87 protein-coding genes and 3 pseudogenes (1 of these 90 running past the window's edge) are annotated in these 115,343 nt (G+C 64.9%); 42 read left to right on the forward strand and 48 right to left on the reverse strand.

The genetic code is table 11. The features are described from left to right. The 5 genes and pseudogenes from ASF16_RS25455 to ASF16_RS11830 form a co-directional block, all read left to right on the forward strand. Positions 1-552, forward strand: a pseudogene (locus ASF16_RS25455) (RHS repeat protein); the annotation flags it as partial. Between the two features lie 88 nt (positions 553-640). Beyond that, positions 641-771 (forward strand): hypothetical protein (locus ASF16_RS27140; protein WP_369817159.1); only part of this gene is annotated, 131 nt, incomplete at its 3' end. Positions 772-842: 71 nt separating this feature from the next. Next, the gene (locus ASF16_RS11820; protein WP_082516885.1) at positions 843-3,848 is read left to right on the forward strand and encodes an RHS repeat-associated core domain-containing protein; all 3,006 of its coding nucleotides are present in this window, start codon (positions 843-845) and stop codon (positions 3,846-3,848) included. An 8-nt stretch (positions 3,849-3,856) separates the two neighbouring features. Further along, positions 3,857-4,330 carry a DUF6714 family protein gene (locus ASF16_RS11825; protein ID WP_156372047.1) on the forward strand — a complete coding sequence of 158 codons (474 nt, stop codon included), beginning with the start codon at positions 3,857-3,859 and terminating at the stop codon, positions 4,328-4,330. A gap of 249 nt (positions 4,331-4,579) precedes the next feature. Then, complete coding sequence (locus ASF16_RS11830; RefSeq protein WP_056167070.1) at positions 4,580-5,569, forward strand: IS5 family transposase; 990 nt, start codon at positions 4,580-4,582, stop codon at positions 5,567-5,569. A gap of 283 nt (positions 5,570-5,852) precedes the next feature. Here the strand turns inward: ASF16_RS11830 and ASF16_RS11835 are convergent. The 5 genes and pseudogenes from ASF16_RS11835 to ASF16_RS25470 all read right to left on the reverse strand — a co-directional run bounded on the left by ASF16_RS11835 (position 5,853) and on the right by ASF16_RS25470 (position 13,776). After that, positions 5,853-6,823 (reverse strand): annotated as a pseudogene (locus ASF16_RS11835) (IS481 family transposase). 412 nt (positions 6,824-7,235) lie between these two features. Next, complete coding sequence (locus tag ASF16_RS11840; RefSeq protein WP_156372048.1) at positions 7,236-7,910, reverse strand: hypothetical protein; 675 nt, start codon at positions 7,908-7,910, stop codon at positions 7,236-7,238. A 1,017-nt stretch (positions 7,911-8,927) separates the two neighbouring features. After that, positions 8,928-9,449: a hypothetical protein gene (locus ASF16_RS26135; RefSeq protein WP_156372049.1), complete on the reverse strand. Its 522-nt coding sequence runs from the start codon at positions 9,447-9,449 to the stop codon at positions 8,928-8,930. Further along, positions 9,446-10,396 carry an RHS repeat domain-containing protein gene (locus ASF16_RS25465; protein ID WP_082516886.1) on the reverse strand — a complete coding sequence of 317 codons (951 nt, stop codon included), beginning with the start codon at positions 10,394-10,396 and terminating at the stop codon, positions 9,446-9,448. The genes ASF16_RS26135 and ASF16_RS25465 overlap by 4 nt, the downstream gene beginning before the upstream one ends. Next, a complete protein-coding gene (locus ASF16_RS25470; RefSeq protein WP_200926893.1) occupies positions 10,393-13,776 on the reverse strand; it encodes an RHS repeat protein in 3,384 nt (1,127 codons plus the stop codon). The genes ASF16_RS25465 and ASF16_RS25470 overlap by 4 nt, the downstream gene beginning before the upstream one ends. Positions 13,777-14,580: 804 nt before the next feature. Here ASF16_RS25470 and ASF16_RS11850 point away from each other — a divergent pair. Both ASF16_RS11850 and ASF16_RS11855 read left to right on the forward strand, forming a co-directional pair. Further along, a complete protein-coding gene (locus tag ASF16_RS11850) occupies positions 14,581-15,573 on the forward strand; it encodes a hypothetical protein (protein ID WP_056167077.1) in 993 nt (330 codons plus the stop codon). A gap of 220 nt (positions 15,574-15,793) precedes the next feature. Next, complete coding sequence (locus ASF16_RS11855; RefSeq protein WP_156372050.1) at positions 15,794-16,699, forward strand: hypothetical protein; 906 nt, start codon at positions 15,794-15,796, stop codon at positions 16,697-16,699. Positions 16,700-16,744: 45 nt separating this feature from the next. Here ASF16_RS11855 and ASF16_RS26140 read toward each other — a convergent pair whose 3' ends face one another. Then, positions 16,745-16,984 carry a hypothetical protein gene (locus tag ASF16_RS26140; protein ID WP_156372051.1) on the reverse strand — a complete coding sequence of 80 codons (240 nt, stop codon included), beginning with the start codon at positions 16,982-16,984 and terminating at the stop codon, positions 16,745-16,747. A gap of 459 nt (positions 16,985-17,443) precedes the next feature. Between ASF16_RS26140 and ASF16_RS11860 the strand changes: the two genes are divergently transcribed. Continuing rightward, on the forward strand, positions 17,444-18,367 hold the full coding sequence (locus tag ASF16_RS11860) for an alpha/beta fold hydrolase (RefSeq protein ID WP_235507347.1): 924 nt from the start codon (positions 17,444-17,446) through the stop codon (positions 18,365-18,367). A 158-nt stretch (positions 18,368-18,525) separates the two neighbouring features. Here the strand turns inward: ASF16_RS11860 and ASF16_RS11865 are convergent, their stop codons facing one another. Further along, positions 18,526-20,082, reverse strand: coding sequence for a methyl-accepting chemotaxis protein (locus ASF16_RS11865; protein WP_056167085.1), 1,557 nt, complete (start codon positions 20,080-20,082; stop codon positions 18,526-18,528). 608 nt (positions 20,083-20,690) lie between these two features. On the opposite strand from ASF16_RS11865, the gene ligD (ASF16_RS11870) reads away from it, so the two are divergent. From ligD (ASF16_RS11870) to ASF16_RS11905, 8 genes are all read left to right on the forward strand, one after another. Continuing rightward, entirely contained in the window at positions 20,691-24,122 is a 3,432-nt protein-coding gene (gene ligD / locus ASF16_RS11870) for a DNA ligase D (RefSeq protein WP_056167087.1), read from the forward strand. Positions 24,123-24,305: 183 nt separating this feature from the next. Next, on the forward strand, positions 24,306-26,540 hold the full coding sequence (locus ASF16_RS11875) for an ATP-binding protein (protein ID WP_082516887.1): 2,235 nt from the start codon (positions 24,306-24,308) through the stop codon (positions 26,538-26,540). Positions 26,541-26,759: 219 nt separating this feature from the next. Further along, the gene (locus tag ASF16_RS11880) at positions 26,760-27,992 is read left to right on the forward strand and encodes a SpoIIE family protein phosphatase (RefSeq protein ID WP_056169039.1); all 1,233 of its coding nucleotides are present in this window, start codon (positions 26,760-26,762) and stop codon (positions 27,990-27,992) included. Between the two features lie 12 nt (positions 27,993-28,004). Next, on the forward strand, positions 28,005-28,577 hold the full coding sequence (locus ASF16_RS11885; RefSeq protein WP_056167093.1) for a SiaB family protein kinase: 573 nt from the start codon (positions 28,005-28,007) through the stop codon (positions 28,575-28,577). Between the two features lie 34 nt (positions 28,578-28,611). Continuing rightward, entirely contained in the window at positions 28,612-29,001 is a 390-nt protein-coding gene (locus tag ASF16_RS11890; protein ID WP_056167095.1) for a DUF1987 domain-containing protein, read from the forward strand. After that, positions 29,002-29,763, forward strand: a complete 762-nt coding sequence (locus ASF16_RS11895; RefSeq protein WP_056167099.1) for a GGDEF domain-containing protein — start codon at positions 29,002-29,004, stop codon at positions 29,761-29,763. A 67-nt stretch (positions 29,764-29,830) separates the two neighbouring features. Continuing rightward, on the forward strand, positions 29,831-32,089 hold the full coding sequence (locus ASF16_RS11900) for a bifunctional diguanylate cyclase/phosphodiesterase (RefSeq protein ID WP_235507394.1): 2,259 nt from the start codon (positions 29,831-29,833) through the stop codon (positions 32,087-32,089). A gap of 352 nt (positions 32,090-32,441) precedes the next feature. Next, positions 32,442-34,979 (forward strand): membrane-bound PQQ-dependent dehydrogenase, glucose/quinate/shikimate family, encoded by a 2,538-nt coding sequence (locus ASF16_RS11905; RefSeq protein ID WP_369817160.1) that lies wholly within the window; start codon positions 32,442-32,444, stop codon positions 34,977-34,979. A 29-nt stretch (positions 34,980-35,008) separates the two neighbouring features. Here ASF16_RS11905 and ASF16_RS11910 read toward each other — a convergent pair whose 3' ends face one another. Continuing rightward, entirely contained in the window at positions 35,009-35,959 is a 951-nt protein-coding gene (locus ASF16_RS11910; protein WP_056167103.1) for a LysR family transcriptional regulator, read from the reverse strand. Between the two features lie 177 nt (positions 35,960-36,136). Here ASF16_RS11910 and ASF16_RS11915 point away from each other — a divergent pair, with 177 nt between their 5' ends. Next, complete coding sequence (locus ASF16_RS11915; RefSeq protein ID WP_056167105.1) at positions 36,137-37,777, forward strand: argininosuccinate lyase; 1,641 nt, start codon at positions 36,137-36,139, stop codon at positions 37,775-37,777. Positions 37,778-37,833: 56 nt separating this feature from the next. Here the strand turns inward: ASF16_RS11915 and ASF16_RS11920 are convergent, their stop codons facing one another. From ASF16_RS11920 to ASF16_RS26755, 5 genes are all read right to left on the reverse strand, one after another. Then, a complete protein-coding gene (locus tag ASF16_RS11920; RefSeq protein ID WP_056167107.1) occupies positions 37,834-39,945 on the reverse strand; it encodes a TonB-dependent receptor in 2,112 nt (703 codons plus the stop codon). A gap of 168 nt (positions 39,946-40,113) precedes the next feature. Next, positions 40,114-41,457: a sorbosone dehydrogenase family protein gene (locus ASF16_RS11925; protein WP_056167110.1), complete on the reverse strand. Its 1,344-nt coding sequence runs from the start codon at positions 41,455-41,457 to the stop codon at positions 40,114-40,116. 149 nt (positions 41,458-41,606) lie between these two features. After that, positions 41,607-44,144 (reverse strand): cbb3-type cytochrome c oxidase subunit I, encoded by a 2,538-nt coding sequence (locus ASF16_RS11930; RefSeq protein ID WP_056167111.1) that lies wholly within the window; start codon positions 44,142-44,144, stop codon positions 41,607-41,609. Beyond that, positions 44,141-45,064 (reverse strand): c-type cytochrome, encoded by a 924-nt coding sequence (locus tag ASF16_RS11935; RefSeq protein ID WP_056167114.1) that lies wholly within the window; start codon positions 45,062-45,064, stop codon positions 44,141-44,143. Before ASF16_RS11935 ends, ASF16_RS11930 begins: the two co-directional genes overlap by 4 nt. Continuing rightward, on the reverse strand, positions 45,061-45,486 hold the full coding sequence (locus tag ASF16_RS26755; protein WP_235507348.1) for a cytochrome c family protein: 426 nt from the start codon (positions 45,484-45,486) through the stop codon (positions 45,061-45,063). Before ASF16_RS26755 ends, ASF16_RS11935 begins: the two co-directional genes overlap by 4 nt. A 50-nt stretch (positions 45,487-45,536) precedes the next feature. Here ASF16_RS26755 and ASF16_RS11945 point away from each other — a divergent pair, with 50 nt between their 5' ends. Next, positions 45,537-46,454: a c-type cytochrome gene (locus ASF16_RS11945; RefSeq protein WP_056167117.1), complete on the forward strand. Its 918-nt coding sequence runs from the start codon at positions 45,537-45,539 to the stop codon at positions 46,452-46,454. 150 nt (positions 46,455-46,604) lie between these two features. Here ASF16_RS11945 and ASF16_RS11950 read toward each other — a convergent pair whose 3' ends face one another. The 6 genes from ASF16_RS11950 to ASF16_RS11975 all read right to left on the reverse strand — a co-directional run bounded on the left by ASF16_RS11950 (position 46,605) and on the right by ASF16_RS11975 (position 54,044). After that, positions 46,605-46,856, reverse strand: a complete 252-nt coding sequence (locus ASF16_RS11950) for a hypothetical protein (protein WP_056167120.1) — start codon at positions 46,854-46,856, stop codon at positions 46,605-46,607. Between the two features lie 182 nt (positions 46,857-47,038). Further along, positions 47,039-49,669 (reverse strand): diguanylate cyclase domain-containing protein, encoded by a 2,631-nt coding sequence (locus ASF16_RS11955; RefSeq protein ID WP_162241075.1) that lies wholly within the window; start codon positions 49,667-49,669, stop codon positions 47,039-47,041. Positions 49,670-49,854: 185 nt separating this feature from the next. Beyond that, complete coding sequence (locus tag ASF16_RS11960) at positions 49,855-50,571, reverse strand: glutamine amidotransferase (RefSeq protein ID WP_056167127.1); 717 nt, start codon at positions 50,569-50,571, stop codon at positions 49,855-49,857. 97 nt (positions 50,572-50,668) lie between these two features. Then, complete coding sequence (locus tag ASF16_RS11965; protein WP_056167130.1) at positions 50,669-50,932, reverse strand: DUF2024 family protein; 264 nt, start codon at positions 50,930-50,932, stop codon at positions 50,669-50,671. Between the two features lie 89 nt (positions 50,933-51,021). After that, positions 51,022-51,795: a hypothetical protein gene (locus ASF16_RS11970; protein ID WP_156372053.1), complete on the reverse strand. Its 774-nt coding sequence runs from the start codon at positions 51,793-51,795 to the stop codon at positions 51,022-51,024. A 176-nt stretch (positions 51,796-51,971) separates the two neighbouring features. Further along, positions 51,972-54,044 (reverse strand): hybrid sensor histidine kinase/response regulator, encoded by a 2,073-nt coding sequence (locus tag ASF16_RS11975; protein WP_056167133.1) that lies wholly within the window; start codon positions 54,042-54,044, stop codon positions 51,972-51,974. A 363-nt stretch (positions 54,045-54,407) separates the two neighbouring features. Between ASF16_RS11975 and ASF16_RS11980 the strand changes: the two genes are divergently transcribed. After that, positions 54,408-56,804 carry a catalase gene (locus ASF16_RS11980; RefSeq protein WP_056167136.1) on the forward strand — a complete coding sequence of 799 codons (2,397 nt, stop codon included), beginning with the start codon at positions 54,408-54,410 and terminating at the stop codon, positions 56,802-56,804. Between the two features lie 108 nt (positions 56,805-56,912). Here the strand turns inward: ASF16_RS11980 and ASF16_RS27030 are convergent, their stop codons facing one another. Both ASF16_RS27030 and ASF16_RS11990 read right to left on the reverse strand, forming a co-directional pair. Beyond that, positions 56,913-58,562 carry a methyl-accepting chemotaxis protein gene (locus ASF16_RS27030; RefSeq protein WP_304439415.1) on the reverse strand — a complete coding sequence of 550 codons (1,650 nt, stop codon included), beginning with the start codon at positions 58,560-58,562 and terminating at the stop codon, positions 56,913-56,915. 217 nt (positions 58,563-58,779) lie between these two features. After that, a complete protein-coding gene (locus tag ASF16_RS11990) occupies positions 58,780-59,673 on the reverse strand; it encodes a Ku protein (protein WP_056167139.1) in 894 nt (297 codons plus the stop codon). A gap of 139 nt (positions 59,674-59,812) precedes the next feature. Between ASF16_RS11990 and ASF16_RS11995 the strand changes: the two genes are divergently transcribed. Further along, the gene (locus tag ASF16_RS11995; RefSeq protein ID WP_056167142.1) at positions 59,813-60,187 is read left to right on the forward strand and encodes a hypothetical protein; all 375 of its coding nucleotides are present in this window, start codon (positions 59,813-59,815) and stop codon (positions 60,185-60,187) included. 78 nt (positions 60,188-60,265) lie between these two features. Here ASF16_RS11995 and ASF16_RS12000 read toward each other — a convergent pair whose 3' ends face one another. The 3 genes from ASF16_RS12000 to ASF16_RS12010 form a co-directional block, all read right to left on the reverse strand. Further along, the gene (locus tag ASF16_RS12000) at positions 60,266-61,936 is read right to left on the reverse strand and encodes a response regulator (protein ID WP_056167145.1); all 1,671 of its coding nucleotides are present in this window, start codon (positions 61,934-61,936) and stop codon (positions 60,266-60,268) included. Positions 61,937-61,948: 12 nt separating this feature from the next. Continuing rightward, the gene (locus tag ASF16_RS12005; RefSeq protein WP_056167148.1) at positions 61,949-63,466 is read right to left on the reverse strand and encodes an ATPase domain-containing protein; all 1,518 of its coding nucleotides are present in this window, start codon (positions 63,464-63,466) and stop codon (positions 61,949-61,951) included. Positions 63,467-63,867: 401 nt separating this feature from the next. Then, complete coding sequence (locus ASF16_RS12010) at positions 63,868-65,541, reverse strand: ATP-dependent DNA helicase RecQ (protein WP_369817142.1); 1,674 nt, start codon at positions 65,539-65,541, stop codon at positions 63,868-63,870. Positions 65,542-65,551: 10 nt separating this feature from the next. Here ASF16_RS12010 and ASF16_RS26145 point away from each other — a divergent pair, with 10 nt between their 5' ends. Continuing rightward, positions 65,552-65,962, forward strand: a complete 411-nt coding sequence (locus tag ASF16_RS26145; RefSeq protein WP_162241072.1) for a hypothetical protein — start codon at positions 65,552-65,554, stop codon at positions 65,960-65,962. A 70-nt stretch (positions 65,963-66,032) separates the two neighbouring features. Here the strand turns inward: ASF16_RS26145 and ASF16_RS12020 are convergent, their stop codons facing one another. From ASF16_RS12020 to ASF16_RS12035, 4 genes are all read right to left on the reverse strand, one after another. After that, positions 66,033-67,574, reverse strand: coding sequence for an iron-containing redox enzyme family protein (locus tag ASF16_RS12020; RefSeq protein ID WP_200926894.1), 1,542 nt, complete (start codon positions 67,572-67,574; stop codon positions 66,033-66,035). 138 nt (positions 67,575-67,712) lie between these two features. Next, positions 67,713-69,047 carry a phosphoribosylamine--glycine ligase gene (locus ASF16_RS12025; RefSeq protein WP_056167153.1) on the reverse strand — a complete coding sequence of 445 codons (1,335 nt, stop codon included), beginning with the start codon at positions 69,045-69,047 and terminating at the stop codon, positions 67,713-67,715. Continuing rightward, positions 69,044-70,030, reverse strand: coding sequence for a class I SAM-dependent methyltransferase (locus tag ASF16_RS12030; protein WP_082516892.1), 987 nt, complete (start codon positions 70,028-70,030; stop codon positions 69,044-69,046). The genes ASF16_RS12025 and ASF16_RS12030 overlap by 4 nt, the downstream gene beginning before the upstream one ends. Positions 70,031-70,224: 194 nt before the next feature. Continuing rightward, the gene (locus ASF16_RS12035; protein WP_056167159.1) at positions 70,225-70,707 is read right to left on the reverse strand and encodes a hypothetical protein; all 483 of its coding nucleotides are present in this window, start codon (positions 70,705-70,707) and stop codon (positions 70,225-70,227) included. Positions 70,708-71,106: 399 nt separating this feature from the next. On the opposite strand from ASF16_RS12035, the gene ASF16_RS12040 reads away from it, so the two are divergent. The 3 genes from ASF16_RS12040 to ASF16_RS12050 all read left to right on the forward strand — a co-directional run bounded on the left by ASF16_RS12040 (position 71,107) and on the right by ASF16_RS12050 (position 76,260). Then, positions 71,107-71,343, forward strand: coding sequence for a hypothetical protein (locus ASF16_RS12040; protein WP_056167161.1), 237 nt, complete (start codon positions 71,107-71,109; stop codon positions 71,341-71,343). 425 nt (positions 71,344-71,768) lie between these two features. Then, the gene (locus ASF16_RS12045) at positions 71,769-74,045 is read left to right on the forward strand and encodes a bifunctional diguanylate cyclase/phosphodiesterase (RefSeq protein WP_235507349.1); all 2,277 of its coding nucleotides are present in this window, start codon (positions 71,769-71,771) and stop codon (positions 74,043-74,045) included. Between the two features lie 289 nt (positions 74,046-74,334). Continuing rightward, on the forward strand, positions 74,335-76,260 hold the full coding sequence (locus tag ASF16_RS12050; RefSeq protein ID WP_056167166.1) for a diguanylate cyclase: 1,926 nt from the start codon (positions 74,335-74,337) through the stop codon (positions 76,258-76,260). Positions 76,261-76,377: 117 nt separating this feature from the next. Here ASF16_RS12050 and ASF16_RS12055 read toward each other — a convergent pair whose 3' ends face one another. Continuing rightward, on the reverse strand, positions 76,378-76,866 hold the full coding sequence (locus tag ASF16_RS12055) for a hemerythrin domain-containing protein (RefSeq protein WP_056167169.1): 489 nt from the start codon (positions 76,864-76,866) through the stop codon (positions 76,378-76,380). A gap of 244 nt (positions 76,867-77,110) precedes the next feature. On the opposite strand from ASF16_RS12055, the gene ASF16_RS12060 reads away from it, so the two are divergent. Beyond that, positions 77,111-78,847: a hypothetical protein gene (locus tag ASF16_RS12060; protein WP_156372055.1), complete on the forward strand. Its 1,737-nt coding sequence runs from the start codon at positions 77,111-77,113 to the stop codon at positions 78,845-78,847. Positions 78,848-78,881: 34 nt separating this feature from the next. Here the strand turns inward: ASF16_RS12060 and ASF16_RS12065 are convergent, their stop codons facing one another. The 7 genes from ASF16_RS12065 to ASF16_RS12095 all read right to left on the reverse strand — a co-directional run bounded on the left by ASF16_RS12065 (position 78,882) and on the right by ASF16_RS12095 (position 84,622). Beyond that, complete coding sequence (locus tag ASF16_RS12065; RefSeq protein WP_056167176.1) at positions 78,882-79,646, reverse strand: SDR family oxidoreductase; 765 nt, start codon at positions 79,644-79,646, stop codon at positions 78,882-78,884. A gap of 197 nt (positions 79,647-79,843) precedes the next feature. Further along, entirely contained in the window at positions 79,844-80,836 is a 993-nt protein-coding gene (locus ASF16_RS12070) for a tripartite tricarboxylate transporter substrate binding protein (RefSeq protein WP_056167178.1), read from the reverse strand. 193 nt (positions 80,837-81,029) lie between these two features. Beyond that, positions 81,030-81,344 (reverse strand): HU family DNA-binding protein, encoded by a 315-nt coding sequence (locus tag ASF16_RS12075; protein ID WP_369817143.1) that lies wholly within the window; start codon positions 81,342-81,344, stop codon positions 81,030-81,032. Between the two features lie 152 nt (positions 81,345-81,496). Beyond that, the gene (locus ASF16_RS12080) at positions 81,497-82,243 is read right to left on the reverse strand and encodes an amino acid ABC transporter ATP-binding protein (protein ID WP_056167185.1); all 747 of its coding nucleotides are present in this window, start codon (positions 82,241-82,243) and stop codon (positions 81,497-81,499) included. After that, positions 82,240-82,971, reverse strand: a complete 732-nt coding sequence (locus tag ASF16_RS12085) for an amino acid ABC transporter permease (protein WP_056167187.1) — start codon at positions 82,969-82,971, stop codon at positions 82,240-82,242. Before ASF16_RS12085 ends, ASF16_RS12080 begins: the two co-directional genes overlap by 4 nt. Before the next feature lie 16 nt (positions 82,972-82,987). Beyond that, a complete protein-coding gene (locus ASF16_RS12090; protein WP_056167190.1) occupies positions 82,988-83,683 on the reverse strand; it encodes an amino acid ABC transporter permease in 696 nt (231 codons plus the stop codon). 99 nt (positions 83,684-83,782) lie between these two features. Further along, positions 83,783-84,622 (reverse strand): ABC transporter substrate-binding protein, encoded by an 840-nt coding sequence (locus ASF16_RS12095; protein WP_056167193.1) that lies wholly within the window; start codon positions 84,620-84,622, stop codon positions 83,783-83,785. 347 nt (positions 84,623-84,969) lie between these two features. Here ASF16_RS12095 and ASF16_RS12100 point away from each other — a divergent pair, with 347 nt between their 5' ends. From ASF16_RS12100 to ASF16_RS12150, 11 genes and pseudogenes are all read left to right on the forward strand, one after another. Then, entirely contained in the window at positions 84,970-85,857 is an 888-nt protein-coding gene (locus ASF16_RS12100) for a TauD/TfdA family dioxygenase (protein ID WP_056167195.1), read from the forward strand. A 30-nt stretch (positions 85,858-85,887) separates the two neighbouring features. Then, on the forward strand, positions 85,888-86,898 hold the full coding sequence (locus ASF16_RS12105) for an ABC transporter substrate-binding protein (RefSeq protein ID WP_056167197.1): 1,011 nt from the start codon (positions 85,888-85,890) through the stop codon (positions 86,896-86,898). Positions 86,899-86,900: 2 nt separating this feature from the next. Then, a complete protein-coding gene (locus ASF16_RS12110; protein WP_235507350.1) occupies positions 86,901-87,794 on the forward strand; it encodes an ABC transporter ATP-binding protein in 894 nt (297 codons plus the stop codon). Next, positions 87,791-88,663, forward strand: coding sequence for an ABC transporter permease (locus ASF16_RS12115; RefSeq protein ID WP_056167199.1), 873 nt, complete (start codon positions 87,791-87,793; stop codon positions 88,661-88,663). The genes ASF16_RS12110 and ASF16_RS12115 overlap by 4 nt, the downstream gene beginning before the upstream one ends. 81 nt (positions 88,664-88,744) lie before the next feature. Then, positions 88,745-90,097, forward strand: coding sequence for an LLM class flavin-dependent oxidoreductase (locus ASF16_RS12120; RefSeq protein ID WP_056167202.1), 1,353 nt, complete (start codon positions 88,745-88,747; stop codon positions 90,095-90,097). Continuing rightward, positions 90,094-91,323, forward strand: a pseudogene (gene solA, locus ASF16_RS26770) (N-methyl-L-tryptophan oxidase). Before ASF16_RS12120 ends, solA begins: the two are co-directional and overlap by 4 nt. Before the next feature lie 165 nt (positions 91,324-91,488). Beyond that, the gene (locus ASF16_RS12130; protein WP_056169053.1) at positions 91,489-91,968 is read left to right on the forward strand and encodes a rhodanese-like domain-containing protein; all 480 of its coding nucleotides are present in this window, start codon (positions 91,489-91,491) and stop codon (positions 91,966-91,968) included. A gap of 23 nt (positions 91,969-91,991) precedes the next feature. Then, a complete protein-coding gene (epsC, locus tag ASF16_RS12135; protein WP_056167203.1) occupies positions 91,992-92,930 on the forward strand; it encodes a serine O-acetyltransferase EpsC in 939 nt (312 codons plus the stop codon). Further along, the gene (locus ASF16_RS12140) at positions 92,927-93,199 is read left to right on the forward strand and encodes a helix-turn-helix domain-containing protein (RefSeq protein WP_056167206.1); all 273 of its coding nucleotides are present in this window, start codon (positions 92,927-92,929) and stop codon (positions 93,197-93,199) included. The genes epsC and ASF16_RS12140 overlap by 4 nt, the downstream gene beginning before the upstream one ends. 81 nt (positions 93,200-93,280) lie before the next feature. Continuing rightward, positions 93,281-94,213: a family 2A encapsulin nanocompartment shell protein gene (locus tag ASF16_RS12145; protein WP_056167209.1), complete on the forward strand. Its 933-nt coding sequence runs from the start codon at positions 93,281-93,283 to the stop codon at positions 94,211-94,213. A 6-nt stretch (positions 94,214-94,219) separates the two neighbouring features. Then, positions 94,220-96,340 carry a family 2A encapsulin nanocompartment cargo protein cysteine desulfurase gene (locus ASF16_RS12150; RefSeq protein WP_082516894.1) on the forward strand — a complete coding sequence of 707 codons (2,121 nt, stop codon included), beginning with the start codon at positions 94,220-94,222 and terminating at the stop codon, positions 96,338-96,340. Between the two features lie 359 nt (positions 96,341-96,699). Here the strand turns inward: ASF16_RS12150 and ASF16_RS12155 are convergent, their stop codons facing one another. The 3 genes from ASF16_RS12155 to ligD (ASF16_RS12165) form a co-directional block, all read right to left on the reverse strand. Next, positions 96,700-97,128: a surface-adhesin E family protein gene (locus tag ASF16_RS12155; protein ID WP_056167211.1), complete on the reverse strand. Its 429-nt coding sequence runs from the start codon at positions 97,126-97,128 to the stop codon at positions 96,700-96,702. Between the two features lie 82 nt (positions 97,129-97,210). Then, the gene (locus ASF16_RS12160; protein WP_369817144.1) at positions 97,211-97,792 is read right to left on the reverse strand and encodes a flavodoxin family protein; all 582 of its coding nucleotides are present in this window, start codon (positions 97,790-97,792) and stop codon (positions 97,211-97,213) included. A 40-nt stretch (positions 97,793-97,832) separates the two neighbouring features. After that, complete coding sequence (gene ligD / locus ASF16_RS12165; protein WP_369817145.1) at positions 97,833-98,762, reverse strand: non-homologous end-joining DNA ligase; 930 nt, start codon at positions 98,760-98,762, stop codon at positions 97,833-97,835. A gap of 178 nt (positions 98,763-98,940) precedes the next feature. On the opposite strand from ligD (ASF16_RS12165), the gene ASF16_RS12170 reads away from it, so the two are divergent. Further along, entirely contained in the window at positions 98,941-99,165 is a 225-nt protein-coding gene (locus tag ASF16_RS12170) for a hypothetical protein (RefSeq protein ID WP_056167213.1), read from the forward strand. 76 nt (positions 99,166-99,241) lie between these two features. Here ASF16_RS12170 and ASF16_RS12175 read toward each other — a convergent pair whose 3' ends face one another. The 8 genes from ASF16_RS12175 to ASF16_RS12205 all read right to left on the reverse strand — a co-directional run bounded on the left by ASF16_RS12175 (position 99,242) and on the right by ASF16_RS12205 (position 108,914). Continuing rightward, a complete protein-coding gene (locus tag ASF16_RS12175; protein ID WP_056169061.1) occupies positions 99,242-100,252 on the reverse strand; it encodes an SDR family oxidoreductase in 1,011 nt (336 codons plus the stop codon). 262 nt (positions 100,253-100,514) lie between these two features. Beyond that, the gene (locus tag ASF16_RS26555; RefSeq protein ID WP_200926897.1) at positions 100,515-100,661 is read right to left on the reverse strand and encodes a hypothetical protein; all 147 of its coding nucleotides are present in this window, start codon (positions 100,659-100,661) and stop codon (positions 100,515-100,517) included. A gap of 152 nt (positions 100,662-100,813) precedes the next feature. After that, positions 100,814-101,572, reverse strand: coding sequence for a S9 family peptidase (locus ASF16_RS12180; RefSeq protein WP_056167217.1), 759 nt, complete (start codon positions 101,570-101,572; stop codon positions 100,814-100,816). Beyond that, positions 101,556-102,725 (reverse strand): DUF3182 family protein, encoded by a 1,170-nt coding sequence (locus tag ASF16_RS12185; RefSeq protein ID WP_056167220.1) that lies wholly within the window; start codon positions 102,723-102,725, stop codon positions 101,556-101,558. The genes ASF16_RS12180 and ASF16_RS12185 overlap by 17 nt, the downstream gene beginning before the upstream one ends. Positions 102,726-103,025: 300 nt before the next feature. Continuing rightward, the gene (gene boxA, locus ASF16_RS12190; RefSeq protein ID WP_056167223.1) at positions 103,026-104,309 is read right to left on the reverse strand and encodes a benzoyl-CoA 2,3-epoxidase subunit BoxA; all 1,284 of its coding nucleotides are present in this window, start codon (positions 104,307-104,309) and stop codon (positions 103,026-103,028) included. A gap of 146 nt (positions 104,310-104,455) precedes the next feature. After that, positions 104,456-105,883: a benzoyl-CoA 2,3-epoxidase subunit BoxB gene (gene boxB / locus ASF16_RS12195; RefSeq protein ID WP_056167226.1), complete on the reverse strand. Its 1,428-nt coding sequence runs from the start codon at positions 105,881-105,883 to the stop codon at positions 104,456-104,458. Between the two features lie 123 nt (positions 105,884-106,006). Then, on the reverse strand, positions 106,007-107,677 hold the full coding sequence (gene boxC, locus ASF16_RS12200) for a 2,3-epoxybenzoyl-CoA dihydrolase (protein WP_056167231.1): 1,671 nt from the start codon (positions 107,675-107,677) through the stop codon (positions 106,007-106,009). Positions 107,678-107,972: 295 nt separating this feature from the next. Continuing rightward, positions 107,973-108,914 carry a helix-turn-helix transcriptional regulator gene (locus ASF16_RS12205; RefSeq protein ID WP_056169063.1) on the reverse strand — a complete coding sequence of 314 codons (942 nt, stop codon included), beginning with the start codon at positions 108,912-108,914 and terminating at the stop codon, positions 107,973-107,975. Between the two features lie 241 nt (positions 108,915-109,155). Between ASF16_RS12205 and ASF16_RS12210 the strand changes: the two genes are divergently transcribed. The 4 genes from ASF16_RS12210 to ASF16_RS12225 all read left to right on the forward strand — a co-directional run bounded on the left by ASF16_RS12210 (position 109,156) and on the right by ASF16_RS12225 (position 113,722). Beyond that, positions 109,156-109,623, forward strand: coding sequence for a DUF4863 family protein (locus ASF16_RS12210; RefSeq protein WP_056167234.1), 468 nt, complete (start codon positions 109,156-109,158; stop codon positions 109,621-109,623). Between the two features lie 98 nt (positions 109,624-109,721). Beyond that, positions 109,722-111,272: a 3,4-dehydroadipyl-CoA semialdehyde dehydrogenase gene (locus tag ASF16_RS12215; protein WP_056167236.1), complete on the forward strand. Its 1,551-nt coding sequence runs from the start codon at positions 109,722-109,724 to the stop codon at positions 111,270-111,272. A 78-nt stretch (positions 111,273-111,350) separates the two neighbouring features. Further along, a complete protein-coding gene (locus tag ASF16_RS12220; RefSeq protein ID WP_056167239.1) occupies positions 111,351-112,901 on the forward strand; it encodes a benzoate-CoA ligase family protein in 1,551 nt (516 codons plus the stop codon). Then, the gene (locus ASF16_RS12225) at positions 112,898-113,722 is read left to right on the forward strand and encodes an alpha/beta fold hydrolase (RefSeq protein ID WP_056167240.1); all 825 of its coding nucleotides are present in this window, start codon (positions 112,898-112,900) and stop codon (positions 113,720-113,722) included. The genes ASF16_RS12220 and ASF16_RS12225 overlap by 4 nt, the downstream gene beginning before the upstream one ends. Positions 113,723-113,829: 107 nt before the next feature. Here the strand turns inward: ASF16_RS12225 and ASF16_RS12230 are convergent, their stop codons facing one another. Further along, on the reverse strand, positions 113,830-114,522 hold the full coding sequence (locus ASF16_RS12230; RefSeq protein ID WP_056167243.1) for a Crp/Fnr family transcriptional regulator: 693 nt from the start codon (positions 114,520-114,522) through the stop codon (positions 113,830-113,832). Positions 114,523-114,655: 133 nt separating this feature from the next. Between ASF16_RS12230 and ASF16_RS12235 the strand changes: the two genes are divergently transcribed. Continuing rightward, positions 114,656-115,343, forward strand: partial view of a 3-keto-5-aminohexanoate cleavage protein gene (locus ASF16_RS12235; RefSeq protein ID WP_056167246.1) — the 5' portion only. 236 nt of this gene lie beyond the right edge of the window; the window shows 688 of its 924 coding nt (coding positions 1-688); the start codon lies at positions 114,656-114,658; the stop codon falls past the right edge of the window.

Here is a 115,343-nt window from a genome sequence, read left to right on the forward strand (position 1 = left end):
AGCAGCAGTGGCCAACTGGTGTCTGTGGCGGCGCCCGACGGCCAAGTCATCGCATTGGGCTACGACGATGGCCGCCTCAAACAGGTCACCTACCCAGACAGCACATCACGTGTGTTCTTGTACGAGAACGCCAGCTTTCCGCACGCACTGACGGGCATCCAGGACGAGAACGGCCAGCGCTGGGGCACCTTTGCCTACGATGCGCAGGGCCGTGCAATCAGCACTGAGCTGGCTGGCGGAGTACAGCGCTATCAGGTCGCGTATCCAACCACCGGTACCAGTCCCGTCTCGGTCACCGACCCGCTGAGCGCCATTCGCAGCTTTGTTTACGGCACACGCTCCGGCAAACTGGCCGTGCTGGGCGCAAGCAGCCCCGACCCACTGGGTCAGCGTCACCGACCCGCTGAGCGCCATTCGCAGCTTTGTTTACGGCACACGCTCCGGCAAACTGGCCGTGCTGGGCGCAAGCAGCCCCGACCCACTGGGTCAACCAGATGCAGCCAGCCGCGTGCAGAGTACGCTGGGTTTGATCGAATCAGAAACCGATTTTAGGGGCAACAGCACTGTCACGAGTTGGGACACCAACCGCCGCGTCCCTGTGAGCCAGGTGCAGGCCGCAGGTACTGCTCAGCAACGCACGGTGGCTACCGCGTGGCATCCGCAATGGAATCTGCCGACCAGAACCACCGAGCAAGGCCGCAGGACTGACTACACCTACGACAGCCAAGGTAACTTACTCACCTTGACCGTCGAGGGCACTGCCAGCCGGACNACCGACCAGAACCACCGAGCAAGGCCGCAGGACTGACTACACCTACGACAGCCAAGGTAACTTACTCACCTTGACCGTCGAGGGCACTGCCAGCCGGACCTGGAGTTGGACCTACAACGCGCAGGCTCTGGTTGCCACCAGCACCACGCCCAATGGCGCAGTTACCAGCTACCTGTACGACACTGCTGGCAATCTCACCAGCCGCACGAGTCCTCTGGGGCATACAGAAAGCTATACCTACGATGTAGCTGGCCGCATGTTGAGCCATACGTCGGCCGGTGGTTTGTTAACCGAATACACGTACGACGCTCGCGGGCGCATGCTCACTTTGCAGCGCGACGGACTTGGCGCGACATACACCTACCGCGCCAGTGGCCAACTGGCCAGCATTGCTGTTAGCAGCGGCTACACCATCGCTTACCAGTACGACGCGGCTCAACGCCTGACGGGCTGGAGCGACAACCGAGGCGCCTCGGGCACCTACGTGCTGGACGCCATGGGCAACCGCACCTCTGAGGTGGTGCGCAATGCCCAGGGCCAAACCGCGTGGACGCTGGCCCGCAGCATCAACAGCCTGAACCGCACGCAGAGCACTACGGTGGGCCCTCAGGCTGCCACCACTTACGGCTACGACGCGAATGGCGACCTCACCAACACCACCAATGGATTGGGAGAGTCGACACAGTACGGACTCGATGCTCTGCGCCGCGTGCAAGCCATCACCGACGCGCAAAGCGCCACCGCCAGCCTGACGTACGACGCCTTGGACAGCGTCACCCAGGCCAGCGACTTCAAGGGCGTGGCCACCCACTACGAGCGCAATGAAGTGGGCAATGCCAAGACAGAAACCAGCGCGGACGTGGGGGCACGAGCTATTCAGTACGACGGACTGGATCTGCCCAGCAGCATCACCAACGCCCTGGGTGGTGCGACCAATATCCTGCGAGATAGCGTGGGTCGCCCCATTCGTATCACCTACAGTGCAGCCCCCAACGCTCCCAGCCAAGACAGCATGGTCACCACCCTGCGCTACGACCTGCCCGGCAGCGCCTACAACCAGAGCGGCCAGCCCAACGCCAGCAAAGGCTCGCTGAGCGAGATCGTGGACGCCAGCGGCTACCAGCGTGACTGGCACGGCCGCATCGTGCGCAAGACCCAGCAACTGAAGAACGGGCACACCAGCACCGTGGGCTACAGCTACGCCACAAGCGGCCTGCTGGCGGGCATCACCTACCCCGACGGCAAAGTGCTGCAGCACCAGTACGACAGCACCGGCCAACTCACCGGGATGCTGTGGAACAACCAGCCCCTGGTCAGCGGCATCACCTGGAACCCGCTGGGCCAGCCCACCGGCTGGACCTGGAACCTGCAAGGCAGCCAGGGCAGCAGCAGCCTGAGCGTGGCGCGCAGCTACAACACCGCAGGCCAGCTGACCACTACCGACTTCAGCAGCTACCAATACGACGCGGCGGGCCGCATCAACAGCCTGACGCAGAACCTGTGGGCGCCGGCCAGCCCCAACCCACTGGATCAGACCGTGCAAGAGACCCCCGTGACTTGGAACGTGCAATACAGCCGCACAGGCCGCATCACGGGCTTTACCCGGCAGAACGCGTCAGGTGCAGCCACAGACGCGACCACGTACGAGTACGACGCCAACGGCAACCGCACGGGCAGCATCAGCCAACAGACCCTGGCGGGCAAGCCCACAGTCACCAGCCGCAGCTACAGCACCAACGCAAGCCACAACCGGCTTCTGGGCTTTGCGCAAACCCAAAGCGCCACGGACCCCGCCACCGGCCAGGTCAGCACCGCCAACACCAGCGTGGCCTACAGCTACGACGCGGCGGGCAACCAGCAGGGAGACGGCCTGCACGGCTACCAGTACGACAGCGAAGGCCGCCTGGAGCGGGTGACGCTGGGCACAGGGGCGGGAGCTTCCAGCGTGCAGTACGCGCACAACGCGCTGGGGCTTCGGGTGTTCAAGACCGACATGCTGGCAAGCGGTACGTCCAACAGCACCACCGCCAACAACAAGACCGGCCCAGCACAGATCACCCTGCTGGGTGATGACGGCGAAGAGCAATCCGCAACCGGTCTCCAACCCACCGGCCTGCTGAAGGATCTGCAGAACTTCTGGCTGCGCCTGTGGAGCCCGCAGACCGACAGCACCCAGGCCCAGGGCCGCGCGTTCGTGTACGCGGAAGACGGCAGCCTGCTGGGCGAATACCCCATGGAGGCCAACCCGGCCACTGCACCGACAAAGGGCGCACAGCACATCTGGCTGCCCACGGCCAACGGCCCGATGCCGATTGCGGTGGTGGGGGAAGGCCGGCAGTACGCGGTGCATGCGGACCACCTGAACACCCCCCGGCGGCTGACGCAGGAAGACGGCAAGGTAGCCTGGCAGTGGGCATACAGCGCGTTCGGAGAAGATGCGCCGACGGCGGCGGCCTCGCGGTTCACCAGCGCCACGACCAACCCGACCACGGGGTCAACGGCGGTTCCGCTGGTGCAGTACAACCTGCGGTATCCGGGGCAGTACTTTGATGAGGAGAGTGGGCTGCATTACAACCACTTCCGCAGCTATGACAGCAAGAGTGGGCGGTATACGCAGGCTGATCCTATTGGGCTGGAGGGGGGGTGGAATCGGTTTGGGTATGTAGAGGGGAGTCCTCTGAGCGCGATTGATCCAAACGGCTTGCAGATAATAATTGTTGGTCCTGGGGGAAAGCGGCCGATTGTCGATCCTGAATTTCCACTAGGAGTGGGACCGAATCAAGGGTCGACAACATCGGACTCAGAACTGCAGCAACTTATTGAGAAAGAAGCAAATCGACGCGAATACAAGAATGCGTGTAATGAGAAGCCGCCGTCTGGATTGAATGACTGTGAGCGCGCGAAGTGGGAACTAAAAAAGTGGAAGAGTTGCAAAGCCCTTCGAGAGGCCAATACCAATAAATGGTGGGGCGGCCAAGATACGCAGCACAACGCCCAAATGATGACTGACATCGAAATTAACATTTTTAACGCTGAGCGCACTATTAAAAGGGTTTGTAAGGAGAAATGTCCCTGAGGTACATCATGCAATTGCTCGATATTATTGACCATGCCTTTAAAAAAGTTGATTTTCCGCCGAAAGAGGATCTTATCGATTGCGCGCTGCCAGACCAAGATTATGGGTTTCAAGTTGCCGAGGATTTGGAGAACTGGCGCACCAGGACTCCAGATGAAGACTTTCTCCGGGAAATGCACCAGGAACTTCGCAAGCTCTCGGCAGTTACTACGCGATGGATTATTCCGCACTATCTCCGCTATGCTCTTACGGAGCAGGCTAAATACAGTCGGATGGAAACCTCATTTTTTGTGCTGAGTCTGGTGGCCCGCAGCGAGGAAGAGATTGAACAGGTCGCAAAGCGGCTATCTTCGATGAACACTGAGCAGGTCAGGTGTCTAAAAAAAGTGCTCGAGTATTTAAGGGCGGACACGGATTGGGCGGAATACATGGGGGAGTACATCGAGGCCGCCCTTGCCACCTTGAGAAGCCTGAGGATTTGATGAATATTATCAGCGGACAAAGATCATGCGCTATCAATCTGGTTGTGCTTCAAGCCTCCTAACGGATACCGGCTTTCGCCTGTCTTTGGCTAATAGGAGCGGGTAAACACTTGGACTGGTTTTATGCCGCAGGTCTAAGAATCACCCGTTATTCGACGGTGCGGAGAGAGCCAAGGGAGATCTAGGGAAGGTCTGCAAAACCTCCCCGCCTGATCCTCCCCAGCGCCAAGCATCCAAGACAATGGCGCCATGGATCAATACACCCTGGGCCTGGACCCACTGCCCAAGAAGACCCGCAAGGAGGTCTTCCTCGAAGAGATGAACCAGGTCGTGCCCTGGGCAACGCTGGTGGCCCTCATCGCCCCATTTGCCCGAGGTGCACACCAGGCCCTGGGTGGCCGCCCACCGTTTCCCATCGAGACCATGCTGCGCATCCATTGCCTGCAGCTGTGGTGGAACCTGAGCGATCCGGCCATGGAAGAAGAACTGCACGAGCGGCCCCTGTATCGCCGCTTTGCCGGCCTGGACGGCGCAGCGCGCATGCCCGATGAGACCACCATCCTGCGTTTCCGCCATCTGCTGGAGAAGCACCAACTGGCCCCGCAGGTGCTGGCCGCCATCAACACCGGTCTGGCCCAGCAGGGCCTGATGCTCAAGACCGGCACCATCGTGGACGCCACCATCATTGCAGCGCCGAGTTCCACCAAGAACAAGGCGGGTGAGCGCGACCCCGAGATGCACCAGACCAAGAAGGGCAATCAGTGGCACTTTGGAATGAAGGCACACATTGGCGTGGATGCCGACTCGGGACTGGTGCACACCGTCATCGGCACAGCAGCCAACGTCAACGATGTGACGCAGGCAGCAGGACTGCTGCATGGCAAAGAGAAGCATGCCTGGGGTGACGCGGGCTACCAGGGCGTGGACAAGCGCCAGGAGATGCAAGGGAGCAAAGCTAAGGCCAAGGCCAAGATCAAGTGGCACGTGGCCATGCGCCCGGGCAAGCGCAAGGCGCTCGATGCCAATCGGGAGCTGCACAAACTGCTGGAGAAAGTCGAGCGACTGAAGGCCAGCGTGCGGGCCAAGGTAGAGCACCCGTTCCGGGTGATCAAGCAGCAGTTTGGGTATGCCAAGCTGCGCTACCGGGGTCTCCAAAAGAACACGGCGCGCCTGACGATGCTGTTTGCGCTGGGCAATCTGTGGATGGCCAGGAAGCGGATCATGGCGCTGCAGGGATAGGTGCGTCTGTGGGGTGCCGAGGTGGCGCCGCAAGGGCTGAAACGGGCCTGTAAACCGTGCCAATCGGGCCTAGGCAGCGGATTGCGCAGGAATCAGGCGACCTTCCGTTCAACATCAGGCTGTGCCGCGCTGGCGAATGGGGTTTTGCAGACCTTCCCTAGATCCGCTTATCGTTGTGTGAGCGGATGTAGTCGTCGACCACGGCATAGAAACAATCAGTGGGTGGATTGATACACATTGATAGTTCGCTCGATAAGTTCCAGCGGTGCGCACAGTTGAATGGCTATGTGTCACATCCCGGATGATCATATGGCCGCTTGTGAAACAGATCCGGGTGCTCTTGGTACCACTCTTTCATGGCCTGCATTGGCGTACTGCTCTTGAGCGCTGACTGTGGCAACTGGTGGTTGTACAAGGCCACATAGCGCTGCAAGGTCTGCTCCATATCTTCACGGCTGTTGAATCGGTGGGTCTTCAGGACGTCCGCTATGCGGCCATTGAACCGCTCCACCATGCCGTTGGTTCTCGGAGTCCTGGGCTTGGTCAGCCGGTGCTCTATGCCCAGCTCCTGGCACAGTTGGTCGAACTCATGGTTGCCGCTGGGTTCGCGCTCCCGGCTGGCAAACAGTCGGTCTGTGAACTCCTTGCCGTTGTCTGTCAACAGCTTGTTGATCCTGATCGGGCAGGCCTTGTGAAGTGCTTTGAGAAAGGCCCTGGCACTGGCCGCTGTCTTGTTGGCCTTGAACTGCACGAACACCCAGCGCGTGGCCCTGTCGATGGCCACGAACAGATAGCGCCTGCTGCTCTCGTCCTGCATTTGGGTAGGTACTTCACGTCCATGTGCACGTTGCCTGGCTCGTAGCTCTTGAAGGCCTTGTGGGCTACCGCACGCTGGTGGGGCTTGAGGGCGTTGAGGTTGCCCGCTCCATGGCGGCGCAGGCACCTGTCCAAACCTGAGCGTGAGACATCGGGGCTCAAGAACTCCCGCGTGACCGCCAACAGGTCATCCAGGGGCAACAGCAAGGTACGCCGAAGGTGCACCACCACGGTTTCTTGCGCAGGCGTGAGCACGGTCTGCAAGTGATGGGCCGTGTGCGAGCGGTCTGCAAAGACATCGCGCTTCTTCCACTTGTAGACCGTCTGCTCAGTGATCCCAAAGCGCTGGGCCAGGACGCTGGCTGGTTCATTGCTGGCTGCGATCTCGGCGCGCACGGCGGGAGTGGTGCGAGCGTTCTTGTGCAGGGCAATCAACATGGCTTCACTCCCCGGGTGGATTGCAAGGACTCTATCAACTCCTTCAAAACAGCTCGCGCCATGAAGAGTGGATAGCGTTTAGAGTCTATGCAATCATCCGGGATGCGACAGGCTATGTGCCACGGCCGATCTAGCGGTAGATGCCGCTATCGGCGACGCCGGCGTGGTCTAGATGTTCGAAGACCGGCTGAGACCGTATTTAGACAGCGGCAAGCTGGAGACCGTGTTGGCCGACTGGTGGCCGAGCTTCTCGGGGCCGTTTCTGTAGTACACAGGCAGCAATCTATTGCCCACCCTGTAGCGGGCGTTTGTGGACTTTGTGCGGGCGCGGTCCCGTATGCCGCAGGACCGTCGGCATCAGTCTGGTTCAACCCAAGGCGCGACCAATCAGCCGCCGCGGAAGGCGGTTGCCTCAGCCTGGTGTCCGCCCCGACTTGGTAGATGCCGCAGGCTTCACCAGCCGCTCGATCTCACCACCGCACGCGCTGAAGTTGCTGGCGTATTCCTCGGGGTTGTCGAACAGCACCTGTGCTTGCATCAGGCGGTCGAGTTCCTGTTTTGCGTAGACCAGAATGCCCGCGCTGCTTGCACCCGAGGCCCAGGGATAGTCCAGCTCGCGGAACTGGCGCGCGATGTCGCGGTGAATGCGCACATGCGTCTGCTCGTGCCTCATCACGTGCGCATAGGCACAGCTACCCGGCGGGATCTCGCTGGCCACGCGCAGCACCGGTTTGATGTAATCCAGCCGCACGACGACTCCCTGGCAACTGGTCTGCGGCATCACCGCCAGCTTGGTCTCGACAACGACGTGGCCGAGTTGCGTACCGCTGCGGCCGGCGCCCGCGCCGATCTTCGTCAGTTCGGCGGCCGATTTGGCGTTGTCCACTTCCGGATCGGCAAACCAAGCCGCAGTGAAACGCACCGCCTTGTCGCAGGGAGACAGGTTGGTGGGCTGCGCCTGGAAGCAGGCGCTGGCCAGCAGCAGACCGAGGAGGCTTTTCACCATAACCTCCTGGTTATCGGCAAGATGCGCTCGTCCTGAAGCGGTGGCCGCAAGGCGGCTGGCCTGATAGGGGCGGACGAGCATGCCCGGCGCCGGCTGGTCGCCAGTTGGCGTTCTTTCAGCCTTCGATCGCATTGCGTGAAATCGTATTTGACCTGGTTTGGCATCGACGCACAAAGCCTTGGCATCCTAAGCAGGTGGGCGCATTCAAGCCGGGATCTTGGATTCAGATGCTTAGCCTAATGCACTAGCAAAGCGCTTCGATGAACCGCTACGAGCCGTGTTTGAGTGGTCGCTCGCACCTATCTGAAGGAGTTTACGACTTTAGATTTGCGGCTGCTATGACTTGCAGAGCGCTAGGCCGCATGGATGCTAGGCTTCAGTTTACGACTTTAATTGCCCAGAATAGATAATCCGGGTAATTAAATTCGTAAACTCGCAAATAAAGTCGTGAACAAGCCAATAGCATCCATGCGGTTTTGCGATCTGATTATTTGTAACGATAAGATCGAATTCGATGGTTAAGAATACCTGGGTATGCGAAGCTAAACTCAGTCGGTTTGAACTTGTTGCCATAAAAAAATAGCGCTCACTTTGAGCGCTATTTTTTGTCTTGCGAGAAGTTCTTGTGGTCCGAGCAGGCGCCACATGCCGCAACGGCTGCAAGAGGATGGTTGCGGACATACGGTGTCCGTCTGCGAATTAGTACTATTAGCTAGGAGCAGCCAGTCAACTCGAATGAAAGCACCGCTCAACGTGAAGATGACCGGACCACCAACGCAAGCGGCGAAGCCGCCTTCTGCTGTTGTGAGGTCGTGTTAGTTGGCATGTTTGAACTCATTGCGCCGGAGAGCTGATGGCGATTATTTGCAGTCAGTATTGCGGTACGCTGGCGCGTAGACCTAGAGCTGATTGTCTGCCACTTCTTAACCCAGGCACTCTGGCTGAAGTACCCACGCGAACGATCTCTCAATGCGTGGCCCCACGCTTGAAGTTCGCATTAGGCGTGTCCAAATTCGCATTTAAAATTTATAAATTTTCGTATTTATTTTTAATGATTCATAAATGGCGCACCGATTTGTAAAATGACATATTTATTAACTATTTTGCCCAAGACATTGCTTTGAGAGATGAAATATCATTTTCCGGCAAGTTAACGACCCGCAGCCCTGCCATCCCTATCGAACCTACGTAGAACTCTACCGACCCAGCGACGGCAACATACTGCGCATGCGAAATATTACCAAAGTCAATTTCTAAGAAATTTTTCGCTAACCCTACCGAAAAATTCTGCTTAATATCGAAGCGCTGCGCACCGAATGGCCCATGGAGATCTTCTGGCAATCGAATAATTGGCAGCCCCTCTCTCTTCGATAAATTTTCTTTCGCTCTCGGTTCATGAATTGCATCCACGGAAGTCAGATTGAAGCCGCGAACTGCCATTGCAGATGGTTCGATCAAAAGTTCGAGCAATGAGGTATCAAAATTGCCTAGTCGCAAGTAATTAACACCGAGTGCCCCTTCGTAACTGCGAAAACGAAGCGGAATGTATTCATCGACCTCAATTCTGCACACATTGAGAGATGGTTGATATAAGCCGTATACTGTTATATATGTTGTCATTTTACTGGCAGTGCATGAATTAGCGCAGGTAGTTGCCCCTCCGCTCTGGGGGCGGCAAATTTCAATTCCCATCCCCCGACAGTTAATAGTCGGTCAAATGTCATTCCACCAGCTGTCGCCGCTTCCACCGCAGACTGAAGGCTTTTTAATTGTTGTTGAATTCCTATCTTAACTAAATCGACACCTACCCCTCTATTTGCCATGGAAATTGCATATTCCGCCAAATGTTCAGTCGCGTTGCCGTGCACCCAAACCCAGCTGTTCCCCGCAGCTAGCTCAAATGACCTTGGAATGGATGTCCCGGACCAAACAACCTGTGTTGCCTTCATTGAATCCCAGACTGTCGCGGCCCCCCTAACGCCGACACCCGCTGCTTGCGCCCCTTTGATGGTAGCTGCTCCAGGCCCACCTGCGACCATCAAGACGAATTTTGCAGACTCCCATGCTAAACCTGTCAAATACTCGTTGGGATTGAAATTCGGGTAGACATTTACCGATACTGACTGCCTCCCATCCGGATCTACAAATTTGTATGGATTGTTGTTTGCATACGCATACCGGTTGAAACTGTGCGGCTGCTCTGGGGCCATCTCAACGGGGTCGATGCCCGTAAATCGCCCCAGCAAGGGCATGTAGTACCGAGCCCCCATGTACGACAGCTGCGTCTCCGGGTCATAGGCCTTGCCGGTGAACCACAGTTTGTTGCCACTGCTGGCCGGGTCCGCCATCTGGCGGTAACCATAGGGCAGGTAGTTCTCCTTCCATACCACAGCGCCCGCAGCGTCGGTGGCCAGCATCGGGGTGCCGGCAATATCGTTGTGAAAGTACGTGACGGTCTGCGCAGAAGCAGTGCCGAGGGTGCCGACTACCAGGGTGAGCAGCAGTGCCAGGCGCGCCACGAATCGATAAACAGAAGTTCGCATAGCGGTGTTCAGCGTCGTGATCATTGTGCGGACTCCTTCTGGGCGATGCGCTTGCCGTTGAGGTAGATGTATTCCACCAGCTTGCCGGGCACGCCGGGCGTGTATTCCGCCAGCAGGTTGCCGTGCACGCCGTGGAACTCGTAGGTCTTCACGCCTGCCTTGGTGACCGATGTCCGCTTCTGGTCGCCGTCGTAGGCGTACTGGATGCTGGTGGCGGGCGTGGAGCAGTTCACGCACGTGAGGTTGGGCACGGAGTCGTAGGTATAGGTGCGGCCCGACCCACTCGCGATGTTGCCTAAAGAGTCGTAGGTGAACGTCGTCGACAGCGTATTGGGTGTCGCCGTAAGTGCGCTCAGGCGGTTGTCGCTGTTGTACTGATAGTTCAACTGCTCACCATCGAAAGTCTGGCGGGTGATGTTGCCAACACCGTTGTACGTGATGGCGCCGGAGCCGCCTCCGAAGGACATGGTGGTCAGGCGATCCATGCTGTCGTAGCCAAGGGTGCGGCTGTAGCTGTCGTCGCTGGTGTCGCTGATCCGGGTCAGGTTGCCCACGTCATCGTAGGTATAGGCCGCATTGGTGAACAATGAACCCGAGCGCGACGTTCTGAACGAACTGGGCCACAAGCGAGAGTTCTGGCCGTATTCCGATTGCGTGCCGTTCGCATACGTGATGCTGCGCAGCTGTCCCGACGGCCAGTAGGACACCGATGTCGCATACCCCGACACGGCCGTCGGCCTGCCCAAGGTGTTGACCGAGTAGTTCACCGTGGTGCCCGAGCGCGGGTAGGTGACGGAGGTCAACTGGTCGTTGCCGTTGTACCCATACTCTGCCCGCCAGCTCACTGCACCAGCATCCAGTTCTTCCTTGGTGAGATTGCCGTTGCCGTCGTAGGTGAAGTCCCGGGTCGCCTCCGAGGAAGTAGTTCTGAGCAGTCGATGACGCCGGTCGTAGGTATGTGAAACCGAGGGGGCTGAGCCTGGGTAATTGATGGTGCTCAAGCGGTTCTGGCTGTCGTACGAATACGAGATCGAGCCGGCCGAGCCCACGCTCTTGGAGGTCATGTTCCCTGCAGCATCGCGCCCAAAGGTGGTTGTGCCGGTCTCTGGGTGAGTCGCCGATGTCAGGTAGCCATTGCTGTTGTAGCCAAAACTGCGTGTCCAGCCATCCTGGGTCGCAGAGGTGATGAGATCCTTGTTGTTGCGGTCATAGCGCACGCTGGAACTGCTGTCCGGTGTGGACACTTCCATCAAGAAGGTCCTGTCAGGATCACCGTATGCGCGGTACGAGTAGCTGGTGGAATAGTTGCGCTCGTTTCTCACCGTCTTGGAGCCCGAGCCATACGAGATGGACTGCGTTGAACCGTCTGCGTTGCGGACCTCCTCCAGCCGATTGAGCATGTCGTAGCGGTAGGTCTGGCCCGATGAGCTGTCAGGGTCTGATGTGAAGGTGATACGCCCCAACGCATCCACTGTGTAGCTTCTGGAAATGCCGCCTCGGGTGACGCCCGTGACCCGGCCAAAGCTGTCGTACGAGGTGGTCTCGGACAGCGATCCCCGCGTGACTTGCCGGCTGGTGGCCGAGTAGCTGATGCTGATGCTGTTCCCTATCGGAAAATCGATCGACGTGAGCCGGTTGAGATCGTCGTACCCGTAGCGGGTCGTGCGGCTGTTGCCGTCAGTCTCCGAGGTCACGTTGCCAGCATCGCTGACTTGGCGTGAGATCGAAATGCTTTCGGGCTGCGTCTCGCTTTGCGGCACTCCACGCATGTAGTTCGAGTACCGGTGTGTCAGCGAACGGGGCAAGGTCGTGCTGCTCACGTTGCCTTCTCCGTCGTAAGTGCGGCTGACGGAGACGCCGTCTTTGGTCTCGTTGGTCAGATTGCCTGAACTGTCGAAATCGCGGCTGACCGAGTGCCCGGCGGAACTTTCGTTCTCAGGCTGCTTGATGATCCACTTGGAGGTGTTGGTGTAGTAGCTGATGGTGGTCGTTCGACTGCCACCGTTGGGCCCGGACTCGGACACCGTGCGAGGATTTCCGTAGTTGTCGAAGTTGCTGAACGTGGTGCGGTAGGTTGCACCATTGCGGGTGATGGTCTTTTGCGCCAGCAGTGGCGCGTTGGTCTGCAGATAGTCAATTTTGGTCAGAAAAGCACCGGGCCGAAAATACGTCTCGTTGGAGATGGTCTGCTTTTCCCACACGTATTGCTCCACCTGCTCCGAGCCGATGCGCTTCTCGGCCAGAAGCCCCACCTTCCAGACACTTCCAGAGCCAGCATATCCCGGGCCGAAGTGCTTGTAGACGATGCTTCCAGCGGGTGTCGATACCGTGGTGGTGTCCAGCGAGCCCGTTCCCCCGGGCGCGTAGCTGAAAGTCCAGGTCCCGCCCGTGCTCATGGTCTTTCTGCTGACCACGTTGGAGCGGCTCGCGGGGTTGGATTGCGAGTCGAAGTACTCGAAGTCATACGAGTAACTGATAGTCCCACCTTGAGGCGTCTTCGCGGAGCGCATCAGGTAGCTGCCCGCCGACGTTCCGTTGTTGCCGTTGTACTCGTACGTCCAGTCGTTGTTGTCGGGGCGCACCACGCGGGTGAGCTGGTAAATACCGCTGATGCCTGAAGCTTGATAGCTGTACTGGTAGGTCTGGCCCGCACCCGTGATGGAGCGGATACGCGGTATCGCACTGCCCGCGCCGTCGTAGCTGAAGGTCAGTGAGCGCCCGTCGCTGGTCGTTACGGTGCGGATCTCCGAGCTGCTGGCCGAGGCGTAATTGATGGTGATGGAATTGCCATTGCGGTCCGTGATCTTCTTGGTGTGCCACTCGTACACCGGCGACGAGGTAGACGAAAAGCCCAGAGCCTGCGTCATCTGGTACTCCACCCCGTCCGGCGATGTAACGATGAGACCATCACCACCCGGGTTGCAGTCAGCCCGCCAGCGCTGTGTGGTCAGCGCCATGGGGGAGTTCTGGTTGGTGAAGGTGAGCAACTGACGGCTTCCGTCCGGCAACTCCAGCACTGGGTTCTCGGCGACTGTTTCCACGTTCTTGTTGAAGCACGGAAAGCCTTCGCGGGCTTTGAGGATGCGGCCGAAGTGAATGGTCCAACCCCACCCAGCCGTGGTTCTGGGCTGGCCGGCGCTGGCCGGGTCGACGTTGCTGCTGTTGTATGAGCGGATGACTTTGAGGTCCAAGCCGCCATTGCCCGGAATTCGGATGTCCACGTAGTGCCGCTGCAGCGAACCGGTGAAGGGGTCGATGCTTTCGTGGTGGCTTTGATTGACCGCGTCGCGGTTGGGCTGGATCCCGGGCTCCTTATAGAAGTCGGGGATGACCTCCTGGGCTTGCGCTGCGCTGGCGGCAGCGATCAAGGCGAAGCTGATTCGCCGAAGGGTTGGATTTGACACTGGGCTCTCCTCCCGTTGAAGGTGATAAATCACTCAGCAAGCACATGCCTGGGGCGGCCTCACATGTGCTCACGTCTTGTCGCAATCTATCTCTTCAATATCTACCAGCGATGAAAACCTTAAAAACTACCTATGTGGTCTTATGCATAAGTTGACCGGAGAAGTCAATTTGCTTTTGTAGCGCGCAAATTTTCACCAGTATTCGGCGGAATCGTATTGTTTAGGGAAAGCAAAATGCAAATTAGTATCAGTGGCGAAGGTTGATTGCTGTTTTGCACACAACCTATTTGCTTTTGAATGTGACAATAATTCGAAATTTGCAACAAACGAAACGATTCAATTTGCTGTGGTGTATGGCGAAGTTAATTTGTAAACATTAATTTGTTTTGCAACTAAACGATTCCAAAATCTCACATGTGTTAGTGGTGAGGATATGGCACCAATAAGCACAATCATGCAGTAAGTGAACACTTCGGCATACTTTCACTCACAAACAGCCCTTTTCAGAAACCATTGAAGCTTGCTTAATACAAATCAATCGCAATGGGTGGCTAGGCGGTGTTTTCTAAGGATACCTATCAAAAATGATATTGCATCAGTTGCGGCTGCTGCATTATTTGCCGGTTATTGCGATTGCGCGCGTGAATAAGGATGAGGGATCTGCGACGTCTCGCGATGGAGCTGTCCTTGCACATTGCAAGTGAACCCTGCTGAAGTTCCACTGATGCAGATGAAACACCTTATTTACCGCATTGCTTGCCTTGCTGAAGTACCGACCTTGACCTCAACCAGGAGATTTTTCGCATGAAGCACATATTCCTTTCGGTGGCACTGCTCGCATCCGTGGCTGCGTCGGCCCAGGAGTTCGAGAAGGACAACGGTGTCATCCGCATCAAACTGAACGAGGCCATAGCGCCCTACGGAACCAACTCGCCGATGATCACGAACATGTGGATCGCCGGCCGCAAGGTGGTGCCCCACGACAACGCCGGCGCAGACTTTCAGATGACAAGCCGCAGTAGCCAAGGCAACAACTACAACCCGACGCAGGGTGGTGATTGCGCAGGGCGCACCTCAGTGCTGACGGGCTCGATTCCGAATTGGAATGGCGCCCAGCTCGGAACCCCGGCCAGCAACGGCATCCTGCTCGGAATCGATCCACTGCTCTATGACGAACCGGGCCTCTCCGGTACCTGCAATGGCGGGCAGCCAGGCGTGGCTCCGTACGACATGGCATTCGGCGTGACGTTGGGCGACGGCGTTGCGGTGCCGCGCGAAGCGATGGTCGTGGACATGTCGATTCGCAAGGACGGCCCGGCATCTCCTGACCTGGTCAAAGCCCTGTCGGAACTGCCGGTTGCTTTTGTGGATGCCAACTTCTTGCGCTATGCCTACTACAGCGTCGACGGAGTGAATTTTCAGCAACTGCAAGGTTCCACCGGGGTCAGTCTCAGCCACGACATCAAGCAGTGGGTCTGGAACGACAACTTCATCCGGGACGGCCATGCGATCGCGCTGTGTGACCGCGCTGACGCGGTCGAGCAGCCAGCTCAGGGCACATGCATGGCGTTCTATGCGCACGAATTCACCCGTGTCTACGCAAGCCGCCGCCAGGGGTCGCCGAACGAACTGGCGTTGATGTCCGTACTGGGTGACAACACAGCTGCACCCACCATCTCCGACACACAGTGGCACACCGCACGCCGGTTGGTTGCCGTCGGCAATTTGTCGACTGTGGCTGCAGTAATTGGACATGCCGAGCAGAACTACCCTGCGTCTGGATGGGCGCGCTGGTAGGACTGCGCTTGAACTCGATAAGCCCAGCCGCCGTGACGATATGTGGGTGGGCAACGTCCAATGACTTCACCGGATTGGCACCTGATCAAGTGCCATAAACCGACATGACAAAAGTCGGTTTCGCCGCGGGCGGTGCGAAATGCAGTGAACTTTTCGTCCCGCTCAACTCCTGCACAGGCTCGCTCATCGCGTGCCGGCCAACCTCTTCTTAGAAACTATCATGAACATCGTTCAACGTCGCCCCTCATTCCCCGCTCTGGCGCGTCTGGTCTTGACCGCCGCCGTGTCGGGCCTGCTCCTGGCTCATGGCAGCCTGCTGCACGCGCAAGTTATCGCCAAGAAGATCGCTGTCTACACCGACTCTATCGGGGACGGCGGTAACGTGGGTGGCAATGCCACTACCGCTGCTGGCAACGGTAGTGGCCCTGTGTCCCAGTTCACCAGCTATCCGGCTCATGGCGCAAGCTCCAGCCTGTACGATCTGGCGTGGCGTATCTTCGGTGCCAGCGGCGCCTCCACTTACGATGCACAGCAGTTCGGGGGGTCCTCGCTTGTCGGCATGGTCAACGGCTACCGCATGGGTTTCGCCACCAACCCACCCGCCAACGTGTCGGCATGGGGCGGCCTGACGCTGGTGCAGCACGCCGCAGCCATCCAAGCTGACACCGTAATCATCCACCTGGGTGGTAACGATGGCCCAGCAGAAGGTGTGCATACGCCGACCGACAAGCACAATATCGTGGCCTACCTGATCGGCACGATTGGCAAGCAACTGGCTGCAGAAGGTCGCCGCCTCGTAGTGATCGAAGCACCATACACGGTGCCTGAAGACACGGTTGCCGCCGCTCTCACCCTGCCGCCACCCGGCTGGACTTCGGCCCAGGTAGCGGCGCAGGTCTCCGCTTGGCAGACGTACTTCGCTGCGACTAACACCGGCATCGACGCTGGCGTCGCCGAAGTGAACGCCCATTACCCTGGCTTCGCCATCCGTTCCAACTACTGGAGCGACGGCACCGTGGCAATGAACCCCGGCACGACCCACGAGGGACTGCATCCTACGCTTGCCACGCACTCGGCTATCGCCGCGGCGGTGGCTGCGGACGTGAAGGCGTTCCGGGGCTGGTAAGCATGAGGGCTTCGGCCCTCGTTGAGTGAACCATGGATCAGCTTCTCACGAGGCTGATCTGCAAGGGCTGGTTTGCATGGCGGGCTGAAGCAGACGATAAACCAGCAATCCGCGAGAGTTCGGAATTTGCCCATTGATGCGGAAGACGAACTCGTTGAGGTAGGCATCAAGATGAGCGGGCTGAACAGCGCCGTCATGGGTTTCCAGAAGCCATCCCTGGACCAACGCCGCCACCTGTGAACGCCAGCCATGGTGGACGTGGGCTGGCTGCTCCGCATCCAGCATGGCCAGGTCCTGGTTGTACCGCGCAATGCAGCGGCAGCGTTTTGATGACTCCGATCAACTCTTGCTACTCCGCGGCTCTGAAAGTCCGACTGACACACCAGACCCACCAGTGACTCCTGCCGTAGTGCGGGCGGGGTATGCAGCGCCGCCACATCCCAGACATGTTGGCGCCTGTGACCCGACAGCGGTCTGCCGACCAGTCGGCCACCGCGCCGCCAAACTCGCGCGGCGCTTCTTGGGGCAGGTTGAGCCCCGCGCCAGCGATCAGATGATGTCGCAACGCGCTGAAGCGTGCAGCATGCTCCGATTCATCGGCTGGCGGAAGTACCCCGTCGTCTGTCCCGGGACGGGCCCATACTGGGAACGGTGATGACAGGTTGAGCTGCGAGCCGTTCCTTGAGCCCTCACAGGCCGGGTCACCATCACGCGCGACTCCCGGCCCCTGGCTGACGACGGTTTTTGTCACCCTGCATGCCGTGTCAGAATGAATTTATGAGCACTTTGATCTCTTCCTCTTCGTCCTCCTCATTTCCATCCGCCGCAGACGGCACCCAGATCGCAACCTATACCTGGGCCAATGTGGCAGGCAAGCCCGCTGGTGTGGTGCAGATATCCCATGGACTCGCAGAGCATGGTGAACGCTATGACCGGTTTGCGAAAGCGCTGAACGCTGCCGGGTTTGTCGTTCATGCGGTTGACCACCGGGGGCACGGGCGTACCGCCAACGGGCGGCTGGGCGATTTCGGTGCGGCTGGTTTTGGCGGCCTGATTGCAGATGTGGCCCAGTTCGGGGCAGCGCTGCGTGCGCAGCACGACGGTCTGCCGCTGTTTTTGTTCGGCCATTCGATGGGATCGTTTGCGGCGCAGGCGGCCATTCTGGACCACGCATCGACGTGGTCGGGAGTGGTCCTGTCAGGGTCCACGGCGCTTGACCTGCTGGCTGCCGGCATGGCCAATGCACCGGCGGATGCGCCCGCCGGGCTGGCGGCGTTCAATGCAGGCTTTGAACACCGCACGGGCTACGAATGGTTGTCGCGCGACGCCGCCGAGGTGGATGCCTATGTGGCCGACCCGTGGTGCGGGTGGGATGTGCCAGAACCTGTCATTCCCTCGCTGTTCGCGCCCGCGTCGCGACTGGCCGACCCGGCACTGCTGGCGGGCATCCGCAGCGAACTGCCGATCCTTATCGCTTCCGGCGATGCCGACCCGCTCGCCGGAGGCGGGGCGCTGATTCAGGCACTGGGGCAGCGTTATCGCGATGCCGGCATTGCCGATGTGAAGGTCGTGCTGTACCCAGGTGCGCGCCACGAGATTCTCAACGAGACCCACCGCGACGAGGTGACTGCCGACATCGTGCAGTGGCTGGCTGCACACGCGGGATAGGCACGATAGGCGGGAAAGGCAGCGTATTCGCCACGCGGCGAGTGCCGTGGCATTGACGCTGAAGAACGGCGCCGCATCGCCTGCCAGGTGGGGCGATGGCTGCTGACCTGCACGTCCTTTCCATCACGGCGATCACGGCAATAACGCGATCACAGCGATCACGCCGGTTCGTGCTCCAGCCGAAACACCGACACGGCGTGAACCAGCTCCTGTGACTGGGTGCTCAGGCTCAGCGCCGCGGCCGACATCTGCTCGACCAACGCCGCATTCTGCTGAGTGGCTGCGTCCATGTGCACCACCGCTTGCACCACCTGCGATACCTCCTGGTGCTGGCTTCTGCAGGCAGAGCTGATGGACGCCACCAGTTCGGACACCTTGTGAATGGCGGTCACCGCCTCGCCCATCGTGGTGCCGGCACTGTTCACCAGGCCCGATCCATGTGCCACCCGGCTCACACTCGTGTCGATCAGGTTCTTGATCTCCTTGGCGGCCTGGGCGCTTCGTTGCGCCAGACTGCGCACTTCGCTGGCCACGACCGCAAAGCCCCGGCCCTGTTCGCCAGCGCGCGCTGCTTCGACCGCGGCATTGAGCGCCAGGATGTTGGTCTGAAACGCGATGCCGTCGATGACCCCGATGATCTCGGAGATCTTTTGGGAGCTGTCGTGGATGCCCTTCATGGTCTTCACCACTTCCTGCACGACAGACCCCGCATCGCTGGCCACCGTGGCCGCCACGCCCGCCACGCGGTCCGCTTCGGACGCGTTGTCGGCATTTTGGCGAACCGCTGAGCTCAACTGCTCCATGGTGGCGCTGGTTTGCTGCAGCGTGCTGGCCTGGTGCTCCGTGCGTGCCGACAAGTCGTGGTTGCCGTTGGCGATCTCCTGGCTGGCGGCTGCCACGCTGTCAGCGTTGTGCCGCACGGTGCGCACAGCATCGGACAGGCGGTGCGACATCGTGGCCAAGGCCGCCATGGCGCTTTCCGAGTCGCCCTCGCGCACCCGGATCGCGCGGGCCAGATCACCATCGGCCACCGCCTGCGCAACGTGCTTGAGAGCGTGCGGGTCTGCGCCGAGCTGCCGCACCACACCGCGCAGGTAGTACGAAAGTCCGAGCAGCGCGAGAGCGATGCCTGCCATCACGGAGATGACAATGTTGCGGTCCAACGAGGCGAGCGACTTGATCTCGTCGATGCGGTAGGCCAGCCGGCTGCCTTGCCTGGACTTCTCGGCTGCGAGCGGCTGCAAGAGACGGTTGCGGGCAGGAATCGTCTTGTCCACCAGGAAGGCGAATGCCTCTTCTTTCTTGCCGGCCTGGATGAGCTTGACGTTTTCTTCCCCCACGGCCCAGAACTCGGTCATCAACGCGGGCAGGGGGGCAAATGCCTGGCGGCCCTCTTCGTCGATCATGTTCTTGCCCAGGTGATCCAGGCGTTCGAGCAGCCGTTTCTTTTTGGCGCCGACATCCGACAGCGCCTCGTCCAGTTCGGCAGGCGTGCGCGCCAGGATGGCATGGCGCAGCTGCAAGGAGGTGCGCGTGACGTTGAGTTCAAGCTCCCCGATGGTCAACAACTGCGGCACGTTGGTGAGGTTGACACGGTCCGCTGCCTCGGTCACCTTGGCCATCATGAACCAGACGATGACCGCGGCAATCATGAGCACGCAGATGAGTGACCCGTTGATGAGCGTAAGCCGCTGTGCCAGAGAGAGTTTGTTCATCGGATTTCCTGTTGTCGTAGATCTTCTGAAATGCCGACTGGATCACGCGATTCCTTCTTCGCACGAACCGGCATGAGGCCCCTTGCTCCTGGCGGGGTGGTCCGGCGACATGTGGCCGGACCCTTCGGTCCGCACTCGTTGCTATCAAAACAGTGTACGGAAAGCACAAACTGCTGCAAGTTGTTTTGGCGCGGTGTCCTCCGATCTTGCGGCGTCTAACAGGGGAAACGTCACCGGGGCGACTCAAATTTGCGGCGAGAAGCAATTTTGTGAAGAGATGTAGCGGTCGCGGCAGCTGGCTATGCCGCAGAAAATTTTGCGCATCAACTTGCGCTGCTGGCTGACACGCAGACGGTGTAGCTGCCATAGCATGGCGGTTTGCGAGTGCTGGTCATGCCATGGTCAACAGCAACTGGGCGCTGCAACAGGCCGAAAATTCAAAAGCGAGGCTGCCGTGTCCGATGAAAAATCTCCATCCTTCCCCGCAATGGAGGAATCCAGCACAGCCCAGCAAAAGACCTTTGATACAAGCCTGAACACAGCCAGGACCGCCCCAGTTCGCCATCTCACTGCCGCACAGCCGCACGGGGCTGACCACCGATAACGCCATGCGCGTCGCCACCTGGAACATCAACAACGTCATTAAACGCGTAGACCTGCTGGTCGATTGGCTGCAGCGCGCCCAGCCGGACGTGGTGGCGCTCCAAGAGCTCAAGTGTTCCACGGCCGACTTCCCCACTGCGGCGCTGGAGGCTGCAGGCTATCGGTGCGCTGTGGCCGGACAGCGGACCTGGAACGGAGTCGCGCTGCTGTGCCGCGACCACGAGCCCCTCACCGTGGTCACCGCTTTACCGGGCGACCCGTCGGACAAACAGGCGCGCTACATCGAAGCGGCCATCAACGGCGTGCTTTTCGCGTGCCTGTATCTCCCCAACGGCAACCCCCAGCCCGGGCCCAAGTTCGACTACAAGCTGCGCTGGTTCGAGCGCATGACGCTGCGTGCGCAGGAGCTTCTGGACTCCGGCTATCCAGTGGTGCTGATGGGCGACTGGAACGTGGTTCCGACCGATGCAGACATCTACAAGCCAGACACCTGGCGGGACAACGCACTGCTCCAGCCCGGGCCGCGCGCAGCCTATGCGCAAGTGCTCGCGCAGGGCTGGACCGATGCCCTGGCCAAGGTTCACCGCAAAGGCGTTCCGTTCACTTTCTGGGACTACCGGCGCAAGCGCTGGGAGCGCGATGCAGGTCTTCGCATCGACCATATCCTGGCGAGCCCCTCCTTCAAGGTGGTGGATGCGGGTGTGGACCGTGATGAGCGGGCGCGAGAAGGTGCCAGCGACCATGCCCCCGTGTGGGCAGAGCTCTCGCTCGCCAAGGCGCCGGCAAAGCGCAAGGCAGCGGGTCTGCCTGCCACGCCCACGCGACCGCGCACTGCGAAGACTGCGGCCGCTGCCACCTCTGCGATTGACGCACCGCCTGCACCGACGACGGATCCGCTGTCCAGGTACAACGCCAAGCGCGACTTCAAGAAAACCGCAGAACCGGCTGGTGTCGTGCCGGCGAGGCGGCGGTCCACCCAGTCGGCGCCACCGGAGGCGCTCCACTTCGTGGTCCAGAAGCACTGGGCGTCCCGCCTGCATTACGACTTCCGGCTGGAACTCGATGGTGTAATGGTCAGCTGGGCGGTGCCCAAGGGGCCGTCCTATGACCCAGCCACCAAATCCATGGCGATTCATGTGGAAGACCATCCCATCGACTACAACACCTTCGAGGGCACCATCCCGAAGGGCGAGTACGGCGCTGGCACGGTGATCATCTGGGACCGCGGCACGTGGGAGCCGGTGGGCGATGCGCGCGAGGGCCTGGCCAAGGGCAAGGTGATCTTCAAGCTGCACGGCCAAAAGCTGGCCGGCCTGTGGGAGCTGGTGCGCATCTCCAAGCCGGGCGAGAAGAAGCAGGATCAATGGATGCTGTTCAAGAAGCGGGGCGACGCGTGGGCGCGGCCCCGCAGCGACTACGACGTCATTACCGCGTTGCCGGACAGTGTGGTCGACAAGCCGCTAGGCTTGATCGAGGAACGTGAGCCGCGAAGCAAGGCGTCGCCTCTGCGCCGCGCCGCGGGTGGCGGCACTGACGCGCTGCAGGCAGCCAGGAAGGCCAGACTTCCCGCCAGGCTTGAACCCCAACTCGCCACGCTTGTGTCCGCCGTGCCCGAGGGCGACTGGGTCGTGGAGACCAAGTTCGACGGCTACCGGGTGCTGGCTCGCGTGGAGGGTGACAGTGTTCGTATCTTCACGCGCAACGGCAACGACTGGACTGCGAAGCTGCAGTCCATTGCCGACGCAGTGGCCGAGCTGGGCCTGACCAGTGCTTGGCTGGACGGGGAGATCGTCGTCCTCAACGATGCCGGCATCCCGGACTTCAATCGCCTGCAAAACTCCATCGACAGCGCCCACACGCGCGACATTGTGTTCTTCGTGTTCGACGTGCCCTTTCTGGGGGGCATGGACCTGCGCGCAGTCCCTCTGGTGGACCGCAGGGCTGTGCTTCAGCAGCTGCTCGGCGAGCGCCACAGCGACACCGTCCGGTTCAGCGACGCGTTTGATGTGGCACCGGCCCAACTGCTCGGCGCAGCGTGCCAGATGGGGCTGGAAGGCGTGCTGGCCAAGCGCTCCGATGCACCGTACGTGTCGGGCAGGACGGAAACCTGGGTAAAGCTCAAGTGCCAGCACCGTCAGGAGTTCGTGGTGCTGGGGTTCACCGACCGGTCCAACGCCGCCAAGGAGGTTGGAAGCCTCTTGCTGGGCTACCACGAGGACGGGCAGCTGCACCATGCTGGCTCGGTCGGAACCGGCTGGGATTCAGCCGCCGGCAGGGAGCTTCACTCCAAGCTTGCGAAGCTGGAGGTCGCGACCCCTCCGGTGAGTGTGGACGAGGTGAAGCCGGGGCGGTGGTCCAAACGGCGGGCGGGTAGCGAACGCTGGGTCAAGCCCACCCTGGTGGTGGAAGTGGCTTTTGGCGAATGGACGCCGGACAGGCGCATCCGGCACGCCGTGTTCCGAGGGATCCGCACCGACAAGCCGGCCAGCGCCATCGTGCGCGAACGCCCGAAGGCCCAGGTCGCTGCCGCGGCGCACGCAGCCGAGCCACAGCGCCGGAGCCAGGCCCACGCGGTGAAGATCACGCACCCTGACCGCGTGATCGACCCCACCACGGGCTTGCGCAAGATGGATCTGGTGCACTACTACGAGAGCATTGCCGAGTGGATGCTGCCGCACCTCAAGAATCGGCCTGCCTCCCTGGTGCGGGCCCCCATCGGCATTACCGGGCAGCTGTTCTTTCAGAAGCACCCCGACAGCAAGATGCCCGGGATGAAAGAGCTGGACCCTGCGCTCTGGCCCGACCATGCCGCGTTGCTGGCGGTTGACTCATTGGAGGCCTTGATCTCCGCGGCGCAGATGAATGTGGTGGAGTTCCACACCTGGAACTCCAAGATCGCGCGCATCGACCAACCGGACCGGCTGATCCTGGACCTCGACCCCGGCGAGGGCGTGACCTGGCCGATGCTGCAGGAGGCGGCCGAGCTCACCCGCGTCATGCTCACGGAGCTGGGGCTGGAAAGCTGGCTCAAGACCAGCGGGGGCAAGGGTTTGCATGTGGTGGTGCCCATCACTCCGAAGCTCCACTACGACGAGGTCAAGGCCTTCTCGCAGGCGGTCGTGCAGCACATGGCCAAGGTCATCCCGTCCAAGTTCGTGGCCGTCATGGGCGGCAAGAACAGGGTGGGCAAGATCTTCATCGACTATCTGCGCAACGGGCACGGGCAAACCACCGCCTGTGCGTTCTCTGCACGGTCTCGGCCCGGCATGGGCGTATCGATGCCGGTGGCGTGGGAGCAACTGCGAGAGCTCAAAGGTGGGGCCCACTGGACGATTGCGACGGCGCGGGAGTACCTGAGTTTTCAGAAAGACGACCCCTGGAAGGACTACTGGAAGAAGCGGCAGTCGATTCGCCAGGGCATCAAGCTGCTGGCCTAGCACGATGCGGTATTGAATGCGCCAGCGACCTGCCGCAGGCGCCGGGGTCGCGGCTAACCGCCGCCGCATGCCATGGCCCGCACCGCGCTCGCTGCCCGGCGCTATAGTCGGCAACCATCTCGTGACCCAGAGACGCGATATCTCCTGGTTTGTATCGTCGGACTCTCGTGTTGATCGTTGGCCATGCGCATCAAAAGTCAGCTGTTCGCTCTCGTCCTTTCCGTACTGATACCTGCTTCCCTGGCGGCGATGCTGGCCATCTGGTATGTCTATCAGGAGGAGCAGGCCACCCAGGAAACCGGGCTGAAGGAGGCGGCGCGCACCTTCTCGCTTCTGGTGGACAACGAACTGCAGTCCCGGCAGCGCATCCTCGGCACCATCGCCAATGCGCCTTCCCTGGCCACCGGTGACCTGGCGACGTTCTACGAGTTCGCCAAGAAGAACGCACCGACCTCCGACACCACCATCATCCTGATCGAACCGAGCGGGCGGCAGTTGCTCAACACGCGGGTACCGCTGGGGTCCGTGCTTCCGACCCAGCGAGCGTCCAACGTCAGCGACCTGATGCAGCGTGACGGTGGCGTCTCTCCCCTGGTGTCGGACGTCTTTTTTGCGCCGCTCGGCAAGCGGTACGACTTCGTCGTCCAGGTGCCATTCATGGAGCGCGGTGCCGTCCGCTACTTCGTCGTCATGGGGGTCAATGCTGCCGCGGTGCAGGCATTGATGTCCCAGCAAAACATGCCGGCCAGCTGGCTGGGCGCGATTGTCGACCGCAAGGGGGTAGTGCTGGCACGCTCGCGAGACCCCGAGAAATTTGTAGGCAAGGCCTCGGACGAGCGGCTTCAAAAACTCTTCGCATCCACCGCGCAGGGCGTCACCCGCTCGGTCACGCTCGATGGGGTGGCCGTCAAGACGTTCTACCAGCGCGTGGCCGCATCGGACTGGACGGTCGTTCTCAGCATTCCCGAGAGCGAGATTCGGCGATCGGCCCTGCGCGGGGCCGGGCTCTTTGCATTGGCTGCCGTTCTGGTGCTGATCATCTCGCTGCTGGTGGCGCGCCGCATCGGCGCGGGGGTCATCTCTCGCATGGACCGGCTGGCATTGGCGGCCGATGCACTGGGCCGGGGCGAACAAGTGAACTACACGTCACAGGGGCTGGTCGAGGTCGACGCCGTGGGCGTGCGGATCGCACAGGTGAGCGATCGCTTGTTGTTGAACCAGCGCGAGCTGGAGTTGCGCGTTGCACAAGCCGTGGCCGACACCGAGCGCGCGCAAAAGGCTTTGCTGCAGGGCCAGAAGATGGAAGCCCTGGGTCGGCTGACCGGAGGCATCGCCCACGAATTCAACAACCTGCTGCAGACCTTGTCGACCTCGCTGCAGCTGGCCAAGCGGGTCAACGAGTCCGACCGTGTGCAGGGCTTGCTCGACACCTGCACCAAGGCGCTCAAGCGCGCGAAGACACTGACGGGGCAGCTCAGTTCCTTCGGCCGCACGCAGGATGCGCGGCTGGAGACCGTGAGCCTGCAAAAGCACATCCACGAGTTCCGCCCCCTGGTGGACAACGTGCTGCCCGCCAGCATCGCGCTGGACGTGGTCATTCCGGAGGAGGCCTGGCCCGTCACCATCGACCCGACGCAGTTCGAGCTGGCGTTCCTCAATCTGGTGATCAACGCCAAGGATGCGATGCCCACCGGGGGCAGCATTCGCGTGGTGGTCGGCAACGAGCCGGGCGCCTCCCCCGCGGCCGGGCTGCCGGTGGACGACTACGTGCGGGTGAGCTTCTCGGATTCCGGGATCGGCATGACGGCCGATGTCATGGCCAAGGCGCTGGACCCGTTCTTCACCACCAAACGGGTGGGCGAGGGTACGGGCCTGGGGTTGCCGCAGGCTTTCGGGTTCGCGCGGCAATCTGGCGGAACATTGCTGCTCCACAGCCGCGAGGGGCAGGGAACGCAGGTGGACATCTACCTGCCCAGGGCCGTCGGTGCCACCGAGGCGCCTGGAGCGGCTGCCGATGTGCGGGGCAGCACGGCGGGCGAGGAGCCCGCAGCAGGTTCGGGTGGGCGCGGTGGCGGCACGCTATTGTTCGTGGAGGACGACGCCCTGGTCCGCGAAAGCGTCGCGCCTGCGCTGGAGGGCGGAGGGTTTTTCGTGATCATGGCCGAGAGTGCCGACGCCGCGTTGGCCTGCCTGGAGGCCGGCACCAAGATCGACGTCGTATTTTCCGACGTCGTGATGCCCGGCACGATCAATGGCATCGACCTCGCCAGGACCATCGTGAGCCGCTTCCCCCACGTCAAGGTGGTGCTGGCCACCGGCTATTCGGAGAACCGCGTTTCCATGCCAGGTGTGCAGGTGCTGGCCAAGCCCTATGACGTGGCCGATGTGCTGCGGGTGCTGAGAAAAACGGTGGGGTGACCGTGGAGTGAGGAGCCCGGCGCTTGGCGCATGGGACGCGAGGTTCAAGAGTCACCGCATAAGGCTGGGTCGGAACTCCGCTGTTCAAGGCGGCGCCCCGGGTCAGCCCGGCGAAAGATGAGCAGCGCTGCAGTTTTCGGAAGTGACCGCACCACAGCGTCACAAAACCGAAATACCGCACCGGTAACATTTGCTCACAACGATTCTTTGGCGCTGTTCATGCCCGAAACCACTGAGTACCTGAGCGATTTCCGGCCGCGTTTTCGCCAGCCCAGCGCCGCCGACCTGTGCATCGAAGTGCCGTGCATGACGACGGACGAGACCAATGAAAAGGTCATGGAGGTGTTCAACCGCCACCGCGACCTGGTGAGTCTGCCGGTGGTGGAAGGCAGCCAGCCGATCGGCCTGATCAACCGCAGCATTTTTCTGTCGCAGATGAGCAAGCAGTTCCGACAGGAGCTGTATGGCCGTAAGAGCTGCATCGCCTTCATGGACAAGGAGCCGCTGATTGTCGACGCGGCCCTGGACATCGATGCGTTGACCTTCAAGACCGTGGAGTACGGAGAAAAGGCCCTGTCCGACGGCTTCATCATCACGCGCGACGGTGCCTATGCGGGCATCGGCAATGGGCTGCAGCTCATGCGGGTGGTGGCCGACATGCAGGCCTCTCGCAACCGCCAGATCATGCACAGCATCGAATACGCCAGCGTGATCCAGCGGTCCACGCTGCGCAGCTCGCTCGACGCCCTGGCACGCGCTTGCCCGGACGCCGACCTGGTGTGGCAACCGCGGGACATCGTCGGCGGCGACTTCTACCAGTTCAGCACGGATGCCGATGGCTGGTTTGCTACGGTGGCGGACTGCACCGGCCACGGCGTGCCCGGCGCATTCATGACGTTGATTGCGTCCACCAGCCTGAACCAGGCCATTGAACAGAATGGCCCCCGCGACCCCGCAAGCCTGTTGGGCCACGTCAACCGCAGCATCAAGCAGATGCTGGGTCAGGTGGATGGGCAGGATCGCACCCCGGGTTCCGACGACGGCATGGACGCCGCGTGCTTCTGGTTCGAGCCCGCGCAAGGCCGGCTGGTTTTTGCCGGCGCGCGGCTGTCGATGTTTGTGGTTCGCCCCGGAGCCGACACGGTAGACGTGCTGGATGGGCAGCGCAAGGGCGTTGGCTATGTGGACAGCGAGTTCGATTACGCATGGAAGAACCAGGAAGTGGTGCTACCCGCGGGCAGTCTGGTGTTCGTCAGCACCGACGGGCTGATCGACCAGATCGGTGGCCCCCGCGGCATTGCGCTGGGCAAGCGCCGTGTGCGCGAGGTGCTGCTCGAGCACAGGGAAAAGACGCCGTCAGAAGTCAACGCTGCGCTGCTGGAAGCGCTTCGCCTTTGGCAAGGCGAGCACCATCGGCGCGACGACCTGACCTTCTTTAGCTTTCGCACATAGACAGACCACGATATGCCTTCTCTCACGATCGCCACCAAGTACGGCTCGTTCTTCCACCTGGCGCGCCAGCACCAGGTCATCTTCTACTACGTGGGGTATTTCTCGCAGCACATCGTGGCTGCGATGGCCGACGCGGTGAAGCTGCAGCTCGAAGTCGCCGGTGTCGCTGCTCCTACGCGGCGCAAGCTCTTTTCGTCCTTCGTCGAGATGGCGCAGAACATCATTCACTACTCGGCGGACTCCCTGACGCCTGCGAGCCAGAACAACGGCGAGTTGCGCCACGGGTCGGTGTGCATTCGCCGCGAGGCGGATGGCAGCTTCTCGCTGCTGTGCGCCAACCCCATCGAGCGCGTGGTGGCCGAAGAGCTGCGCATCAAGCTGAGTGCGCTGCGCAGCATGACGCTCGAGGAGATCAAGCAGGCCTACCGACAAACGCTGCGCGAGGAAACGCCACAAGGCAGCAAGGGAGCGGGGATGGGTTTTCTGACCGTCGCGCGGGATGCGCGCGAGCCGCTCGAATTTGACTTCGACGCCGACGAGGAGACCGGCAGTTCGCCTGTCTTCTACCTCAAGGCAGCCATCTAGGCGCACAGCGCCTGTCAATGAATCGAGATTACTGATGGAAAACCTCTACATCGCACCAACGCCCAGCTCGCCTGAGGTGGATTTCAAGTTTGATGCGCAGACGCTCAGTCTCCGGGGCGAGTCGTATCCTGAGAATGCAGCCGCGTTCTACGGCGACATCATCGCGCGCCTCAGCGAATTCTTGTCCACGCAGCGCGAAGCCACCCTGAACGTGAACGTGGCGCTGGCGTATTTCAACAGCTCCAGCACCAAGATGCTGTTCAACCTGATCGAGGCGCTGAGCAACGCTGCAGAAGCGGGCAACCGGGTGGTGCTCAACTGGTACCACGACGAAGAGGACGACACGATCCTCGAGTTCGGCCAGGAGTTGAGCGAAGACTTCCCAGCCATCGAGTTCGTCACCCATGCGGTGGGAGCCGCTTGAATGGTGAGCGCTGCAACCGGGCCGGCGCCCGATCTTTTCGATGCCGAGAACCAGACGCTGCTGGCAGCCCGAGCTGCCCATTCGGCTTGCGCAGGCTCCGCGCAGGACGCCTGTGGGTCGGCCCTGGGCGAGCTGATCCTGGCATACGAGCGACTCCTGCGGGAGACGCGCAGGCTGGTGCGCCGCAGCGACAGGGCCGAGCTGGAGATGAACCAGATGAACACACGGCTGCAGGATCTGGCGGCCGAGCTCGAACACCGTGCCAATCATGACCCGCTCACGGGCGTGCTCAACCGCGCGGCCATCATCGAACGGGTCAACCGGCATTTCGTCCGCGAAGACCTGGCCCTGGTCGTTCTCGACATCGATCACTTCAAGCGGATCAACGACAGCTTCGGCCACCCGATGGGCGACAAGGTCATCCTGGGCGTGGTCGCCTGTCTCCAGGCGGTGGTCCCGGCCACCGCGCAGATAGGGCGCGTGGGCGGCGAGGAGTTCACCGTGGTGCTGCGGCAGCACAGCGCCCAGGAGTCCGAGCGGGTGGCGCAGGCGCTCAGGCAGGCCATCGAGACGTGCGTCTTCGATCTGCCGGACGGCAGCGGCGTCACGGCCAGCTTCGGCGTGTGCTGGGCGGGTGCGGGCAGCGATTTCGACAGCGCCTATGGCCTGGCTGACGAAGCGCTTTACGTCGCAAAGCGCGGTGGGCGAAACCAGGTCTGCGTGGCGGCCAGCTCTTTGCCATCGCTTGAGCATGTGGTCTGAGGCTGAACTGCGCCGGGCAGATTCAAGGTGGGCCACCCTCGACACCACACGGCGTGACGCGCTCGGCATGGGGACGCACTGGCGAATACTCGTCGTCGACAACGATCCCGACGTGCACGCCGCCACGCTGGCTGCGCTGGAGGGCCACACGCTGTTCGAGCGCCCGTTGGTGTTCATGCATGCGTTCTCGGGCGACGAGGCCAAATCTTTGCTGCTCAAGGAAACCGACCTTGCCATGGTCATCCTCAACGTGGTGCCGGAGCAGGCCAGCCCGGGGCTGGACCTCGTCGATTTCATCCGCCACTCGGCGGGCCTGAGGAACACCCGCATCGTGCTGCGCACCGGCCAGCCCGGGCAGGTGCCGGACCTTGACACCCTGCTGCGGTACGACATCAACGACTACCGGACCAAGGCCGAACTCACCCCCGACCGGCTGTTGGCGATGGTCGTGACAGCGGTTCGGTCCTACAAACAACTGTGCGCGGTCGATGCCAGCCGGGTCAGCCTGGAGATGATCGTGCGCTCCAGCGCATCGCTTCTGGAAACGAAGGATGCCTATGAGTTCGCATCGGCAGTGCTGACGCAACTGGCGGCCTTGCTGAATGTGGAACGCGAGGGCCTGGTGTGCGTGCAGCGCGGCGAGAACCGGCGTGACTACTACGTACTGGCCGCCTCGGGCAGGTTCTCCGAACTCGCAGGGCTCCCGCTGGATCTGTTGTCACAAGGGCCCGAACTCGATCTGCTGTGCACTTCCATCGCCAAGCGGTACAACGTGTTCGGCGAGTCGGGAGGACTGGCGCTGCACATCGGCCACAAGGACGAGCAAGACTTCGTGGTGTTCATGGATGTGCCCCGCAACCATCGCGGCCTGGAGCCGCAGTTGCTCGATGTGCTGTGCGCGAACCTGAGCACGCTGCTGCACAACCGCGGGCTTCTGGGGCGGTTGCACGAGAGCGCCTACCACGACCCTTTGGTGAACCTTCCCAACCGCGCGCACTTTGTCGAAGAGGTCAATGATTGCGCGCGGCACGGGGCCACCGACTACGTTCTGGCGCTGATCGATATTGATGACTTCAGCGCCACGAACGAGGTGATGGGCCATCGCTTTGGCGACCGGCTGCTGGAGAAGGTCGCGCGTTGCCTGGAAGCATCGCTGCCGCCTGGCGTGCTGTTGGCGCGGCTCGGGGCGGACACCTTCGGGGTGCTGGGCTCCGTCCGGCAGGTGAGGCCGAGAAGCCTGCTGGATTGCGTTCGGCAACCGTTGAACATCGACGGCGTACCGCACAAGGTATCGCTCACCTGTGGGTACGTGCTCCTGCCCGACGAACCGCAGGCCGGTGCCGATCTGGTCAAGGATGCGACCATCGCCCTCAAGCGCGCGAAACGCGACCACCGGGGCCAGGACCTCCAGTACGCCGTGCAAATGGGAACGGAGGCAAGGGCCCGTGCCTTGCTGCGTTCCGAGCTGCGGGAGGCCATCGAGAACGAACAGCTGTTCCTCGTGTACCAGCCCCAGCTGAACCTCGACACCCATGCCCTGGTGGGGCTGGAGGCACTGCTGCGATGGCGGACGGCGGACGGCGGATTCGTTCCGCCCGATCAGTTCATTCCCGTGGCCGAACACTCCGGCCTCATTGTCGGACTGGGGCAGTGGGTTCTGGCCACCGCGTGCGCCACCATGCGTGAGCTGCTGGATGCCAACGCTGCCCCGCAGCGCATGGCCGTCAATGTGTCCACGGTGCAGTTGCAGGACCCGGGATTTTTCGACATCGTGTGCGCTGCGCTGGACCACAGCGGGCTGCAAGGCGAGCACCTCGAACTGGAGATCACGGAGTCGGTGGCGGTGCTCCCGACGCAGTTCCTGGAGCACACTTTGTCGGCTCTGCGAGCCAAGGGCATCACGATTGCCATCGACGACTTCGGCACCGGGTATTCGTCACTGAGCTACCTGGAACGCCTGCCGCTGGACCGCATCAAGATCGACCGTTCATTCGTCCGACAGCTCGGTGAACCGCGCGGCGCGCGCATTGCTGAGATGGTGGCCCAGTTGGGCCGAAAACTCGGCCTGAGCGTGCTGGCGGAAGGCATCGAGGATGCCGCCGTCTGGCAGTCGCTGCGCGGCATGGGCTGCCAGGAAGGCCAGGGGTTTCACATCGCCAGGCCGATGGAGCGGGACGCGCTGGTCGGCTGGATCCGGCGCCACGCGGGGTCATCCGTTCGGCACATGCAAGTGCCTTGCGCTGGTTTGCGGGATGAGCCGGAGCCCGTGGTCCAAGCGGTGTGCACTGGGCGGGTTTCTCACGGCGAGGTCGGCAACCTGCTGTAAGGCCAGATGCGGTCTTCCATGATGGTGGTGCGTCGTGGGTGCTGGCCGCGATGTGAATGCGTTCTGCTGGGCGCACACGTTTGACACGGTTCTCTGGAGAGACTTTGCGCAGCCCAATGCCGAAAGTTTGGAGCGCGAGACCGGCGTAGCGCTTCACCGCCTGTAGGCGAGGGCGCACTTGCCATCAGCGCCAGAACCCACGGCGCTTCCCCGCCAACATCGTCACCATGGCTTTAGGTCCACATCCGCGCGCAGGTGCCGCGCGGAAGAGCCTTTACAAGCGCAATGGGATGGGGTCGGCATGGCAAATCACACACGCAGGGCAATGGTGACGGGCGTTATCGCCGGTCTGATGGGCGCAGCCGTTCTGGCGGGCGGTCTCTGGCTGGCGTCGCTCGGCGGCAGTTGGTACTACGCTGCGGTCGGGAGCGCGCTGCTGGTCACGGGATTCTTGTGGGCCCGCCAGCATCCGTGGGCGCGTGGGTGGTATGCCGTGGTGCTCGGCGGGTCGCTCGCGTGGGCGCTGTGGGAGGTGGGCCTCGACTGGTGGCCGTTGGCCGCGCGGCTCGATGTGCTGTTCGTGTTGGGCCTGTGGATGCTCACCCGCTGGTCGGGGCGCCCTTCGCTCACCGACGAGAGAGATGCCTCCGCTTCGCCTTTGGGTTCGCGCCGGGCGCACCGGGGCTGGTCGCCCTCAGGCAGTGCACTGCTGGGTCTGGTGATCGTGGTGTCTGCAGCCGTCGCGGTCGCGTCGTGGTTTCGTGACCCGCACGATGTCGCGGGCACATTGCCGCGGACCGAAGCCTCTGCCACCGTCACGCCCGCAGTCGCGCCCACCCCCGCATCGGGCATGCCCGGCAACCCTGTGGTTGCGCCTGGAGAGTGGCACGCTTATGGACGCACTGGCCTGGGCCAGCGCTTTGCTCCTTTGTCGGAGATCACGCCCGCCAACGTGTCGGCATTGAAGCTGGCTTGGGAATACCGCACAGGCGATGTGCGGGGCAAGCCGGGCGACCCTGAGGAGACCACGTACGAGGTTACGCCGCTCAAGATCGGCAATCGGCTTTTTCTGTGTACGCCGCACCAGTTGGTGATTGCGCTGGATGCGACCACGGGCAAGGAGCTGTGGCGCTACGACCCCCAGATTGAAAACAAGCTGGCTTTGCAGCATCTGACCTGCCGCGGGCTGTCTTACCAGCCGCCGCGCGCTGCTGCGGCGGATGTGAACGCTGGCGCAACCGTAGTGCCCGTGTTGCCCCTCACTGCTGCGGCGCCTACTGCGGCTACCGCGGCGCCTGCCGACACTGCTGCTGCCGCATCCAACTCCCGTCAGACGCCCATCGCGGCACGGCGCGGTGCGACGGATGCGGCCTGCATGGCCAAGCTGTTCATGCCCACGGCAGATGGCCGCATCATCGCGCTGAGCCCCGACACCGGCGCGGTGTGCGCCAACTTTGGCGGGGGCTCCGGCCAGATCGACCTGTGGCAGCGCATGCCCAACCTGCGGCCAGGTGCGTACTACTCGACCTCGCCGGTGGTGGTCACCCAGCGCTACGTGATCGTGGGTGGCACGGTGCTCGACAACGCGTCCGTCAAGGAGCAGTCGGGCGTGATCCGCGCATTCGACATCGACACCGGCCAGCTGGTATGGAACTGGGATTCAGGCAACCCTGACGACACCGCACCCTTGGCGCCAGGGCGCACCTACACGCCCAACTCGCCCAACAGCTGGTCCATATCCAGCGTGGACGAGGCACTGGGCATGGTCTATGTGCCCATGGGCAACCAGCCACCCGACCAATGGGGCGGCCGCCGCAGTCCGGCGGTGGAACGCTATTCGTCGTCTGTTGTGGCGCTCGACCTGGCCAGCGGCCGCGTGCGCTGGCACTTCCAGACCGTGCACCACGATCTGTGGGACTACGACGTGCCTGCACAACCGACCCTGCTCGACCTGCAGATCAATGGCCAGACGGTGCCTGCACTGGTGCAGCCCACCAAGCAGGGCGAGTTGTTTGTGCTGGACCGCCGCACCGGTGCGCCGTTGCTGCCGGTACAGGAGGCGCCAGCACCCCAGGGCGCAGCCGCCGGCGACCACACTGCGGCCACGCAGCCCCACTCGGCCCTGTCGTTCAACCCGCCCCCGCTGCGCGAGCGTGACATGTGGGGCGCAACGATGTTCGATCAGCTGGCCTGTCGCATCGCGTTCCATCGGCTGCGCTACGAGGGCCGGTTCACCCCGCCCTCCGAGCAAGGCAGCCTGGTGTATCCAGGCAACTTCGGCGTGTTCAACTGGGGAGGCATTGCGGTCGACCCGTCCCGCCAGGTGGCGTTCACCACGCCCACATACCTGGCGTTCGTGTCCAAGCTGGTCCCCCGCAAAAACGACTCCAGCCTGATGGTGCAGAAGGATGGACCGCCCAAAGGCAACCTGCCCGCGCTCAACGAAAACTTTGGTGCGCCTTTTGCCGCGTCGATGAAGCCTTTCGTATCGCCCATGGGCCTGCCCTGCCAGGCACCGCCCTGGGGCTACGTGGCGGGTGTCGACCTGCGCACGGGCCAGGTGGCATGGAAGCACCGCAACGGTACGGTGCGCGACCTGGCGCCAGTACCGCTTCCGTTTCGCATGGGGGTGCCCGGTATCGGCGGGCCCATGGTGACGGCCGGAGGGGTAGCGTTCTACTCAGGCGCGCTCGACAACTATGTGCGTGCCTATGACGTGAACGACGGCCGCATCATCTGGCACGACCGCCTTCCCGCCGGCGGGCAGGCCACGCCCATGAGCTACACGGGCGACGACGGGCGCCAGTACGTGGTGGTGGTGGCGGGCGGGCATGGCTCCACGGGCACCAAGGCCGGTGACTCGGTGCGTGCCTACGCATTGCCGCGCTAGCAGCGCCGGGCGCCGTAGCGTCGGCGGCGCTACTGGGCCTGCGCGAGAAGGTGATGGATGAACGGGCGGCACGGGTGGGCCGCACCATGGTCCGTCATTAAGTCCGCTCTGACCAGCACGCCCAGCGGCGGTACAGGCCTGGTTTGCCAGGCCAGCACGGCCAGGTCCTGCCGTTGCACGAACGGCCGCACCAGGCTCATCGGCAGGCACACCAGCAAGTCGCTGGCGGACAGCAGGGCATAGGCGATTTCTGCCGAGCGGCTGGACACCCTGCATAGATCGGGAACACCCCCCAGGTCGTCGAAGAGATGCTCCACCTGCAAGGGGCCAAGCCCTGTGAGCGGTGGGGCCAGCCAGCGATGCGCGAGCAAATCAGCGGCCTGCAGGGTGGCTTGCTGAGCCAACGGGTGTCCTGTGCGGCACGCGACGACGAACTCGTCCTGCCGCACGGCGTGGAACTCGAAACCCTGTGGCATGGGCTCCGGCTGGCGGCAGATCGCAAGGTCCAGTTTTCCTTCTTGAATGCTCGCGAGCAGGTTGTCGATGGTGATCTCCTGCACATCGATGACGGCGTCTGGCTGCAACGCGCAATAAGCGTGTATCGCCGTGGTCAGCAAGCCGTTGATGCCCGCGGCAATGCTCCCGATGCGGATCGGGGCGGACGCTGCCCCCTGCTGCATCAGCGCTGCATTGCCGGCCACCGCCTCGATGGGCACCAGCGCGGCCCGCAACAGCGGTAGCACTGCGCGACCCAGGCTCGTCAGGCGCATGCCTTTGGCGTGCCGTTCGAAGATGGCCCCGCCCAGTGTGTTCTCCAGCTCTGCCAGGGCGTGGGTGGCGGCAGGCTGGCTCAGGCCGATGGACGCTGCAGCCCGGTGCAGGCTTTGCAGGTCGGCAATCGCGATCACCAGTTGCAGGTGCTTCAGGCGGACGCGACCCAGGATTCGATTGAACAGGACCGACGGGGAGGGCTCAGACATGGGTATTCAAAAAATGAATCAGACAGCTAAAGAAGCATTGGTCTCGCGCGGCGCGCTGTGCAACGATGCCCGGGCCCTGAAGGGTGGGCGCCAACGCGCTCAGTCAATCCACTCCACGAATGTTATTGCCGAAAGGGACATGCCAAGGTCCCGCGGTCACTGAGGAGACAAAACCACATGCCATCGCCCTGTACTTACCCGTCGCACCGTGCCGCACCGCGCACCTCCCGCCTTTACATTCTGCCCATCGTCGGCGCGCTGCTGGCCGCCGGCACTGCACACGCTGCAGACACGCTGGATACCGCCTGCAAGACCACGGCGGAATGCCAGGCGCAGGTCGCCAAGATCCAGGGCGTCGTCAAGGGTGACGCCACCAGTGCGCTGTCCAAATCGCAAGACACCTTTTACTGGTTCGGCCGGATCAACATGGCATCGACCGTGATGAACGTGGAGCAGGGCATCATCCCCAAGGCGCTGGCAGGCCGCATAGCGCGCGGCGTGGAGCAGTCGATCGCGCAGGCCAGCGCGCCCGGCGGCAAGCGGCCCACCGACGTCCTGCAGGTCGAGAAAATCATCACGGACGCTGTGGGGCCCGAGGCCACGCTTATCCACACCGGCCGCAGCCGGCAGGACATTCATTCCACGCTGAACGCCGCGCAGTTGCGGCTGGAGATGCTGGACTTCGCCGACGCCCTGGATCAGGTGCGTGCTCGGCTCATGACCATCGCGCAGGCGCACACCGCCACGTATGTGCCTGCTTACACCAACGGCGTGCAGGCCATGCCCATCAGCTATGCACACTACTTGATGGCCCTTGCCGACTCGTTCGGCCGCGACTCGGCGCGCATCCGCGAGGCCTACGCACGCGTCAACCTCAGCCCCATGGGCACCGCAGTGCTGGCAAACTCCAGCTGGAGCATCAACCGCGAGCGCCTGGCACAACTGCTCGGGTTCGACGGCCTGATCGTGAACTCGCTGGATGCCGGGCAGATCAGCACCTACGACATTCCCATCGAAGCCACGTCCATTGCCAGCTCGACCGCCATCCGCGTCGGTGCCTTCATGCAGGATGTTCACACGCAGTACCACCAGACCCGGCCCTGGCTGCTGCTGGCCAGCTCCAAGACCTACACCAGCAGCGCCATGCCGCAGAAGGCCAACCCCGGAATCATCCAGAACACGCGGGCCAAGGCCAGCGACGTGGTGGCCTCGGCGCAGGCGTCGCTGTGGCGCGCCCATAACGTGACACCGGGCATGATCGACTACAAGAACACCTGGAGCCCTGCCAGCGCCAAGACGTTTGTGCAGGCTGTCGAAATGCTGCAGCAGTTCACCGATGTGCTCGATTCGCTGCGCATCGATCCGGCGCGTGCACTGGAGGAGCTGGAGTCCGAATGGACCACGTCGATGGAGCTGGCGGAGGCACTGCAGCGCAGTCACGGCGTGCCGTTCCGCGTGGGGCACCACTTCGCATCCGACGTGGTGCTGTTTGCGAAAGAGCGCAACATTCGGCCCAAGGATTTTCCCTATGCAGAGGCTGTGAAGATCTACCGCGAAGCAGGTAAAAAATACGACCTCAAGGAGCAGCGGCTTCCGCTGAGCGAGAAGGAATTTCGCCGCGCGCTGTCGCCTGCAGAGATGGTCGTCACCCGCACGGGCACCGGTGGCCCCCAACCGCGGGAGGTACAGCGGATGATCGCCGCTGGCACCGACAGCCTGGCCAAAGACCGCGCGTGGGCTGGTGACGCACGCCAACGCCTGCTGTCGGCCGAGGCGGCGTTGAATGCCGCCTTTGCAACCCTGGTCGCTGCCCCGTAAGCCTGTGGGCGCGGCCCGGTAACTGCAACGGCAGTGGCAACGGAAGCCGGCCGGCGCTAGAGGAACTGCGCCCGCACACCCACCATCAACCGTCTGCCGGCTGCCGGTTCAAAGAACCGGCCGTTGCCATCGTTCACGATCAGTGTCCCGGCATAGCGTCGGTTCAACAGGTTGTCGAGCCTGGCCCACAATTGCCAGCGGGTGGCACCTGGCGCCGTGCCGCCCATCTGGTAGCCCGCGTGCAGCCCCACTACGGCAAAGCCTGCAGCCGATTCGCTGTTGGTGTCGTTGGCAAATACCGGGCCCGACAGGTTCACTGCGCCGCCCACACGCCACCGGGGGCCCGGTGCGTAGTCGACGGCCCACTGCGCCACATGGCGTGCAGTGCCTGGCAAGCGGTTGCCTGCGGCCACGGCAGCGCCTGCGGCGCCGGTGTAAGCGTTGCCGAAGCGGGCATCCAGGTACGTGTAGGTGGCGCTGGGAGACCAGGCGCCCCAAGCGGCCCGCCAGGCCAGCTCCAGGCCCTGGCGGCGCACGTTGTCCACGTTCTGGAAGACGGAGCGGCCGTTGACGGTGGCCACCGGCACGATCTCGCCGCGGCTGCGCGTGTCGAACCATGCCAGGTCGACCTGCTGGTGCTCGCCGCGCCATTTCGCGCCGATCTCCCACTGTTGGCTTGTCGATGCAGACAGCCCGTAGTTGGGGCCTGCGTTGCCCACGCTGTAGGCCATTTCGGCCAGCGTGGGTGTCTCGAAGCCGCGGCCCGCATTGGCGTAAATGTTCAACGCGTCGGTGGCGCTCCACACCACACCCAGCACGGGGCTGGTGTGGCGCCAGGTGCGCGCGCCGCTGTCGTCCGGGTTGGCCGGGGTGATGTAGCGGTCGTTCACCTGCACGCGCACCTGGCTTGCGCGCAGGCCGGCAATGGCGCGCCAGCGGGGCGACAGCCAGGCATCGATCTGCGCGTACACATCAGTGTTGGTGGCGCGGTCCTGCTCGTTGCGGCGCACGTCGCCACTGGTGCCTGCATCGTTCACAAAGCCCTGGCGGTGTTCGGCCATGCGGTGCGTCTCAAGGCCCGCCGTCAGGGTCACTGGCAGGCCGGATGCCAGCCGCGCCGAGCGCGTCCAGGTGGCGCCCATGCCGTGGTAGCTGCGGTCCAGGCTCACCACCCCGCCGGCGCTGTTGGTGGCTGCACCGCTAAAGGACAGGTACTGCGTCAGGTCGCGCGTGCCGCCGTAGGCGCGCAGCTGCACGCTGTCGGTGGACGACAACTCGTGGTCCACCACCAGACCCAGCTGGTTCTGGGACACCGACTTGCGGGTGTCGAACGCGGTGGCGACTGCAGCGGCCTGCCGCGGGTCGCTCTGCATTTGGGCGTGTGTCAGGCCCAGCGGGTCCTGCGCCAGCGGCTGGTCATACAGGTTGACAAGCGCAGTCACGCGTGTGCGGCCGTCCGGCCGCGCCACCAGCTTGCCGTTGAGGTGTGTGCGCTGCGCTCCACTGTGTGCGCGCCAACCGTCGGTGTCGAAACGGGACACGTCCACCAGGCCACCCAGGCGCTGGTCGCCAAAGTCGAGCGATGCGTCGACCAGCCGCTGGCCGTACGACCCGATGGCCAGACCCGCCTGCGCGGTTCCGGTCGTGCGAGGGTCGCGCGTGGTGACCTGCACCACGCCTCCGGCCGCATTGCCATACAGCTGCGCGAGCGGGCCGCGCAGCACATCGATCTGGGCGGCCGAGGGCAGGTGCGCGGTGGCGGCCTGGCCCTGGCCGTCGGGCATGGTCGCAGGGATGCCGTCGACCAGTATGCGCACGCCCCGCACGCCAAAGGTGGAGCGGGCGCCGAAGCCGCGCACGGCGATCTGCAGGTCCTGCGCGTAGTTGCCGCGGTCCTGCGTGACCACGCCAGCCTGGCCGCTCAGCAGCTCTGACAAATTCACCAGGGGCGAGGGTGCCGAAAACCCGTCCACCACCACGCTGCTGTGGCTCGCAGCGCTGTCGAAGCGGCGCTGGGCGGCCGTGCTGCCCATGACCTCCACTGTGCGCAAGGTGGGCGCAGCATCGGCGGATGGCTGTGCGTCAGTGGTTTCTTCGGCGGCGTGGGCGGCCACGCAGGCGCAGCCGGCCAGCATGAACACGGCGCCATGTTTGAAAAGAGGGGGCATGGAAGTCCGCAACACGGCAGCGCAGAGTGAGGGTCAAGGAGGGATCGAAGACAGGCGAGGCGACAGTAGGGAAAGGGAGAGCAGGGTGATGCAGCGGGGGAAGCCGCTGCCGACCCTGCGTCGATTGTCGCGCTGCATGCCACGGCGCGGTGGTGCGGTGGTGGGTGGCTATTCCGTGCGAACCACACGCCAGATGGTGTTGCCCACATCGTCGGCCACCAGCAGTGCGCCCTTGCCGTCCATGGCCACACCGACGGGGCGTCCGTAGGCCTTGCCGTCCTTGCTCAGAAAGCCACCGAGAAACTCCACGGGCGGCCCTGAGGGCTGCCCACCGGCAAATGGCACGAAAACCACGTTGTAGCCTGTCAGATCCTTGCGGTTCCACGAACCGTGCTGCCCGATGAAAGCGCCACTGGCGTACTGCATGGGCATGCGCGCGTCCGAGAAGGCCAGGCCCAGCGGGGCGACATGGGAGCCCAGGCCGTAGTCGGGCGCTACGGCCTTGGCCACCATGTCCGGGTTGGCCGGCTTGACGCGCGTGTCCACGTTCTGGCCCCAGTAACTCCAGGGCCAGCCGTAGAAGGCGCCGTCCTTGACGGACGTGAGGTAGTCGGGCACGAGATCGTTGCCCAGCTCATCGCGTTCGTTGACCACGGTCCAGAGCGCCTTGCTTTGCGGCTCCCAGCCCAGGCCGTTGGGGTTGCGCAGGCCGGTGGCAAACAGGCGTTTGTTGCCGGTGGCAACATCCACCTCCCAGATCGCGGCGCGGCCTTCCTCTGCTGCGAGGCCGTTGTCGCCGATGTTGCTGTTGGAGCCCACCGTCGCGTACAGCTTGCTGCCGTCAGCGCTGGCAAGGATGTTCTTGGTCCAGTGGTGGTTGGCGCCCGCCGGCAGGTCCGTGACTTTGGTGGGAGTCGTCGCTATTGAGGTCTGGCCGGTTTCGTACGGCACCTTGACTATCGCATTCGCGTTGGCGATGTACAGCTGTTGGCCCACCAGGGCCATGCCGAACGGCGACACGAGGTCTTTCATGAACACCGTGCGGGTTTCCGCGACACCGTCGCCGTCGGCATCGCGCAGCAGCGTGATGCGGTTGGCACTGGGCGTGCCAGCGCCGGCACGCTTCATGACCATGCCCATGGCCTTGCCGCGCAGTCCGTCGGCGTGCACGTTCTTTGCGCCTTCTTCGGGTTGCGGCTTGTTGCTCTCGGCCACCAGCACGTCGCCGTTGGGCAGGGTGTACACCCAGCGCGGATGGTCCAGCCCGCTGGCCAGTGCAGTCACCTTGAAGCCTGTGGGCGCCAGCGGCGTCACGCCTTGAGGCCACTCGTCGGCCGGCGCGATGTTGACGGTGGGTAGGAGCAGGTTCTTGTGCGGGGGCGGCAATGGCGGGTTGGGTCCGACACCTGGCGGGTTGAGCTGCTGCGCGCTGGCTCCGGCGATGGAGCAGCCCGCCAGCAGCGCTGCGAGCGTCAACGGCCACCCCGGCCCTGACGGTCGGGACGGCGGCATGGATGGCCGTGTTGAAACCAATGGCCGAGCTGGCCGTGAGAGCGATGGGTGTCGGGCAAGCTTTTGCATGGCGCAGTATGGACAGTGACGACCCCAGCCGGATGTAGGCGGACACCGCAAGTCCTGGCGTGTCAGCCACTGCGCGCCGTTCAGTTGCCCATCCAGGCTGGCAGCCACCGTACCAGCGCCATGCCCACCAGGGCCTGGGCGACGGTGCCGTGCCACATGAGGGCCGTGTTGTCCAAGGTGGCGCGGGCATCGGTTCGCAGTCTGCCTGCCCACGAGCGGGCCAGCACGTAGCAGCCCATCACGATGAGGACCAGGCTGTGGAAGCCTTGCCACGCCAGCAGTGCTGCCACCGTGGCGCTCCAGGCGTCGGCGCGGGGCGAAAGGCCCGCCTGCCAATGGGTCGCCAATTCCAGGCCGGTGGCGCCCACCGCGCCCACCATGGCCAGAGCCACTGCCAGGCGCAGCAGGCCTTGCCGGGGGCGTTGTTGCAGACAGCGCACCGCCCACACCATGAGCCCGGACGCGCCGAGCAACAGCGCGGTGCTCAACGCCCCGCCCGGGGGGATGTGGGCGCCCGGTGGCGGGCAGATGTCCAGCGCCATCGACACGTGGATGTGCGCGAACGCGAACGAGGCGAAAACCGTGGCGTCCACCGCCAGCAGGATCACCGTGGCCCACCAGGAGTGAGAGCCCACGCCCGAGGCCGATGTCGGCACGCTCACACCCTCGCCGATGGCGGCCGTGTCTTGAGGTGGCGGGAGGTCTGATCCCCAGAGCCACACGAGCATCGCGGCCACCGACGCCACCCCTGCGATCATCGCGGGCACGATCCAGGCGACGGTCAGCAACAGGAAGAAGCCGGCCGTGCCCGCCGCTGCAATGAAGGGCGACCAGCCGTCTCCCGGAAGACGCAGCAGGTGCCGAACCTGCGCCTGCACGGGGCTCGTGACCAGCGTCTCGCGCCCACCGAACACCGTGCCCGGCAACCAGTGCCGGCCTGCGGCGACCTCCTGCGGCAGCGAGGGATGGCTCCACAGCGGCTCTCGCGAGGCGATTTGCGGGATGCTGCGCACGCCGTAGTCGCCCTGCGGCAGCCATTCCAGCGAATCTGCCCGCCATGGGTCGCCGTGATCACGTTCGGAGCGCACCAGGGTGCGCACCAGATCGACCAGGCACAGCAATACGCCGGCCGCAAAAACGAAAGCACCCACCGTGGACAGCAGGTTCCACAGCGTCCAGTCGAGCCCGGCGGAATAGGTGTACACGCGGCGCGGCATGCCGGCCATGCCGGCGATGTGCATTGGAAAGAAAGCCAGGTTGAAGCCGCCGAACATCAGCGCAAAGCTCCACCGGCCCACGCGCTCGGACAACCTGTGCCCGTTGTACAGCGGCGCCCAGTAGTAGATGGCAGCGAACAGCGGGAACACCAGCCCGCCGACCAGCACGTAGTGCAGGTGCGCCACGACGAAGTAGCTGTCGTGCGCCTGCCAGTCAAACGGCAGCACGGCCAGCATCACCCCCGTGAGTCCGCCCAGCACGAACACGAAGTGAAAGCCCAGCAGGAACAGCGACGGCGCCTTCATGCGCACCCGGCCCCGCCAGAAGGTGGCGATCCATGCGAACACCTGCACGGCGCTCGGGATCGACACGGCGAAGCTGGCGATGGAGGTGATGTGCAGCGCCAGTGGTCCCAGCCCTGCGGTGAACATGTGGTGCATCCACAGCAGAAAGCTGATGGCGCCCACCGCGACCAGCGCCCAGACGATGGCGCGGTGGCCGACGAGCGACGTGCCCGCCATCACCGGCACCATCATCGACACCATGCCGGCCGCAGGCAGGAAGATGATGTACACCTCCGGGTGGCCGAAGAACCAGAACAGGTGCTGCCACAGCAGTGGGTCGCCTCCGCGTGCGGGTATGAAGAAGGGCCAGTCGAACGCGCGTTCCAGCTCCAGCAGCAGCGTGCCCGCAATGAGTGCCGGAAACGCGAAGATCACCATCAGCGCCGCCACCAGCACGGCCCACGCGAATACCGGCATCCTGGCCAGCGTCATGCCAGGCGCGCGCGTGAAGAGGATGCCGATGATCAGCTCGATGGCCCCTGCAATCGCAGAGATCTCGATGAACCCGATACCGAGGAGCCACCAGTCGGCGCCGATGCCGGGAGAAAATTCCTTGCTGGTGAGCGGCGGATACATGAACCAGCCGCCGTCGGGCGAAGCCCCGAAGAAGATGGTGCAAAAGAACGCGATGCCGCCAAACGCATAGGCCCAGAAGGCATACGCAGACAGGCGCGGAAAAGGCAGGTCGCGCGCGCCCAGCATGTTGGGCAGCAGCCAGACCGCCACGGCCTCTACCACTGGCACTGCGAACAGGAACATCATCACCGACCCATGCATGGTGAAGAGCTGGTTGTAGGTATTAGCGCCCACGAGGGTGTTGCCCGGAAGTGCCAGCTGCATGCGGATGACCAGGGCCAGAACACCTGCCAGCACGAAGAACAGCAGCGCAGTGGCCAGGTAGTAGACACCGATGTGGCTGTTGTTCACTGCCGTCAGCCTGCGCCACCCGGACGGGGGCGCCCAGGCCCGCTGCAGCGCCTGCAGCTCGCCCTCGGGGCGGGGCAGGGTGTTGGGCAGTCCGGCAGTTGTTGGCGGTGTGTAGGCAGTGCCCGTCATTGGAGTGACCCCAGCCACTCGGCGATGGCGTTCAAAGTGTGTGTGTCCAGCCGGTCGTAGGACGGCATGCGCGCGCCCGGCTTGATGTGCTCGGTGTGCGCCACCCAGCGGGCACGCGCCTCATGCGTGTTGGGCAGCGTTCCGGCGCCCAGGTGCAGGCGGCTGCCGAAGTGCGTGAGGTCCGGCCCCAGGTTGCCATCGGCGCCCGCGCCGCGCACGGTGTGGCAGGCGTTGCAGCGCTGGGCCAGAAATGCCGCGCGGCCTTGTTCCAGCAGTGCCGATGCGGCAGGCGCTGCAGGGCGCGCCTGAGCCGCAAGCCACGTGTCGAAGTCCGGGGCGGCAAGACCCACCACATGCAGTGCCATCAGCGCATGCTGCTCGCCGCAGAACTCTGCACACTGGCCGCGCCAGACGCCCGGCGCGGCTGCGTTGACGAGAAGGTGCTGCATGCGGCCCGGCAGCATGTCCATCTTGCCTGCCAGCTGGGGCACCCAGAAGCTGTGGATCACGTCGGCACTCGTGAGCGCCAGGTACACGGGCCTGCCCACCGGGATGCGGATTTCGTTGGCGGTCACGATGTCCGCGCCGGTGGCCGGGTCGCGGTAGCGCACCTCCCACCACCACATGTGGGCCTTCACGGTCACCATCAGCGCGCCGGGCGGCGGCAGCGGCTTCCAGTGGGGCGTGAGGGGCAGCGACCAGGCAAAGAGGACCACCAGGACCGCTGCGGGAAACGCCACCCCGCCGCCCCAGATCCACCACCGTGCGCTGGCGCCTGTCGACCGCGCACGCAGAGCCCCGGCCAGCAGCAGCATCACGCCAACGAAGATGATGCCGCCGCCGATGAACAGCGCCCAGGTCACCGTTTCGATGGCGCGGGCTGCATCGCCCGCGGACTGGAGCACGCCTTGCATCGTCATTCCAGCGACAAGAGGTAGGCCGCGATGTGCTGCGCATCGGGCCGCGAGACACCCATGCTGGGCATGGTGGAGCCGGGCACCAGCGACTGCGGGTCCATGATCCACTGCACCAGAAAGTCGGGCCGGTTGGGTAGCCTGCCGGCGATATAGCTGCGGCGGCTCCAGGCGCGCAGGGTCTGTGCACTGTCACCCCGCGCGGCCTGCACGCCCGGAATGGTGTGGCACGAGCCGCACTGGTATTGCGCCAGCAACACCTTTCCGCGGTCCACGCTGGCACCGGGCGCGACAGGCGGCACGGGCTGCGCGTGCGCGGCCCAGGGCAGCCCGGTCGCCATCAACAGCGTCAGCCCCCCGGCCCACGCGCGGCCCGGCCACCGCGTGCCGGGCGCGAGGAGCGTATCGAGCGGTTCCCTATGCTTCATCGGTGCATTCTGACGCACAGGGGTCGACAACTGACCCAGAATGAGCGCACATGTCCAAAGCCAAGATGTTTCTGATCGTTGTTGCAACCACTGGTGGTCTGGCCCTGGCAGCCCTGCTGGGTGGCGCTGTGGTCATCTACGGCGGTCTGTACGACGTGGCGGCCACCCGGCAGCACTGGCAGATCACGCACTCGGCACTGGAGGTCGCCATGCGCCAGTCGGTGCGACTGCGTGCCCGGCACATCGAGGCGCCCCCGCTGGCCGATGAGCGCATGGCGCTGCGCGGCGCTGCGTGCTTTCGCGACAAGTGCGTGCAGTGCCACGGAGCGCCCGGCGTAGCGCAAAGTGATATCGGCCTGGGCCTGCAGCCGCAGCCGGGCCCGCTGGTGGATGCCAAGCTGCACTGGCAACCGCGCGAGCTGTACTGGGTGGTACGCCATGGGCTCAAGATGACCGGCATGCCTGCGTGGGAATACCGCCTGGCCGATGGAGAGATATGGGACGTGGTGGCTTTCATGCAGCGGCTGCCCGAGCTGAGCGCGCCGCAGTACGCGCAGTGGCAAGAGCGAGCGTCTGCCACGGCTGCCGTACCGGCATGCGGGCGCGGCCAGGCAGTTCCGGCGCCCGTCGTCACCGCTGAACCCGCGCGCGCATCTGCATCTGCGACGGCGCCTGCAGTGGCCTTTGCCGTGAATGTAGAGCGCGGGCGTCAGGCGCTGCATCAATACGCCTGCGCCTCGTGCCACAGCATTCCAGGCGTTACCGGCCCTGCGGCGTACGTGGGACCGCCGCTAGACGGATTTGGAAAGCGCGAGATCATTGCCGGGGTCTTGCCCAACTCGCCGGACAACCTGGAGCGCTGGCTGGTGCATACCCAGTCCATCAAGCCTGGCACGGCGATGCCGGAGCTGGGGGTGGCCCCGCGGGACGCCCGGGACATGGCTGCGTTTTTGGCCACGCTGCGTTGATACACGCCCGACGGACCGGCTGGCGGCCTCAGCCACACCCAGCCGCTGCGCGCAAAGCTTCGCTGGTATGGGCTGGACGCTTGCTCACCATGGGGGCTCACAGTGCAGCGGGCATGGCAGCGCTGTGAAGATGGTGCGCTGCACCACAGATCACCGAAGCTCTCCCAGGATGGAATCGGAGCCGTCCCGCAGTGCTTCGTCCAGAAGGTGCCGCAGCAACTGCCCGCGCAAGCCGTCTTCATGGTCGACGACGGCCACCCCATCGGCCGACTCTCCACGGGTGACCTCGATGGGCACCGTCATGAAGTTGGCGTCGGTGGTTCGCAACAGATGGGTCAGCGCCTCAATGCGCGCATAGGCGTCACGAGGCAGCGTTCGTGACACGGTGATATTGATCGACATACATGACCTTGGTGTGCAGTCGCAGTGCCAGTGGCGAAGTGACCCAACTCCATTGGTCATCGATGCACGCCGAGCGTGCGCTCATTCCTGCCGCATGGTTGTAATGATTTGTTTTTGAATCATGGAAGCACGCTTGGCTCAGGGTGTTGATCCAGCGGGATCGGGCCGTAGGTGGGCAAGCGCTAAGGACGGGTGACAAACTGAGCGCTGCCTGCCAGGTGGATGCGGCCCTTCCCGCGGCGTTTGGCGTGCAGCATGGCCTCATCCGCCTCTGCAACCAGCACCTCGGCCTGGGTGCGGCCTCTGGACAGCGCCACGCCGATGCTCATGCCCAGGGTCACTTTCAGCCCCGCGGCCAGCGGCACCGGCGCATCCACGGTCTGCATCAGCCGGTCGACAATCACGCGCCATTCGTCCCCCGCCAGGGGCGCGAGCAGCAGCACGAACTCGTCGCCCCCCAGCCGTGCTGCAGTGTCCGTCGCGCGGATGCAGGCCGATATCCGCGCGGCAATGGCCACGAGCAGCTTGTCCCCCGCCTCGTGCCCGTACTGGTCGTTCACCTCCTTGAAGCCATCGAGGTCGAGAAAACACACCGCCACTTCGTGGCCGAACCGTTCCGCGCCCGCCAGCGCCTGTTGCATGCGGTCCAACAGCAACAGCCGGTTGGGCAGCTGGGTGAGCGCGTCGTGAAAGGCCACGTGGGTGATCTGCTCGTGCGCGCGTTTGGCTTCGGTGATGTCCACCGCCATCCAGAACGATTCGGTGCCCGACAGCTGGACACCGTTCAAATCCACCCAGATCGTGGTGCCCTGTTTTTGCTTCAGGCGCACGTCGTCGCGGTAGTTCTCTCCACGGCGCATGGCCAGCAAGGTCTTTTGTGCCAGCGCATGCCGCTCGCCGTCCTCGGCACACAGCGTCTCTATGGCGGCGCCGGCCAGCTCGCCGTCTTCGTAGCCCAGCATTTTTTCGAATGCGCGGTTTTTCCAGCTGACCTTGCCATGGTGGAACTTGACCATACCGACCACATCGCTGTTGAGCATCGCCGACTGCTCGCGCAACAGCGACTCCACACGCTGCTGCGCTTCGCGCTGGGCCGTGATGTCCACCGCCACCGTGCGGCTCATCAGGAAGTTGCCCTGCGCATCCCGCACGGCCGTGGAGTTGATGCACAGGTGGCGCTGCGGCGCGTTGGCGGGCGATATGCACACCTCGATCTCGGGCGCATGGAGCTGCAGGGCCAGGGCGATGAAATGGTCCCGAAACTGCGGGAGGGTCGCATCGTCCAGCAGCCCCACGAACTGCCGGTCCGACTGGAAATCTCCGCCGAACCACGCCTTGGCGGTCGCGTTCAGGTGGACGAAGCGACCGTCCGCATCCAGCGAAAAGTATCCGCAGGGTGCGTGGTCATACAGGTCCTGGATGCGTGCCGAGGACTCCTCCAGGCTTTGGAGCAGGTGTTTCTTGTCGGTGATGTCCCTGGCCGAGCCGAAGATCAGAAGGTGCCCGTCGATGTCGACGGCGCGCCAGTGCAGGTCCACATCGATGATGCTCCCGTCGGCGCGCACATGCTGGACCTCCACACGCTGCTTGTCCCCGTCCCGGATCTTGGCCAGCCAGGCATCGATTCGGGCCTCGTTCTGATTGGCGTCCCAGCTTGCCACGTGCTGGCCTTGCAGCTTGTCCCGGGACGAGCCGTGCATCTCGGCAAAAGAGTCGCTCAGTTCGACCAGGCGCCCCGCACGGTCCAGGATGTGGATGCCGTCTCCCGCGACGCGCAGCAGCGTCTGCGTCTGCCGGCTTTGGGCTTGCAGCGCCGCCACGGCGCGGATCTCGCGCCTGCCGAAGCGGTAGACGGCAATCGTCGCTGCACAGCTCAGCGCCCACGCCAGGCCAGCCAGCAGCGACACCATCAGCATCTCCCTGCGCCATTGGCTCCACCGGTTCGAGTTGTCCAGCCCGGCAATCGCAAGCAGGGGCCAGCCATCCACCTGGCGGTACGCGAAGGTGCGGCTGATGCCGTCGACTTTGGAGGTCGCGAGATAGCTGCCGGCCGACGGCTTGCTGCGCAGCGAGTCCTGCAGTTCCTGCGCCACGTCGCGAGTGCCCACTGCGGCAGTACTGCGGCCGCGCGGGGATTGCAGTGCCACCAGCTTCAGGTCGTTGGTTCTGAGCGAAATGCCGTCGTGGTCGGCCAGCTCGTACCGCTTGAAGATTTGTTCGAAGTGCTCGGTATGGATGCTGGCGTACAGCACGCCCCGGAACTTGCCGCCCCATGCCATGGGGCGTGCCACGACGATGACCGAGTGGCCGGACACTCGCGAGATCACGGGGTCGGAGACGACCGCCTTGTCTGAGCTCGAGTCCCTGGCGCGAAAGAAAAAGTCGCGGTTGGTGATGTCGGGTGGAGAAGCGCTGTCGATGAGGTTGCCCCACCGGACAAGACCGTTTTCGTCGGCCACCCGAAACCCTTCCACCCCCGCCAGCACCCGGTGCTTGGCCGCCAGGTGGTCGTTGATGTCCTGCACGCTGGCACCGGCGTCGAAGCCGGCCCGCTGCAGATCGTCCATGGTGATCTTCAGCGCCGTGTCCACCGCGCCCAGTTCCGACTGCAGGCTGGCACTGGCGATGGCGACGAACCGCTCGGCCGCAGCCCGTGCCCGGTCTTCATGCGCTTGCCTGGAAGACGACATCACGGAAAGCACCAGGCCCGCCAGCACCGCACCGAGCAAGAGGTTGCCCCCGACCAGCAGCGCCCCGAGCTTTCGGCGTTGTTGTTCGGCCTGACTCACTGGCGTGGTGGAGTTCAAGTGCATGCGGAATGGTACCCACACGGTCATCACGGAGCGGCGGATTTACCCTGAAATACGCGGCGGCTGAAGGGCTCGCGCCGGCCGGGGCAACCCCGGGTCAGGGTACGGGCGCACCAAGGCGGTGCAGCCGCTCGGGCGGTGGCGTCAGGATGGACTCAGCCGGGCGCGCCGGGCTGTTTTCACTACTTTCACGACTCCCACGATTCCAGCCAGCGGGTGAACACCTGCTGCGCGGCCTGTTCCAGCGCCCCACCGAACTTCTGCGCATCGGCCCGGATGCTGTGGGGCGCAACCCGGGCCTGTCGCAGTTCGCAACTGTGGCCCACCAGCCATTGCTCGATGCGGCGCGGGTCTGCCTCCAGATGGAATTGCAGTCCCAGCACGGCGGTGCCAAGGGTGAACGCCTGCTCCGTACACAGGGCGGTACTGGCGAGGAGCTGCGCATGCCTGGGCAATTCAAAATGGTCACCGTGCCAGTGCAGTACAGGCACGCCTGCCAGCGGGGCCAGTACGGACGGCTCGGGCGCACCGTGCGATGCCAGGACCAGCGGGCTGAAGCCTATTTCATGGTGACCCATGGGCTGTACCCGGGCGCCCGCAAGCCTTGCGATCAGCTGTGCACCCAGGCAGATGCCCAGCAAGGGCTTGCCGCTGGCCAGGCGCCGCTCCAGCAGGCGCAGTTCCGACGCAAGAAAAGGGAAGCTGTCCTCATCGACAGCGCTCACCGGGCCGCCCAGCGCAACGACGAGTGCGGGTGCGGTGGCGTCGATGGCTTCCAGGTCGTCCAACGCAGGGTCGACATAGCGCACCTCGTAGCCACGGCCGCGCAGCAGGGGCTCCAGAGTGCCCAGGTCCTCGAAGTGCACATGGCGCAAGGCCAGCACGATGGGGCGGTCGGTTTTCATGGTGCTTAGGTCGGCGAAGCCTGCCGCCATGGGGCCGTGGCGGGCGTTGCTGCCGGGCGGGCTATCCGGGTGATGGGGGCGATGGGCAGTGCGGCCATCATGTGCAGTGCTCCAGCTCGATGATGGCAAAGCCGTGCTGCGCGACCTCCTGCTCTACCGCTGGGTGGGAAGACTCGGTATGGCAGAAGTTGCACTTCTCGGCTTTCAGTGCGGTGGCTTCAAGGCCCTTGGCCGCCAGATAGGTACGGCCGTACTGCAGAACGCGCTCGTCATCGGCCAAGTCCGCAGGTACCAGGATGTCGAAGTGCATACGCAGCCCGTCGGGGCGCTGCACGTAGGTGTCGTAGACTGAAATTTGCATGGGGTCGTCCGGGGTGTCGTGGCAATGAATCACTGGCTGGCAACCGCGCGGCACGCAGTTGGCGTGCCCTCGCGGTCGCTGTGCCGGTCTTACTTGTTCGTCTTGCCGGGCAGTGACAGGTTGCCCGACGCGGTCTTGAACACATCGACGACGCACAGCAGCGGGCTGTGCACGCTGGCGTTCACGCGCAGCGCGGCCGTCACGCCGTCGAAGCTGGCTGCGTTGACGGCACCGATGTCGTCAAAAGGCACGCGCACCTCCAGCGTGCCGCCGGAGAAGGTGGGGCTCCAGCCGGGGCTGTCGATCAGGATGGGCAGCCCAGGCCACGTCTTGGGAACGCGGGGCTTGCTGCCTTCCGGAATGTCCACCACCTTGAGCGCGCCTTTGCCGCACGCCTCGTCGGGCTGCACCACCACCCAGTGCGAATGCCACACGCCGCCATCGTTGCCGGTGCGGCCATCGCCGTTCTCGTCGTACAGCGGGGTGTCGTCGAAGTCAGGGTGGGATGTCACGGCAAATGCCAGGATGCCGCTGCCCGATTCAAACCCTACCGATGCGGGGTCGAGCGTGGTGGGCCACACATAGGAGAACACGCTGCTGCCGGCCAGCTTGCCCGTTCTGGTCGGCTTGTTCGCGCCGGCCTTGCCAGACACGTGCATGTGAAAGATCGCCACATTTCCGTCGGTAGTGATCTTGGTGTGGACGATGTCATAGGGCGCTTTGACCGCGGCCGAAGGCGCGCTCTGGATGCCTCCGCTATGGGCCTTGCCCGTGTGTGCTGTGCCGTGTGCCACGGCGACGGACGCCAGCGTGGCGCAGGCCAGGGCCAGGGTGGCGCGCTGGATGGAATGGTGCAGTGTCATGGGGTCCTCGTCTTGCAGTGGTCATGCTGATTGCATGGATGCAAGTGTTCCCCGGAGCGCCTTGGCGATGGGCGCCATTCGTTTTTTTAAGATACCCAATCGTCCAGGCGCTCACGCGCTCTATCGCTCACCCTGGCCCGAGCCCCACGCCACCCGAGCGGGACCAATACGTCCATTCAGCCTTGGGGGTGGGCCCTGGTGAGTTTCGCCAGCGCGGTGTACAGCATCTCCGGCGTGCACGGTTTGGGCAGCACCTCGAACCCCAGGCTGCGGATGCTGTCCAGCTGCTCGGCATACCCGGTCATCAGCAGCAATCGCTGCTGCGGCCAGGTCTGGCGGATGTACTGGGCCAGACCCACGCCGTCCATGTCGCCGGGCATCACCACGTCGGACAGCACGATGTCCGGTTGCTCGCCCCGCTCCAGCAACTGCCGGGCCTTGGCGGTGCGGTCCACGTGCGTCACGCGGCACCCCAGCGATTCGAGAATGGGCACCAGCGACGCGGCCACTTCCTCGTTGTCTTCCACCATCAGAACGTTCTTCGCCAGAGGGAGCACCGTGGGGTGGGGTGCCGAGGCCTGCGCCGCTTGCGGCATGGCTGCGGGCAAAAGCAGGCGCACGCGTGTGCCCACGCCGATCTGGCTGGTGATCTCCGCGCGGCCGCTCAGGCGCTGGCACATCCCGTACACCTGGCTCAGGCCCAGGCCGGTGCCTTCGCCCACGGCCTTGGTCGTGAAGAAGGGCTCGAAGACCTTGCTGATCAGCTCCGGGGCGATGCCGGTGCCCGTGTCCTGCACGTCGATGAGCACCATGCCGGGCACTGCATCGCTGCCTGACTCCGCCGCGGTGGCGTTGCGCGCAATGATCGAGAGCGCGCCGCCCTTGGGCATGGCGTCGCGGGCATTGATGGCCAGGTTCAGCAGGGCGAGTTCAAGCTCTGCCAAGTCCAGGGTGACCGGGGCGGTGGACGCGTCCACCTGCACATCCAGCTGAATCTGGCTGCCCACCGCAGGGCTGACCAGGTCCTTGATGGAGGGAAGCTTGTCCTGCAGCACCACATGCTCGGCCACCAGCGGCTGCCGGCGCGAGAAGGCCAGCAGCTGGCGGGTCAGGTTGGTGGCCGACTTGACGGCACGGGCGATGGAGTCCACCTGCTTGGTCGCCACGCCCGGTGCCGCGCGCCGGATCAGGTGCAGGTTGTTGCTGACCACCATCAGGGCATTGTTGAAGTCGTGCGCCACGCCGCCTGTGAGTCGGCCCAGCGCTTCCAGCTTCTGGGCCTGCAGCAGGGCTTCTTCGGCCCGGTGGCGGGTCTCGATTTCCTTTTCCAGGCTCTCCATGGTCTGCAGCGCCGTTCGGGCATTGCGCAGCGCCAGGGTGGCCGTCAGGAACAGGGCGGCCACTGGCAGCGCCCCCACGGCGAACAGCGTGCCCAGCTCGGCCAGCACCCCATTGCGCAGCGCGGTCATGCTCATGCCGGTGCCCACATACAGCGGGTAGTTGTTGACCCGGCGGTAGGCCAGAAAGCTGTCTTCTCCGTTGACCGACGAAATGCCGCGCAACTGCGCCGACTCCTCGCCCGTGCGCAGGTGCGTCAGCACCGGGCCCTGCGGCGACAGCCGGTCCGGGGCGCCCGCGATGTCGGGCCAGCGCGTGTAGATTTCCCCGCCCTCGCGAAAGAGGTTGACCGCCAGGCCCGGTTCATCGGCCACCAGATCGCTGTAATAGCCGCGGAAGTAGGACGTCAGCAGGGTGACGTTGATGACTCCGGCGAACCGGCCTTCGTGGTCATAAAAGCCGGTGCTCAGGTTGAGCACCATTTCCTTGGACGTCCGGGTGACGAAGGGTTTGGACAGGTACGAGCCCTTGTAGCCTTGCTGGTGGACCTTGAAGTACTCGCCATCCGACAGGTCCGTGAGCGGAAACGGCAGCAGGCGGCTGCTGGCAAGGGTCTTGCCTTGTGCGTCCAGGATCAGAATGGACTGGATCTGCGGCTGGTCCACAGTCCTGGCGCGCAGGGCTTCGTGCAGAGCGGTTTCGTTGCCGCGCAGGTCGGCCGGGTTCTTGCCGCTGACCAGCACCAGCACTTTGTCCTGAAGCGCTTCCGACGCCGCAATGACCTTGGAGGCATGCTCGTGGACCACCCGCAGCGAGCGGCTCACGCGCGCTGCCGCATCGTCGCGCGCGCCCACGTACCGCACCGCGCCGACCACCAGGTAGATGAACAGCGGCACCGCAATGCTCAGCATGACCAGAATCCGAAGCCAACGGACCGAGTCGCCCGCCTGTCGGGGAGCGTGTTGGGCTGCGGCTGGGCTGTCCGGCATGTTCCGTCCTTGCAATCACGGTTCGGTAGGGGCGGTGGTGCCGAGGGTCGGCACGCAAACCTGCAGGGTCGATTACAACCGATTCTTACTGACAGGTAAGGGAGGTGGCTTCATTCTGGAATCGACAGGTCCGAACGGCCGCATGGCCCAAGCCTGTTCATCCGCTGACTGCCCCCCAAGGTCATCGCCTACAAATCTGGGCCGGGGCCGTGCACAAGATGAAATTGGCTTTGGAGCGGCACCTCGCGCGTCCCAGGGCCTCCCATCACGCAACAAGGCCCCCCAATGATCAAAGACACCCGCGCTGCAGGTACGTCGGCAGCTGCCGCAGCCAGAAACACCGACAGCGGCCCCTCCGCACTCGGTGCCCCCTCCGATGTGCACACCGCCAAGGCTGGCGAGACCCATGGCATGGCGGCAGCCATGCCCTACAACCCGGGCAAGGCGGCCGAGCACGGCTTCAAGAACGGCGTGAATCCCCCTGCCGGCACCACGGTGGAGGCACCTTCCCGCCTGCCGCTGGGGAGCACCTTGTCGGAGGCCAACAGCACCGATAAAACGGGCACGGTAGCTGCCGAAGGTGTGAACGCCACCATTGCACCCCTGGACAGGGTGCGGGTGGACTCGGCGGGGCAGGTTCTCACGACCAATCAGGGTGTGCCCATTGCCGACAACCAGAACTCGCTCAAATACGGCGAGCGCGGGCCCGCATTGCTGGAGGACTTCATCCTCCGCGAGAAGATCACCCACTTCGACCACGAGCGCATTCCCGAGCGCATCGTGCATGCCCGTGGCTCTGGCGCCCACGGGTTTTTTGAATGCTACGAGCCCCTGACCGAGCTCACGCGGGCCGCCCCGTTCAAGGAGGCCGGCAAGATCACGCCAGTGTTCGTGCGCTTTTCCACGGTGCAAGGCGAGCGCGGCTCCAAGGACACGGCGCGCGATGTGCGTGGCTTCGCTGTCAAGTTCTATACCGACGAGGGCAACTGGGACCTGGTGGGCAACAACATTCCCGTGTTCTTCATCCAGGACGCGATGAAGTTCCCGGACCTGGTGCACGCCGTGAAGCCCGAGCCTCACCACCAGATGCCGCAGGCCGCCAGTGCCCACGACACCTTCTGGGACTTCGTCTCGCTGATGCCGGAGTCCACCCACATGCTGATGTGGGTGATGTCGGACCGCGCCATTCCTCGCAGCTACGCCACCATGCAGGGCTTTGGCGTGCACAGCTTCCGGTTCGTCAATGCGGCGGGCGAGTCGGTGTTTGTGAAGTTCCACTGGAACCCCAAGGCCGGCACGCATTCGCTGGTGTGGGACGAGGCGGTGAAGATCTCCGGCGCCGACCCTGACTACCATCGCCGCGACCTGTGGGAGCGCATCGAGGCAGGTGCCTACCCGGAATACGAGCTGGGCGTGCAGGTGTTCACCGAAGAGCAGGCAGACAGTTTCAGCTTCGATATCCTGGACGCCACGAAGATCATTCCCGAAGAACTGGTGCCCGTGCGCCGCATCGGCCGCATGGTCCTGAACCGCAACCCGGACAACTTCTTTGCCGAAACGGAGCAGGTGGCCTTTTGCGCGGCCCACGTGGTGCCGGGCATCGATTTCTCCAACGACCCGCTGCTGGCCGGGCGCATCCACTCGTATGTGGACACGCAGATCTCGCGGCTGGGTGGCCCCAACTTTCATGAGCTGCCCATCAACTCCCCCATCGCTCCGGTGCACAACAACCAGCGCGATGGCATGCACCGCCAGGCCATCCACCGCGGAAAGGTCTCTTACGAGCCCAATTCCCTCGCAGGCGGCTGCCCCTTCCAGGCCGGTGCTGCCCAGGGGTTTGTGTCGGTACCAGCGCGCATCGAGGCCAAGGAGGCGCAAGGCAAGGTGCGGGCCAAGCCCGAGAAGTTTGCCGACCACTACACGCAGGCACGGTTGTTCCTGGAGAGCCAGACCCCTGTGGAGCAGGCTCACATTGCCGCGGCCTTCCGGTTCGAGTTGAGCAAGGTCACGGTGCCGGCGGTGCGCGAGCGCATGATCTCGTCGCTGCTGAATGTGTCCGAAGACTTGGCAAACCAAGTCGCCGAGGGCCTGGGCATGGACGTGTTGCCGGAGCCCATGCTCCGCGCACTGGCCAAGCCGCCCAAGCCCGAAGTGGCCAAGTCCGACGCGCTGTCGCTTTTTGCACGGCCCGGCGACGGCAGCCTGATGGGCCGCAAGGTGGCCATCCTCGTCGCAGACGGAGTGGTGGGGCAGCCTGCGCTGGACCTGCAAGCCGCGCTGTTTGCCCAAGGGGCTGTCGGCCGGTTCGTGGCGCCGCGCATCGGGCCGGTGAAGACTTCCGATAAGGTCGCCATCAACGCCGATGCATCGCTGGAAAACGAGCCGGGCTTTCTGTTCGACGCCCTGGCGTTGCCCGACGGTGACGCCGGTGTGCAGGCCTTGTCCCGCGATGGCCATACCCTGGAATTCCTCAAGGACCAATACCGCCATTGCAAGACCATTCTGGTCATGCCCGCGTCTTCGGCCCTGATGCTCAAGGCACAGATTCCGTCCACGCTGCTGTCTGGCGACCCCGACCCAGGCATCGTGTTCGGTGCAGGCCCTGCAGAGTTCGACCTGTTCATCCGGGGCATCGCCCAGCACCGCCATCCTGAGCGCGAGACCGACCCGCCGTTGGTTTAATCAGAGCGGTACCGCACCCGCAGCGCTTGGAGCCCAGAGGCGCTGCGGGTGCATGTTTTGCACGGCGAAGGGTAGCCCCGGTGTGGATGCCGATGTGGATGTGGTCCCTCAGGCCGGAGCGAGCAATGCCCGGTGAGGCACCCCGGAGATCGAGCGCGCGGCAGCACTATGTCCGAAGGCTGGTGCGGCCGCATCTTCCAGTGTGAAAGTGCGAACCGCTTCCGTGAGTTGCTGAGCCTGCAACTCCAGGCTCTTGGCTGCGGCGGCGCTTTGCTCCACCAGCGCTGCATTCTGCTGGGTGGCGTGGTCCATCTGGTTCACTGCCTGGCCGATCTGGGAAATCCCGGTGCTCTGCTCGGAGCTGGCCGAACTGATCTCTCCCACAATGTCCGTCACCCGCTTGATGGCACCCACCACTTCCGCCATGGTCTGGCCGGCCTGATCGACCAGGCCGGTTCCCAGCGACACCTTTTCCACGCTGTCGTTGATCAGCGTCTTGATCTCCTTGGCGGCGCTTGCGCTGCGTTGCGCCAGGTTGCGCACTTCAGTGGCCACCACTGCAAAGCCCCGCCCTTGCTCGCCGGCGCGGGCCGCCTCCACTGCAGCATTCAACGCCAGGATGTTGGTCTGAAAGGCAATGCCGTCGATCACGCCGATGATGTCCGAGATCTTGCGCGAGCTGTTGTTGATGTCTTTCATCGTGTCCACGACTTTGGAGACCACCTCACCGCCGCGCGTGGCCACTGCGGATGCGCTGATGGCCAGCTGATCGGCCGTCTTGGCGTTTTCGGCGTTGTTGCGGATGGTGGACGTGAACTCCTCCATGGTGGCTGCGGTCTGCTGCAGCGCGCTGGCCTGCTCTTCGGTGCGCTGGCTCAGGTCGGCGTTGCCCATGGCGATTTCGCTGGTGCCAGTGGAGATGGAGTCCGTGGCGCCGCGCACCTTGCTCACGATGCTGGCCAGGTTCTGCTGCATGGCGCTCAGCGACGCCAGCACGCTGTCGTGTGGGGCGGCGCTCGCGCCCGCGATGGACGACAGGTTGCCCCCCGCCACCTTGCTGGCAGCGCTGCTCAATGCATCGGGCTCCGCGCCCAATGCCCGAAGCACGCCGCGCGTGATGGCCAGCCCGCAGACCACCGCGATCACCGTGGCCAGCAGGGCCAGACCGATGAGCACCCTGCGCTGGAATTCGAAGTCTGCTTCGGACGCATCCACCAACTGCTTGGAGCGCTCGTCGGTCGTCGTCTGGTATTCGTTCGTCTTGGCGACCAACGCTGCCAGCAGTGGCCGGCACTCGTCATTGATTTTGGCAATGGCTTCGTCCCTTTTGTCCGCCATCGCCAGGTCCACGATGGCCAGTGCCACCGGACCGTAGGACTGCTCGATTTTTGCCATGTCCGCCACCAACGCCTTCACGTTGGCAGGGATGCCCGGATTGTCTACCGCCTGCAGAAGCAGGCCCAGGCGCTTTTGCACGTTCTCGTGGGCTTTGGAGACCGCCAGCTTCTCGGCCTCGCGGTCCGCCGGCTTGGTGGCCAGCACCAGGTTGCGGGCGGCGACGGCACGTTGGTCTACGGCGGTTCGGATCTGCTGCGCCAAGTGCGCGCGTGCGCTCACGCCGGTCACAAAGTCATGAAACTGCGCTTTGGCACTGCTCATGTCCTTGATGGCGACCGCGGAGAGCACCACGATCAACAACACCATCAGGCCGAACGACAAACCCAGCCGCGCCCTCAATGTCATGTTTTGAAACCCCATGTCGACACCCCCAAAATTGATCTATGTCATGGTCCTTTTTTCCGTAACAGTTTGTCAATAGAAAATGGCTATAGGGCCGCAGGGTGTCGATTCAGCGCCGAAATGCACGTAAAGCCCCGTATAGACGCGGTGGCGGTGCGGTGGCTGGAGAAGGATCTCAGGACGCCGCAAGCAGGCCGATGCGTGCGGACGATGGAAGGCTTTGGTAGATCGCCTGTTATGCCGCCTTCCGTTGCGGCGCAGCCTTTTTCGCTGCCGGTGTTTTGGCGCTCGTTTTCTTTGCGGGCGTCTTGGCGGCTGGCTTGCTGGCGGACTTGCCACCGCCCTTCAGGCTGCGCTGCAGCAGCGCGGTAAGGTCGATGACCTCTCCAGTCCGCGGAGATTCTTCCTCCGGCTCCAGCACGGTCTTGCCTTCGCCAGCCTTGGCTTTCTTCTCCACCAGCTTCATCACCTGCAGGCGAAACTCGTCCTTGAAGTCTTCCGGGTTCCACTCGCCGGACATCTCTGCCACCAGCTGCTTGGCCATCTTGAGTTCGGCCGCGCTCACGCTGCTTTTGCCGGCCGCGGGCAACTCCAGGGAGTCCAGCGTTTTCACCTCGTCGCCCCAGCGCAGCAGGTTCAACACCAGGGCGGGCCCTGAGGGCACCAGCGCGGCCAAGTGCTGCTTGGTGGCGATGACCACCTTGGCCAGGCCGATCTTCCCGGTGGCCAGCAAGGTCTCGCGCAGCAGTGCATAGACCTTGTCGCTCTTGTTGATCGGCGCGACGTAGTAGGGCCGTTCGAGGAAGATGAACGGCATCTCGTTCGCATCGATGAACCGCTGGATCTCGATGGTCTGCGTGGTCTTGGGGAACACGGCCGCTATCTCTTCGGGGCTGATGATGACGTACTTGCCGTCCTCATACTCGACGCCCTTGACGATGTTGTCCTTGTCGATTTCCTTGCCGGTGCGCTTGTTGATGCGCTTGTAGCCCACGGGGTCCATGGAGCGCTTGTCCAGCCAGTCGAAATCCACCCCTTGCTCGCTGGCGGCGGTGTGCAGCCCGACGGGAATGTGAACGAGGCCGAAGGTGATGGCGCCTTTCCAGAGGGTGCGACTTCCAGTTGCCATGTCTGAATCTCTCTGCACGGGGAGCCCGCGTGCGTGAAGTTTGTCGCGGGGTGCATGCGGCCTGCGTAGGTGTTTGCTTACCCCGTTGGTAGGCCTTGGTACTGTCTACGGCGGCAGGTGCGCTTGTAAGCTCACCGCCATGCCTGCTGACCTTCGCCTTATCGCTGTCCACGTCGAAGAAGATTCGGCCGGCGGCTTCGAATGGGTTCTCAGCGAACGCGACGGCCGCACAGCCTGGGGAGAAATCCAGAGGTCCGCATCCGCCGCGGGTACCTACAAAGACGCCATGGCTGGCGGTTTGGTGGCATTGGAGGCCATGGTCGAGGACCTGGACATCGGGCCGCGCAGTTCCACGGCGCCTCACGCTTCCCATGCTTTTCGCGCTGCGCGTGCGGCGCATGCGCCTTCAGCTGCCAAGCGCGCAGCCACTGAGCGGGAGCCGTCGGGAGCGGCAGAGGCAGAGCAAAAAACGCCCGGCAAACCATCGCCCTTCGGGTTCGGTCCGGCGGTCTGACCGGTCGCGCTGCAAGGTCTACAGCGCGATGGAAGGGTGATCCGTGAGTTTTGGTGAGTTTCGGTGAGTCTGACCGGGTCAAGCCTGAACGCGGCACCGTGCCAGCTCGCTACCCACGGCAGCATTCAGGGTCTCCAGGTCAAACGGCTTCTTCAGCACCGACTGCACCCCTACCAGCCTTTCCACCTCGGCCATGTCCGCATACCCCGTTGCCATCAGCACGGGGATCTCGGGGTAAATCTGCCGTGCCGCAGCGATGAACTCGGCGCCGTTCATGCCGGGCATCAGGTAGTCCGCCATCAGAAGGTCGGGCATGCGGCGGCGCAGTTCCCGCAGGCCGCTTTCGCCGTCACTGGCCTCGCGCACGCTGTAGTTCAACAAGCGCAGCCCTTCGGTAATGCCGCGCCGGACCGCCTCGTCGTCTTCCACCACCAGGACCTCGGTGCGTTTGCTGGAGGTCGTGGCCCCGTTGTTTTGGGACGGGGCCGCAGGTGCGCTCTCGGCGGCCGGTGTGGCACGCGCGAACTGCAGCGTCACGGTGGTCCCCTCGCCCTCGCGGCTGTGGATCTCGGCGCTGCCGCCAGACTGACTGGCAAAGCCATAGACCTGGCTCAACCCCAGGCCCGTGCCTTCACCATCCGCCTTGGTGGTGAAAAACGGGTCGAACACTTTGGACTGAATGGCTTCGGGGATTCCGCAGCCCGTGTCCTGCACGCTGATCTGCACCCGCCGTTTGCCGTCCGCACCTTCGAGCAGCCTGGTGCGGATGGTCAGGTGCCCGCCATCGGGCATGGCGTCGCGTGAGTTCACGGCCATGTTGAGCAGCGCCATTTCAAGCTGCGCCCCGTCGAGCAACGCCCACGCCTCATCGGCGCAAAGGTCCACATGCACCTGCACCTTGGAGCCTACCGACACCTCGATCAGCTCGCGCAGGTTGCCGACCATCGTGTTGACTTCATGCAGGCGCGGCAACAGGCTTTGCGCGCGTGAAAATGACAGGAGCTGCGCGGTCAGCCGCGCCCCTCGGTCCACCGACTCCTTGGCGCGCCGTGCGTAGTCCGACAGCCGCTTGTCTTCGGCCAGCCGCATGATGAACTGCAGGTTCATGCTGACGGCATGCAGCAGGTTGTTGAAGTCGTGCGCTATGCCGCCCGTCAGCCGGCCTATCGCCTCCAGCTTCTGGCTTTGCACGACCTTGGACTGGATGCGTTCCCGGTCGCCGATTTCTCGCATGAGCCGGTCGTTGGCGCCTGCGAGGTCACTCGTACGCTCGGCAATGCGGCTTTCAAGGTCTGCGTTGAGCTGCTCTACCGTCTGCTTGGCCGATTCGATATCGGTCAGGTGCCGCCGCGACGCATACTGCCGTGCGCGGGCCCGAAAGGCTGAGCGCGCCGCACTCATCAGGGTCTGGGGGTTGACCGGCCGCTCCAGGATCACCAGGTTACCGAGTTCCTGCAACGACACCATGGCGCGCTCCGAACGCCGGACGGCCTGGCGCATGGCCAGCACCACGAACGGAAAGTCCGACCACGCCGGCTGGTGCTCCAGGTAGTCACGCAGCGACTCGTCCAGACCGCCGGCCAGCACCTCTTCAGTCAATACCACCGTGGCGGCGCCGGCCTGCAGCTCCGACATCAGCGCAGCGCCGTCTCCGCACACCAGGCACTCCATACCGTCACGGCGCAGCACCGACTCGATCACCTGTGCGTCGCGGCCATGCGGCGCAAGAATTAGCACGCGGCCTTCCATGCAATTCCTTGGTTATCGGGCCGACACGGCGATGTCCGAGTCGCCCAGCAGGGCATGCTTGCCCACGTACTGCACGGAGCCGGCGAGTATTCCGTGGAAATCGGCGAGCGGTTCTCCAATTTCAACGCCATCCGGTCCCAGGCGGAACTCACGGATGGTCGTCTCGTGTTCCATCGTGCGACTTTTCACCACCGAAAGCGCCTTGAGCAGATTGCCGCGGGCTTCGAAGAAGCGGTACTGCACCATGGCATCGCTCAGGTAGCTCAGGTCCACATCGGTGCGCACCTCGCCCACCACACCGTGCAGCGACAGGATGATCAGCGTGACCACGCCCTTCAGGTTCAGGTAGGCCAGCAACTCGTGCATCTGCAGTTGCAGGTACTGGCCGCCGGGCATGGCTTGCATGTACGAGTTCAAGCTGTCGATCACTACCATGTTGACGCCGTCGTTCTCCACCGCATTTCGCACGGCGTGGGCAAACTGGCCAGGCGAGACTTCCGCGGGATCGAACGAACGAATCGTGAGGTGGCCGGACGCGATGAACGGATCGATATCGAGCCCCAGCGCCTGTGAGCGCAGCCGCAGCGTGTTCAGGCCTTCGTCGAACAGGTAGTAGGCCACCTTGCCGCCGGCCCGCATGTTCGCCACGGCGCAGCTGGTGGCGGTGGTCGTCTTGCCCACGCCGGCCGGGCCTGCGAGCAGCAGATTGCTGCCGGGCGACAACCCGCCGCCCAGCAGCTCGTCCAGTTCGGCGGTGCCGGTCGACAGGGTCTTGTTGTCGAATGTACTGGAGTGTTCGCCCGCCACCAACCGCGGAAAGACCACCAGCCCACCCCGGTCCAGGTCGAAGTCGTGGTCACCGCTGCGAAATTTCACGCCGCGCAGTTTGACCACGCGCAGACGCCGCTTGTCGGAGCCATAGGTGTTGGCGCTCTGGTTCAGATGGACAACGCCGTGGGCGATGCTGTGCAGTTGCTGGTCGCCTTCACCCACGGACTTGTCGTCCAGCATGAGCACCGTGCAGCCCATTTGGGCAAAAAAGCGCTTGAGCGCCAGTATCTGGCGCCGATACCGCAGCGCGCTTTGCGCAAGCAGCCGCAACTCGGACAAGCTGTCGAACACCACCCGGTGGGGCTTGAGTTCGCCGACCAGCCGCATCACATCGCGCGTGGTTTCGCCCAGTTCGAATTCCGAGGGATGCAGGATCGTCTGCTCGGCGTCTTCGCTCAGGCCCTCGTCGCTGACCAGGTCATAGACCTCGATGCCGTCGAGCGCCCAGCCGTGCGACTGGGCCACCTGGGCCAATTCTTCGGAGGTTTCCGACAACGTCACGTAGAGCCCGCGCTCACCTTTGTCCCTGCCCGACATCAAAAACTGGAGCGCCAACGTTGTTTTACCGGTGCCGGGGCTCCCCTCGATAAGGTACAGATGCCGCGCTGGAAGCCCGCCATTCAGGACGTTGTCCAGCCCTGCAATGCCTGTAGGTGACAGGTCTTCGGACGAAGACGGGGCTCTTGAACTGTTTGACAAACCTTGTCCTTTCGACGGCGTGGCGGCCACTGGCAACGCGCGATATTGCGCAGCTAACGGTGACCCCAGGGCTGTGGACCAGCCGATGGAAGACTGGCAACGCTCGCCGCAGAGGATCACAGCACAAGACTTTAACGGCCCGCCTGCCATTTTTCTTCTTCGTGCGCTTCAGCGCAACTTGGAAGGTGGGGGGACACGTTGAGCTGTCGATGCTCAACCATTGTCGAATGCTAGTGGAAGTTGAGGGGTCAGCCTAGATCGAAAGCTCAAGGGCGGCGGCTCCTACAAGCAGCGCCCTGCAGCCCAACACGCCCTGACGCGTTGGGATCAAGAATGGGTAGCTGTCGTAGGGCTACCGGGACCGGGCGGTGTGTTCCTGCTACCGGCCTCTGCTGGTGTGGCTAAGCTGCCACCGCCACCGCGGCCACCGCCGATGATGGCGCCGATTTGGCGACACGCACAAACTCGGGCAAAAACGTGCGCCGCGCGCCGTTCGCGAACTCCACCGTCACCGAATGCGTGCTGGCTTCGACCACCTGGCCCGCTCCGTACCGCCGTGCGCGCACGGTCTGGCCACTGGCAAAACGGGGCTGGATACTCGCTGGCGCGCGCACCTCGATCGGGCGTTCCGGCATGGCCACCGCGGGTGCAAGGTGTTGGAGTGCTGCCATGCGCAGGCAGTTGTCGCACCGGCCGCACCCGTCAAACGGCGGGGTCTCCCCCAGTGCCGACAGTACGGCGTGCCAGCGGCACCGTCCCCCTTGCGCATAGGCCACCATGGCTTCCAGCGTCTCGCCGTCCTGCTCGCGCCTGCGCCGGTAGCCGGACAGCAATTGCTCCAACGCGTCACCGCTCAACTCCTGCGCCACGGTGAAGCGGCCTGAGCGGTCACGCCGCACAGCCTTGTGGCTGCGCAGCAGGCTCAATCCCACCAATGTCTTTGCACGGGGCCGCGACACTGCGTCCACGATGACGTCAGACGTCCAGCCGCCGTCCGGCGCTGTCTGGTGCAGCACGGCATGCACCGCCTGCAGGTCGTCCAGCGTGGGGTAGCGGCCCGACATGAAAAACTGCTGCAACGACCGGTCCTGCCGTACGTAGAGCAGGGTGCACTGCGAATCCTGTCCATCGCGTCCGGCGCGGCCAGCCTCCTGGTAGTAAGTGTCCACGCTGGCAGGCATCTGGTAGTGCAGCACGAATCGGATGTCAGGCTTGTCGATGCCCAGGCCGAACGCGTTGGTGGCCACCATCACACGCACGTCGCCGGCCATGAATGCATCTTGCGCCTGGGTGCGCCGGGCAGCGGGCAATTTGCCGTGGTACAGCGCCACGCTCTCGCCGGCCGCGGCCAGCTTGTCGTGGAGTTCTTCGGCGCTTTTCACGGTCGAGGTGTAGACGATGCCGGTGCCTTGGCTGCCGGCAACGAACTCCAGCGCACGGGGCAGCCTGTCGGCAGCGCGTGACAACTGCTCGACGGCGAGCTGAAGGTTGGGCCGGTACGCACCCGCTTGCACCACGTTCTGGGATGCGATGCCGAACTGGGTCACGATCTCCTTCATGACCTCGGGCTTGGCGGTGGCCGTCAGGGCCAGCACTGCGGGGCGCCCAAGCGCTTTGACTGCCGGCGCGATCTCCAGGAACGCAGGCCTGAAGTCGTGGCCCCACTGCGAAACGCAATGCGCTTCATCTATCACCAGCAGGCTGACCGTGTGCCTTGCCAGAGCGGCGGTGAGTGCAGGGTCTGCGATCTGCTCGGGGGTGGTCAGCACGATGCGCGCGCTGCCGTTGTCGATGGCTGCTCGCGCAGCGTTCAGCTCCTCGCTGGAGATGGCACTGTTGATCTGCACCGCGGCCAAGTCCAGCGCTTTCAGCATGTCGCATTGGTCCTTCATCAGCGCGACCAGCGGAGATACCACCACGGTGATGCCAGGCAGCAGTACGGCAGGCAACTGGTAGCACAGCGACTTTCCTGCGCCCGTGGGCATGACGGCCAGTGTGTTGGCGCCATCCAGCACACGCTGCACCACGTCCCATTGGCCGGGCCTAAGGCGCTGGAAGCCGAATACCTTCTTCAACGTTTTTTGAATGGCGTTCGGAACCGCCGCAAACCGCTCGGGCTTGGCGGACGGAACGGAAGAAGCAGATGTGCGGGACAAAGAAGTGCGAGATGTGGTGGTCATCGGCGGTATTCGATGGGAATGTGCGCAGCGAAGCGCGGCAGTTATGAAGCGTGGCGACGATGAAGGTGGAGCCAAATTTGGGAGACTGACTCCGCTGAACTGCGCCAAATGCTCCGTAACAATGTCATATGCGATGCGTGAGCCGGCCCATGCCGGTCGCGTTCAGCCGATCGGTTTTTTTGGCACGAGTTACCAGGGCACCCAGATTGCCACCATCAAGAATGCGATGACCACACCGGCGATGGCGATGGATCGCTTGGTGGCAGATCGGTTGCTCGCTGAAGAATGCGGCACGCCGTCGGGTTTAGAGGATTGAGTCATCACTTCTCCCATCGATAAATTTTCAAACTATGCGGTCAGGCCTGAGCAGATGAACTCAGCTCGGTTCAGCTCGCGCGCGAGGCGGCGCGTTGCACCACCGTAGGCGATCCATGAAGGGTGCGCACCAGCTCCCGCGTGGCCTCCAGCCCGGCAGGCGTCCAATGCAGCGCGGGCGATAGGGCCTGGACCAGCAACTGGCGCTGTTCGTCGCCCTCCAGCAAGGGATAGCGCTCGCGAAAGATGGCAAGGTCCGCGTCCAGCGAGGCTTCGGTGTGCCTGGGTGTGCCGCGCTGGGCCTGGCGTAGCCGCTCGGCGACCCGAAAGCTCATCAGCCTGCGGGGTGTGGTGGCCGTGGCGCCACCAGTCCCGGTGGTTTCTGGGGCTGGCGCGGTGTCAAACGATGCGCCGTCTGCGCTGGCCGTACCGCGAATCCAGTCGTGGATGATCTGCAGTTCGTAGCCCGAGAAAACGCCGAACATCTCCGCGCGCTCGCCCTGCAGCAGCTTCCAGAACCGGCTCTCGTCGACAGGCCTGTTCTTCTTGATCCATCCCGCGCGTTCCAGCGCGGTGAGAAAGTCCGCCATGGCATCCGGCGTGGACAGCCACTCGTTCACGCTGCGGCCCTCCACCTTGCAGAAGTCGGAGTGTGCGCCGTGCCCGGCGGGGGATTTGTGCGCAAGGATGCGAACCACCTCCGCCTCGATGTCGAAGCCCTGGATCACATCCATGGTGCTCACCCCCAGATTGCCGAGCTTGGCACCGGCGCGCACGCGCTGCCAGTATTCGCCGCCATCGTTGATGCGCGGCGCGGCTTCCAGCGCTGCCTGGCAGGCGCGCCGGGCGTGTCCCGTGTCGGCATTGTCCACAGTAACGTGCAGCGTGAAGTAGTACGGGTCGATGCCCAGTTCGTTGAGCTCGTAGGATGTGATCAGCAGGTGCAGTGGCAGTTGCTCATAGGCCAGGTTGAAGCCGATCACCTCGGGCAGAAAATCCTGTGCGTTCCAGCCCAGCGCTAGCTGGATCAGGCCCTGCTCATACAGCGCGTCGGACAGGCCGTCGACGGGGTCAAGCCCATAGCGCGACAGCAGGTTGCGGTACAGCGTCACATGGTTCTTGTCCGCCTCACCATTGCCCAGCTCTTCCAGGTACGTGGTGACCAGGTTGGACAGGCGTGGGTTGCCCGTATGGGCGCACACGCCGTAGAGCCAGGCACCGTCGACCAACTTGGTGGGCGACACCTGCCGCAGAAAGTACAGTGCATGCGCCCGATTGCTGAAGTAGCGACGGGCTGCTCCGTCCTTGCGCGACTGCAGGTAGGACTGGTACTGGGCGTGCACCCGCTCCACGTTGGTGGTCATCCAGGTGGTGAGGTCCGCTGGATCGGCAGGAAGGTCATCGACCTGGGTGCCTGCGCGGTCGATGGCCTGGGCGAGAAAGTCGGCCGCTTCCTGGATGTCTTTGGCCGCGGGAATTCCGTCGGCCAGCCGTTCGTACAACGGGTGGCAGAAGCCGCTGTGCTCGTCGCGACCTTGGCTGGGAGTCAACGCCAACGGCGTGGCCATGGGCCGGGCGGGGCGATCGGCAAGTTCCTTCAGGATGGCGGACATGAGGTGTGCAGAGGAGTGCAGAAGAATGTGAGATCTTCAGCATCGCCGTGCGCCGACGCCTGCTGCATCGGGCCAGACGCCTTCCGCGCGTGGGCACTCTCCTACGGCGATGAATGCGGCCCTACAGCCGCGCCGCTGTCACTCCAGCCAGCCCAGGCGGTGCAGCAAATCCCACTCGCCGCCGTGCTCCAGGCGTTCTCCGACGTCCGTTCGGTAACGCAGGTTGGGCACCACCACGCCCTGCGCCACCTGCAGTGCCTGCGCGTTGGCAGTGCCCGGCGTTGGGCCCACTCCCGTGGCTACGCCCAGGTATCCAGTGACGCCGCTGGTGATGAGCTGTTCGCCTTGCAGCGCCACTTCGGCAAAATGCAGTGCGCTGCGATCAGCTTGCGACAAGGTGTCGCGCAGGTGGATCGGCAAGCCCTTGGACAACTCGGCATATCCGTAGCGGTAGGGAAACGGTGGCACCGTCAGTACCACGCCCGCGGCAAATCCAGGATGGGTGCGAAAGTGCATCCCGCTTTGGTGGACCATGGTGGAGAAAATGCTTTCCCACGGGTCGACGTGCAGTGCCTCGCAGATCGCAAAGCCCGGGTAGCCGAAGCGGCTGGTGAACTCCAGCGGCCACAAACCGTCTTCGTTCGCAATCAGGTTGACATTGATGTATCCGCAATAGCCACCGTCCCGCAGCATGTCGGCTAACGGGGCCAACACGGTGTCGAACAGGCGCTGCGACAGGCGGTAGGACACGATGGTTCCCATCTCACCCGTCAGCTCACCCAGGTCGCCAGGGAAGAACCGCTTGTGCTCGAAATCGATGCATGCCGGGCTCAGAAAAGACTGCCCGTCGAAGTACGCGCCGACGCCCACCTCCACACCCTGAAGGTAGTCCATCAGTATGAAACCATCTCGATCGCCAGCACTGCCGCCCGGCTGCTCGGCCGACTTTGGTGTTTGCGACCGACCGTAGTGCGCCAGCAGCGCGAGCACGTCAACGCCATCCGGGGTCGACCCCACGAAGTTGCGCGTGCGCAGGGCGTCGGCGCCATTGAGCTTGAGGACGTAGCGCGCAGGGTGGTTCCTGACGAAGGTACTGGCCGCCTCATAGTCGGCAAATGGATGGCTGGCGGCGGTGCGCAGGCCGATGGAGCGCAGCGCAGACTGTCCGAACGCGCGGTCGGCCTCCAGCCGGTCACCGAACGCGCTGCCGCCGACGACATGGAACCCATCACGGCGCAGTGCATCCTGCGTGGCGCCGTCGCTGGCGGATTCAAAAAGCGCTATGCCGTCGTCCCCCGCTTCCCGCAGCCAGCCCAGTTCTTTCTGCCAGTCGGACGTGAAGTCCAGCATGCCTGCGAACACGTCGCTGTAATCAGGGTCCCGCACGAATACGCGCACGTCGTGTCCCCTTTGGGCGAGGCCGTGGTACATGGCCGCCAGGTCATTGGTGTCGCCAATGCCCAGGAATCTCATGGCTTTTGCACCACCAGGCCGACGGCAGCGATACGGTCTATGTCGGCATACGCCGGGTTTTGCAACTCGTCGCCGAACACGTCCGGGTCGATCTCCTCGTAGCTCCACCTGCAGGGGTATGCAGCGAGCTCTGCCTCGGCCGCCTGCAGCAGGTGGTCCCCCCCCTGTGAGATCGAAGAGCCCGTGTACAGCACCAGGCGACCGCCAGGCGCCAGGCGTGGATAACCCTCGCGCAGGATTCGGATCGACAGCGCCTCGCCCCACCGCCCGCCGCCGTGGCGGTACAGCCGCTGAGCGCCGTCGTTCAGATACGGCGGGTTGGCCACGACCAGATCGAAATCTCCGGCCACGCTGTTGAACAGGTCGCCCTGGCTGAAGCCCACATGGGGAACGTTCGCCAGTTCCGCACTGGCTTGTGCAAAGCGCAAAGCCAAAGGGCTGATGTCCGCCAGCACCAGTTGCGGACTGACGGTGCGGTCGTGGATGGCTGCCACCAGTCCGCCTGCGCCAGAGCCGCAGCCCATGTCCAACACGCGCGACCTGCCCTGCAGCGGGCGCAGGCTCAGTTGGCGGCGGATCAGTCCGGCGAACCGATACGTGTCCGGGCCGAAGAACACGGACTCGTTCTGGGTCGTGGGAAACGAAGAGTGGGGAAAGAGGAGGGAGCCAAACGTGGAGAACCGGACCGTGGCGCGCTGAAGACCGGCGCCCCATGCCTGCACCAGCCCGCTACGCTGCAGCTTGGCCATCCACTCTGTGGGTAACAAGCTTTCGGCAAACGGCAGGTTCCACCCGAAGATGTCCCGCAGATCGGATGCTGTGGCATCGGTGCGGCGGCCCAGCACCAGGGCATGTGTGGCGGGCGTAGGCGTAATGAATTGATAGCGCTGAGACTGCAACCAGCGGCCCACGTCCACCAAGGCAGCGGGGTCAACCCATTGCGGCTGAGGTGTCGGGGATGCAGGGGGCGTCGGAGCTGGCATGGTGTGTGTTGGCAGGCTTATGGAGCTTTAGACGCTGGTAGTGGACTGACACGCTATGCCTCAGTCGGCAGGGCAAATGGGTCCGCGGTAATCAGCACAGTTCAGTGGGGCGTCAGAGCCATCGGTCGATGGCGCGTGGCGCTTAACCCCTGTGCTTGGCCCAAACGGCAGCGCCGGTCTGCGGACATCCCGCCTCAACGGGTATTGGCAAAGCCGATCTCGATCCCTTCCGGCACATCACTCGTTTGCGTCAACGCAGCACTGAGCAGCGCGACATCGGTCGCCATCGCGTTGTGCCTGCCGTCTCCTCCAATCCGAAAGTGCGCCGTGGGGCTGTTGGCCAGCTGCAGCGCAGAGCCGAAGCAGTGCGCCGGAAGGATGAGGGTCCCGATGGCGGAGTTGTCGACCAGCTCGAAGGACGGCAGCGCTGTCCGGTGGGACTCTGCAAAGCCGATCTTCAAAAATGTGCGGAATGCTCCCGCACGCATGCCGGACAGCTCGATGAAGCCGGTGGCCATCGGAATCGTGAATCCTTCGGCGTTGAAGGTGTCGATGCCCGAGAGCATTGCGGCACGCACGTGCTTGACCTTGGTAACGACGTAGCTGTCCCAGTTCGGCTGGTGCGTTTGAGCCCTTTGGAGATTCGATCCCCATTGGTTGGGGAGAGATGTGTTCATGGTTGCCCTAAGAATGCGATGAGCGCCAAGCCATGGGTTCGCTCTGTAGAACCATGGTGGGCGGCATGGGTCCACGGGTTTGTAGGAACGGGCCTATACGTCTGACAGTCAGGCTCGCTAGCCCGGTCCCATAGCGCTTCCCACGCAAAGTGGGTACCGGCGCTGGTAACGATAGCCAGTCAGAACGTCCACCATGTTGATGGACAAGCATGGTTGTCGTGTTCCACCGGCTGACTGCGCAAACCCTGCGGTACGGGCGCAGCGTGCGGCGCCGGTGCGCTCCTACACAAGTCGCGCCCACCGCCCCACACCACGGGTTGTCGCTGCTTTCCACACTGGGTTGTCAACGCTTCGCCCAAAGTGTTCTTTTCGGCGTTTCACAGCAATCAGGAGAAAGTCATGACCGACAAAAAGCAGCCACCCGACTACAACCAATACGGCATGAAAGATGCCGATGCGACGGTGGTAGACACCTATTCCAACCGCCCAGGCGGCGAACAACCTGTGGTGGGCCCCATGGACAAGGTCACCGCATCCGGGCATCGGGTGGGCGCGATCGAGCAGCGGCCCGACCCGAAGCCTTCTTCACGCGCAGGTCAACAGGTGCTGGGCGAGGTGGACGACAAGAAGCGGTAGCGTTGTCACGGTGGTCGTAAACCATTGGTGTCACCACCATGGAATCCACTGCACATTGCGCTTGCAGTCACTCCAAGGGTGGCTCTGTTCTCAAGTCATGCCACCGAGCCCATCCATAAGCACTGTCAAAACACTGCTGTTAGTACCGAGCCAAAAAAGCCCGCACGTTGCGGGCTTTTTTGCGTTGTGGGGCTCTACAGCGCGTGACGTGGATGCTGATCTTTGCGCGACTGGCACGCACCAGGATCAACTCCTTCTGTCCGGTTGCAAACGTTTGCGGGAATTTGTCCTACAGGGTTTCGGTGCGAATGCAGCGACATGTAACGTTCAGACGGCTCCGGACGGCATCCACACGCGCATTCGGCACCGTCTCAGTCACGTTATGCCAATGAAAACTTGCAAGCCCGCATGGATTTGGCGACATTTTGAGCGTCGATCCTGCAGGGCTTTTCAGTCAGTTTTGCCGAGCAAGCAGGGCAGCATCTAATTTGGAGGACTTGGTAGTGAAGTGCCCCCCCGCTCTTGAGTCAGAGGCTGAGCGCCTTCAGGCGCTTTCCGACTACGGACTTCACGGTGACCGCCCCCTGCCGAGCCTTGACTCGGTCGTGCAGATAGCCGCCAAGGTGTTTGGCATGCCGGTCGCAGCGGTCAACCTGGTGGGCGACGACCACGTGTTCTTTGCAGCCAGCACGGGCTTTGAAGGCCAGCGGGTGGACATGCGGCGAGACGTGTCGTTTTGCGCGCATGCCATCGCCAAGAACGAAGTCATGGTGGTGCCGGACGCCACGCGCGATGCGCGTTTTTATGACAACCCGCTGGTCACCGGGTTTTCCGGCGTGCGCTTCTATGCGGGTGTGCCGCTGTATTCTCCCGGCGGGCTGCCGCTCGGCGCGCTGTGCGTACTCGACAGCGTTCCCCACTTCGACTTCTCCGACGACGACCGCGCTCGCCTCTCGGACCTTGCGCAGATGGCCTGCGACCGCCTTGAGTTGCGCAGGCTGGAGCACTCCACGGAGCGGGCCAAGCGGCCCTTCGACGACGGCGCACGCGCATCGCCCACGGCGGTGGTCTGGTTCGACGAGAGCCTGCGTGTCATGGCCTGGAACAAGGCCGCAGCCGCCATTTTCGGGTACGTGCCGGCCGATGGCCCCGGGCGCATGGTCTTGAGCTTTCTGGCGGATGACCACCGCGACGCCGTGGCGCAGCTCGTGGCCAAGGCGGCAGTGGCCGGTACTGCGGATGGATTGGTGGTGCCCGAGGGCTTGGAGGGCCTGCGCAAGGATGGCTCCGAGTTCCCACTGGGCGTCGCTCTTTTTTGCTGGATCGACCAGGGCAAGCTGACCTTCCACGCGCACCTGCAGGATCTCTCGGACCGCCACGCACAGTCGGCAGAGCTGCGAAGGCTGGCCACCACCGACCTGCTCACCGCGCTGGTCAACCGCGCAACCTTGTATCGACGGATGGAAGAGGCGGTGACCGAAGCCGCCGGGGCGGCCTTGCTGATCATCGACATCGACGGGTTCAAGGAGGTGAACGATACCCTCGGGCCTGCGGTAGGTGACGCGGTGCTGCGCGAGGCAGCACGCAGGCTGGTCGAGTCTGCGTCTTCGCTGTCCACGGTGGCGCGCACCGGCGGCGACGAGTTCGCGGTGCTCATTCCGGCCGCCCCCAGCCATGCAGAGTCGATGGCGGTGGCCCGGAGGATTGTCGACAGTCTGGCAGACCCCATCACCGTGAACGGGCAAGACATCCACATCACCGTGTGCTGCGGTTTGGCAACGGCCCCTCAGGATGCGCACGAGGCATTGGAGCTGTTCAGCAACGCAGACCTGGCGCTGTTCAAAGCCAAGAGCTTCGGGCGCGGTCAGGTCTTTGCCTATTTGGCCGACCTGCGCATGGAGGCTGCGGCGCGCAGGCTGTACAGCATCGAACTGCACCGCGCCGTCAGCGAAGGCGAATTCGTGTTGTTCTACCAGCCGCAGATCAAGCTGAGCGATGGTTCGCTGCGCGGCGCCGAGGCGCTGATTCGCTGGCAGCATCCGCAGCGGGGCTTGCTATCGCCCGCGGCCTTTTTGCCCGCGCTCGAGACCGGTCCGCTCGCCGCGATGGTGGGCTTCTGGGTGCTGGACGAAGCGTGTGCGCAGGCAGCGCTGTGGCGCCGCAATGGCGCGACCCCATTTCGCATGGGTGTGAACCTGTTCGGTGCCCAGTTCAGGGCGAACGACATGGTGCGGGAAGTGGCGGCCACGCTCCAGAGGCACGGTCTGCCACCAGACGCCCTGGAGCTTGAGATCACGGAAAACATCGTGCTGGACGAGGACGATCTCGTGCTCGGCGTGTTGCAAAAGCTCCGGGACATGGGTGTCGGCATCGCGTTTGACGACTTCGGCACCGGCTACGCGTCGCTCAGCCTGCTCAAGAAGTATCCGCTGAGCCGCTTGAAAATCGACCGGTCGTTTGTCCAGAATGCACCCGACTCCGAGCGTGACCGGGCCGTGGTTCGCGCCATCCTGCACATGGCGCGCGGCTTCGGTCTTGAAACGGTGGCTGAAGGCATAGAGACCGAGGCGCAGCGCGACTATCTGAAGAGCGTTGCGTGCGAGGAAGGGCAGGGTTATCTGTTCAGCCGCCCGGTGTCGGCCTACGAGTTCTCCGAGGCGTTCGGTCTGCAATCCGCACCATCGATGGCCAGACTGGCATAGGGCACACCACCGGGTTGCCGGGCCGAACGGGTGCGCACAGGTGCAGGGGCGTGCAGGGCGGCGCAGGCCCTGCGGCCGCATTGCGGAAGTCGACTGACATACGCGGCCTCATTTGTCGTCACACTCGATGACAGTGGACGGCCAGGTACCTCGCTCCTGCTGGGGTTCGTGGAATCCGCCCAGCAGTTCCGTCTTCACATGCATGGGTGGTGGCTTCATGGGATTTGGTCTCTTTCCCGGATGGCTCAGTTCTTTGCGCGCAAGGGTCACGCTGGGCACGATCGCCGTCTTGGCTGCAGGTATCGGCTTGATCGCCTTCGTGCTGGTTCAGCGTGCAGGACACGACACGCTGGACGACCAGCGGCAGCGTGAGTTGGCCGAGGTCATTCGCACCGCCAACCTGCTGTCGCGCAACGTGGTCGATCTGCAGAAGGCTCTGGGCATCGTCGCGGCGCAGCTTCCTGCGGCGGCGCTGGCGAGCGACGCTGCACTCAGCGAGTTTTTCGAGGGCAAACCTGTGTTTCGCAGCCTGTTCTCGAACATCTTCATCGCCCGGCCTGGTGGGCAAGTGGTCTTCTACCTGGATGACAAGGGGGTGCAAAGGCTGGAGCTGTCCATTGCCGACCGCCCGTACTTTCAGCGCACGTTGGCAGAGCGGCGGCCCATCGTTTCAGACCCCGTGCCCAGCCGGGTGTCCGGGCTGCCCGTGGTGGTGCTGACGCAGCCCCTGTACGACGCCAGCCGTCTGCATGCAGTACTGGCAGGCGCGCTCAACCTGTCGGAGCGGCGTCTCCTGTCCCACCTGGTGGAGGCGCGGGACCTGGACGGGGAGGCGCTCACCGTCGTCACCGATGCCAAAGGCAGCGTGCTGGCGCATCCCGACGTGCAGCTTCTCACGCGTTCTCTCACAGACGAACCCAGGCTGGCGGATGCCTACCGCGTATGGCTGAGCCAGGGCAGCCCGGTGGAGCCAGCGGGACTGCAGCTGCAGCAGGCGGGCGATGTCGTGAGCGCAGCGGGCGTGCCGGGGGCCGATTGGATGGTCTGGCGCTTTCGCCCGCAAAGCGAGCTGCTGGCGCCGCTGAACGCAGCACGCAAGGAGGCACTGGCCTGGGCAACGGGGCTCATCGTCGTGGTGTCCCTGCTCACATTCGCATTGCTGTCCTGGCTTTTGCACCCCCTGCGGCTGCTCGAGCGGCGGGCGCAGCAGCTATTTGGCGCCGATGTGCCTGCCGACCAGGGCTGGCCCGAGGCCGTGGGCGAGATCGGGCGGTTGGGCAACGTGCTGAAGGAGGTCAGCATCAGCCGCGACAAGCTGGAGGCTGCTAACAAGGACTTGCTGAGCCGCCTGGTGTCGGTACTGGCTGCGTCGCCCACCGGCATCGCCTTTGTGCGCAACGAGCGGGTCGAGCTGGTGAGTACCGAGTTCTGCAGGCTCCTGGGACACAGCGAATCGACTTTGCGCAGCTCCCACCCCAGCCAGATCTTTGCCTCGCCCGAAGACTTTGCGAGCATTCGCCCGCGGGTGCTGGAGGCCTTCGCCAGGGGCCGGACCTATGTGGGGGACTGGAAGCTGCTGCGCTCCGATGGCTCCCACTTCTGGGCGCAGCTGCGAAGCAGTTCGGTAGACGTGGCGGACGCTGCCGCTGGAACCATCTGGACCATTACAGACATCAGTGAGCAGAAGGTTGCGCACGACCAACTGGAGTGGTCTGCAGGCCACGACCCGCTGACGGGGCTGGCCAACCGGAGGGAGTTCGAGCAACGCGCCAGATCGTTGATAGACCGCTCACCGCACTCCATTCCGGCCGCCATCGTTTTCATGGACCTCGACCATTTCAAGCCGGTCAACGATGAAGGGGGGCATGCTGCGGGCGATGCCATGCTCCATGCCGTGGCCCAGGCGATCTCTGCGTCGGTGCGCGGCAGCGACTTGGTGGCCCGCATCGGTGGTGATGAGTTCGCCCTGCTGCTGGAGCATTGCCCGCCGGAGTCGGCCGTGGAGATCGCGCAGGCGGTCCGGGCGGCGGTGGCAGCCATCCGGCTGACCCGGGGCCGGCAGACATTTGTGGTGGGGGCGAGCATGGGCGTGGCCAGCCTGCTCCAGGGAACCGCGTCGGTGGATGAATGGATCGCTGCAGCCGACGCGGCCTGCTACCAGGCCAAGTCCCAGGGCCGCGGTGAAGTGTGTGTGGCGGTGCGCGAAGCCGCCTGAATTGCACCCGACGGCGGGAGTATCCAAACACAACAGCCCGCACGGGGCGGGCTGTTGGTCATGCGGGGCGCCAGTGGTGACCAGCGCGGCCGGTGCGGCCTGTACGGCCGCGTGGCGTCAGGCCACGGCAGCCTGCTCGTCCATGAGTTCCTGCTTGCGGGCCTCGACCACATCGCGCATCGCGACGAGGTCCAGCTTTTTGGCTGCACGGGCCTTGGGGAACATCTCGTTGCGCTCTTCCTTGACGTGGTGGTCGATGTACTCGCCCAACACCTTGACCTTGGCGTTGAACTCTTCGTCGGCCGTCTCGGCAGCCTGGATTTGTGCAATCAGGTCTTTGGCGGTCTGGTGCTCCACCTCGGCTTCCGCGATCAGGTCGGTTTCCTTGATCGCATTGCGCACTGCGGGGTAGAAAATTTCTTCTTCCACTTGGGCGTGGACGGTCAGTTCCATACAAATCTCGCGGGCGAGATCTAGGCGCGATTGTGCGGCGCCGCGGGCCTTGGATTCGGACAGTGAGTCAAACTCTTTGAACATCTTCTTGACGGCCTTGTGGTCGGCATCAAGCAGGTCGCACACGTCTTTCTGGCGTTGGCTGGTAGGCATGAGAGAACTCCTGTGGGGGTTGATAAAGCAAGACTCATGGTCGAGAGATGGCAGGGGCGCCTCTGTAGGCGCACGCCACCGCATGCCGTCAGCGCTACGCATGCCTGGCGCATGCGTGGGTTTGCGGTGCGTCGCTGCACCGCTGGCATCGGATGAGGCCACACGCCCCATCCGATGGATTTGATTTCAGTTCTCGCAGTTTCTGCCGATATCCCATGGATAACACGGAGGAGAAGAATCCAAGATGAGTGCTGTAGGTCTTGCCACCCCCACCGTTGTCTCGCCGGCCCTCGGCCAAGGCGTCTCCCTGAACACGGCAGGGGCCTCCCAGCCGGTGGGCGGCGGCACAGTGGCGCCCTTGGCAGCGGCCGCATCACCCGCCGTCACCGTCTACACACCCAGCAGCTTCGTGCCCGCCTTTGCCGCCAACTCTGCGGCAAGGACCGATCTCCGATTCCTGCACGTCACGCAGATGCCAGGCAGCCTGGAGACGGCCCAGGCGACGTATGAAGCGCTGCTGAGCGTGCAGACCCGCGGCGGGCAGATGCAGGTGTGGGAGCAACGGCCCGACGACGCGCTGGCCCAGGTCATGGGCCGCAATGCCAGCGGAACGACGGAGCAAGGCCGGCTGGCGGGGCTGGGGGCCGCATTGCTCGAGCAGGTAGGCACCACCGGCGCAAGCTACCGCCAGACCATCGTGAACGTCGGCGCGGCCTACTCGCCCGATCAGATTCAGCGCAAGGCCTCTGACGCCCTGTGGGCCTTCAAAAGCCGACCCAGTGCCAGTGCGGAGCTCACCATCCAGACCCAGTCGGGCGCCAAGGTGCGCTTGTCCATCACGGACCAGCGCGAGTACAGCGTCACCGGTTCGGGGATCTCGGTGGCGATCGAGGTCGAGGGAGAACTCACGGCGCAGGAGCGCGATGCCTTGAAGGCCCTGGCCGCGGGGTTCGACAAGGCCGTGCAGGGCCTGGCAGGCGACGAGCCGCGGCTCGATCTGGAAGAGCTGCTCAAGTTCGACAGCAAGGTGCTCGCGCGGGTCGATCTGAAGTTCGAGCACTATGGCCGGGACGATGAGGGCAAACGGGTGCTGCAACTGGGCGCCGACCTGCGGCTGGATGCCAGCCGCCGCGAGGTCGACATCAAGACCCGGGAAGGCGTCGTGAAGATGAGCACCGACCTGCGGCAGCCCGCACAGTGGGGCAGCGCAGCCCAGAAGGACAAGGCGGTGTCGCAGTACCTCGCACGCATCGACCAGGCCGCGGAACGTGGCCGGGCCAACCCGGCCTTGGTGGACATGTTCAAGTCCACCTTTTCTGCCATGCACGCGAGCTACGCGCAGCAAGGCGGTGACGGCAACGGCCTGGGCATGAAGCCTGGCAGTATCCCGCTGCGCATCGATGGGGCTGCGTTCGATGCGGAAGACCAGAGCCTCATGACGGGCCTGGCAGATTTCAGCGCGAGCATCGCAGCCACCACCCGGGCCACCAACCCAAGGCGCACGCAGGAGCGGGACAGCTTTCAGTACACGCTGAACCAGTCCACGGACATCACGGGCAGCAACCGAGGCAGCCGGGCAGTCACGCAGACGCAGACCTCGAAGCTTTCGGCCGCTTACCACCAGTCGCTGCTGACGTCGGCAGCGCCCAAGTTCGACTCCACCTCCGCATCGCAAAACTATCTTTACAACACGGTGGAAGACAGCAGCACCACCGAAATGCGCCTGGCCTATGACGAAGGCGAGCCCGTGCTGGCCACGCTGTCGCACCAGGCATCGCAATCGTTGCACATGATCAAGGTCGAGAACAACCAGATCGTGGATACCCAGACCACGCCAGGCCAGCAGTCGAGCCACAAGGACCTGCTGCCGCTCATCAAGGAGCTGAAGCGCCAGCAGCGTGACCAGGAAGCGTCGGAGCGCGAGCGGCAGGACAGGCTCGACGCCTTGCACACCCTGGTGCTGCAGGCCCCGGGCGCCTGAGGAGGCCCGGCGAGTGCTGCCGCTGCGCGGCAGTTCAGCCGCGGCCGACGAAAGGCATCTTAGTCGCCATCACCGTGTGGAACAGCACGTTGGCTTCCAGCGGCAGGTTGGCCATATACAGCACCGATTGGGCGACGATGTTGACGTCTATCAGGGGCTCGACCGCGATCTCGCCGTTGGCCTGCGGAACGCCTTTGGCCATGCGCGACGCCAGGTCCGTCATGGCGTTGCCGATGTCGATTTGCCCCACCGCGATGTTGTACTGGCGCCCGTCCAGCGATGCGGTCTTGGTCAGGCCCATGACGGCGTGTTTGGTCGATGTGTAGGCTGCAGAGTTGGGACGCGGCGTGTGGGCCGAGATCGACCCGTTGTTGATGACCCTGCCTCCCTGCGGAGACTGGTCGCGCATCACCCGGAAAGCCTGCTGCAGGCAATAGAACATACCGTTCAGATTCACGTCCACCACATCGCGCCACTGCTGGGGCGTCCAGTCCAGAAAAGACCCCGGCGGGTTGCCGCGGCCCGCGTTGTTGAACAGCAAGTCCACGCGGCCGAATCTGGACACCGCCTGAGCGAAGAGCCGTTCGACCGCCGCAGCGTCCGCGACGTCGGTGGGCACGCTCAGCATGCGGTCGCCCGCGCCGGATTGCGCATGGGCCTGTGCCACCACTTCATCCAGAAGTGCGCTGCGCCGCCCTGCAAGCACCACGCTGTACCCATCACAGGCCAGGGCCAGCGCGACGGCTTTGCCGACGCCGGAACCTGCTCCGGTGACCACGGCGACTCTCTGCTCTCTCATGGGGATGCTCCTTGATGGATCTGCCCGGCAGCTCCCGGATTGCGGAGGGCAGGGCGGCTGTTGATGGCCCGCCATTGTGCGGGATCGAGGCCTTGCACGAGCGGCTGCGCATGCCGGCCCGGCCCTTGCGCCTCGTTGACGACGCGCGGCAACGGCGGCTTGGTGTGCGATGGACGGACCCGCTCGATGGACTGGATCTATTCGATCTTGATGCCGGCGGTCTTCACGATCTGGCCGTAGCGCACGAACTCGGCAGTCACCTGGCGCTGGAACTGCAGCTGCGGGTAGCCCGTGGCGTCGATGCCCTGGGCGGACAGCTCAGCGCGCGCCGCAGGCGTCTGCACGATGCGCCCCACATCTGCGGCAATGGTGTCCAGCACCGGCTGCGGTGTGTTGGCGGGCGCGAAAAGGCCAAACCAGGTGCCTGACCGGTAGCCTGCATAGGTTTCCGCAATGGCGGGCACGTCCGGCAGCAAGGCGTTGCGCTTGTCGCCGGTGGTGCCCAGGGGCGTCAGCCTGCCGCTGCGGATGTGCGGCAGCGCAGGGCCCAGGGCGATGAACATCACCTCCACCTGCCCGGCAATCACGTCCTGCAGGCCCATGGGCCCGCCGCGGTAGGGGATGTGCGTGGCGAAGAAGCCGGCCTGCTGCTTGAGCATCTCCATGCTGAACTGCAGCGCACTGCCGTTGCCGGCCGACGCATAGCTGTAGCGCCCAGGCTGGGCTTTGGCGGCGCGCACGAAGTCGCCCAGGCTGCGGAACCCCGTCTTGGGGTGAGCCACCAGCACGAAGTCCACATGACCCAGCGAGACCACCGGCACCAGGTCGCGCTGGGCGTTGTAAGGCAGGTTGTTCTGCAGGTTGGGCAGGATGGTGATGGGGCCGTCGCCACCGACCAGCAGGCTGTGGCCGTCCGCCGGCGCCTTGGCCAGCGCATCGGCCGCCACGATGCCGCCAGCAGCGCCGCGGTTGTCCACCACCACGGCCTGCTTCCATTGCTCGGACAGGCGCTGCGACAGGTAGCGCGCCAGCACATCGGGCGCACTGCCGGGCGAGTTGTGCACCGTGACGCGCACCGTCTTGTTGGGGAAGAGCGTGGCGGGCGCTGGCTGCGCCAGTGCGGCACAGCTTGCACACACGGCGAGCCACAGCACGACGAGGGACTTGATGGGGGCTGCGGCGGCGTGCATGGTGGTGGCGGTCGTGGAAAGAATCAGGGGAGGCGCGATTGTCTGGCCCTGCCGCTGTCAGGAGAACGACCGTTTTGTCACATGCTTAGCTGCAAAGCGCCATATGGACGGCGCTCCGCCCGCCCAGGCCGCACAACGAAAAAACCGCCCGAGGCGAAGCCTGGGGCGGTTGTGCCGAAGCGGCAGGGCCTGCTTACTTGGCAGCCTTGCGCTTGGCGGCCTTGGGGTCGACGGCGGCCTTGAACTTGGCACCTGCGACGAACTTGGGCACGGTGGTGGCAGGGATCTTCAGGGCAGCGCCGGTGGAAGGGTTCTTGCCCGTGCGGGCGGCCCGCTTGGCGGACTTGAAGGTGCCAAAGCCCACCAGCTGGACGGTGTCGCCCTTCTTGACGGCCGTCTGCACGGTCTCGATCAGCGTCTCCAGCACGGCGTTGGCCGCAACCTTGGACAGATCATTCTTGGAAGCCAGGATATCAACGAGTTCTGCGCGGTTCATGGATGCTTTCACACAAAGATGGATGAGGTGCGCTATTTATAGCGCAAGCGCTACCCGCCGGGCGCACTTGTTTTGCGCATATGCAATGTCGGCGACGCTGGATGCCCATTTTTTCACAACGCCTGCATCGGGCCAAGCGTCTGGCGGCGGCGTTAGACGCCGCGTCAGGTGGCGGCGACAGGCAGCGGCGCCCGGATGTCCGTCAGAAACTGCCGCGCGCGGGGGTGCTGCGGACTGTCGAAGAACGCCTGGGGGCTGGCGCGCTCCAGCACACGCCCCGCGTCCATGAACCAGATGCGGTCGGCCACCTCGCGTGCAAAGCCCATTTCGTGCGTGACGCACACCATGGTCATGCCGTCGCGCGCCAGGTCACGCATCACCGACAGCACCTCGCCCACCATCTCTGGGTCGAGCGCGCTCGTGGGCTCGTCGAACAGCATGATGCGAGGCTCCATGGTGAGCGCGCGGGCAATGGCCACGCGCTGCTGCTGGCCGCCCGACAGCTCGGCGGCGTGGGCGTTGGCCTTGTGCGCCAGGCCCACGCGGTCCAGCAGGGCCAGCGCGCGCTGGCGGGCCTGGTCCGGCGACACCCTGCGGAGATGGACCGGCGCCAGCGTGCAGTTGTCCAGCGCCGTCAGGTGCGGGAACAGGTTGAACTGCTGGAAGACGAAGCCGATGCCTGCGCGCAGCACGTTCAGGTTGAGCTTGGGGGCGTGGATGTCCTGCCCGTTGACGGTGATGCGGCCTTTGTCGATGGGCTCCAGCCGGTTGATGGTGCGGATCAGCGTGGACTTGCCCGAGCCCGACGGCCCGCACACGACCACGACTTCGCCGGCGGCGACGGTCTCGGTGATGTCTGCAAGCGCGTGGTAGTCGCCGTACCACTTGTTGACGTTGTCGAAGGTAATCATGGTGCGGCCCCCGCAGCGGGGGCGTGGAGAGGCATCTGGCGCGCAGGGCGCCGTGCGAGCCGGCGCTCCAGCCATACCGCGAAGCGCGTCAGGCCGAAACACAGAACGAAATAGGTGAACCCCAGCACCAGGTAGACCTGCGTGGGCAGCGTGAACACGAGCGTGTTGATCTGCGATGCGATGAACGACACCTCGGCCAGGCCGATGATGTAGCCCAGCGACGTGGCCTTGATGGTGGAGACGAACTGGTTAACGAGGGACGGCAGCATGTTGCGCAGTGCCTGGGGCAGGACCACCAGGCGCATGGACGCCAGGTACGGCAGGCCCAGCGAGCGCGCGCATTCCATCTGCCCCCGGGGCAGGCCGCGAATGCCGGCGCGCACGATCTCCGCCAGGTAGGCGGCGTCGAACACCACAAGGGCGATCAGCATGGTGGTGAACTGGCCGGTCTTGTGCCCGGTGATGCTGGGCAGGAAGAAGTAGGCCCAGAAAATCACCATCAACAGCGGCGTGCCGCGCACCACGAACACCAGCGCGCTCACGGGCCAGCGCAGCCAGGCCCAGGGGCTGACCCGGGCCAGGCCCAGCAGCAGCCCCGCGGGGATGGCCAGCAGCAGGGCGGACGACGCCAGGAGCAGCGTCAGCGCCAGGCCGCCCAGCGGCCCGTCGGGGTACTGGCCGATGAGGAAGAAGAGCCAGTAGGCATCGAGCATCTCGAGAAAACTCATGGACGTGTGCCTCCTGTCATGCCGAGCGCGGCGGGTACCGGTGCTGGTACCACGCTGCGAGGGCGGTGATGGCCAGCGAGATGCCGAGGTAGCTGACCGTGGCGAAGGTGAACGCCTCGAAGCTCTTGAAGGTGGCGCTCTCCACCTTGGCGGCCTGGTACATGAGCTCGGCCGTGCCGATCACGGTGGCGATGCTGGTGTCCTTCCACAGGTTGAGGGTCTGCGACACCAGCGGCGGCACGCTGGTGCGCACGGCCTGCGGCAGCACCACGAGCCGCATGGCCGCGACGAACCCCAGGCCCAGTGCACGGGCAGCCTCCAGCTGCACCGTGGGCACGGACCGAATGCCGCTGCGGATGTCCTCGGCCATGAAGGCGCCGGCATACAGGCTGAGCGACACCACGGCCGCGATGGCCTCGATGTTGTGCTGGTAGAGCCATTCCTTGGCAGAGTCCGGAAGGAGCTCGGGCGCACCGAAGTACCAGAACAGCATGTGGGCGAGCAGCGGGATATTGCGCTGCGACTCCACGAACAGAAAGCCGGTCCAGCGCAAGGGTGCCAGCGGCGCCAGGCGCAGCACGGCCACCAGCAGGCCCAGCAGCAGTGCCAGGGGCAGCGTGACGGCCAGCAGGGTCAGCGACAGGCGCAGGCCTGCCCAGAGCATGGCGTGGTAGGGGCCTGCCAGCAGCAGCGAAAAATCGAAAGTGGGCATACAACAAAAAGCGGCGGCCTGCCTCTGTGTGAAAAGGCAGGCCGTCCTTTGGGCCTTCAGCGATCAGCGATCAGCGATCAGGGGACCAGCGTGCAGCGCTCAGCCGTCCACCTTGTCCGATTCGAAGCGGAACGTGCGCTTGGCGAACTTGAGCTTGCTCTGGGCGCCCCACCACTTTTCGTACAGCTTCTCGGCGTCGCCCGAGGCTTCAAGGCCGCGCAGCGTGTCGTCGATGGCCTTCTTCAGCGCGGTTTCACCCTTGCGGATGCCCAGGGCCAGCGGCTCGACGTTCAGGTTCTGCGGAAGGATCAGGTAGTCGCCGCCCTTGGCGCCCAGCTTGGCCACGTCGTTGTACAGCGACGACTCGTCGTTGACGTAGGCAATGCCCTTGCCCTGCTGCAGCGCCTGGAAGGCCTGCTGGGTGTTCTCGAAGGTCACGACCTCGGCAGTCGGCACGGCGCGCAGCAGGTTGGGCTCCTGCGTGCCGCCCTTCACGGTCAGCACCTTCTTGCCGGCCAGGTCAGCCACGTTCTGGATGCCGCTGCTCTTCTTGACCAGCACCTTGGAGCCGGTGACGAAATGGGTCAGGCCGAAGTCGATCTGCGCCTCGCGTTCCTTGTTGTGCGTGAGGGATGCGGCCAGCACGTCCACATGGCCCTGCTGCAGCTCGGGGATGCGCGCTGCCACGGCCAACTGCTTGAACACGGGTTTGACGCCCAGCTTCTTGGCCACCGCGGTGGCGATGTCGATCTCGTAGCCGATGAAGCCGCGGGTCTTGGGGTCCACGAAGCTGTTGGGTTCGTCGGTGCCCAGAACGCCGAAGACGATCTCACCCTTCTTCTTGATGTCGTCCAGTTGGTCGGCCTTGGCGGTGATGCCCACGAGCGCCAGCGCCGTGGCCGCAATGAAACCAGTGAGGGATGAAAATTTCAGTCGCATGGTGATTGATTGATGAAGTATTTCTGGTGGATGAGGCGCTGGTCTATAGATGCCCTTGCACATCGGCAAGGCGCAGGGCCAGCGGGAGCCGCGACGATAGGCGGGCGCCCCCACGCGGCCAACGAAGGAAAGCGCATATCCAAATCAGTTCATTGACCAGCACGACGCGACAAGGCTGCGCTACCGTGCGAGCGTGCTTGCCCGCTGCAACTCCGCAGGCAGATGATTCCTTTGGATGTTTATTTCATAAACAAGCAACAAATCATTCGTTCCGTGTAGAACGAAGCATCCCTACAGTCGGCAGCTTCCATGCACCAGCCCCTGCGACCCGAGCGCGAGAGCCCCCAATGACTGCCACTGCCACCCGTTCTCCTGCCCCCGTACAGAACTTCGAGATACGGCCCTTCGATGCGCCCGTGGGCGCCGAGGTCGTGGGCCTCGATATCTCCCAGCCCATCAGCGACAGCGAGTTCGCCCGCATCCACCAGGCGCACCTGGACCACCATGTGCTGGTGTTCCGCGACCAGCAGGTGTCGCCTGCAGCCCATGTGGACTTCAGCCGGCGCTTCGGCCCGCTAGAGATTCACGTGCTGCACCAGTTCCAGCTGAAGGGGCACCCGGAGATCCTCATCGTCTCCAACATCAAGGACAACGGCGAGCCCATCGGCTTAGGGGATGCGGGCGTGTACTGGCACTCCGACATCTCGTACAAGGCCTACCCCAGCCTGGGGTCCTTGCTGCACGCACAGGAGCTTCCCAGCGAGGGCGGCGACACGCTGTTCGCCGACCAGCACCTGGCCTGGGAGGCCCTGAGCCCCGAACTGCAGCAGCGCATCCTGCCGCTCAAGGCCGAGCACAGTTACCTCGCCAAGTACGAGGAGCTGCGCGCCAAGAACCCCTGGCGCCCGAAGCTCTCGCAGGCGCAGATCGACCAGGTGTCGCCCGCCGTGCAGCCCGTGGTGCGCACGCACCCCGAGACAGGCCGCAAGGCGCTGTTTGTCAGCGAACACTTCACCACGCGCATCGTCGGCCTGCCGCAGGCAGAGAGCGATGCGCTGTTGGCCGAACTGTTCGCGCACAGCGTCAAGCCCGAGTTCATCTACCGCCACCACTGGCAGCCCCACGACCTCGTCTTCTGGGACAACCGGTCCCTCATGCACCTGGCCGCCGGCACGCCTGACCACCTGCGCCGCAAGCTCCACCGCACCACGATCCAGGGCGACGCGCCGTACTGACCACCATCCTCCAGAGAGAAACACAAAGCCATGAACAACTTCACGCGCAAAGCCGCTGCACTCGTCACCGGCCTGGGCCTTGCTTTCGGCACCCTCAGCGCCCACGCGGAAGGGCAGATCCGCATTGCTCAGCAGTTCGGCATCGTCTACCTGCTGCTCAACGTGGCGCAGGAGCAAAAGCTGATCGAAAAACATGCCAAGGCCGCCGGCGTGGATGCCAAGGTGGAATGGGTGCAGCTGTCGGGCGGCTCCGCCGTCAACGATGCGCTGCTGTCGGGCAACATCGAGATCGCCGGCGCCGGCGTGGGGCCGCTGCTCACCATTTGGGACCGCACCAAGGGCCGGCAGGATGTGAAGGGCGTGGCGTCCCTCGGCAACTTCCCGTACTACCTGGTCACCAACAACCCGAACGTGAAGACGATTGCGGACTTCACCGAGAAGGACCGCATTGCGCTGCCGGCCGTGGGCGTGTCGGTGCAGTCGCGCGTGCTGCAGCTGGCATCGGCCAAGCTCTGGGGCGACAAGGAGTTCAACAAGCTCGACAAGATCAGCGTGGCGGTGCCGCACCCCGATGCAGCCGCCGCCATCATCAAGGGCGGCACCGAGATTTCGGCGCACTTCGGCAACCCGCCGTTCCAGGAGCAGGAGCTGGCCGGCAACCCGCAGGCGCGCATCGTGCTCAAGTCCTATGACGTGCTGGGCGGCCCCTCGTCGGCCACCGTGCTGTACGCCACCGACAAGTTCCGCACCGAGAACCCCAAGACCTACAAGGCCTTCATCGATGCGCTGAACGAGGCCTCGCAGTTCGTCACCGCCAACCCGGAGAAGGCGGCGGACATCTACCTCAAGGTGAGCAACGCCAAGACCGACCGCGACCTGCTGCTCAAGATCATCAAGAACCCCGAAGTCCAGTTCAAGATCACGCCGCAGAACACCTATGCGCTGGCCGAGTTCATGCACCGTGTGGGCGCCATCAAGAACAAGCCTGCCTCTGCCAAAGACTACTTCTTTGCAGACGCGCACAACGCGGCGGGGAACTGACCATGCCCGTGCTGGCGCCTGACCTTGCGCTGCGGCAGGGCTTTCTGGCTGAAGCCGCAGTGGATGCACCGCACGCCGCGCCGGCGCCTGCCGCCGCAGTGCAGGCGGCGCCTGGCGCGCTGCTGCAGGTCGATGGCGTCAGCCTGGAATACCGCACCACCGAACGCGTGGTGCGCGCCACGCACCAGGTCAGCTTCGACGTGCATGCGGCCGACCGCTTCGTGCTGCTGGGCCCCTCGGGCTGCGGCAAGTCCACGCTGCTCAAGGCGGTGGGGGGCTTCATCGCACCCATCGAAGGCGAGATCCGGCTGGGTGGCCAACGGGTGACCGCGCCCGGGCCGGACCGCATCGTGGTGTTCCAGGAGTTCGACCAGCTGCCGCCCTGGAAGACCGTCAAGCAGAACGTGATGTTTCCGCTGCTCGCGTCGCGCACGGTAGGCAAGAAAGAAGCCGCCGAGCGGGCCCTGCACTACCTGGCCAAGGTGGGGCTTGATAAATTTGCCGATGTGCATCCGCACCAGCTGTCGGGCGGCATGAAGCAGCGCGTGGCCATTGCCCGGGCGCTGGCCATGCAGCCGCGCATTTTGTTGATGGACGAGCCCTTCGCCGCGCTGGACGCGCTCACGCGCCGCAAGATGCAGGAAGAGTTGCTCGCGCTGTGGGACGAGGTGCGTTTCACGCTGCTGTTCGTCACGCATTCGATCGAAGAAGCGCTGGTGGTCGGCAATCGCATCGCGCTGCTGTCGCCACACCCCGGCCGCATGCGCGCCGAGATCAACAGCCACGACTTTCACCTGGGGAGCCTGGGCGGTGCCGACTTCCAGGCCACGGCGCAGCGCATTCATAACCTGCTGTTCGAAGAAGAACAAACCCAAGAAGGGCACGCGCAGCCATGAGCCCACTTTTGCACCCGCCTGTGCGGCCTGAATACGAGCGCACCCTGGAGCCGTTTCGCGACGTGCCGGTGGAGCGCGCGCTCCCCTTGTCAGACCGCATCTGGGGCCAGGAGTGGCTGCGCAAGGCGGTGATCCTGGCGGTGCTCGCGGCCGTGTGGGAAGTAGCCGCGCGCTGGCAGAACAACGATCTGCTGCTGCCCACGTTCAGCGCCACGATGAAGGCGCTGGCCGAGGGCCTGCTGAGCGGCGAGCTGATCGAGAAAGTGCGCCTGTCGCTGTTCGTGCTGGTGCAGGGCTATGTGGCGGGCGTGGTGCTGGCGTTCGCGCTGACCACCCTGGCGGTGTCCACCCGGCTGGGCCGCGACCTGCTCGGTACGCTCACGTCCATGTTCAACCCCTTGCCCGCCATTGCGCTGCTGCCGCTGGCGCTGCTGTGGTTCGGCCTGGGGCGCGGCAGCCTGGTGTTCGTGCTGATCCATTCGGTGCTGTGGCCGCTGGCGCTCAATACCTATGCGGGCTTTCAAGGCGTGCCCGAGACCCTGCGCATGGCCGGCCGCAACTATGGCCTGCGGGGCATTCCGTATGTGCTGCAGATCCTCATACCCGCTGCGCTGCCGGCCATCCTGTCGGGCCTGAAGATCGGCTGGGCCTTTGCCTGGCGCACGCTGATCGCTGCGGAGCTGGTGTTCGGCGCATCGTCGGGCAAGGGCGGCCTGGGCTGGTACATCTTCCAGAACCGCAACGAGCTCTACACCGACCGCGTGTTCGCGGGGCTGGTCATGGTGGTGCTCATCGGGCTGCTGGTCGAGAGCCTGGGATTTGCCACACTGGAGCGGCTGACTGTGCGCAAGTGGGGGCAGCAGCGCTGAGCACGGTGGCGGCCTGCCCGGGCCCTGGGCGGGGCGTGCAACCTTCTTCTTTCATTCTCGACGGGCGCAACGCCTTCTTCCATGCCGACACCTTCTCCCACCATGCACCTGGGCGCCTTCTTCTTTGGCGTGGGCCACCACCTGGCCGCCTGGCGCCACCCGGACGTGAACCCCGGCGCGGCCAGCTCCATCGCTCAACTGCGTGAATGGGCGCAGATCGCCGAAGCCGCCAAGTTCGACGCCATCTTCTTTGCCGACAACGTGGGCCTGCCCGGCCCGCCCGATGCGGTGCTCGCCAAGAACGCGCTGTGGTACCCGATGGAGCCGCTGCTGGCCCTGTCGGCGCTGTCGCAGGCCACGGAGCGCATCGGCTTGGTGGCCACCGTGTCCACCACCTACTTGCCGCCCTACCACCTGGCGCGCAAGTACGCCACGCTCGACCAGATCAGCGGCGGGCGCGCGGGCTGGAACCTGGTCACGTCGGGCAGCGACTTCGAGGCGCGCAGCTTTGGCCTCGACAAACAGCTCGACCATGCGCACCGGTATGCCCGCGCGCACGAGTACGTGCAGATCGTCAAAGGCCTGTGGGACACCTGGGAAGACGATGCCTTCATCCACGACAAGGCGGCCAACCAGTTCTTCGACTCCGAGCGCCTGCACCGCGTGGCGTTCGACGGCGAGCACTTCAAGGTGCATGGCGGCCTGCAGACGCCGCGCTCGCCGCAGGGCTACCCGGTGCTGGTGCAGGCAGGTTCGTCCAGCGACGGGCAGGACCTTGCGGCGTCCGCCGCCGAAGTAGTCTTTACCGCGCAGCAGACGCCTGAAGCTGCGCGCGCGTTCTACCAGTCGCTCAAGGGCCGCTTGGCGGCGTATGGACGCACGCCGGACCAGCTCAAGATCCTGCCGGGCATCTCGCCCTTCGTGGGGCGCACGCAGCAGGAGGCCCAGGACAAGTTCGACCAACTGCAGGGCCTGATCGACCCGGTGCTGGGCGTGGGGCTGCTGTCCACCTTCCTGGGCAATGCCGACCTGTCCGCCTACCCGGTCGACGGCCCGTTTCCGCAAGATCTGCCCGTTACTCAAGGCTGGCAGAGCCGCCAGGAACTGTTCGCCAAGATGGCGCGCGACGAGGGGCTGAGCATTCGCCAGCTGTACGAAAAAGTGGCCGGCGCGCGGGGCCATTGGACGCTGGTGGGCACGCCCGAGACCATCGCCGACCAGCTGGAGCACTGGTTCACCACCGGCGCGGCCGACGGCTTCAATGTGCTGGCGCCGACGCTGCCCCATGGCCTGAAGGACTTTGCCGAGCTGGTGGTGCCCGAGCTGCAGCGCCGGGGCCTGTTCCGCAAGGACTATGCAGGTACCACCTTGCGTGAGCACCTGGGCCTGTCGCGGCCCGCGCACCCTGCGCGGCGTGCCGGGGCCACGGCATGAGTTCGCCCACCCAAGATATTCCGCACTACGACGCCGTCGTCGTGGGCCTGGGGGCCATGGGCGCAGCCACGCTGTACCAGCTGGCGCGGCGCGGGGCGCGGGTGCTGGGCCTGGACCAGTTCGCACCGCCGCACACCCTGGGCTCGTCACACGGCCAGACCCGCATCACCCGGCTGGCGGTGGGCGAGGGCGACCAGTACGTCCCCCTGGTGCGCCGCTCGCACGAGATCTGGGCTGAACTGGAGGCCGCCACGGGCCAATCCATCTACACCCGCACCCACGGCCTGGTGCTGGGCCCGCGCGAAGGTGCCACCGCCCGCGCGGGCAAGCCCGACGACTTCGTGCGCCGCACCATCGGTATTGCCCAGCGCCACGGCATTGCGCACGAGGTGCTGGACACGGCCGACCTGCGCCGCCGCTACCCGCAGTTCAAGCTGCGCGGCGACGAGTTCGCCTACTGGGAGCGCGATGCAGGCTTCGTGCGGCCCGAGGTGGCCATTGGCGCGTAGCTGCAGGTGGCGCAGGCGCACGGCGCCGAGGTGCACACCCACGAGACGGTGTTGTCCCTTGAGCCGCAGGGCGATGCAACGGTGGTCACCACCACGCGCGGAACCTACCGCGCGGACCAGGTGGTGCTGGCCGCGGGCGCATGGCTGCCGCAGCTGGTGCAGGCGGGCGGGGCGCTGCACAGCGCACCGCTGGCCGGGCAGTTGGGGGTGTACCGCCAGGTGATGTTCTGGTTCGATGTCGGGACTGACACCGCGGCTTTCGGGCCTGCGCAGTTTCCGGTGTTCATCTGGGCGCTGGGGGATGAAGAGGGCAACTCGTTCTACGGCTTTCCCGCCGTGGGCCCTGGCGCGCCGGCTTTGAAAATCGCCACCGCCCAGTACCAGGCCACCACCACGCCCCAGGCGGTGGACCGCACCGTGGCCCCGGCCGAGGCAGACGACATGCTGCGCCGCTACGTGCAGCCCCGGCTGAACGCCAGTCAGGCACGGTGCACGGAGGCCCATGCGTGCCTGTACACCGTCAGCCCGGACCACGGTTTTGTGATCGACCGCCTGCCGGGTTGGCCGGGCGTGCATGTGGCGTCGCCGTGCTCAGGGCACGGCTTCAAGCATTCGGCCGCCATTGGCGAGGTGCTGGCGCTGCGGGTGCTGGGGCTGCCGGAATGGGCGGACCTCTCGACCTTGTCGGCAGGGCGGTTTGCGCCGGCGGGCGCCTGAGCGATACGCACACAGCGCGGCACCCTGCCGAGGACGATGGCTGCCTGCGGATTGCCTAAGGATGTTTAGGTAATTTTGAACGGAGTTTTTATTCGTTTGTGATCGATGGCTGGGCCCGTAGATTCGATGACTATCACCACCGAATTCATTGCCAGGAGCCATTTCATGACCTACGAAACCGCAGACGCCGTGCTGCCCACAGCCCTGGAGCAGGTGCGCCAGGCGTCGGTGGAGCAAGGACTCTCTTACGCCGGCGGTGTGAAGCCCCCGGCCGCCTGGGATCTGGTGCGCGAGGGCCAGGCCCTGCTGGTGGACGTGCGCTCCGCCGAAGAGCGCAAGTTCGTCGGCCATGTGCCCGGCAGCCTGCACGTGGCGTGGGCCACGGGCACGGCGCTGACGCGCAACCCCCGCTTCGTGCGGGAGCTGGAGGCCAAGCTCGCCAAGGACGGCGGCAAGGACGCCGTGGTGCTGCTGCTGTGCCGCAGCGGCAAGCGCTCGGTGCTCGCGGCCGAGGCGGCAGCCGCCGTCGGCTTCCGCCATGTGTTCAATGTGCTCGAAGGCTTCGAGGGCGAGATCGACGACCGCCAGCAGCGCGGCGGCAGTGATGGCTGGCGCTTTCATGGCCTGCCCTGGGTGCAGGACTGAACCGCGCAGCGCACAAGGCACCCATGGCAAATTTCCACATCGAGCAGATCGCCGCTTCGCTGAGCGAGGTGCGCCGCGAATGGCGCGAGGCGCAAAAGAGATCGCAAGAGCCGGGGGGCCGCGAGTTCCCCTCGCGTGACGCGCTGGCCCAGGTGGTCGAGCAGCTCAAGGGCGCGCTTTTTCCCATGCGCCTGGGGCCCTACGACCTGCGCCAGGAGAGCGAGGACTTCTACGTGGCGCACACGCTCGACACCGCGCTGCACACGCTGTTCACGCAGATCAGCCTGGAGCTGACGTACAGCGCCCGCCACGAAGAGCGCGACGCCGACGGCGTGCAGGACCAGGCCCAGCAGGTGGCGCAGGCGTTTGCACAGTCCCTGCCGCAGATCCGACGGCTGCTCGACAGCGACGTGCTGGCCGCCTACCAGGGCGACCCCGCCGCGCGCAGCGTGGACGAGGTGCTGCTGTGCTACCCCGGCGTGCTGGCCATGATCCACCACCGCCTGGCCCACTGCCTGTACCGGCTGGGCCTGCCGCTGCTCGCGCGCATCGTGTCCGAGCTGGCGCACAGCCAGACCGGCATCGACATCCACCCCGGTGCGCAGATCGGCGCTGGCTTCTTCATCGACCACGGCACGGGTGTCGTCATCGGCGAGACCGCCGTCATCGGCCAGCGCGTGCGCCTGTACCAGGCGGTCACGCTGGGCGCCAAGCGCTTTCCCACCGACGCGCAGGGCGTGCTGCAAAAGGGCCTTCCGCGCCACCCGGTGGTCGAGGACGACGTGGTCATCTATGCGGGCGCCACCATCCTCGGGCGCGTCACGCTGGGCAAGGGCGCGGTCATCGGCGGCAATGTCTGGCTCACGCACGACGTGGCGCCCGGCGGCAACGTGACGCAGGCCAGCACCCAGGAGTCGGGGCGCACCCCCCGGCCTGCGGCCGCCGCCGAGGCACTGCCATGACCACCACGCTCATCAAAGGTTTCGGCATCGCGGTGCGCCAGTCGCGCGAAGCGCAGGGTTGGTCGCAGGAGCGGCTGGCCGAGCACTCGGACCTCAACCGCTCTTACGTCGGCGAGGTCGAGCGCGGCCGCGTGATCGCGTCCCTGGTCACCGTCGAGAAGCTCGCGGTGGCTCTGGGCGTGACGCCTTCCACGCTGGTCACGCGCGGCGAGGTGGTGCACACCGCCAACCTGGTGCGCGGCCTTCAGTTGGCGGCTATAGCCTGTTGAAGCCCGGCCGCAGAGCTTTGACACTCAGCGCCGCAGTTTCATCTTTTCCCCATTCAGTTTTCAACCACACGGAGTTCTCACATGTCGGCAACAGTGGGCGGTACCACCGCACTCGGCGATCACGCAGCAAGGCAACTCGCCAACGCGACCAAAACAGTCCCCCAACTGGAGACCATCAGCCCCCGCTGGCTGACGCACCTGCTGCAGTGGGTTCCGGTCGAAGCGGGCATCTACCGCCTCAACAAGGTCAAGAACCCCGAGGCGATCAAGGTCGCATGCACCGCCAAGGAGTCCGAGAACCAGCTGCCGCGCACCTTCGTGGACTATGAAGAAAACCCGCGCGAATATTTCCTCAATGCCGTGAGCACCGTGCTCGACGTGCACACCCGCGTGTCGGACCTGTACAGCAGCCCGCACGACCAGATCAAGGAGCAACTGCGCCTCACGATCGAGACGATCAAGGAAAACCAGGAAAGCGAGCTCATCAACAACCCCGACTACGGCCTGCTGGCACAGGTGACGGAAGAGCAGCGCATCTTCCCGCTCACCGGTGCCCCCACGCCCGACGACCTGGACGAGCTGCTGACCAAGGTCTGGAAGGAACCCGCTTTCTTCCTGGCCCATCCGCTGGCGATTGCTGCCTTCGGCCGCGAAGCCACCCGCCGCGGCACGCCGCCGCCCACGGTGAGCCTGTTCGGCTCGCAGTTCATCACTTGGCGCGGTATCCCGCTGATCCCGTCCGACAAGGTGCCTGTGGCCGACGGCAAAAGCAAGATCCTGCTGCTGCGCGTGGGCGACAAGCGCCAGGGCGTGGTCGGCCTGTTCCAGCCCGGCCTGCCGGGCGAGCAGGGCCCTGGCCTGTCGGTGCGCTTCATGGGCATCAACAACCATGCCATCGCGTCCTACCTGATCTCGCTGTACTGCTCGCTGGCCGTGCTGACCACCGACGCCCTGGCGGTGCTCGATGACGTCGAGATCAACAAGTACCACGACTACCCCGATACCTACAAGTAATCCGCGGTGAGCAATCTTCCATCCACGCCGCAAGGCGCAGTCCCCCACGCGCTGGAAGCGCCGATCAGCCCTGCGCTTTTGGCGCAGATGGCCACAGCGCTTTTCTCGGCCCGGCCGGGCGAGGCACCGGCTTTGCCGGCCGGCCCCGCCGCCGCGCTGCCGTCCACACCACAGGGCGCCGTCCCCGGCTTTGCGCAGGCGCTGTCGCCCGTGCCGGCCGGCGTGCAGGCGCCCGTCAACATCGCGCCGCCAGGCTCGCCGCTGGTCAGCCCTGCGGGGTTCGGGCCCAGCGTGCCGGGCACGCCGATCCCGCCCGGCGTCTTTCCGGGCAGCAACATTGTCCCGGCATCGCCCACGCCCCTGGCGTCGCTGGCGCACCGGGCCCCGGCTTTGCTGCCGCACGCCACGGCGGGCAACGGCCTGCCGGACACGGTGGTCAGTGCACTGCCAGCGTACGAGCCGCGCCTGGGTGGCGCTGCGCTGGGCGTGCCCGAGGCGTCGGGTGCCAACGCCGGTTCGGTAGCGCGGAATGCGCCCACGGGCGGTGCCGCCCAGCCAGCATCGCCGTTCTACTTCCTGGCCGACCGCCACGGGCAGCCGTCCCCCAGCGGGCACCCGGCACCGTCTGCCGGCGCGCCGACGGGCGCGCCCTACGGTACTTCTCCCAACGCACTGGGCGACACCCGCATCAGCGACGAGCTGGCCCGCCAGCCCTTCGCATCGCTGCAAGGTGTGGACCTGCGCAGCGCGCCATCGGCATCGCAAGGCCCGCTGGGCCAGTCCAGTGCCGGTGCCGCGCCTGCGCAGTTCTACTTCACCGATGCGGTGGTGCTGCCCAGCGGCTACGTGACGCCGGCCAAGCCCGCGCCGCACGCCAGCGTGCCGCTGGCGGGGCAGGGCCACCACCCGCCGTTCGATGTGCACGCCATCCGCCGGGACTTCCCGGTGCTGGCCGAGCGCGTGAACGGGCGGCAGCTGGTGTGGTTCGACAACGCGGCCACCACGCACAAGCCCCGGGCGGTCATCGACCGCATCAGCTATTTCTACGAGCACGAGAACTCCAACATCCACCGCGCCGCGCACGAGCTGGCGGCGCGGGCCACCGATGCGTACGAAGGCGCGCGCCAGCGCGTGAAGACCTTCATCAACGCTCCGGATGTGAACGAGGTGATCTTCGTGCGCGGCGCCACCGAGGCCATCAACCTCGTGGCCAAGAGCTGGGGCGCGCAGCATGTGGGCGAGGGCGACGAGATCATCGTCAGCAACCTCGAGCACCACGCCAACATCGTGCCCTGGCAGCAGCTGGCGGCCGCGAAGGGCGCGAAGCTGCGCGTGATTCCGGTGGACGACTCGGGCCAGGTGCTGCTGGATGAATACCAAAAGCTCTTGAACGACCGCACCAAGATCGTCGCGGTCACGCAGGTGTCCAACGCGCTGGGCACCGTGGTGCCGGTCAAGGAGATCGTGGCACTGGCGCACCGCGCAGGGGCCAAGGCCCTGGTCGACGGCGCGCAGTCGGTCTCGCACATGCGGGTGGACGTGCAGGACCTGGATGCGGACTTCTTCGTCTTCTCGGGCCACAAGGTGTTCGGGCCGACCGGCATCGGAGTGGTCTGGGGCAAGCGCTCGGTGCTGGAAGACATGCCCCCGTGGCAGGGCGGCGGCAACATGATCGCCGACGTGACCTTCGAGAAGACGGTGTTCCAGCCCATCCCCAACAAGTTCGAGGCGGGCACCGGCAACATCGCCGACGCAGTGGGCCTGGGCGCTGCCATCGACTACGTCAACCGCGTGGGCATCGAGAACATCGCGCGCTACGAGCACGAGCTGCTGGTGTACGGCATGCAGCAGCTGTCCACCATCCGCGGCGTGCGGCTCATCGGCACGGCGGCGGACAAGGCCAGCGTGATGTCGTTCGTGCTGGCGGGTTACTCCACCGAAGAGGTCGGCAAAGCCTTGAACGAGGAGGGCATTGCCGTGCGCACCGGCCACCACTGCGCGCAGCCCATCCTGCGCCGCTTTGGTGTGGAGACCACGGTGCGGCCGTCGCTGGCGTTCTACAACACCTTCGACGAGATCGACCGCCTGACCACGGTGGTCCGCAGGCTGGCAGCGCAGCGGATCTGACCCAACCGGACCGAAACCCCAACGGGTTCGACCGGGCCTGTCTGCATCGATCCCTCCAGCCTCTGCGGGCGCTCTTGCTGACAAGGCAGAGCGCCTGTTTTTTGGGGGGCCTGCTGTGGGTCTCAAGGTGCCTGGCGGACGAGCCCAAGGCCTTTCCGTGCCGTACTGCCTGCTCCGCAGATACGTCAGGCTCGTGCAGCAATTTGCTATCAATTAAATAGCTAAAAATGCATGTCTATCAAGCGGTAGGCAGGTATTTCATTCGATGGCCTGTGTTATGCGCGCTGCGCGACCGCGCCTCGGCAGGGCGGCGCACTGCTGCCCAGGAAGCGCAGCGCCTGTGCCGGGCGCCCCGGTGGCTATTTCTCCTGCAGCGAAATCGCGCAAGCGGCCCTGATCAAGCGGTCGCGGGGGTTGTCGGCCATGTCTGCAAAGGCCAGGTTGCGGCCATCGCTTTCCACGTAATCGTGGATGCGCATCTGGCCTTGCCACAAGGGGCCGCTGAAAAGGCTGATCGACCGGTGCCAGGCCTTGTTCTCCTTGCAGTCCACCATGGCTGTGGAGTAGTAGGAGCGAAAGGGCTTGCCGTCGAACGCAGTGCGCGCTGTGCCGCGGTTGACCCGCAGCTTGACCAGGCGCATGGACTCGAAGGCCACCGCGCTGGTGGCGTCCACTTCCACGGTGTCCGTGGATGCGTTGCCAGGGTCGCCGACCACGGTGAGCCATGTGGAGCTTTGCGCACCCGCTGTAGCGGAGATGAGCGCGGCAGCGAGCACAACGGATTTCATGGACGGCCTCTTTTGCAAAACGCTATTCAAACACCAAATGGACGCGCCGTGCAGGCATTTGGCACAGGGTCATGAAGGTCCGTCAGAAAACGCCCATCGCCAGCCCCGCCGCCAATGCCCGGCCCAGGGCCTCGCAGCGCGTGAGGTCGGCGGCGTCGATCTGCTTGGCCGCCAGGATGGCCGCCTGCGTCTGCGCGTGGGTGCAGACGATCAGCGGCTCGGCCACGGCTTTCAGGCGCCAGCCGGTAGCGATGCGCGCCACCTGCCGCGCCGCCTGGGTGCCGTCGCTGCCCGCGCAGACCATGCAGGCGTACGGGCGGCCGTTGGCCCGGTCGAGCACTCCGTAGTAGCTGCGGTCAAAAAAGTCCTTGAGCTGCCCGCTCATGGCCGCCAGGTTTTCCGGCGTGGCAAACATTACGCCATCTGCTGCCAGCATGTCTGCAGCACCCGCCTGGCTGGCGTGCAGCAGCCGCACGTGCACACCGGGCTCCTGCGATGCACCCCGGCAAGCCGCCTCGGCCATCTGCTGCGTGCCGCCCGTCATCGAGTGGTAGACGATCAGCAGCGTTTTCAGTGGCGCGGCCGGGTCGTGCGGAGCGGCGGGCGTGGCTGTCGACGCTGATATCGCTGGTGCAGGCATCGCAGGCGAGGGGGTCTTGTCCATGCGGCGAGCATATCGCCGCCTCTGCATTGCACGGCGACGGTCAAGCGAAGTCGAGCGTCTTCATGGCCGCGGTCAGGGTGGCTGCAGATTGTGCGTAGCCGTCCCACGGCGTGTTGCCGGCGGCAAGGCGGGGCGCTATGGTCTGCACCGTCCAGTGCGCGGAGCTGGTCAGGCCGTCCAGCTCGTCCCATGCCACCGGCACGGACACGCCCATGCCGGGCCGCGCACGGGCCGACCAGGCGCACACCGTGGTGGCGCCCCGGCCATTGCGCAGGTAGTCCACGAAGATCTTGCCCACGCGGTTGCGTGGCCCGCTCTTGGCGACGAAGCGCTCCGGTATCGTGCGGGCCAAGTGCTCCACGATGGCCTTGGAGAACGCGCGCACCGTGTCCCAGTCGCGCAGGCGTTTGAGGGGCACCACCACATGCAGCCCCTTGCCGCCGCTGGTCTTGAGGAACGCGGGCAGGCCCAGCTCCTGCAGCAGCACGCGCACCAGCAGAGTGCCTTCCTGCACCTCTTGCCACGACACACCATCGCCCGGGTCCAGGTCGAACGTCATGCGGTCGGGGCGCTCGATGCGGTCCTTCAGTGCGTTCCAGGTGTGGTATTCGATGACGTTCATCTGGGCATAGCTGCGCAGGCCCTGCGCAGACGCGATCTCCATCAGCGGGTCGTGCCCCTCGTCCAGGGCCGGGTCCAGCTGCAGCACGCCCGCCATGCGGTCGCTGTCCTCATGCTTCTGAAAGAACAGCTGCCCCTCGATACCGTCAGGCGCGCGGACCACCGCCACGGGGCGTGACTTCAGATGCTCCAGCATCAGCGGCGCCACCAGCGCGTAGTAGCGCACCATGTCCATCTTGGTGATGCCGGTGGATGCGTCGACGACCCGTTCGCCATGGGTGATGCGGGGCTCGGGCTGCGAGGGTTGCGCGCGCTTCACTGGGGGGCGGGCTGTGGCGGTGCGGGGCATGGCGTGGTTCTCATAGTCAAGAAGGTGGAGCGGGTGCCAAGGCGGAGGTTGCAGCGCAGAGTGCGTGGCCCTTGCGGCACCTGGCATGCGCCTGCCGTGGCGTACGGGCAAGCGCTTTTTGCCTACAGCCGTCGCGCTGGTTCCTGCTGACAATGGGTCCCAAACTCAAGGAGCCTTCATGGAGTCAGTCAACCCACAACAACCCAGCGAAGAAAACGTGTTCGGCACCTCCGATGGCGCGTCTTACTCAGCGGTGCTCTCGCACGGCGATGCAGGGCGGGTCACCATCCAGAGCCTGCTGGTCGACGGCCACAACACGCCCGTGCGCGAGGCCACCTTCGACACCCGGCAGCGGGCCGTTGCGGCGGTCGAGGAATACGCCCGGGGCGACAGAAAGCCCTGACCGCTGCCCGCAGCCGGGCTGCGGTATCGGCCTGCGTGGCCGCTCCATGCGGCCAGCGCGGCGCGCAGAGCCCAGGTCACGCACCATCGCCCGCGTTGCCGGTAATGGGCAGCACCGTGCCGGTGATGTAGCTGGAGCACGACGGCGCTGCCAGAAACACATAGGCGGGCGAGATTTCCTCAGGCTGTGCAGGCCGGCCCATGTGCGTGTCTTCGCCAAACTTGGCAATATCTTCGGGGCGCTTGTCCGCGGGGTTCAGCGGCGTCCACACCGGGCCGGGCGCCACCGCATTCACGCGGATGCCCTTGTCGGCCAGGTTGTGTGCCAAGGCCTTGGTGAACGCATGGATCGCCCCCTTCGTGGCCGAATAGTCCAGCAACTCTTTGCTGCCGCGCAGCCCGGTGACCGAGCCGGTATTGATGATCGCGTCGCCGCGATGCAGGTGCGGCAGGACGGCCTTGGCCATGTGGAAGTAGCCGTAGATGTTGGTGCGGAAGGTCTCGTCGAAACGTTCTTCGGTCAAATCTTCCAGCGAGGCTGCATGCTCCTGAAAGGCCGCGTTGTTCACCAGCACGTTGAGCTTGCCAAAGGCCTTGACCGTCTGCTGGACGGCCTGCTGGCAGTACGCCGCATCGCGCACATCGCCCGGCAGCAGGATGCAGCGCCCGCCCTCTGCCTCCACCAGTTCGCGGGTGCGTTTGGCATCCTCGTGCTCGGACAGGTAGGCAATCGCCACGTCGGCCCCTTCGCGTGCAAACAGCACCGCCACGGCACGTCCGATGCCCGAGTCACCGCCGGTGATGAGCGTGGAAAAACCCTCCAGCTTGCCGCTGCCTTGGTAGTGCGGCGCTTCGAAGCGCGGCTGCAACTGCAGGTCGGCCTCTATGCCGGGTTTCGTCAGGTGTTGCCGGGGCAGCGGGGTGGTGGGCTCTTCGCGGCCCGGGCCTGGGGCGGCTTTCTTCTTGGCTGGCTGACCGGCCTTGGGCTTCGCAGCCTTCTGCTGCTGGTCTTTCGCATCCTGCTCGGCCTGGATCTTCTGCTGCTTCAGCGTGGTGGTGGATGCAGCACCGGCCGTGGACGCAGGCACTGCCGACTTGCGGGCGGTGGCCGGCGACTGCTTGGGTGACGGCGTCAATGAAGATGTGGATGAACGTCGGGCCGCGGATGTTGATGCCGCTGGCGCTGTTGCTGCACGGGCTGATGTTCGTGCTGCTGGAGCGGGCGCAGCAGCCGAGGATGAGGCCGGCTTGCGGCGCGGCGGTGCGGGGCGTTGTGTGCTCATGGATATGTTCAGTGCGTGTGTGTGGTTCGGCAAGGGGCGCGGTGTGCGCAGACCGACGGACCGGCCATCAGCCCAACGGCTTCCACACCGGCGGTTCGGGGTCCGGGAATCGCAGCGGCACGCTGCGGGGCCGGGCCATCGCCTCGCCCTGGCGCATGCGCTTGAGTGTGCGGGGCTTGACGTGGTCGGTCGCGGTACGGTGGGTCTTGGACATGACGGTCTCCCAGAGGGCTGCAGAGGGGCTTCAGAGGTACTTGATGCCTCATTACCCCATCGGACCAGGGCAGGCCGTGTCAGACAGCGTCGGCTTCTCTCATCAGAGTGGATGCGTGCGCAGCATCCAGCGACCTGCGTGGGTGCCGCGTATCACTGGCGGGCGGATGCCGCGCTGTCCTTCGCGTGGCCCAGCATTTCCTTCATCCAGTTCACCAGCATGCCGGTATAGGCCTCGCTCCATTCAGGCCGGGCCAGTGCGTGGTCGGCCTCTGCGATCACCCGGTACGTCATGGATCGGGAGCGCAAGAAGGCTGCGCGGTAGTTCTCCAGCACCGGGTGCGGCACGATGACATCCCGCTCGGATTCCACCAGCAGCACATCGCCTTCGAACTGTGCGCTGGCCGCCAGCGCGCGGTTGGCGTCGGTGGGCAGCTTCATGGCGCGGTAGCGGGCCAGTTCCTGCCGGTCCAGATGCTGCTTGGGCACCAGCCAGTCCTCGTCCTTGTAGAGGGCGGGCGCACGCAGCGCCATCCAGCGCACGGGTCGCAGCGCGCTGAGCACGGTAGCCAGGTAGCCGCCGTAGCTGCTGCCCACCACCGCGACCGACCTGCGGTCCACGGCCGGGTGCCCTGTGAGCACATCGTAGGCGGCCAGCATGTCGTTCAGGTTGTCTTCCCTCGTCACAGTGTCGCGGTGCGCCTTGTCGCGGGCATGGCCGCGCAGGTCGATGGTGAGGCATATGCAGCCCAGCGCCGCAATGGCGTGGGCCCGCGAGAGGTACTGCTCCTGGCTGCCGTCCCAGCCGTGCACCAGCATCACGCCGGGCACCACCGTGTCCGGCGCGACCAGCGTGCCTGCGATGGTGCGGTCGCCCGAGGGGATCTGAATGTCTCTATGCCGTGTCGCCATCGGTATGCACTACGGTGTACTTGGTCAGCGGCCCGACCTCGGGGTCCTCGCCCTGGAAGTAGACGACGGCCGATGCGGGGGGCGGCGCCAAAGGGCCGAACTCTTCGATGCAACTGGCCCGCACCGTGTGCAGGCCGGGGTCGGCATGAAAGGCCTCCAGCGCGGCGATCTCCGCCCCGGTGGCGCCGCCGATGCGCCAGGACTGCTCCAGCACGCCGGAGCTCCATTCGCCTCCGGCATGGATGCCCTGCGCCACGTCGTAGTTGACGCGCGAGGCGTAGAAGCCCGGAAAGCACTGCCGCACTGAGGCGTCGTAGAGCAGTGCCTGGTCCACCGCCTTGCGCACCGGGCCGGGCGGCAGCGTGGCCAGCAGCGCATGGAAGTCGCCGCGCACCACGGTCAGGTCCGACCCGCCGTACGCCACGGCGCCGCGGTTGTCGCGTGTGAGGCGCTGGCGGCCATGGTACGAGGCCAGGATGCCCGCCACGCGCACCTGGCCGACGCTCAGCGTGTCGACGTTCGAGAGGTTGTGCTCCAGCACCACGCCATGCTCGGCAAAGGCGTTGTCGCTCAGCGCCGCCAGGCTCATGGTCAGCTCGCCGATGGCATGCACCACCGACTGCCCGCGCCCGCCAGTCTCCGCCACGGGCTTGATGCGCACGGGCCCCAGGGCCAGCAACCGTTCGCCGGCCTCGACCGCGTCGTGGCGCGTGAAGGCGGTGTAGCCCGCCAGCACGGCCTTCTCAATGGCCTCGGGCAGGGTGTGGCTCCAGCCCAAAGGGGCGGCCGCATCGGGTGCGATCAAGGGGTGGGTGATGGCCTTGGTCGCCACGAAGGCATGGGGCACCACGCCGCCGAACAGGTCGTCCTCGCCGCGCATGTGCAGGTTCAGGGCGGAAGCCTCCACCAGAGTTTCGCTCGGCACCAGGTAGGTGCGCTGGGTCCACAGCGATGGGGCGAGTTCGTCGCTGTATGCACAGCCCTTCAGGTGCGCCACGCGGCGCGCCACGTGTTCGCGGGTCTGGCGCTCGTGCTCGCTGGCATGGCCTTGCAGGCCCAACGTGAAGGGCATGACGACTTCTGCTTCATGCTGCAACGCCGTGGGCTGCTGCACGGAGCGCAAGGGGCCGTCGTGGACGGTCGGGTCGGTCATGCAAGGTCCTTTCCTTTCGGAGGGCCGGCCAGCGGGCCGGCGGCGCCGGTGCCGAAGCACAGACATTCTGAAAGGATCGTATTTTTGGACCGCTCCATTCGGTGTAGGACGGATAAGCAAGCGTGGGACAGCCGCGCCACTCCGGTGTAAGGCCGTGCAACACGCCAAGAACCGATGCACGCAGGGTCTCGTAGCCGGCCTGCAGCGTGCTTTGCCGGCCCTGGAGGTTGTTTGCTATTAAATATATAGCAGCAAAGTGTGGCGTATAAAGCGGTAGGGGCAGTTTGAATGCCCCATCCCTCAATACGTCTCCAGGTGCAGTCGCCCTTCGCGCTTGAGCGCCGCGCCCACCTGGCTCCAGTCCAGCCCGCTGGCGGTGGCGATGTCGCGCAGGGCCATCACCACGCCTTCCTCCATGCTTTGGAGGCCGCACACATAGAAATGGCTGCTGCCATCGCGCAGCAGCGCGGCCAGGTCGGCAGCGCGCTCGCGCATCAGGTCCTGCACGTACCGCCGGGGTTGCCCTGCGGTGCGCGAGAACGCGAGGTTGATGTCGATGAAGTCCTTGGGCAGGCTTTGCAGCGGGCCGAAGTAGGGCAGCTCCTGCTGGGTGCGCGCCCCGAAGAACAGCAGCAGCTTGCCGCCCTCGAACTTGCCGCTGCTGCGCAGCCGGCGGCGCCATTCGGTCATCGCCCGCATCGGTGCGCTGCCGGTGCCGGTGCAGATCATCACGATGTGCGAGCGCGGGTGGTTGGGCATCAGGAACGAGCTGCCGAACGGCCCCACAACCTGCACCTTGTCGCCCACCTGCAGGTCGCACACGTAGTTGGAGGCCACGCCGCGCACGGCGTGGCCGTCGTGGTCGGTGGTCACGCGCTTGACCGTGAGCGCCAGGTTGTTGTAGCCGGGACGCTCGCCGTTGCGCGGGCTGGCAATCGAGTACTGGCGCGCGTGGTGCGCCTTGCCCAGCGCGTCGGTGCCCGGCGGGATGATGCCGATGGACTGCCCCTCCAGCACGGGGAACGGCATGCTGCCGAAGTCGAGCACCACGTGGTGCGTCTCGCTCTCGAAACCCGCTTCGGTGCAGTTGAAGTTGCCCACTACTGTGGCGGTGGTGGGGCTCTTCGGCGGGAACAGGTTGGTGTAGGGGTGCGCGGCCGACCAGGGCGGCACGGTGGCACCGTACTGGGCCGATTGAAACGGCTGGGCCCCGGGCTCTGCCGCGGCGGCGGGCGGCGCAGCCTGCAGCGCGGTGGCCTGTGCCGCCGCGGCCGGTGCGCCCTCGGCCGCCAGCTCCTCGGGCGACAGCTCTGCGGGCAGTTCTTCCCAGGTCAGTTGTTCCTCGATGCTGTAGGCGCGCGCCAGCGGCATGGTGCGCCAGTTGTCGATGGAGCCCGTGGGGCAGGGCGAGATGCAGGCCATGCAGCCGTTGCACACATCGGCCCGCACGACGTAGTTGTTGTCGTCGTGCGTGATGGCGCCCACCGGGCAGGTGGCCTCGCAGGTGTTGCAGCGGATGCAGATCTCGGGGTCGATCAGGTGCTGCTTCAGCATGCCGTTGTCGATCAGCGTGGTGGTATCCATATTTTTCTTCCAGCGAAGCCGCAGAATTCTTGGGCGATGCCTTGGATTGCGCGCGGCCCCGGGCCAGTGCCACCGCGGAACCGGCTCCGCCGGGCCGCCGGTGGCGTCCCCCCTCGGGGGGGAAGCCGCGCAGCGGCTCAGGGGGCTCAACTAAAGCGGACGTATTCAAAGTCGACCGGCTGGCGGTTGATGCCCATCACCGGCGGCGCGATCCAGCCCGCGAACTTGCCGGGCTCCACCACGCGGCCCATCAGCGACGCGACGAACGCAAAGTCCTCGGGCGTGGGCAGCCACTCGGCCTTGCGCGCTGCCCATTCCACGTCGTTCACCACGCGGCCGTCGGGCGACATCTTGATGCCGGCCAGGGCGCCTATCTGGCGGTTGAAGGCCTTGTGCGGCACCGACAGGCGCGTGGGGATGCCGGCTTTTTCCAGCACCTTGTTCCAGCGGCCCACGCCGGCCATCGAGTCCTTGATGAAGTCGTCGCGCAGCACCTCGTTCAGCGCGTTGAGCATGGGCACGTCCTTTTCCAGCAGCTGGCCGTCCTTGACCTCCAGCACCTTGTAGGTCTGGCCCTTGAGGATGTGGTCGTCCGTGCGTTTGCCTTCTTCGTAGCGGCCCTTGAGGCCCGAGCTGTAGAAGATGGCTGCGTTGCTCGACTGGTCGGCGCCGAACAGGTCGATGGTCACGCTGTAGTGGAAGTTCAGGTAGCGCTGCACTGTGCCCAGGTCGATGGCGCCGGCGGCGCGCACCTTGGCCGGGTCGTCGGTCTTCAGCTCATTCATCACCTGTGCGGTGCGCGCCAGCACGCGCGAGACGCCGGACTCGCCCACGAACATGTGGTGGGCTTCCTCGGTCAGCATGAACTTGGTGGTGCGGGCCAGCGGGTCGAATGCGCTCTCTGCCAGCGCCGACAGCTGGAATTTGCCGTCGCGGTCGGTGAAGTAGGTGAACATGAAGAACGCAAGCCAGTCGGGCGTCTTCTCGTTGAAGGCGCCCAGGATGCGCGGGTTGTCCACGTCGCCCGAGGTGCGCTGCAGCAGTGCCTCGGCTTCTTCCCGGCCGTCGCGGCCGAAGTGCTTGTGCAGCAGGTAGACCATGGCCCACAGGTGGCGGCCTTCTTCCACATTGATCTGGAACAGGTTGCGCAGGTCGTACATGCTGGGCGCGGTGAGGCCCAGGTGGCGCTGCTGCTCCACCGACGCGGGCTCGGTGTCGCCCTGCGTCACGATGATGCGGCGCAGGTTGGCGCGGTGTTCGCCGGGCACGTCCTGCCAGGCCTTCTCGCCCTTGTGGTCGCCGAAGTGAATCTCGCGGTTGGCGTCGCCCGGGTTCAGGAAGATGCCCCAGCGGTAGTCGCGCATCTTCACGTGGCCGAACTGTGCCCAGCCCTGCGGGTCCACGCTCACGGCGGTGCGCAGGTAGACCTCGTGGTCGGTCGAGCCCTCGGGGCCCACGTCGTCCCACCAGTTGATGAAGTTGGGCTGCCAGCCTTCGAGCGCGCGCTGCAGCGTGCGGTCTTCGCCCAGGTTGACGTTGTTGGGGATCTTCTCGCTGTAGTTGATCGTGCTCATGGCCAGTCCTTCAAGTGGAGGTTCATATCCGTTCGGCCTGAGCTTGTCGAAGGCTTGCGCAGTGCTTCGACAAGCTCAGCCTGAACGGGTGGGGAGGTCAATCGGTTGGGTGGGGGTTTGGGGTCAGACGCGGTTCAGATCGAAGCCGGCTTTTTCACCGGTACCGTAGACCTTGAGCGCTCCCTTGTCGCCCACGGCGTTGGGGCGGTTGAAGATCCAGTTCTGCCAGGCGGTCAGGCGGCCGAAGATGCGGGTGTTCATGTTCTCCTTGCTGGCAAAGCGCAGGTTGGCCTCCAGCCCGGTGAGCGAGTCGGGCGACATCGCGGCGCGCTCCTCGATGGCGATGCGGATCTCGTCGTCCCAGTCGATGTCGTCCGGGGCGGCGGTCACCAGGCCCAGGGCCAGCGCGGCGTCCGCATCCAGCGGCGTGCCGGCCGCGGCGCGCGCGGCTTCCAGCGGTGCGGCTTCTTCGTAGAAGCGGCGCTGCAGGCGGCTTTGGTCGTTCACCATCGGCAGCAGCCCGAAGTTGAACTCGTTGAGCGTGAGCTTGGGCGCGCGCTCGGCATCGTCGGGCAGGGCCAGCATGTAGGTGCGGTCGGCGGCCAGCGCCAGTTCGGCCAGCGATCCGGCAAACGCCGAGCCCGACTCCACCAGCGCGAACAGGCTGCGCGAGGACACATCCAGCCGCGCGAACGTGCGGCGCAGCGCGCCGATGGTCTCGCGCACCAGCCAGTGGTCCTGGTGCGCGATCAGCGTGGCGTCGCTGGCCAGCACGGCCTGGGCATCGCCCTCGGTCTTGAGCAGCCAGGTGCCGATGTCGAGTTCGTTGGTGCGCAGGTTCAGGATGGCGTCGTCCAGCTGGCGCGCCAGGGCCAGCGGCCACCAGGCGGCGCCTGCGGCCTCGATGCCGGCGATGTCCGTGGGTTGCGCGCCGGTGGGCGCCTTCAGCGTGAGGGTGGCCGTGCGGCGGGTGCGGTCGATGTCGACGCTGACATGGGCGTAGCGCAGGCTGTCGGCGCCTTCTTCGCGCTCCACGCGGGTCAGGGCCACGCCGTTTGCGTTGGCTGGGCGGTGGCTGCCATGGGCCAGGCGCGCCGCCGCGTCATCGACGGCGGCCGCGAACTGCGCCGGCTTGGCGATGCGGTCCACCAGGCGCCAGTCCACCGCGCGCTGGCCGCGCACGCCTTCCACGCTGGTGCAGAAGATGTCGGCCAGGTCGTGGCGTACGTGGCGCTTGTCGGTCACGCGCGTCAGGCCACCGGTGCCGGGCAGCACGCCCAGCAGGGGCACTTCAGGCAGCGACACGGCCGACGAGCGGTCGTCCACCAGCACGATCTCGTCGCAGGCCAGGGCCAGCTCGTAGCCGCCGCCCGCGCAGGCGCCGTTCACGGCGGCGACGAACTTCAGGCCCGAGTGCTTGGAGGAGTCCTCGATGCCGTTGCGCGTCTCGTTGGTGAACTTGCAGAAGTTCACCTTCCAGGCGTGGCTGGAGACACCCAGCATGAAGATGTTGGCGCCCGAGCAGAAGATGCGGTCCTTGGCGCTGGTGACGATCACCGTGCGCACGCCCGGGTGCTCGAAGCGCACGCGGTTGAGCGCGTCGTGCAGCTCGATGTCCACGCCCAGGTCGTAGCTGTTGAGCTTGAGCTTGTAGCCGGGGCGGATGCCGCCGTCTTCGGCAATGTCGAGCGACAGGCGGGCAATGGGGCCATCCACCGCCAGCTTCCAGTGGCGGTACTGCGTGGGGTCCGTGCGGTAGTCAACGCGGGTGGGTGCGGTGGTCTGGGCGGTCATGGGGCGTCTCCGTCAAATCTTGCAACAGGAATAATAATGCATCAATTGATCTGTTGATGTGCATCATGGTGCATGTTTGCGGGCAAGTCAATGCATGCGCGAATTTTTCGAGGATTTTTGTGGCCGCCGGGCGAGTGGGTCGCGCCGATGAGCCGGTCAGCAGGCGACGTCGGGGCGTGCCCGGACACGGGCGGACGCAGGCCCACGTGAAGGGCTGCACCGGCGGAAGGGGCGGAAGGGGCGGAAGGGGTGCGCGGCCCCAGAGGCCCCGCGTCCCGCGTCTACCAGCTGGGTGTCAGTCGGGTCGGTCGACCATGAGCCTGCGCACCCCGGTGCGCAGCTGCCGCAGGCTGTCGTCCACAGCCTGCCCCGAGGTGTCGATGGTCAGGTCCGCCTTCGAATAGAAGGCTGCCCGGCCTTCCAGGATGCGGCGCAGGTCGTCCATGGCTTCCTTGCTGGCGGCCATGGGGCGCATGTCGCCCTGGGCCAGCACGCGGCCCATGTGCTCCTCGGGCGCGGCGCGCAGCCACACCGTGGTGCAGTGCGCCAGCAGCTCGTTGAAGGTGGCAGGGTCTGAGACGATGCCGCCGGGCGTGGCGATCACCACCTCGCTGTGGATCTGCACGATCTCCTCGAGCGCGCGGCGTTCGTAGCGGCGGTAGGCGGTGGTGCCGTACAGGTCGTGGATCTCGCGCACGCTGCAGCCCGCCAGGGTCTCGATCTCGCGGCTCAGCTCGATGAACGGCACGTCCAGGTCGCGCGCCAGCAGGGGCCCCAGCGTGGACTTGCCCGCGCCGCGCAGCCCCACCAGCGCGATGCGCCGGTGGCGTGCCGAGTCGCTGGCGCCGTTGTTCAGCAGCTCGTGCAGCGCCAGCCGCGCGCGGCGCAGCTCGGGCTCGCTGCGGTGCTCCAGCAGCTCCCGGATCAGCAGCCACTCGGGCGACCGGGTAGTGAAGTCGCCCACCAGCTCGGCCAGTGAGCAGTGCAGCGCGCCGGCCACCTGCTGCAACACCAGGATGGACGCGTTGCCCGTGCCGTACTCCAGGTTGGCCAGGTGCCGTTCCGACACATCGGCCGCCACCGCCACCGCCTTGCGCGTGAGCCCGCGCTGCGCCCGCAGGTTGCGCACCCGCTCGCCCAGGGCGGTCAGCAGGGGGTTGCGGGCTTCGTCGGCAGGCCCTGGCGCGACCTCGCCCAGGGCTGGGGGCAAGGTGGCGGTGTCTTCTGGTTCGTTCATGTCCATCCTCAAATTCACATCGGCTGCACCTGGGCATTTTGCGGTGCATCCCCCGGGCGGCCCGCGCGGCCGGACACCGTAGGGGAAAACACCATGCATGCACTATAGTGCTTGACACTGCATCAAGCATTACCTATCGTTCATGTGCAGGCAAGATACTGCACATTGCCGAATCACACAAGAAAATGCATGCAGCACTGTGCACGCTGCGCTCCATTGTCCCAGCCACCCACGAGTCGCCATGTCCGATAAAGCAGCATTCCATGAAGCCCTGGCCGCATTGACCGGGCAGATCGCAGGCCGACGTCTGGACCGTGACCTGCAAACCTGGCTCAACCAGACGCACGGCCAGGGAAGCGACGCCTACCGGCAGCTCAAGGCGGGTTGCCTGGCGGGCGTGGCGCAAGGCTGGCTCTGCGAGCGCGAGGGCGGTGGCATCCGCTACGGCCGGGTCTTCCAGGCAGACGACGCGCTGCACCGCTTCTCGGTGGACGTGGTGGACATGCAGGACATCGCCGGCCCGCACCACACCCATCCGCTCGGAGAGATCGACCTGATCATGCCGCTGGAGGGCGACGCCACCTTCGACGGGCACCCCGCCGGCTGGTGCGTGTACCCGCCCGGCAGCGCCCACCGCCCCACCGTGGCCCAGGGCCGCTCGCTGGTGCTCTACCTGCTGCCCGAGGGGCAGATTCAATTCACGCGCTGAAGGCACGGCGGGCTCGCCGCCCGACTTGTCCGCTGCATCGCTGCCGCCACCGACATCGCCACCGCGGGCGCTGCCGACCACCTGCAAGAAAGATCTTCATGACCGAACTGCTCCCCAACTACGCTGCCGGACGCTGGCAAACCGGCCAGGGCCCGGGCGCCGTGCTCCAGGACCCGGTGCTGGGCCACGACCTGGTGCGCGTGGATGCCACGGGCCTCGACCTGCCCGAGGCCTTCCGGTTCGCCCGCGAACAGGGCGGCTCGGCATTGCGTGCGTTGACCTACCGGCAGCGCGCCGCGCTACTGGGCGCCGTGGTCAAGGTACTTCAAACCCACCGCGACGCGTACTACGAGATCGCCACGGCCAACAGCGGCACGGTGAAGAACGACTCCGCCGTGGACATCGACGGCGGCATCTTCACGCTGGGCCAGTACGCCAAATGGGGCGATGCGCTGGGCGATGTGCGCGCGCTGCGCGATGGCGACGCCGCCCGGCTCGGCAAGGAGCCCGTGTTCCTGTCGCAGCACCTGCAGGTGCCCGCGCGCGGCGTGGCGCTGTTCATCAACGCCTTCAACTTCCCGGCCTGGGGCCTGTGGGAAAAGGCGGCGCCCGCGCTGCTCTCCGGCGTGCCGGTGATCGTCAAGCCCGCCACGTCCACCGCCTGGCTCACGCAGCGCATGGTGCGCGACGTGGTCGATGCGGGCGTGCTGCCGGCGGGCGCGCTGTCGGTCATTGCAGGCAGCTCGGCCGGGCTCATGGACCAGCTCGGGCCGTTCGACGTGGTCTCGTTCACCGGCTCGGCCGACACGGCCGGCATCATCCGCGCCCACCCTGCGGTGGCCCAGCGCTCGGTGCGCGCCAACATCGAGGCCGACAGCCTCAACAGTGCGCTGCTGCTGCCCGATGCGGCGCCCGGCAGCGACGCCTTCAACCTGCTGGTGCGCGAAGTGGTGCGCGAGATGACCGTCAAGTCGGGCCAGAAATGCACCGCCATCCGCCGCATCCTGGTGCCGGCGGGTTTGTACGGCGCAGCGGCCGAGGCCATTGGCGCCAAGCTCGCAGGCGTGACGGTGGGCAACCCCCGCAACGACGGCGTGCGCATGGGCTCGCTCGTCAGCACGGCCCAACTGCACGCCGTGCGCGAGGGGCTTGCGCAGCTGAGCGCCCACGCCGACATCCTGCACGACGGCCGCCACCAGCCGCTGGTGGACGCCGACCCCGCCGTGGCCGCTTGCATCGGCCCGGTGCTGCTGGGTGTGCGCGACGCCGATGCGGCAGCCGTGGTACACGATGTGGAGGTGTTCGGCCCCGTCGCCACGCTCGTGCCCTACCGCGACGTGGACCATGCCGTATCGCTGGCGCAGCGCGGGCAGGGGTCACTCGTCACGTCGCTGTACGGGGCGGATGACGCGGCTTTGGCACACGCAGCCGTGCAATTGGCGGCCAGCCATGGCCGTGTGCACGTGGTGACGCCCGACGTCGCGCAGGCCCACACCGGCCACGGCAACGTGATGCCCATGTCGCTGCACGGCGGCCCCGGGCGCGCAGGCGGCGGCGCGGAGCTGGGCGGCCTGCGTGCGCTCGACTTCTACCACCAGCGCAGTGCGGTGCAGGCCAGCCCCGGCGTGCTGGCTGCGCTGGGCCTCTGACAACCGCAGCAACAAACGCCAGTCAGCCAGCCAGCCCACGTCCGCACAGAACACAGCCAGCGAGCCGGAGACATCGCCATGAACGAATTGCCCGAGCGTTTCAACTTTGCGCAGCACCTGTTCGACCTGAACCGCGACCACGCGAAGCGCACCGCCTACATCGACGACCGCGGCACGCTGAGCTACGGCGACCTGCAGGACCGCGCCCGGCGCCTGGCCGGTGTGCTGGTGGATGCCGGCCTGCGGCGCGAAGAGCGGGTGCTGATGCTGATGCACGACACCAGCGACTGGCCTGTGTGCTTTCTGGGCTGCCTGTACGCCGGCGTGGTGCCCGTGGCGGTCAACACCCTGCTCACCGCGGACGACTACGCCTACATGCTGGGCCACAGTCGCGCGCAGGCCGTGCTGGTGTCGGGCGCGTTGCTGCCCATCTTGCACAGCGCCATGGCGCTCGGCCCGCACGAGGTGGCCGCGCTGTGGGTGTCTCAGCCCACGCAAACGCTCGGCAAAGGGGCTGTGGACCTGGAAAACGCCATTTCTTACGCAGAGCCACTGCCTGCGCCTGCCGCCACCGGGCCCGACGACCCGGGCTTCTGGCTGTACTCGTCGGGCTCCACCGGCAAGCCCAAGGGCACGGTGCATACCCACGGCAACCTCTGGTGGACGGCCGAGCTATACGGCAAGCCCGTGCTGGGCCTCACGCGCGACGACGTGTGCTTCTCGGCCGCCAAGCTGTACTTCGCCTACGGGCTGGGCAACGCGCTCACCTTCCCGCTGTCGGTGGGCGCCACCGTGGTGCTGATGGCCGAGCGGCCCACGCCCGACGCCACCTTTCAGCGCTGGGTGGACCACCGGCCCACCGTATTCTTCGGTGCGCCCACCGGCTTTGCGGGCATGCTGGCCTCGCCCCGGCTGCCGGCGCGCGCCCAGGTGGCGCTGCGCATGTGCTCGTCCGCCGGCGAGGCACTGCCCGCCGACATCGCCCAGCGCTTCAAGGCGCATTTCGGCTGCGACATCATCGACGGCATCGGCTCCACCGAGATGCTGCACATCTTCCTGTCCAACCGCCCGGGCGACATCCGCTACGGCAGCACCGGCAAGCCCGTGCCCGGCTACGACATCGCGCTGCGCGGCGAGGACGGCGGCACCGTGGCCGACGGCGAGGTGGGCGACCTGTATATCCGGGGCCCCAGCGCCGCCCTGATGTACTGGAACAACCGCGACAAGACGCGCGACACCTTCCAGGGCGGCTGGACCAAGAGCGGCGACAAGTACGTGCGCGACGCGGACGGCTACTACACCTACGCCGGGCGCAGCGACGATATGCTCAAGGTCAGCGGCATCTACGTCTCGCCCTTCGAGGTCGAGGCCACGCTGATGCAGCACACCGCCGTGCTCGAGGCTGCAGTCATCGGGGTGCTGGATGGCGAGGGGTTGACCAAGACCAAGGCCTTTGTGGTGCTCAAGGACGGCCAGGCGGCAACGGACGACGAGCTCAAGACCTTCGTCAAGGACCGCCTGGCACCGTACAAATACCCGCGCCTCATCGAGTTCGTGCCCGAGCTGCCCAAGACCGCCACCGGCAAGATCCAGCGCTTTCGCCTGCGCGAGCAGGAGGCCCGGGCGTGAGCGCCACGGCGAGCTCCGGCGGCCCGGCGTCTCTGGCCAGCATCTCCTGGCGGGGGCAGGTCGTGCAGGTCGAGTACCAGTGGATAGCGCCCGAGCGCACGCAGGCACCGCTGGTGGTCTTTTTGCACGAAGGCCTGGGCTCGGTGGCGATGTGGAAGGACTTCCCCGCGCAGCTGTGCGCGGCGGGCGGGTTTCGGGGCCTGATGTTCTCGCGCCCTGGCTACGGCCGCTCCACGCCACGTGCGCCCGATGAGCACTGGGGCGTGGACTTCATGCACCGGCAGGCACACGAGGTACTGCCCGCGCTGCTGCAGGCCCTGGGCGTGGTGGAAGCGCCCTGGCTCTTCGGCCACAGCGACGGAGCGTCCATCGCGCTGCTGTACGCAGCGAAGTTTCCGAACCACGTGGCCGGCCTGGTGCTGCTGGCCCCGCACATCTTGGTCGAGGACGTGACCATCGCCAACATCGAGCTGGCGCGCACGGCCTATGAAACCACCGACCTTCGAAACAAGCTTGGCCGCTACCACGACGACGCGGACTCGGCCTTCTGGGGCTGGAACCGCATCTGGCTCGACCCCGCATTTCGCACGTGGAACATCGGAGCGGACATCACCGCCGTGCGAGCCCCCGTGCTGGCCGTGCAGGGCTTGGACGACGAATACGGCACGCTGGCGCAGATCCGCGGCATTGCCGGGCGCGTGCCTGGCACGCAGTTGCTGGAGCTTGACGGATGTGCACATTCCCCCCACCGTGACCGGCCCGGCGACGTGATCTCCGAGACGGTGGCGTTCATCCATGGAGCATGTGGCACACGACCTTGAGTGCACGTGAACGCCACCATCACCTTTCCCTCCGTTCGGGCTGAGCTTGTCGAAGCCAGGTACAGCGCTTCAACAAACTCAGCGTAAAAGGCTGTGGGTCGGTGAAACTACTCCACCCGCCGCCGCAAGCTCTCCAGGTCCACCACGGTAATCCCCCCGTACTCGATCTGCAGCACGCCCTCGGCCTCCAGCCGCTTCAGGGCCGAGTTGCAGCGCTGGCGCGACACGCCCGACAGGTTGGCGATCTCCTCCTGCGAGACCTGCAGGTGCGGGTCGCTGCCGGGGTGCAGAAAAGGGTGGAACAGACCGGCCAGCGCACGCGCCACCTGGCTGTCGGTGTCCATCAGGTGGTGGGCCGTGAAGTTGCCCAGGAACCAGTGCATGCGCTCGTTGATCTGGCGCAGCAAAAAGTGGTCGAAGCTGCGCTGTGTGGCGTGCAGCCATTCAAAAGTCTCCACCGGCAGCAGCGCCACGCGGCTGGGGCGCAGCGCAATGATGTCTGCCGTGCGCGCCACGCCGCGTAGCAGCGTGCCCTCGCCGAACCAGCTGCCCGCCGACAGCCCGCCCAGCGTCACGGAGCGGCCGTTGTCGGACGTCACCGTCCACTTGAGCAGCCCTTCGATCGCGCCGTACCAGTGCCGAGGCACGTCGCCGCGGCGGCACAGCGCGCTGCCTTGCGGCACATCGACTTCGCGCAGTTCATCGAGCACGCGCTGCTGGGCCGGGGCATCCAGCACCGGGAACCAGGCCGAGTCGGCCAGAAGCTCGGCCACCGTGGGCGGTGCCTTGTTGACCAGCATGGTGAAGCGTTCTCCAACGGGCAGGGCCGCACGGTTCCTCGTATACCCTGAGTCCAAATGTCATCGCAATGACTGAGTATGCAAGCGCCCAAAAAAATAATGCGTGCACTACCATTTTCCCTCAGCCGATGCCATGACAAAGCGCAAAGTCATCGTGACCATCGCCCCCACCGGCGGCATGGCGCACAAATCGCAGAACCCGCACCTGCCCACCCAGCCCGCCGAGATCGCCGAGGACGTGCAGCGCTGCTGGAACGCCGGGGCCAGCGTGGTGGCCATCCATGCGCGCAGGCCCGATGACGGCGCCACCTGCAACGCCGACATCTACCACGACATCAACACCCGCATCCGCGCCAAGGGCTGCGACATCGTCATCAACAACTCCACGGGCGGCGGCGTGCACGGCGACATGGTCAAACCACTGCCCGGCAACCGCTGGGAAATCGCCTGGGAAGAGCGCATCAAGGGCATGGACGCAGGTGCCGAGATGTGCACCCTGGACGCCACCACGCTCAACCTGAGCTTCGACGGCCGCGAGATCCTGATGGACACGCCGCTGAGCCGCGGCCGCGAGCTGGCCGCCGGCATGAAGGCGCGCGGCATCAAGCCCGAGTGGGAGGTCTTCAGCCCCACCCACATCCTGCAGGACACCACCACCCTCATCGAAGAGGGGCATGACGACGACGGCCCGCATTTCATCAACCTGGTGATGAACGTGCACCGCGCCTTCCAGAACGCCATGCCGTACTCGCCACGCCACCTGCAGATGATGGTGGACACGCTGCCCAAAAACAGCCTGTTCTGCGTGAGCGGCATCGGCC

Origin of the sequence: Acidovorax sp. Leaf78 (genome assembly GCF_001422735.1) — a bacterium.
In the GTDB taxonomy this organism is placed as follows: Bacteria; Pseudomonadota; Gammaproteobacteria; order Burkholderiales; family Burkholderiaceae_C; genus Acidovorax.

Excerpts from the sequence above, each read along its gene's own strand:
- ASF16_RS11825 (WP_156372047.1), top strand. The coding sequence starts at position 3,857 with ATGCAATTGCTCGATATTATTGACCATGCCTTTAAAAAAGTTGATTTT.
- ASF16_RS11830 (WP_056167070.1), top strand. The coding sequence starts at position 4,580 with ATGGATCAATACACCCTGGGCCTGGACCCACTGCCCAAGAAGACCCGC.
- ASF16_RS11840 (WP_156372048.1), bottom strand. The coding sequence starts at position 7,910 with ATGCTCGTCCGCCCCTATCAGGCCAGCCGCCTTGCGGCCACCGCTTCA.
- ASF16_RS26135 (WP_156372049.1), bottom strand. The coding sequence starts at position 9,449 with ATGACAACATATATAACAGTATACGGCTTATATCAACCATCTCTCAAT.
- ASF16_RS25465 (WP_082516886.1), bottom strand. The coding sequence starts at position 10,396 with ATGATCACGACGCTGAACACCGCTATGCGAACTTCTGTTTATCGATTC.
- ASF16_RS11850 (WP_056167077.1), top strand. The coding sequence starts at position 14,581 with ATGAAGCACATATTCCTTTCGGTGGCACTGCTCGCATCCGTGGCTGCG.
- ASF16_RS11855 (WP_156372050.1), top strand. The coding sequence starts at position 15,794 with ATGAACATCGTTCAACGTCGCCCCTCATTCCCCGCTCTGGCGCGTCTG.
- ASF16_RS26140 (WP_156372051.1), bottom strand. The coding sequence starts at position 16,984 with ATGCTGGATGCGGAGCAGCCAGCCCACGTCCACCATGGCTGGCGTTCA.
- ASF16_RS11865 (WP_056167085.1), bottom strand. The coding sequence starts at position 20,082 with ATGAACAAACTCTCTCTGGCACAGCGGCTTACGCTCATCAACGGGTCA.
- ligD (WP_056167087.1), top strand. The coding sequence starts at position 20,691 with ATGCGCGTCGCCACCTGGAACATCAACAACGTCATTAAACGCGTAGAC.
- ASF16_RS11875 (WP_082516887.1), top strand. The coding sequence starts at position 24,306 with ATGCGCATCAAAAGTCAGCTGTTCGCTCTCGTCCTTTCCGTACTGATA.
- ASF16_RS11880 (WP_056169039.1), top strand. The coding sequence starts at position 26,760 with ATGCCCGAAACCACTGAGTACCTGAGCGATTTCCGGCCGCGTTTTCGC.
- ASF16_RS11885 (WP_056167093.1), top strand. The coding sequence starts at position 28,005 with ATGCCTTCTCTCACGATCGCCACCAAGTACGGCTCGTTCTTCCACCTG.
- ASF16_RS11890 (WP_056167095.1), top strand. The coding sequence starts at position 28,612 with ATGGAAAACCTCTACATCGCACCAACGCCCAGCTCGCCTGAGGTGGAT.
- ASF16_RS11895 (WP_056167099.1), top strand. The coding sequence starts at position 29,002 with ATGGTGAGCGCTGCAACCGGGCCGGCGCCCGATCTTTTCGATGCCGAG.
- ASF16_RS11900 (WP_235507394.1), top strand. The coding sequence starts at position 29,831 with ATGGGGACGCACTGGCGAATACTCGTCGTCGACAACGATCCCGACGTG.
- ASF16_RS11905 (WP_369817160.1), top strand. The coding sequence starts at position 32,442 with ATGGGCGCAGCCGTTCTGGCGGGCGGTCTCTGGCTGGCGTCGCTCGGC.
- ASF16_RS11910 (WP_056167103.1), bottom strand. The coding sequence starts at position 35,959 with ATGTCTGAGCCCTCCCCGTCGGTCCTGTTCAATCGAATCCTGGGTCGC.
- ASF16_RS11915 (WP_056167105.1), top strand. The coding sequence starts at position 36,137 with ATGCCATCGCCCTGTACTTACCCGTCGCACCGTGCCGCACCGCGCACC.
- ASF16_RS11920 (WP_056167107.1), bottom strand. The coding sequence starts at position 39,945 with ATGCCCCCTCTTTTCAAACATGGCGCCGTGTTCATGCTGGCCGGCTGC.
- ASF16_RS11925 (WP_056167110.1), bottom strand. The coding sequence starts at position 41,457 with ATGCCGCCGTCCCGACCGTCAGGGCCGGGGTGGCCGTTGACGCTCGCA.
- ASF16_RS11930 (WP_056167111.1), bottom strand. The coding sequence starts at position 44,144 with ATGACGGGCACTGCCTACACACCGCCAACAACTGCCGGACTGCCCAAC.
- ASF16_RS11935 (WP_056167114.1), bottom strand. The coding sequence starts at position 45,064 with ATGACGATGCAAGGCGTGCTCCAGTCCGCGGGCGATGCAGCCCGCGCC.
- ASF16_RS26755 (WP_235507348.1), bottom strand. The coding sequence starts at position 45,486 with ATGAAGCATAGGGAACCGCTCGATACGCTCCTCGCGCCCGGCACGCGG.
- ASF16_RS11945 (WP_056167117.1), top strand. The coding sequence starts at position 45,537 with ATGTCCAAAGCCAAGATGTTTCTGATCGTTGTTGCAACCACTGGTGGT.
- ASF16_RS11950 (WP_056167120.1), bottom strand. The coding sequence starts at position 46,856 with ATGTCGATCAATATCACCGTGTCACGAACGCTGCCTCGTGACGCCTAT.
- ASF16_RS11955 (WP_162241075.1), bottom strand. The coding sequence starts at position 49,669 with ATGCACTTGAACTCCACCACGCCAGTGAGTCAGGCCGAACAACAACGC.
- ASF16_RS11960 (WP_056167127.1), bottom strand. The coding sequence starts at position 50,571 with ATGAAAACCGACCGCCCCATCGTGCTGGCCTTGCGCCATGTGCACTTC.
- ASF16_RS11965 (WP_056167130.1), bottom strand. The coding sequence starts at position 50,932 with ATGCAAATTTCAGTCTACGACACCTACGTGCAGCGCCCCGACGGGCTG.
- ASF16_RS11970 (WP_156372053.1), bottom strand. The coding sequence starts at position 51,795 with ATGACACTGCACCATTCCATCCAGCGCGCCACCCTGGCCCTGGCCTGC.
- ASF16_RS11975 (WP_056167133.1), bottom strand. The coding sequence starts at position 54,044 with ATGCTGAGCATTGCGGTGCCGCTGTTCATCTACCTGGTGGTCGGCGCG.
- ASF16_RS11980 (WP_056167136.1), top strand. The coding sequence starts at position 54,408 with ATGATCAAAGACACCCGCGCTGCAGGTACGTCGGCAGCTGCCGCAGCC.
- ASF16_RS27030 (WP_304439415.1), bottom strand. The coding sequence starts at position 58,562 with ATGGGGTTTCAAAACATGACATTGAGGGCGCGGCTGGGTTTGTCGTTC.
- ASF16_RS11990 (WP_056167139.1), bottom strand. The coding sequence starts at position 59,673 with ATGGCAACTGGAAGTCGCACCCTCTGGAAAGGCGCCATCACCTTCGGC.
- ASF16_RS11995 (WP_056167142.1), top strand. The coding sequence starts at position 59,813 with ATGCCTGCTGACCTTCGCCTTATCGCTGTCCACGTCGAAGAAGATTCG.
- ASF16_RS12000 (WP_056167145.1), bottom strand. The coding sequence starts at position 61,936 with ATGGAAGGCCGCGTGCTAATTCTTGCGCCGCATGGCCGCGACGCACAG.
- ASF16_RS26145 (WP_162241072.1), top strand. The coding sequence starts at position 65,552 with ATGGCGTTCGGAACCGCCGCAAACCGCTCGGGCTTGGCGGACGGAACG.
- ASF16_RS12020 (WP_200926894.1), bottom strand. The coding sequence starts at position 67,574 with ATGTCCGCCATCCTGAAGGAACTTGCCGATCGCCCCGCCCGGCCCATG.
- ASF16_RS12025 (WP_056167153.1), bottom strand. The coding sequence starts at position 69,047 with ATGAGATTCCTGGGCATTGGCGACACCAATGACCTGGCGGCCATGTAC.
- ASF16_RS12030 (WP_082516892.1), bottom strand. The coding sequence starts at position 70,030 with ATGCCAGCTCCGACGCCCCCTGCATCCCCGACACCTCAGCCGCAATGG.
- ASF16_RS12035 (WP_056167159.1), bottom strand. The coding sequence starts at position 70,707 with ATGAACACATCTCTCCCCAACCAATGGGGATCGAATCTCCAAAGGGCT.
- ASF16_RS12040 (WP_056167161.1), top strand. The coding sequence starts at position 71,107 with ATGACCGACAAAAAGCAGCCACCCGACTACAACCAATACGGCATGAAA.
- ASF16_RS12055 (WP_056167169.1), bottom strand. The coding sequence starts at position 76,866 with ATGCCTACCAGCCAACGCCAGAAAGACGTGTGCGACCTGCTTGATGCC.
- ASF16_RS12060 (WP_156372055.1), top strand. The coding sequence starts at position 77,111 with ATGAGTGCTGTAGGTCTTGCCACCCCCACCGTTGTCTCGCCGGCCCTC.
- ASF16_RS12065 (WP_056167176.1), bottom strand. The coding sequence starts at position 79,646 with ATGAGAGAGCAGAGAGTCGCCGTGGTCACCGGAGCAGGTTCCGGCGTC.
- ASF16_RS12070 (WP_056167178.1), bottom strand. The coding sequence starts at position 80,836 with ATGCACGCCGCCGCAGCCCCCATCAAGTCCCTCGTCGTGCTGTGGCTC.
- ASF16_RS12080 (WP_056167185.1), bottom strand. The coding sequence starts at position 82,243 with ATGATTACCTTCGACAACGTCAACAAGTGGTACGGCGACTACCACGCG.
- ASF16_RS12085 (WP_056167187.1), bottom strand. The coding sequence starts at position 82,971 with ATGAGTTTTCTCGAGATGCTCGATGCCTACTGGCTCTTCTTCCTCATC.
- ASF16_RS12090 (WP_056167190.1), bottom strand. The coding sequence starts at position 83,683 with ATGCCCACTTTCGATTTTTCGCTGCTGCTGGCAGGCCCCTACCACGCC.
- ASF16_RS12095 (WP_056167193.1), bottom strand. The coding sequence starts at position 84,622 with ATGCGACTGAAATTTTCATCCCTCACTGGTTTCATTGCGGCCACGGCG.
- ASF16_RS12100 (WP_056167195.1), top strand. The coding sequence starts at position 84,970 with ATGACTGCCACTGCCACCCGTTCTCCTGCCCCCGTACAGAACTTCGAG.
- ASF16_RS12105 (WP_056167197.1), top strand. The coding sequence starts at position 85,888 with ATGAACAACTTCACGCGCAAAGCCGCTGCACTCGTCACCGGCCTGGGC.
- ASF16_RS12110 (WP_235507350.1), top strand. The coding sequence starts at position 86,901 with ATGCCCGTGCTGGCGCCTGACCTTGCGCTGCGGCAGGGCTTTCTGGCT.
- ASF16_RS12115 (WP_056167199.1), top strand. The coding sequence starts at position 87,791 with ATGAGCCCACTTTTGCACCCGCCTGTGCGGCCTGAATACGAGCGCACC.
- ASF16_RS12120 (WP_056167202.1), top strand. The coding sequence starts at position 88,745 with ATGCCGACACCTTCTCCCACCATGCACCTGGGCGCCTTCTTCTTTGGC.
- ASF16_RS12130 (WP_056169053.1), top strand. The coding sequence starts at position 91,489 with ATGACCTACGAAACCGCAGACGCCGTGCTGCCCACAGCCCTGGAGCAG.
- epsC (WP_056167203.1), top strand. The coding sequence starts at position 91,992 with ATGGCAAATTTCCACATCGAGCAGATCGCCGCTTCGCTGAGCGAGGTG.
- ASF16_RS12140 (WP_056167206.1), top strand. The coding sequence starts at position 92,927 with ATGACCACCACGCTCATCAAAGGTTTCGGCATCGCGGTGCGCCAGTCG.
- ASF16_RS12145 (WP_056167209.1), top strand. The coding sequence starts at position 93,281 with ATGTCGGCAACAGTGGGCGGTACCACCGCACTCGGCGATCACGCAGCA.
- ASF16_RS12155 (WP_056167211.1), bottom strand. The coding sequence starts at position 97,128 with ATGAAATCCGTTGTGCTCGCTGCCGCGCTCATCTCCGCTACAGCGGGT.
- ASF16_RS12160 (WP_369817144.1), bottom strand. The coding sequence starts at position 97,792 with ATGGACAAGACCCCCTCGCCTGCGATGCCTGCACCAGCGATATCAGCG.
- ligD (WP_369817145.1), bottom strand. The coding sequence starts at position 98,762 with ATGCCCCGCACCGCCACAGCCCGCCCCCCAGTGAAGCGCGCGCAACCC.
- ASF16_RS12170 (WP_056167213.1), top strand. The coding sequence starts at position 98,941 with ATGGAGTCAGTCAACCCACAACAACCCAGCGAAGAAAACGTGTTCGGC.
- ASF16_RS26555 (WP_200926897.1), bottom strand. The coding sequence starts at position 100,661 with ATGTCCAAGACCCACCGTACCGCGACCGACCACGTCAAGCCCCGCACA.
- ASF16_RS12180 (WP_056167217.1), bottom strand. The coding sequence starts at position 101,572 with ATGGCGACACGGCATAGAGACATTCAGATCCCCTCGGGCGACCGCACC.
- ASF16_RS12185 (WP_056167220.1), bottom strand. The coding sequence starts at position 102,725 with ATGACCGACCCGACCGTCCACGACGGCCCCTTGCGCTCCGTGCAGCAG.
- boxA (WP_056167223.1), bottom strand. The coding sequence starts at position 104,309 with ATGGATACCACCACGCTGATCGACAACGGCATGCTGAAGCAGCACCTG.
- boxB (WP_056167226.1), bottom strand. The coding sequence starts at position 105,883 with ATGAGCACGATCAACTACAGCGAGAAGATCCCCAACAACGTCAACCTG.
- boxC (WP_056167231.1), bottom strand. The coding sequence starts at position 107,677 with ATGACCGCCCAGACCACCGCACCCACCCGCGTTGACTACCGCACGGAC.
- ASF16_RS12205 (WP_056169063.1), bottom strand. The coding sequence starts at position 108,914 with ATGAACGAACCAGAAGACACCGCCACCTTGCCCCCAGCCCTGGGCGAG.
- ASF16_RS12210 (WP_056167234.1), top strand. The coding sequence starts at position 109,156 with ATGTCCGATAAAGCAGCATTCCATGAAGCCCTGGCCGCATTGACCGGG.
- ASF16_RS12215 (WP_056167236.1), top strand. The coding sequence starts at position 109,722 with ATGACCGAACTGCTCCCCAACTACGCTGCCGGACGCTGGCAAACCGGC.
- ASF16_RS12220 (WP_056167239.1), top strand. The coding sequence starts at position 111,351 with ATGAACGAATTGCCCGAGCGTTTCAACTTTGCGCAGCACCTGTTCGAC.
- ASF16_RS12230 (WP_056167243.1), bottom strand. The coding sequence starts at position 114,522 with ATGCTGGTCAACAAGGCACCGCCCACGGTGGCCGAGCTTCTGGCCGAC.